Annotated in this window: 117 protein-coding genes, 3 tRNA genes, 1 other RNA gene and 1 pseudogene (2 of these 122 cut by a window edge); 67 read left to right on the forward strand and 55 right to left on the reverse strand. The window is 43.9% G+C overall.

Going from position 1 to position 115,343, the window contains the following annotated elements:
* Positions 1 to 489, forward strand: partial view of an AMP-binding protein gene (locus tag AC2D6U_RS06895; RefSeq protein WP_484720220.1) — the 3' end only. It extends 591 nt beyond the left edge of the window; 489 of the gene's 1,080 nt are visible here — the last part of the coding sequence; its start codon lies beyond the left edge, outside the window; its stop codon occupies positions 487 to 489.
* Here the strand turns inward: AC2D6U_RS06895 and AC2D6U_RS06900 are convergent.
* Positions 479 to 1,345: a DUF2911 domain-containing protein gene (locus tag AC2D6U_RS06900; RefSeq protein ID WP_484720221.1), complete on the reverse strand. Its 867-nt coding sequence runs from the start codon at positions 1,343 to 1,345 to the stop codon at positions 479 to 481. The two genes, AC2D6U_RS06895 and AC2D6U_RS06900, sit on opposite strands and share 11 nt — an antisense overlap.
* A 117-nt stretch (positions 1,346 to 1,462) precedes the next feature.
* Here AC2D6U_RS06900 and AC2D6U_RS06905 point away from each other — a divergent pair, with 117 nt between their 5' ends.
* Together AC2D6U_RS06905 and AC2D6U_RS06910 are read left to right on the forward strand one after the other, a co-directional pair.
* Complete coding sequence (locus AC2D6U_RS06905; RefSeq protein ID WP_484720222.1) at positions 1,463 to 2,641, forward strand: hypothetical protein; 1,179 nt, start codon at positions 1,463 to 1,465, stop codon at positions 2,639 to 2,641.
* A 74-nt stretch (positions 2,642 to 2,715) separates the two neighbouring features.
* Positions 2,716 to 2,913, forward strand: coding sequence for a hypothetical protein (locus AC2D6U_RS06910; RefSeq protein ID WP_484720223.1), 198 nt, complete (start codon positions 2,716 to 2,718; stop codon positions 2,911 to 2,913).
* A gap of 256 nt (positions 2,914 to 3,169) precedes the next feature.
* Here AC2D6U_RS06910 and AC2D6U_RS06915 read toward each other — a convergent pair whose 3' ends face one another.
* Positions 3,170 to 3,955, reverse strand: a complete 786-nt coding sequence (locus AC2D6U_RS06915; RefSeq protein ID WP_484720224.1) for an XRE family transcriptional regulator — start codon at positions 3,953 to 3,955, stop codon at positions 3,170 to 3,172.
* Between the two features lie 96 nt (positions 3,956 to 4,051).
* On the opposite strand from AC2D6U_RS06915, the gene AC2D6U_RS06920 reads away from it, so the two are divergent.
* From AC2D6U_RS06920 to AC2D6U_RS06935, 4 genes are all read left to right on the forward strand, one after another.
* On the forward strand, positions 4,052 to 4,747 hold the full coding sequence (locus AC2D6U_RS06920) for a hypothetical protein (RefSeq protein WP_484720225.1): 696 nt from the start codon (positions 4,052 to 4,054) through the stop codon (positions 4,745 to 4,747).
* A gap of 102 nt (positions 4,748 to 4,849) precedes the next feature.
* Positions 4,850 to 8,131: a WD40/YVTN/BNR-like repeat-containing protein gene (locus AC2D6U_RS06925; protein WP_484720226.1), complete on the forward strand. Its 3,282-nt coding sequence runs from the start codon at positions 4,850 to 4,852 to the stop codon at positions 8,129 to 8,131.
* A gap of 81 nt (positions 8,132 to 8,212) precedes the next feature.
* Positions 8,213 to 9,058 carry a 1,4-dihydroxy-2-naphthoyl-CoA synthase gene (locus AC2D6U_RS06930; protein ID WP_484720227.1) on the forward strand — a complete coding sequence of 282 codons (846 nt, stop codon included), beginning with the start codon at positions 8,213 to 8,215 and terminating at the stop codon, positions 9,056 to 9,058.
* 51 nt (positions 9,059 to 9,109) lie between these two features.
* Entirely contained in the window at positions 9,110 to 9,814 is a 705-nt protein-coding gene (locus tag AC2D6U_RS06935) for an acetolactate decarboxylase (RefSeq protein ID WP_484720228.1), read from the forward strand.
* Between the two features lie 35 nt (positions 9,815 to 9,849).
* Here the strand turns inward: AC2D6U_RS06935 and AC2D6U_RS06940 are convergent, their stop codons facing one another.
* The 8 genes from AC2D6U_RS06940 to AC2D6U_RS06975 form a co-directional block, all read right to left on the reverse strand.
* Entirely contained in the window at positions 9,850 to 10,377 is a 528-nt protein-coding gene (locus AC2D6U_RS06940) for a hypothetical protein (RefSeq protein WP_484720229.1), read from the reverse strand.
* A gap of 146 nt (positions 10,378 to 10,523) precedes the next feature.
* Positions 10,524 to 11,336: a hypothetical protein gene (locus tag AC2D6U_RS06945; RefSeq protein ID WP_484720230.1), complete on the reverse strand. Its 813-nt coding sequence runs from the start codon at positions 11,334 to 11,336 to the stop codon at positions 10,524 to 10,526.
* Entirely contained in the window at positions 11,333 to 12,238 is a 906-nt protein-coding gene (locus AC2D6U_RS06950) for an ABC transporter ATP-binding protein (RefSeq protein ID WP_484720231.1), read from the reverse strand. Before AC2D6U_RS06950 ends, AC2D6U_RS06945 begins: the two co-directional genes overlap by 4 nt.
* A 29-nt stretch (positions 12,239 to 12,267) precedes the next feature.
* Positions 12,268 to 12,783, reverse strand: a complete 516-nt coding sequence (locus AC2D6U_RS06955; protein ID WP_484720232.1) for a DUF4252 domain-containing protein — start codon at positions 12,781 to 12,783, stop codon at positions 12,268 to 12,270.
* A gap of 64 nt (positions 12,784 to 12,847) precedes the next feature.
* Complete coding sequence (locus AC2D6U_RS06960) at positions 12,848 to 13,381, reverse strand: DUF4252 domain-containing protein (RefSeq protein ID WP_484720233.1); 534 nt, start codon at positions 13,379 to 13,381, stop codon at positions 12,848 to 12,850.
* 19 nt (positions 13,382 to 13,400) lie between these two features.
* The gene (locus tag AC2D6U_RS06965; RefSeq protein ID WP_484720234.1) at positions 13,401 to 13,937 is read right to left on the reverse strand and encodes a hypothetical protein; all 537 of its coding nucleotides are present in this window, start codon (positions 13,935 to 13,937) and stop codon (positions 13,401 to 13,403) included.
* Entirely contained in the window at positions 13,918 to 14,439 is a 522-nt protein-coding gene (locus AC2D6U_RS06970; protein WP_484720235.1) for an RNA polymerase sigma factor, read from the reverse strand. The genes AC2D6U_RS06965 and AC2D6U_RS06970 overlap by 20 nt, the downstream gene beginning before the upstream one ends.
* A 111-nt stretch (positions 14,440 to 14,550) precedes the next feature.
* Entirely contained in the window at positions 14,551 to 15,579 is a 1,029-nt protein-coding gene (locus AC2D6U_RS06975; RefSeq protein ID WP_484720236.1) for a tetratricopeptide repeat protein, read from the reverse strand.
* Between the two features lie 58 nt (positions 15,580 to 15,637).
* On the opposite strand from AC2D6U_RS06975, the gene AC2D6U_RS06980 reads away from it, so the two are divergent.
* The 8 genes and pseudogenes from AC2D6U_RS06980 to AC2D6U_RS07015 all read left to right on the forward strand — a co-directional run bounded on the left by AC2D6U_RS06980 (position 15,638) and on the right by AC2D6U_RS07015 (position 21,236).
* Positions 15,638 to 16,018, forward strand: coding sequence for a diacylglycerol kinase family protein (locus AC2D6U_RS06980; RefSeq protein WP_484720237.1), 381 nt, complete (start codon positions 15,638 to 15,640; stop codon positions 16,016 to 16,018).
* A gap of 12 nt (positions 16,019 to 16,030) precedes the next feature.
* Positions 16,031 to 16,696, forward strand: coding sequence for a hypothetical protein (locus tag AC2D6U_RS06985; RefSeq protein WP_484720238.1), 666 nt, complete (start codon positions 16,031 to 16,033; stop codon positions 16,694 to 16,696).
* 72 nt (positions 16,697 to 16,768) lie between these two features.
* On the forward strand, positions 16,769 to 18,289 hold the full coding sequence (locus AC2D6U_RS06990; RefSeq protein ID WP_484720239.1) for an arylsulfatase: 1,521 nt from the start codon (positions 16,769 to 16,771) through the stop codon (positions 18,287 to 18,289).
* A 95-nt stretch (positions 18,290 to 18,384) separates the two neighbouring features.
* A pseudogene (locus AC2D6U_RS06995) lies at positions 18,385 to 18,714 on the forward strand (DUF1801 domain-containing protein); the annotation flags it as partial.
* A complete protein-coding gene (locus AC2D6U_RS07000) occupies positions 18,707 to 19,189 on the forward strand; it encodes a GNAT family N-acetyltransferase (protein ID WP_484720240.1) in 483 nt (160 codons plus the stop codon). The pseudogene AC2D6U_RS06995 and the gene AC2D6U_RS07000, both read left to right, overlap by 8 nt.
* Before the next feature lie 60 nt (positions 19,190 to 19,249).
* The gene (locus AC2D6U_RS07005) at positions 19,250 to 19,576 is read left to right on the forward strand and encodes a hypothetical protein (protein ID WP_484720241.1); all 327 of its coding nucleotides are present in this window, start codon (positions 19,250 to 19,252) and stop codon (positions 19,574 to 19,576) included.
* Positions 19,577 to 19,696: 120 nt separating this feature from the next.
* Positions 19,697 to 20,968, forward strand: coding sequence for an LruC domain-containing protein (locus AC2D6U_RS07010; protein ID WP_484720242.1), 1,272 nt, complete (start codon positions 19,697 to 19,699; stop codon positions 20,966 to 20,968).
* Positions 20,969 to 20,981: 13 nt separating this feature from the next.
* Positions 20,982 to 21,236: a hypothetical protein gene (locus AC2D6U_RS07015; RefSeq protein WP_484720243.1), complete on the forward strand. Its 255-nt coding sequence runs from the start codon at positions 20,982 to 20,984 to the stop codon at positions 21,234 to 21,236.
* A 166-nt stretch (positions 21,237 to 21,402) separates the two neighbouring features.
* Here the strand turns inward: AC2D6U_RS07015 and AC2D6U_RS07020 are convergent, their stop codons facing one another.
* Positions 21,403 to 22,722 (reverse strand): ABC1 kinase family protein, encoded by a 1,320-nt coding sequence (locus tag AC2D6U_RS07020; protein ID WP_484720244.1) that lies wholly within the window; start codon positions 22,720 to 22,722, stop codon positions 21,403 to 21,405.
* Positions 22,723 to 22,725: 3 nt separating this feature from the next.
* Complete coding sequence (locus AC2D6U_RS07025) at positions 22,726 to 23,376, reverse strand: TetR family transcriptional regulator C-terminal domain-containing protein (RefSeq protein ID WP_484720245.1); 651 nt, start codon at positions 23,374 to 23,376, stop codon at positions 22,726 to 22,728.
* 131 nt (positions 23,377 to 23,507) lie between these two features.
* Here AC2D6U_RS07025 and AC2D6U_RS07030 point away from each other — a divergent pair, with 131 nt between their 5' ends.
* The 12 genes from AC2D6U_RS07030 to AC2D6U_RS07085 all read left to right on the forward strand — a co-directional run bounded on the left by AC2D6U_RS07030 (position 23,508) and on the right by AC2D6U_RS07085 (position 36,258).
* Entirely contained in the window at positions 23,508 to 24,128 is a 621-nt protein-coding gene (locus AC2D6U_RS07030; protein WP_484720246.1) for a hypothetical protein, read from the forward strand.
* 138 nt (positions 24,129 to 24,266) lie between these two features.
* A complete protein-coding gene (locus tag AC2D6U_RS07035; protein ID WP_484720247.1) occupies positions 24,267 to 24,494 on the forward strand; it encodes a putative signal transducing protein in 228 nt (75 codons plus the stop codon).
* A gap of 78 nt (positions 24,495 to 24,572) precedes the next feature.
* Positions 24,573 to 25,130, forward strand: coding sequence for a GRAM domain-containing protein (locus tag AC2D6U_RS07040; protein WP_484720248.1), 558 nt, complete (start codon positions 24,573 to 24,575; stop codon positions 25,128 to 25,130).
* 100 nt (positions 25,131 to 25,230) lie between these two features.
* Positions 25,231 to 26,196: a 23S rRNA (adenine(1618)-N(6))-methyltransferase RlmF gene (gene rlmF, locus AC2D6U_RS07045; protein ID WP_484720249.1), complete on the forward strand. Its 966-nt coding sequence runs from the start codon at positions 25,231 to 25,233 to the stop codon at positions 26,194 to 26,196.
* 53 nt (positions 26,197 to 26,249) lie between these two features.
* Positions 26,250 to 26,939: a nitroreductase family protein gene (locus AC2D6U_RS07050; protein ID WP_484720250.1), complete on the forward strand. Its 690-nt coding sequence runs from the start codon at positions 26,250 to 26,252 to the stop codon at positions 26,937 to 26,939.
* The gene (locus tag AC2D6U_RS07055; RefSeq protein ID WP_484720251.1) at positions 26,932 to 28,266 is read left to right on the forward strand and encodes a D-alanyl-D-alanine carboxypeptidase/D-alanyl-D-alanine-endopeptidase; all 1,335 of its coding nucleotides are present in this window, start codon (positions 26,932 to 26,934) and stop codon (positions 28,264 to 28,266) included. The genes AC2D6U_RS07050 and AC2D6U_RS07055 overlap by 8 nt, the downstream gene beginning before the upstream one ends.
* Before the next feature lie 209 nt (positions 28,267 to 28,475).
* On the forward strand, positions 28,476 to 31,553 hold the full coding sequence (locus AC2D6U_RS07060; protein WP_484720252.1) for a VPS10 domain-containing protein: 3,078 nt from the start codon (positions 28,476 to 28,478) through the stop codon (positions 31,551 to 31,553).
* Between the two features lie 9 nt (positions 31,554 to 31,562).
* Positions 31,563 to 33,041, forward strand: a complete 1,479-nt coding sequence (locus AC2D6U_RS07065; RefSeq protein WP_484720253.1) for a S10 family peptidase — start codon at positions 31,563 to 31,565, stop codon at positions 33,039 to 33,041.
* Positions 33,042 to 33,154: 113 nt separating this feature from the next.
* Positions 33,155 to 33,415 (forward strand): FUSC family protein, encoded by a 261-nt coding sequence (locus AC2D6U_RS07070; protein WP_484720254.1) that lies wholly within the window; start codon positions 33,155 to 33,157, stop codon positions 33,413 to 33,415.
* A 128-nt stretch (positions 33,416 to 33,543) separates the two neighbouring features.
* Positions 33,544 to 34,287, forward strand: coding sequence for an NYN domain-containing protein (locus AC2D6U_RS07075; RefSeq protein WP_484720255.1), 744 nt, complete (start codon positions 33,544 to 33,546; stop codon positions 34,285 to 34,287).
* Between the two features lie 82 nt (positions 34,288 to 34,369).
* Positions 34,370 to 34,837: a hypothetical protein gene (locus AC2D6U_RS07080; protein WP_484720256.1), complete on the forward strand. Its 468-nt coding sequence runs from the start codon at positions 34,370 to 34,372 to the stop codon at positions 34,835 to 34,837.
* A gap of 386 nt (positions 34,838 to 35,223) precedes the next feature.
* Entirely contained in the window at positions 35,224 to 36,258 is a 1,035-nt protein-coding gene (locus AC2D6U_RS07085) for a serine hydrolase domain-containing protein (protein ID WP_484720257.1), read from the forward strand.
* Between the two features lie 58 nt (positions 36,259 to 36,316).
* Here the strand turns inward: AC2D6U_RS07085 and AC2D6U_RS07090 are convergent, their stop codons facing one another.
* The 11 genes from AC2D6U_RS07090 to AC2D6U_RS07140 all read right to left on the reverse strand — a co-directional run bounded on the left by AC2D6U_RS07090 (position 36,317) and on the right by AC2D6U_RS07140 (position 45,748).
* Positions 36,317 to 37,135 (reverse strand): hypothetical protein, encoded by an 819-nt coding sequence (locus tag AC2D6U_RS07090; protein ID WP_484720258.1) that lies wholly within the window; start codon positions 37,133 to 37,135, stop codon positions 36,317 to 36,319.
* A 92-nt stretch (positions 37,136 to 37,227) separates the two neighbouring features.
* Positions 37,228 to 38,136 carry a citrulline utilization hydrolase CtlX gene (ctlX, locus tag AC2D6U_RS07095; protein WP_484720259.1) on the reverse strand — a complete coding sequence of 303 codons (909 nt, stop codon included), beginning with the start codon at positions 38,134 to 38,136 and terminating at the stop codon, positions 37,228 to 37,230.
* A complete protein-coding gene (locus AC2D6U_RS07100; protein WP_484720260.1) occupies positions 38,133 to 38,924 on the reverse strand; it encodes a transporter in 792 nt (263 codons plus the stop codon). The genes ctlX and AC2D6U_RS07100 overlap by 4 nt, the downstream gene beginning before the upstream one ends.
* Before the next feature lie 23 nt (positions 38,925 to 38,947).
* A complete protein-coding gene (locus tag AC2D6U_RS07105) occupies positions 38,948 to 39,376 on the reverse strand; it encodes a thioredoxin family protein (RefSeq protein ID WP_484720261.1) in 429 nt (142 codons plus the stop codon).
* 22 nt (positions 39,377 to 39,398) lie between these two features.
* A complete protein-coding gene (locus AC2D6U_RS07110; RefSeq protein ID WP_484720262.1) occupies positions 39,399 to 41,750 on the reverse strand; it encodes a TonB-dependent receptor in 2,352 nt (783 codons plus the stop codon).
* A gap of 136 nt (positions 41,751 to 41,886) precedes the next feature.
* Entirely contained in the window at positions 41,887 to 42,501 is a 615-nt protein-coding gene (gene hisIE, locus AC2D6U_RS07115) for a bifunctional phosphoribosyl-AMP cyclohydrolase/phosphoribosyl-ATP diphosphatase HisIE (RefSeq protein ID WP_484720263.1), read from the reverse strand.
* A 1-nt stretch (position 42,502) separates the two neighbouring features.
* Complete coding sequence (gene hisF / locus AC2D6U_RS07120) at positions 42,503 to 43,258, reverse strand: imidazole glycerol phosphate synthase subunit HisF (protein ID WP_484720264.1); 756 nt, start codon at positions 43,256 to 43,258, stop codon at positions 42,503 to 42,505.
* The gene (hisA, locus tag AC2D6U_RS07125; RefSeq protein WP_484720265.1) at positions 43,259 to 43,972 is read right to left on the reverse strand and encodes a 1-(5-phosphoribosyl)-5-[(5-phosphoribosylamino)methylideneamino]imidazole-4-carboxamide isomerase; all 714 of its coding nucleotides are present in this window, start codon (positions 43,970 to 43,972) and stop codon (positions 43,259 to 43,261) included.
* 33 nt (positions 43,973 to 44,005) lie between these two features.
* Entirely contained in the window at positions 44,006 to 44,356 is a 351-nt protein-coding gene (locus AC2D6U_RS07130) for a four helix bundle protein (protein WP_484720266.1), read from the reverse strand.
* Between the two features lie 45 nt (positions 44,357 to 44,401).
* Positions 44,402 to 44,989 (reverse strand): imidazole glycerol phosphate synthase subunit HisH, encoded by a 588-nt coding sequence (gene hisH / locus AC2D6U_RS07135; RefSeq protein WP_484720267.1) that lies wholly within the window; start codon positions 44,987 to 44,989, stop codon positions 44,402 to 44,404.
* Positions 44,990 to 45,013: 24 nt separating this feature from the next.
* Positions 45,014 to 45,748, reverse strand: coding sequence for a phenylalanine 4-monooxygenase (locus tag AC2D6U_RS07140; RefSeq protein WP_484720268.1), 735 nt, complete (start codon positions 45,746 to 45,748; stop codon positions 45,014 to 45,016).
* A 349-nt stretch (positions 45,749 to 46,097) separates the two neighbouring features.
* Between AC2D6U_RS07140 and AC2D6U_RS07145 the strand changes: the two genes are divergently transcribed.
* The gene (locus AC2D6U_RS07145) at positions 46,098 to 46,610 is read left to right on the forward strand and encodes a hypothetical protein (protein WP_484720269.1); all 513 of its coding nucleotides are present in this window, start codon (positions 46,098 to 46,100) and stop codon (positions 46,608 to 46,610) included.
* Here AC2D6U_RS07145 and AC2D6U_RS07150 read toward each other — a convergent pair.
* The 13 genes from AC2D6U_RS07150 to AC2D6U_RS07210 form a co-directional block, all read right to left on the reverse strand.
* Positions 46,607 to 47,458 (reverse strand): prephenate dehydrogenase, encoded by an 852-nt coding sequence (locus AC2D6U_RS07150; RefSeq protein ID WP_484720270.1) that lies wholly within the window; start codon positions 47,456 to 47,458, stop codon positions 46,607 to 46,609. The two genes, AC2D6U_RS07145 and AC2D6U_RS07150, sit on opposite strands and share 4 nt — an antisense overlap.
* A complete protein-coding gene (locus tag AC2D6U_RS07155) occupies positions 47,455 to 48,609 on the reverse strand; it encodes a pyridoxal phosphate-dependent aminotransferase (protein ID WP_484720271.1) in 1,155 nt (384 codons plus the stop codon). Before AC2D6U_RS07155 ends, AC2D6U_RS07150 begins: the two co-directional genes overlap by 4 nt.
* Before the next feature lies 1 nt (position 48,610).
* The gene (aroF, locus tag AC2D6U_RS07160) at positions 48,611 to 49,624 is read right to left on the reverse strand and encodes a 3-deoxy-7-phosphoheptulonate synthase (protein ID WP_484720272.1); all 1,014 of its coding nucleotides are present in this window, start codon (positions 49,622 to 49,624) and stop codon (positions 48,611 to 48,613) included.
* Positions 49,625 to 49,665: 41 nt separating this feature from the next.
* Positions 49,666 to 50,439, reverse strand: a complete 774-nt coding sequence (gene trpA / locus AC2D6U_RS07165) for a tryptophan synthase subunit alpha (RefSeq protein WP_484720586.1) — start codon at positions 50,437 to 50,439, stop codon at positions 49,666 to 49,668.
* A gap of 68 nt (positions 50,440 to 50,507) precedes the next feature.
* Positions 50,508 to 51,689, reverse strand: a complete 1,182-nt coding sequence (gene trpB / locus AC2D6U_RS07170) for a tryptophan synthase subunit beta (RefSeq protein ID WP_484720273.1) — start codon at positions 51,687 to 51,689, stop codon at positions 50,508 to 50,510.
* Positions 51,690 to 51,791: 102 nt separating this feature from the next.
* Positions 51,792 to 52,412, reverse strand: coding sequence for a phosphoribosylanthranilate isomerase (locus AC2D6U_RS07175; protein WP_484720274.1), 621 nt, complete (start codon positions 52,410 to 52,412; stop codon positions 51,792 to 51,794).
* A gap of 110 nt (positions 52,413 to 52,522) precedes the next feature.
* Positions 52,523 to 53,320 (reverse strand): indole-3-glycerol phosphate synthase TrpC, encoded by a 798-nt coding sequence (gene trpC / locus AC2D6U_RS07180; protein WP_484720275.1) that lies wholly within the window; start codon positions 53,318 to 53,320, stop codon positions 52,523 to 52,525.
* An 86-nt stretch (positions 53,321 to 53,406) separates the two neighbouring features.
* Positions 53,407 to 54,393: an anthranilate phosphoribosyltransferase gene (gene trpD, locus AC2D6U_RS07185; RefSeq protein ID WP_484720276.1), complete on the reverse strand. Its 987-nt coding sequence runs from the start codon at positions 54,391 to 54,393 to the stop codon at positions 53,407 to 53,409.
* 30 nt (positions 54,394 to 54,423) lie between these two features.
* Entirely contained in the window at positions 54,424 to 54,795 is a 372-nt protein-coding gene (locus tag AC2D6U_RS07190) for a four helix bundle protein (RefSeq protein WP_484720277.1), read from the reverse strand.
* A gap of 41 nt (positions 54,796 to 54,836) precedes the next feature.
* On the reverse strand, positions 54,837 to 55,415 hold the full coding sequence (locus tag AC2D6U_RS07195) for an anthranilate synthase component II (protein WP_484720278.1): 579 nt from the start codon (positions 55,413 to 55,415) through the stop codon (positions 54,837 to 54,839).
* Positions 55,415 to 56,824 (reverse strand): anthranilate synthase component I family protein, encoded by a 1,410-nt coding sequence (locus AC2D6U_RS07200; protein WP_484720279.1) that lies wholly within the window; start codon positions 56,822 to 56,824, stop codon positions 55,415 to 55,417. Before AC2D6U_RS07200 ends, AC2D6U_RS07195 begins: the two co-directional genes overlap by 1 nt.
* A gap of 294 nt (positions 56,825 to 57,118) precedes the next feature.
* Positions 57,119 to 58,399: an NRAMP family divalent metal transporter gene (locus AC2D6U_RS07205; protein ID WP_484720280.1), complete on the reverse strand. Its 1,281-nt coding sequence runs from the start codon at positions 58,397 to 58,399 to the stop codon at positions 57,119 to 57,121.
* A 29-nt stretch (positions 58,400 to 58,428) separates the two neighbouring features.
* A complete protein-coding gene (locus tag AC2D6U_RS07210) occupies positions 58,429 to 59,061 on the reverse strand; it encodes a 2OG-Fe(II) oxygenase (protein WP_484720281.1) in 633 nt (210 codons plus the stop codon).
* Positions 59,062 to 59,168: 107 nt separating this feature from the next.
* Between AC2D6U_RS07210 and AC2D6U_RS07215 the strand changes: the two genes are divergently transcribed.
* The 15 genes from AC2D6U_RS07215 to AC2D6U_RS07285 all read left to right on the forward strand — a co-directional run bounded on the left by AC2D6U_RS07215 (position 59,169) and on the right by AC2D6U_RS07285 (position 76,926).
* Positions 59,169 to 60,239, forward strand: a complete 1,071-nt coding sequence (locus AC2D6U_RS07215) for a D-alanine--D-alanine ligase family protein (RefSeq protein WP_484720282.1) — start codon at positions 59,169 to 59,171, stop codon at positions 60,237 to 60,239.
* Positions 60,239 to 60,781 (forward strand): GNAT family N-acetyltransferase, encoded by a 543-nt coding sequence (locus tag AC2D6U_RS07220; protein WP_484720283.1) that lies wholly within the window; start codon positions 60,239 to 60,241, stop codon positions 60,779 to 60,781. The genes AC2D6U_RS07215 and AC2D6U_RS07220 overlap by 1 nt, the downstream gene beginning before the upstream one ends.
* A gap of 76 nt (positions 60,782 to 60,857) precedes the next feature.
* Entirely contained in the window at positions 60,858 to 61,196 is a 339-nt protein-coding gene (locus AC2D6U_RS07225; protein ID WP_484720284.1) for a hypothetical protein, read from the forward strand.
* Positions 61,197 to 61,205: 9 nt separating this feature from the next.
* Positions 61,206 to 62,195, forward strand: coding sequence for an NAD-dependent epimerase/dehydratase family protein (locus AC2D6U_RS07230; RefSeq protein ID WP_484720285.1), 990 nt, complete (start codon positions 61,206 to 61,208; stop codon positions 62,193 to 62,195).
* 145 nt (positions 62,196 to 62,340) lie between these two features.
* Positions 62,341 to 63,069: a 5-oxoprolinase subunit PxpA gene (locus AC2D6U_RS07235; RefSeq protein ID WP_484720286.1), complete on the forward strand. Its 729-nt coding sequence runs from the start codon at positions 62,341 to 62,343 to the stop codon at positions 63,067 to 63,069.
* A 6-nt stretch (positions 63,070 to 63,075) separates the two neighbouring features.
* Positions 63,076 to 63,783 carry a 5-oxoprolinase subunit PxpB gene (gene pxpB, locus AC2D6U_RS07240; protein WP_484720287.1) on the forward strand — a complete coding sequence of 236 codons (708 nt, stop codon included), beginning with the start codon at positions 63,076 to 63,078 and terminating at the stop codon, positions 63,781 to 63,783.
* Positions 63,776 to 64,663 carry a 5-oxoprolinase subunit C family protein gene (locus tag AC2D6U_RS07245; protein WP_484720288.1) on the forward strand — a complete coding sequence of 296 codons (888 nt, stop codon included), beginning with the start codon at positions 63,776 to 63,778 and terminating at the stop codon, positions 64,661 to 64,663. The genes pxpB and AC2D6U_RS07245 overlap by 8 nt, the downstream gene beginning before the upstream one ends.
* A gap of 131 nt (positions 64,664 to 64,794) precedes the next feature.
* Positions 64,795 to 64,995: a hypothetical protein gene (locus AC2D6U_RS07250; RefSeq protein WP_484720289.1), complete on the forward strand. Its 201-nt coding sequence runs from the start codon at positions 64,795 to 64,797 to the stop codon at positions 64,993 to 64,995.
* Between the two features lie 229 nt (positions 64,996 to 65,224).
* Positions 65,225 to 66,412: an S-adenosylmethionine:tRNA ribosyltransferase-isomerase gene (locus AC2D6U_RS07255; RefSeq protein WP_484720290.1), complete on the forward strand. Its 1,188-nt coding sequence runs from the start codon at positions 65,225 to 65,227 to the stop codon at positions 66,410 to 66,412.
* A gap of 25 nt (positions 66,413 to 66,437) precedes the next feature.
* Positions 66,438 to 67,607 (forward strand): mechanosensitive ion channel family protein, encoded by a 1,170-nt coding sequence (locus AC2D6U_RS07260; protein WP_484720291.1) that lies wholly within the window; start codon positions 66,438 to 66,440, stop codon positions 67,605 to 67,607.
* Between the two features lie 81 nt (positions 67,608 to 67,688).
* Complete coding sequence (gene trkA / locus AC2D6U_RS07265; RefSeq protein WP_484720292.1) at positions 67,689 to 69,029, forward strand: Trk system potassium transporter TrkA; 1,341 nt, start codon at positions 67,689 to 67,691, stop codon at positions 69,027 to 69,029.
* Between the two features lies 1 nt (position 69,030).
* Entirely contained in the window at positions 69,031 to 70,485 is a 1,455-nt protein-coding gene (locus tag AC2D6U_RS07270) for a TrkH family potassium uptake protein (protein WP_484720293.1), read from the forward strand.
* A 75-nt stretch (positions 70,486 to 70,560) separates the two neighbouring features.
* Positions 70,561 to 71,778 (forward strand): DEAD/DEAH box helicase, encoded by a 1,218-nt coding sequence (locus tag AC2D6U_RS07275; RefSeq protein WP_484720294.1) that lies wholly within the window; start codon positions 70,561 to 70,563, stop codon positions 71,776 to 71,778.
* A 54-nt stretch (positions 71,779 to 71,832) separates the two neighbouring features.
* Positions 71,833 to 74,253, forward strand: a complete 2,421-nt coding sequence (locus AC2D6U_RS07280; protein WP_484720295.1) for an ABC transporter permease — start codon at positions 71,833 to 71,835, stop codon at positions 74,251 to 74,253.
* Between the two features lie 201 nt (positions 74,254 to 74,454).
* Positions 74,455 to 76,926: an ABC transporter permease gene (locus AC2D6U_RS07285; protein WP_484720296.1), complete on the forward strand. Its 2,472-nt coding sequence runs from the start codon at positions 74,455 to 74,457 to the stop codon at positions 76,924 to 76,926.
* A 57-nt stretch (positions 76,927 to 76,983) separates the two neighbouring features.
* Here the strand turns inward: AC2D6U_RS07285 and AC2D6U_RS07290 are convergent, their stop codons facing one another.
* The 4 genes from AC2D6U_RS07290 to AC2D6U_RS07305 form a co-directional block, all read right to left on the reverse strand.
* On the reverse strand, positions 76,984 to 78,621 hold the full coding sequence (locus AC2D6U_RS07290) for a bifunctional metallophosphatase/5'-nucleotidase (RefSeq protein WP_484720297.1): 1,638 nt from the start codon (positions 78,619 to 78,621) through the stop codon (positions 76,984 to 76,986).
* 31 nt (positions 78,622 to 78,652) lie between these two features.
* The gene (locus AC2D6U_RS07295; protein ID WP_484720298.1) at positions 78,653 to 79,066 is read right to left on the reverse strand and encodes a sulfur reduction protein DsrE; all 414 of its coding nucleotides are present in this window, start codon (positions 79,064 to 79,066) and stop codon (positions 78,653 to 78,655) included.
* A gap of 474 nt (positions 79,067 to 79,540) precedes the next feature.
* Positions 79,541 to 79,627 (reverse strand) — tRNA-Ser (locus AC2D6U_RS07300).
* Between the two features lie 95 nt (positions 79,628 to 79,722).
* Positions 79,723 to 80,796, reverse strand: a complete 1,074-nt coding sequence (locus AC2D6U_RS07305; RefSeq protein ID WP_484720299.1) for a hypothetical protein — start codon at positions 80,794 to 80,796, stop codon at positions 79,723 to 79,725.
* A gap of 97 nt (positions 80,797 to 80,893) precedes the next feature.
* On the opposite strand from AC2D6U_RS07305, the gene AC2D6U_RS07310 reads away from it, so the two are divergent.
* A complete protein-coding gene (locus tag AC2D6U_RS07310) occupies positions 80,894 to 81,466 on the forward strand; it encodes a DUF4956 domain-containing protein (protein ID WP_484720300.1) in 573 nt (190 codons plus the stop codon).
* Positions 81,467 to 82,029: 563 nt separating this feature from the next.
* Here AC2D6U_RS07310 and AC2D6U_RS07315 read toward each other — a convergent pair.
* The 6 genes from AC2D6U_RS07315 to AC2D6U_RS07340 form a co-directional block, all read right to left on the reverse strand.
* Positions 82,030 to 82,104, reverse strand: a tRNA-Pro gene (locus AC2D6U_RS07315).
* Positions 82,105 to 82,258: 154 nt separating this feature from the next.
* Positions 82,259 to 82,666, reverse strand: a complete 408-nt coding sequence (locus AC2D6U_RS07320; RefSeq protein ID WP_484720301.1) for a DUF1573 domain-containing protein — start codon at positions 82,664 to 82,666, stop codon at positions 82,259 to 82,261.
* 37 nt (positions 82,667 to 82,703) lie between these two features.
* Positions 82,704 to 83,372 (reverse strand): DUF2461 domain-containing protein, encoded by a 669-nt coding sequence (locus AC2D6U_RS07325; protein ID WP_484720302.1) that lies wholly within the window; start codon positions 83,370 to 83,372, stop codon positions 82,704 to 82,706.
* 1 nt (position 83,373) lies between these two features.
* The gene (locus tag AC2D6U_RS07330; RefSeq protein WP_484720303.1) at positions 83,374 to 84,060 is read right to left on the reverse strand and encodes a DUF2461 domain-containing protein; all 687 of its coding nucleotides are present in this window, start codon (positions 84,058 to 84,060) and stop codon (positions 83,374 to 83,376) included.
* 112 nt (positions 84,061 to 84,172) lie between these two features.
* Positions 84,173 to 85,078, reverse strand: coding sequence for an aldo/keto reductase (locus tag AC2D6U_RS07335; RefSeq protein WP_484720304.1), 906 nt, complete (start codon positions 85,076 to 85,078; stop codon positions 84,173 to 84,175).
* Positions 85,068 to 86,150, reverse strand: coding sequence for an AI-2E family transporter (locus AC2D6U_RS07340; protein ID WP_484720305.1), 1,083 nt, complete (start codon positions 86,148 to 86,150; stop codon positions 85,068 to 85,070). The genes AC2D6U_RS07335 and AC2D6U_RS07340 overlap by 11 nt, the downstream gene beginning before the upstream one ends.
* Before the next feature lie 165 nt (positions 86,151 to 86,315).
* On the opposite strand from AC2D6U_RS07340, the gene AC2D6U_RS07345 reads away from it, so the two are divergent.
* Positions 86,316 to 86,389, forward strand: a tRNA-Arg gene (locus AC2D6U_RS07345).
* 63 nt (positions 86,390 to 86,452) lie between these two features.
* On the opposite strand, the gene AC2D6U_RS07350 is transcribed toward AC2D6U_RS07345, so the two are convergent.
* Both AC2D6U_RS07350 and AC2D6U_RS07355 read right to left on the reverse strand, forming a co-directional pair.
* Positions 86,453 to 87,001, reverse strand: coding sequence for a hypothetical protein (locus tag AC2D6U_RS07350; RefSeq protein WP_484720306.1), 549 nt, complete (start codon positions 86,999 to 87,001; stop codon positions 86,453 to 86,455).
* Positions 87,002 to 87,309: 308 nt separating this feature from the next.
* Positions 87,310 to 87,702, reverse strand: coding sequence for a type I restriction endonuclease subunit R, EcoR124 family (locus AC2D6U_RS07355; RefSeq protein ID WP_484720307.1), 393 nt, complete (start codon positions 87,700 to 87,702; stop codon positions 87,310 to 87,312).
* 179 nt (positions 87,703 to 87,881) lie between these two features.
* Here AC2D6U_RS07355 and AC2D6U_RS07360 point away from each other — a divergent pair, with 179 nt between their 5' ends.
* The 8 genes from AC2D6U_RS07360 to AC2D6U_RS07395 all read left to right on the forward strand — a co-directional run bounded on the left by AC2D6U_RS07360 (position 87,882) and on the right by AC2D6U_RS07395 (position 96,093).
* Entirely contained in the window at positions 87,882 to 88,850 is a 969-nt protein-coding gene (locus AC2D6U_RS07360; RefSeq protein WP_484720308.1) for a vWA domain-containing protein, read from the forward strand.
* Entirely contained in the window at positions 88,847 to 89,809 is a 963-nt protein-coding gene (locus tag AC2D6U_RS07365; protein WP_484720309.1) for a hypothetical protein, read from the forward strand. The genes AC2D6U_RS07360 and AC2D6U_RS07365 overlap by 4 nt, the downstream gene beginning before the upstream one ends.
* Before the next feature lie 667 nt (positions 89,810 to 90,476).
* Positions 90,477 to 91,655: an acetyl-CoA C-acyltransferase gene (locus AC2D6U_RS07370; RefSeq protein ID WP_484720310.1), complete on the forward strand. Its 1,179-nt coding sequence runs from the start codon at positions 90,477 to 90,479 to the stop codon at positions 91,653 to 91,655.
* A 54-nt stretch (positions 91,656 to 91,709) separates the two neighbouring features.
* Positions 91,710 to 93,020 (forward strand): toxin-antitoxin system YwqK family antitoxin, encoded by a 1,311-nt coding sequence (locus tag AC2D6U_RS07375; RefSeq protein WP_484720311.1) that lies wholly within the window; start codon positions 91,710 to 91,712, stop codon positions 93,018 to 93,020.
* Positions 93,021 to 93,063: 43 nt separating this feature from the next.
* The gene (locus AC2D6U_RS07380; RefSeq protein ID WP_484720312.1) at positions 93,064 to 94,008 is read left to right on the forward strand and encodes a phosphoribosylaminoimidazolesuccinocarboxamide synthase; all 945 of its coding nucleotides are present in this window, start codon (positions 93,064 to 93,066) and stop codon (positions 94,006 to 94,008) included.
* 1 nt (position 94,009) lies between these two features.
* A complete protein-coding gene (locus AC2D6U_RS07385; RefSeq protein WP_484720313.1) occupies positions 94,010 to 94,369 on the forward strand; it encodes an STAS domain-containing protein in 360 nt (119 codons plus the stop codon).
* Positions 94,370 to 94,373: 4 nt separating this feature from the next.
* Complete coding sequence (locus AC2D6U_RS07390; protein WP_484720314.1) at positions 94,374 to 95,291, forward strand: ribonuclease Z; 918 nt, start codon at positions 94,374 to 94,376, stop codon at positions 95,289 to 95,291.
* Positions 95,284 to 96,093, forward strand: coding sequence for a queuosine precursor transporter (locus tag AC2D6U_RS07395; RefSeq protein WP_484720315.1), 810 nt, complete (start codon positions 95,284 to 95,286; stop codon positions 96,091 to 96,093). Before AC2D6U_RS07390 ends, AC2D6U_RS07395 begins: the two co-directional genes overlap by 8 nt.
* Here the strand turns inward: AC2D6U_RS07395 and AC2D6U_RS07400 are convergent.
* Positions 96,090 to 96,830 (reverse strand): TrmH family RNA methyltransferase, encoded by a 741-nt coding sequence (locus tag AC2D6U_RS07400; RefSeq protein WP_484720316.1) that lies wholly within the window; start codon positions 96,828 to 96,830, stop codon positions 96,090 to 96,092. The two genes, AC2D6U_RS07395 and AC2D6U_RS07400, sit on opposite strands and share 4 nt — an antisense overlap.
* A 5-nt stretch (positions 96,831 to 96,835) precedes the next feature.
* On the opposite strand from AC2D6U_RS07400, the gene tamL reads away from it, so the two are divergent.
* Positions 96,836 to 99,334 (forward strand): translocation and assembly module lipoprotein TamL, encoded by a 2,499-nt coding sequence (tamL, locus tag AC2D6U_RS07405; RefSeq protein WP_484720317.1) that lies wholly within the window; start codon positions 96,836 to 96,838, stop codon positions 99,332 to 99,334.
* On the opposite strand, the gene AC2D6U_RS07410 is transcribed toward tamL, so the two are convergent.
* Positions 99,331 to 101,436, reverse strand: a complete 2,106-nt coding sequence (locus tag AC2D6U_RS07410) for an alpha-ketoacid dehydrogenase subunit alpha/beta (RefSeq protein ID WP_484720318.1) — start codon at positions 101,434 to 101,436, stop codon at positions 99,331 to 99,333. The two genes, tamL and AC2D6U_RS07410, sit on opposite strands and share 4 nt — an antisense overlap.
* A 168-nt stretch (positions 101,437 to 101,604) precedes the next feature.
* On the opposite strand from AC2D6U_RS07410, the gene hemF reads away from it, so the two are divergent.
* The 7 genes from hemF (at position 101,605) to AC2D6U_RS07445 (ending at position 106,046) form a co-directional block, all read left to right on the forward strand.
* The gene (gene hemF, locus AC2D6U_RS07415; protein WP_484720319.1) at positions 101,605 to 102,504 is read left to right on the forward strand and encodes an oxygen-dependent coproporphyrinogen oxidase; all 900 of its coding nucleotides are present in this window, start codon (positions 101,605 to 101,607) and stop codon (positions 102,502 to 102,504) included.
* Positions 102,501 to 103,067, forward strand: coding sequence for a phosphatase PAP2 family protein (locus AC2D6U_RS07420; protein WP_484720320.1), 567 nt, complete (start codon positions 102,501 to 102,503; stop codon positions 103,065 to 103,067). The genes hemF and AC2D6U_RS07420 overlap by 4 nt, the downstream gene beginning before the upstream one ends.
* Positions 103,060 to 103,569 (forward strand): hypothetical protein, encoded by a 510-nt coding sequence (locus AC2D6U_RS07425; RefSeq protein WP_484720321.1) that lies wholly within the window; start codon positions 103,060 to 103,062, stop codon positions 103,567 to 103,569. Before AC2D6U_RS07420 ends, AC2D6U_RS07425 begins: the two co-directional genes overlap by 8 nt.
* A complete protein-coding gene (locus tag AC2D6U_RS07430; protein ID WP_484720322.1) occupies positions 103,566 to 103,826 on the forward strand; it encodes a hypothetical protein in 261 nt (86 codons plus the stop codon). The genes AC2D6U_RS07425 and AC2D6U_RS07430 overlap by 4 nt, the downstream gene beginning before the upstream one ends.
* Before the next feature lie 114 nt (positions 103,827 to 103,940).
* Positions 103,941 to 104,038, forward strand: an RNA gene (gene ffs, locus AC2D6U_RS07435) — signal recognition particle sRNA small type.
* Positions 104,039 to 104,136: 98 nt separating this feature from the next.
* Entirely contained in the window at positions 104,137 to 104,943 is an 807-nt protein-coding gene (locus tag AC2D6U_RS07440; RefSeq protein WP_484720323.1) for an MIP/aquaporin family protein, read from the forward strand.
* On the forward strand, positions 104,940 to 106,046 hold the full coding sequence (locus AC2D6U_RS07445; protein WP_484720324.1) for a mandelate racemase/muconate lactonizing enzyme family protein: 1,107 nt from the start codon (positions 104,940 to 104,942) through the stop codon (positions 106,044 to 106,046). Before AC2D6U_RS07440 ends, AC2D6U_RS07445 begins: the two co-directional genes overlap by 4 nt.
* Positions 106,047 to 106,133: 87 nt before the next feature.
* On the opposite strand, the gene AC2D6U_RS07450 is transcribed toward AC2D6U_RS07445, so the two are convergent.
* The gene (locus AC2D6U_RS07450; protein ID WP_484720325.1) at positions 106,134 to 106,472 is read right to left on the reverse strand and encodes a single-stranded DNA-binding protein; all 339 of its coding nucleotides are present in this window, start codon (positions 106,470 to 106,472) and stop codon (positions 106,134 to 106,136) included.
* 198 nt (positions 106,473 to 106,670) lie between these two features.
* On the opposite strand from AC2D6U_RS07450, the gene AC2D6U_RS07455 reads away from it, so the two are divergent.
* The 4 genes from AC2D6U_RS07455 to AC2D6U_RS07470 all read left to right on the forward strand — a co-directional run bounded on the left by AC2D6U_RS07455 (position 106,671) and on the right by AC2D6U_RS07470 (position 108,731).
* Complete coding sequence (locus AC2D6U_RS07455; protein ID WP_484720326.1) at positions 106,671 to 107,039, forward strand: hypothetical protein; 369 nt, start codon at positions 106,671 to 106,673, stop codon at positions 107,037 to 107,039.
* Positions 107,040 to 107,117: 78 nt separating this feature from the next.
* Positions 107,118 to 107,774 carry a fructose-6-phosphate aldolase gene (fsa, locus tag AC2D6U_RS07460; RefSeq protein ID WP_484720327.1) on the forward strand — a complete coding sequence of 219 codons (657 nt, stop codon included), beginning with the start codon at positions 107,118 to 107,120 and terminating at the stop codon, positions 107,772 to 107,774.
* Positions 107,775 to 107,826: 52 nt separating this feature from the next.
* Positions 107,827 to 108,030 (forward strand): fructose-6-phosphate aldolase, encoded by a 204-nt coding sequence (locus tag AC2D6U_RS07465; protein WP_484720587.1) that lies wholly within the window; start codon positions 107,827 to 107,829, stop codon positions 108,028 to 108,030.
* Entirely contained in the window at positions 108,027 to 108,731 is a 705-nt protein-coding gene (locus tag AC2D6U_RS07470) for a cell division ATP-binding protein FtsE (protein WP_484720328.1), read from the forward strand. Before AC2D6U_RS07465 ends, AC2D6U_RS07470 begins: the two co-directional genes overlap by 4 nt.
* Here AC2D6U_RS07470 and AC2D6U_RS07475 read toward each other — a convergent pair.
* From AC2D6U_RS07475 to AC2D6U_RS07490, 4 genes are all read right to left on the reverse strand, one after another.
* Positions 108,724 to 109,260, reverse strand: coding sequence for a hypothetical protein (locus AC2D6U_RS07475; protein WP_484720329.1), 537 nt, complete (start codon positions 109,258 to 109,260; stop codon positions 108,724 to 108,726). The two genes, AC2D6U_RS07470 and AC2D6U_RS07475, sit on opposite strands and share 8 nt — an antisense overlap.
* On the reverse strand, positions 109,250 to 109,804 hold the full coding sequence (locus AC2D6U_RS07480; protein WP_484720330.1) for an RNA polymerase sigma factor: 555 nt from the start codon (positions 109,802 to 109,804) through the stop codon (positions 109,250 to 109,252). The genes AC2D6U_RS07475 and AC2D6U_RS07480 overlap by 11 nt, the downstream gene beginning before the upstream one ends.
* A 142-nt stretch (positions 109,805 to 109,946) precedes the next feature.
* The gene (locus AC2D6U_RS07485; protein WP_484720331.1) at positions 109,947 to 110,636 is read right to left on the reverse strand and encodes a tetratricopeptide repeat protein; all 690 of its coding nucleotides are present in this window, start codon (positions 110,634 to 110,636) and stop codon (positions 109,947 to 109,949) included.
* Positions 110,637 to 110,652: 16 nt separating this feature from the next.
* The gene (locus tag AC2D6U_RS07490) at positions 110,653 to 112,077 is read right to left on the reverse strand and encodes a CCA tRNA nucleotidyltransferase (protein WP_484720588.1); all 1,425 of its coding nucleotides are present in this window, start codon (positions 112,075 to 112,077) and stop codon (positions 110,653 to 110,655) included.
* Positions 112,078 to 112,233: 156 nt separating this feature from the next.
* Here AC2D6U_RS07490 and pyrG point away from each other — a divergent pair, with 156 nt between their 5' ends.
* Entirely contained in the window at positions 112,234 to 113,847 is a 1,614-nt protein-coding gene (gene pyrG / locus AC2D6U_RS07495; protein ID WP_484720332.1) for a CTP synthase, read from the forward strand.
* Between the two features lie 10 nt (positions 113,848 to 113,857).
* A protein-coding gene (gene yidC / locus AC2D6U_RS07500) for a membrane protein insertase YidC (RefSeq protein WP_484720333.1) crosses the window boundary here: on the forward strand, positions 113,858 to 115,343 show its 5' portion. 356 nt of this gene lie beyond the right edge of the window; the window shows 1,486 of its 1,842 coding nt (coding positions 1-1,486); the start codon lies at positions 113,858 to 113,860; its stop codon lies beyond the right edge, outside the window.

Consider the following 115,343-nt stretch of genomic DNA (forward strand, 5'->3'; position numbering starts at 1 on the left):
GGGGTCCATCGCAGTACTACCTACCAACTTGTTGGAGATAATCAAATCAAAACCAATGAGGCAGGTTGCCTGATGGTCAAGGGAGTTGTGACAGATGACAAATGGATCACCACAAACGATTTGATCGAAAAAACAGCAGACGGTTTCAAATGGATTGGTAGACTGGATCTTGTAGTCAATTCAGGTGGGGTTAAAATTCAGCTGGAGAAAGCTGAAGACGCTCTAAACCAATATTTGAACAATGCTAAACACCAATTCATTTATTGGAAAGAGGCACATGAAGTCTTGGGAGAACAATTGATCGGTTTGAGTGACTCAAAAGTCTTTATCGAGTACTTGAAAGAACATGCCGACGAATTAAAGCAGCAACTCCCTGATTATCACTTCCCCAAAAAATGGTATTTCTGCGAAAAGTTTGAACGAACAGCAAGCGACAAGGTCGATCGAGCAGCTACAGCTCAAAAGGCCACTGCAGCCTTTAGTTTTTGATCATTCTTCTCCAAAGGCGAATGGCTCTCCGATTCAAGCGAACAAATTCATTATTTCCCTCTTCTTCTGCCAACAACTTAGAGGCCTCTGCCACTTCGATGGCTTCCTCGTATTTCTCTTGCTGCGCAAGGATCAATGACCTAATCCGATAAATATACAAAGTAGGTCCTCCGATTATTTCTGCCATATCTAAGTAACGCAAAGCATCTTCTTGATTTTTGCCCTGTTCTTGCAAATATCTTGCAGACTGGTAATAGGTTTCAGCGGTAGGATTCGTCCACATTTGTTTTTCGATATCCTGCATTACAAATTGGTCGGTAAAGACCGTCAGTTCACAGGCTGCCCTGAAATTCCCCCAAGCTAAGACCATTTGCCCCCTGTCATGATGAAGGTCTTGAAAGTCTATTCTGAAATTCTCCACATTCAGCTCTTCAAAATAAATAGGTAGCTCAAGACGCAACACATCTTTCGACTCATTATAGACAATGTCCTCATTATCCCACAGCGTTGTGTCGGCATGAAAGATCAGCTGAAAACGATCCTTTTCCGGTAAAGCGAATAAGGCATAGGTTCCGGCAGCCAATGAATCCCCATTGACCAATATCTCTTGTGACACCGTGAATGTTGTTGTTTCGTTCGCTCCTAATCTCCACAACTCTCCGTATGGAATCAGCTCTCCAAGTAACTCCCGTCCCCTTTTACTGGGTCTTGAATACGTAACCCGAACATCCGTCAGGCCAATCGTCTGCTCTATCGTTGATGCCGGACTGATTCTTGGTAAAGCAATCTGTCCTGAAGCCAAGAGAGGACTTAGCCATAAAACAAAACAGCAGATAAATGAGTAGTGACGCTTCATTGAGAAAGTGAAAAATTGTTCAAATGTATGATTATTGGTTAAATTAATCACATGCGTGTCTTCGCATTTTACATAACGCTCGCACTATCTTCAATTGGTATAAGTAATGCTCAATCTTTGTATAAAAGCGGAGCAATTCTTACCTCTCCCTTTGACACCTTACGTGGGTCGATCAAATACATCAGTTACAATAAGGCCTCCACAAAATGTATTTTCAGGGATAGCCTAGGCAATGAAACGAATTATCTGCCCGATGAACTGTTTGGCTACATTATCGAAGACCAGCTTTATTTTAGATCGAAAGAGATTGGGAAATCCAACGCTCAATTCCTGGAAGTGGTCTACCAAGGCACGCTTATTTTGTATGCTTTGCGAGACAAAAATCAAAAAAACTTCTTCTACATAGAAAACCCGGCCACCGGTGAATTTGAACTCTTGAGGCAAAAAACGATTCGAAACGGCAGCAAAAAACTAGTCATTCGCATGTTTGAGGAAGTATTACGCGAGATGCTACCAAAGAGTGAGTTGATCGCTGATGAGATCACTACCGTAGATTTTGATCATAATTCGCTCTCCAACCTCCTGCTGGACTATGACGAACGGTATGCCTCATTTCAAGGGCGCATTTTTCAAGGATACAAAAAAAGATGGCCGCCAAGCATCGCCCCGTTCATCCAAGCTGGCAGAAGCCTTTTGGCAATCAATGGTTTTGATCAGCAAAAGGAATCCACTAGTCTCGGCCTTGGCATAAAATTCCAAAAGGAGATCTCAAGAGGAACCGGCCGTCTGCATTTAGACGTCGATTTAGGTTACCACATGGAGACGTATGAAAACGCCGTTTTTGTTGCTGAAGATTTTGCCTTTCCTGAATCCATCATTTCCAATGGGTTCAACATTGCTTTGTTTGCCTCCGACTTGGCCCTGCAAGGAGAATATGAGCTGCGCAATACGATCACATTAAACCGGCAGGTCATCACCCTTCCATTGAATTTGAAGTATTTCTTTCCCTCAGAACGATTGACCGTTTCGATCAACGGTGGGATAAATCCCTCTTATGCGGTGGTTCAAAATGGCCGCATCGATGGTCAAGTCATTCAAAACGACCGAGTGATCCTTGGCGTTGCATCTGACATTGAAGTGACGCGGTTTAGACCGGGACTAAATTTTGGTGCTGGCATCTACTATCACCGAAAAGCTACATGGTTTATTGATTTTCAATATTCACCAGCTTGGCTCGATCAAGGAAATTTGAATTACAGCTGGTCTTTTCTTCGTTTGGGGTACCTTTTTGACTGATTGCGGATTCTCTTAATTATTCCTTTTGGTGAATCACTTAGTGAGGAAGGGTTCAATGCACCTAGATTTATGACATGATCCTGCAACGAACTCGTGAATTCAATGTAAACCTTGACTGGGTTTATCACCTCATTAAGGCCCTTCTCATGGTTCTCTTCACTTTTGCGGCCTTTATCGCTCTAGTAGAGTTGAAAAGAGAGCTGCAAATCGATATTTTTCCAAATCACGATTTTCCATTTGACGACATTTCTGCTTACCTCCTCGGTCGTTGATATTTTTAAACAGAAAAACACGATAATTTTCCTAGGTATCTGTATTTTAGGTCATTAATTGACCAAAACATGAGCGCAGTCAAAGCGTTACGGTTGAACTTCAGTGCAGTTAAAGAGTTCTTCCAGCTTATTTTTTTATTGACTTTTTTTGCCGCCTTCTTCCTTTTGGCCCTGGAACTGAAGTCTCAACTAGAATTAGACATCTTCCCTAACTATAATTTTCCTCTTGACGAATGGATGAGGGAACACTTCTGGACTAATCTTTCAATTTGATCACTTCCTGTTGAAGCTCTAAGACGATGTTCTTTAAATCATCGAAGGACATTTGATCATTGGCGTGTTCCGGAATATCTAAACTTAAGAATGCTGTCGCTTCCCAGATCTCAAGTACATCCTGTGCGTTTACCTTATACGGCGTGTAGGCTTTATTATCGGAAACTAAAAATAGATAGCCGTTCTCCTCTGTGTAATTAAAGACGCGTTTGTAGACAATACCCTCTTCCTTGGTCAACAGCACATAACATCTCCCATTCCTCACGTCGCTAATTTGTTCAATGTACTTGCCAATGATGACAGTTCCTGGTTTCAATGGGAGCATTGAATCGCCACTAATCTCAAATGCCCTGTAGGTGGCATTTCGTGGCAGGTTGGGTAGTTGAAACTTCGGGAGCTCCTCCATGTAAGTCGGGTCAGCATAGCCATTCAAATAGCCTGCCGATGCTTTCTGAGGAATGAGATCGATCATTTCTTCATCTTGGGCATCAACGGTAATGGATAAGATCTTAGTCCCTTGTTGTTGCGGAGCACCGAGTTGCTTGAGTTGTTCAAAACCGAATTTAGTGAGATCATCTGTAATCAGCTGATCGACGGAAAGACCAAACAACTTGGCCATTTTGGTCAGGTTATTCAGTCGAGGGTCCGCTCTTCCTTCTTCATAAGCACCTACCAACGATCTTTTGATATCGATCTTTTCGGCAAACTCTCCTTGAGTCCACCCGTTTAACTTTCGTAAGTGTTTTATATTTTCCGATACAATGCTCATTGAAAAAGTTTTTATGCAATTAACTAAATATTTTAGTTTAATGATAAAATTATTAGCTAAAAATTGGTCTACTATTTGCTAGATTTGCACTGAACAATGAAATCCGCTGTAATCCTTTTGTTGCTATTTCTGTGTGTTGGGCTTTCGGCTCAAAATACTATTGGCGTCAACTTTCAAGGTTTCCTTCCAACAGGCGAACTGAAAAAAGATGCTTCTGATATTGGTGGTTTGGGCATTGGTATGGAAGGGTCATTTAGCATTAAGCAGTCACCATTTCATGTTGGGGGAATCATGGAGTGGAACCATTTCGGCTCAACCGTTCGCGAGGGATTCCATGGACCAGGATTAGAAGATGTCCGGGTAAAGCGCAATTTTGAAAACATAAAGGTCTTAGGGCTATTTCGGTTCAAACCTGACTGTGGCGAAAACATATTTCCCTATTTCGATCTCGTGATGGGCCCCGGTTATGTCTACACCCGCACCCACATCCGAGAATCCTATTTTGACGAACCTATTGAGTCCTTCTTTGAGCTAGATGAATGGGCCTTCATGTACGGATTTGGTATTGGCAATGAGTTCATTCTGTCCGACGCCGTAATTTTGGATGTATTCTTTCGCACCATCAAAAGTACTCGGATTGACTATTTGACTCCCTCTAGTGTAGAATTCAACAGTGCAACCAACTGGTACGACCTCAACACGAAATCATCTGCTTTTAATCACATCAATTTTGGAATTGGGATAAAATTCTATTTCGATGCCTTTTTAAAAGAGTACTACGACATGATGTAACTCTTCCTACCATTTATACCCCATTACTTACGTTCTTAAATTAAAATTTGGTCGAAAAGATTAGTTCTTCTAGCTTGATCAAGATTTAGTAAAAATACTCTTATGATCAGATCTTTACCTGCGTTGAAAAGCATACGCAACCTATTGACTTTTTCCTTTTTGATCTTTAGCGCCTTAGCCTATGGTCAAAAAGTGGACATGGACATGTTCAAAAACATGAAAGCCCGCAGCATTGGCCCTGCTGTCATGAGCGGACGGATTACTGCAATTGATGTAGTGGAGAGCAATCCACAGATCATGTATGCAGGTGCTGCTTCCGGCGGCCTTTGGAAAACCACTGGCGGTGGCCTTGAATGGGAACCTTTATTTGATGAGGAAGCCGTTTTAGGCATCGGTGCTATTGACATCCACCAAAAAAACCCTGACATCGTTTGGGTTGGTACCGGGGAAGGTAATCCTCGGAACTCTGTAAGCTCAGGCTATGGTGTGTACAAATCGATTGATGGTGGAGAAAGCTTTGAATTGATGGGCTTAGAAATGACTCGTAATATTCACCGAATCTATATCCATCCTGAAAATCCTGATGTGGTGTATGTGGGTGCTATTGGCTCTCCTTGGGGAGCGCACGAAGAGCGAGGTGTTTTCCGCACAAAAGACGGAGGAAAGACCTGGGAAAAGATTTTATATACCAATGACCTCAGTGGTGTAGCCGACATGGTGGCCGATCCAGTAAATCCAAACAAGATCTTTGTGGCCATGTGGGAGCACAAAAGATGGCCTTGGACCTTCACCTCAGGTGGGGAGGGTTCCGGCTTATACGTCACGTATGATGGTGGTGACACCTGGGAGAATATCTCTGGTGAAAACGGACTTCCAAAAGGCAACTATGGACGTATTGGTTTGGCCATTGCAAACGGCAGACCCGATTACGTTTATGCAATTATCGAAGCGGAAAAAAATGGTCTTTACCGGTCTACTGACGGAGGTAAAACTTGGGAGCTAAGAACGTACGCCGCTGACGAGCCTAACATGGGCAATCGTCCGTTCTATTACTCGTCCATTTACGTGGACACAAAAAACGAAAATAGAGTATACAGTTTGTATTCTATGGTCTCTCGTTCAGAGGATGGAGGTAAATCCTTTGAGGTCATCATTCCTTATTCTGGTGTTCACCCCGACCACCATGCATGGTGGATCCACCCTGAGGACCCATATTTTATGGTTGATGGAAACGACGGTGGTTTGAACATTACTCGTGACATGGGAGAGACTTGGCGTTTTACTGAAAAACTCCCTGTAGGCCAATTCTACCACGTGAATGTAGATAATGAGTTCCCTTATAATTTGTACGGAGGTATGCAAGATAACGGCTCTTGGGTCGGTCCTGCTTACGTCTTTAATTACAGCGGTATTCTGGGTAGTGATTGGCAAGAGCTGAGCTTTGGTGATGGTTTTGATGTAGCGCCGATCCCTGGTGATTCACGCTACGGCTATACCATGTCGCAGCAAGGAAATGTCTCTCGTTACGACAGGGAATCAGGCTATAACAAGACCATTCGCCCAACGGCACCTGACACCTCCATCGACCTGCGATTCAATTGGAACGCACCTGTGGCTGTTGACCCACACAATCCGAATGGCGTTTACTATGGATCTCAGCATGTGCATTATAGCAGCAATCGCGGAGATGATTGGGAGATCCTCTCCCCTGACCTCACCACCAACGATCCCGAAAAACAAAAACAAAATGCTAGTGGAGGATTGACCATAGATGCTACTGGCGCTGAGAATCATACCACTACTTTAGCCATTGAACCGAGCCCCGTTGATCGCAATGTGATCTGGGTAGGAACAGATGATGGCAATGTGCAAGTGACCCAAGACAGAGGAGAGAATTGGACCAATGTGGCCGCCAATCTTCCCGGCTTACCAGCAGGTAGCTGGATCCCACAGATTAAGGCATCCACCTACAATGCCGGGGAAGCCTGGGTAGTGGCCAATAACTACAGAAGAAACGACTGGTCGGCCTATGCTTACCATACCATGGATTATGGGCAAACATGGACTCGAATTGCAGATGATAGCCAGGTTTTTGGTTATACCTTATCCATTCTACAAGACCCTATTGAACCCAACTTGGTTTTCTTGGGTACGGAAAATGGACTTTACGTGAGTTTTGACAAAGCCCAAACATGGAATAAATGGACGCATGGCTACCCTTCTGCATCCACAATGGACCTTGCCTTACAGGAAAGAGAGCATGATTTGGCCATAGGCACATTTGGACGTGCATTCTTTGTGTTAGATGATATCAGACCGCTTCGAGCCTTTGCTGCTCAAGGTATAGCGAATGCTCAGAACAGCGATCTACTTATTTTTGATGTTGCCGATGCTTATCAAATGAATTACAGCCGACCTGCTGGCATGCGTTTCCCCGCTGACGGTGCTACCTATGAGGGCGAAAACAAATTCTTTGGTTCCGCCAATGTGAAATTCTATGTAAGAGACGATGCGGCTCCTGCTGAAATGGAAGAAGATACCAGCAAAAAGAAACGGAACAGGAAAAACAAGGAAGAAGATGCAAAACCTGAAGCTAAAAAACTTCCGAAACGCATCACCATGCATATTTTGAATGCAAGTGGAGATACTATCCGTACAACCAGCTCGAATGTTGATAAAGGACAAATCAATACCATCAGCTGGGATCTTCGAAGAAAGAATCCATACCCAATAGAAGGTGGCAACCGTGGAAGGTTTGGCGGAAATAGCAACCGTGAGCAAACTGCCGGTAGTGTGATGCCTGGAGATTATCAAATCGTTTTAGTGTTTGGAGATATTACGGAAACGAAATCGGTCAAAGTGCATTACGACCCTCGTGTAGAGGTCAATATGGCCGACCTTCAGGCAAAACAAGCTTTCGAAGATGAGGTATTGGAAGCCACTCAAACCTTTGCTAAGCTTACCAGCAGGGTAAGAGAAGCGAATGATATCATGGAGAAAATTGAGGCTCAAATGAAGGATGTGGACAAAGAGAAGACCAAAGAGCTGAAAGCGGCGATGGATAGCATGCAAGACGCATGGAATGCCGTCCGTAAAGTCACTATTGGTTTGCCTCGAAACAGAGGGCAACGAGCAGTGAATGAAAGCAGCACAACGGCCAGTTCATGGCTAGGTCAAGCAAGACGCTATGCCAGTTCTAGGTTAAGTGCTCCAGGACAAAATGAACGTCAATTGCTTGAAAATGGGCAGATCATGATGCAGGAAGCCATGACTTTGGTGAATGACTTCTTTGCCAATGAATGGCCGAAGCTGGAAGAGGTCTATAAAAATACAGACCTCGGGTATTTTAAGGACTTTTCAGAACCCATTAAAAAAGAAGACTGATCAAATAAAAAAGCCCAACAAAACGTTGGGCTTTTTTATTATGCTTAAGGATATACTATTTTCGAAGCCAAACGTTAGATCATGAGCAAAGTCAACTGGACCACCGTTAAAACATACACTGACATCACCTACAAAAAATCAGGAGATGGCGTGGCAAGGATCGCCTTCAACAGACCTGAAGTAAGAAATGCTTTCAGACCCAAAACGGTAGGCGAGTTATTCGAAGCACTGCTCGATGCCAGAGAAGACACCTCGATTGGTGTTGTATTGCTTTCAGGAGAGGGTCCTTCTCCAAAAGATGGTGGGTGGGCATTTTGTTCTGGCGGCGATCAGAACGCACGTGGTCATCAAGGCTATGTTGACGATGACGGCATGCCACGTTTGAACATCTTGGAGGTTCAACGCCTGATTCGCTTTATGCCGAAGGTGGTCATTTGCGTGTGTCCGGGTTGGGCCGTGGGTGGAGGACACTCATTACACACCGTCTGCGATCTCACGCTGGCTAGCAAGGAGCACGCCATTTTCAAACAAACGGATGCCGATGTCACCAGCTTCGACGGCGGCTATGGCTCTGCCTATTTGGCGAAAATGGTTGGACAAAAAAGAGCAAGAGAGATCTTTTTCCTCGGCAGAAACTACTCAGCCCAAGAGGCGTTCGAAATGGGCATGGTCAATGCCGTAATCCCTCACGATGAGCTCGAAGACACTGCTTACGATTGGGCACAAGAGATCTTACAGAAGTCCCCTACTTCAATTAAAATGCTCAAGTTTGCCTTTAACCTCACCGATGACGGTATGGTGGGTCAGCAAGTTTTTGCCGGAGAAGCCACACGTCTTGCTTATATGACGGATGAAGCCAAAGAAGGAAGAAATGCCTTTTTGGAAAAGCGTAAACCAGACTTCAAGGATGTGAAGTGGATACCTTGATTATTTCGTTTACTAGAACCTCAGAGCCATAAACTGACTTAATTGCATCCAATGAAATATTTAGCTGTTACTCTATTGGTGATATTGACACTTTCAGGGTGCAGTAATTCATCTTTTAATAATTATGCGGATGTTCAGGTCGCCGGAGAGATGCGAAATGTCATGTGGAATGGAGCATTGGAAGGTAAGCTCATTCTTGATACTATAGCCAAAGCAAATGTCTATGGACTTGGACCACTAAGCGGTCTTCAAGGAGAATTACTTCTGAAAAACGGAATTGCTTATGTTGCTAAAGTAACCTCTGACAGCAGCATGCAGGTCTTTCAAGATAGTAAGGTGAGCGCTCCGTTTTTTGTGTACGCAGAAGTACGGGAATGGCAAAAAACAGCTCTTCCTAATTCAATTACTGATCCACAATCACTTGACAAATACCTGAATGAGCAAACTACGAATTACAAAAGACCTTTTGCTTTTATGCTCAAAGGTACCATCGAATCGGCTACAATTCACTTACAGAATCTGCCTGAGGGCACCGAGGTCAGCTCTCCTGCAGAAGCACATCAGGGACAAGTAACTTATGACTTAGCCGTTCAAGAGGTAGAGATTCTTGGCTTCTTTTCGAGGTCACATCAGGGGGTATTTACCCATCATGACAGTTTTATTCACTTGCACCTGTTAACGAAAGACAAGCAATTCATGGGTCATGTTGACGAAGTTACATTTGATCGAATGACACTACTTTTACCGAACCACTAAAGTCATTGCTTCACTCCCATCAACACGTTGACTCCTTAGGCAATTGGATTACCAGACGCTCTTCGCATCATCACCACTTGGCCGGAGTGCCAAAGAGCATCGGCGACAGGTCCATTGATGAATTGCCAAAAGGTGAGTTCACCGGAACTAAAAGTTGTAAAATCCTCCGTTGACATTGCTTTCAATTTCCACTCAATCAACTCCAAATTGAGAAGAGTCGCTAACCTGACTTGCTCAAAATCATCCTGATCACCGATACTCGTCGGCGTCGCACTGAAAAAAGTAAGCATGAATTCACTGAGCCCATGAATATGCCGGATGGTTTCCCAAGTAGTTCTGGCCGTTTCGTCGGGTCGATAGGCCAGGTCTTCAGTTCGAAGGTCTTCGGAGGCCCAATAGTAACGAAAGCCTAGGCCCTCTACCATTCTGGCCACAACGTTCGACGTAGTAAAGTCGACTTCAGTCTGTGAAATATCAGCAAAGCGATCACTCTTCAACGGTTTCGCCTCTTGTGCTAAGAGGGAGGAAGTAATGAAAAGACTGAGTATGACATTCCGTATCATATTTCGATAATTTGACTTGTAATGATAGACATTATTAGAACATCATTGCGAGACTCTCAAGAAAGTGTCGAAGCAATCCATTTTTTTTAAATAGACTGCTTCGTTCTCTGCCTTTACCGGCAGGCAGGCTCCCAAAGACGATTCTATTAAAGATCTCGTTTAACCACCAATTTGATGGTCGCCCAATAGAACAGAGCCCCCCAACCGGCAACCAATGCCAGCTCTGGAAAGGTCACAAAGTCTTGAATCTCCATGAAAACGTATTTCGGAAATGGATTATGGATCAAGGCATTAATCGACTTCACAGGCAAAAGATATTCTATCCATTGCTGATCCTTTACTTGGCCCCAGATGAAAAACCCATTTTCAACCGCTAGAATCCAAAAAACCAGGATTCCCATGGCGATAATCGCCTTTTTGATCAACGTGCCGATAAATAAGGTAAAGAGCAAAAAGGCAAAAAGTTGAAGAAAGAATACCAGCACGAAATAGGCATCCTCAAAGATCAAGACAAAAGAAACCTCAGAAGAATAGATGAGTCCTGTGATCAAGCCCAACACAAATAAGGTAATGGCTGAAGCCGCCGCTAAAAATCCCGCCAAAATGATCTTCGACCAAATGAACTCGTATTTGCTCAACCCATCGATCACATTCTGTCTCACCGTGCGGTAGCTGAACTCATTGGTTATGGAAAAGATCAAGCTAAAGCCCAACAGCAGCTTGAACCAAATGGCCACAGAGGTTAAATTCTGCCAGATATCTGGGAATTCATAAAACGGAATGATGGTTGGGTCCACCCCGTCAATGTCAAAATCTTCAATTTTTGATTTTAAATACTTTAAGAAGGGCATGACCCCTACTGCGATGATGGTCAGTGCCAACAAATAAAGACTACTGAGCCACTTGAATGCACGATTGGGCCAAAGTTTTTGTAATTCTATTTTTAATAGTCGTATCATTTTTGACCCCCCTCTTCACCGTGTAAAATTTCTAAGAATTGTTTTTCCAGACTCTTGGTCTTGATCACCAAGTGCTTGGCTATGATCCCTTGATCAAATAAATAAGCATTGATGTCTTTTGCACCGTAGCCATCGACCATCGTCGCAGTGTACTTATCCAATTCCCGCTTAACTTTTTTGATCATCTCTGAGGCCTCAAGCACTGCTTGGAGATCTTCATGATCTGCCTTGACCTCGACGGTTAAGTCACCTTTGCCAACATCTTCCACCAACCCCGTATAGATGAGTTTACCACGTTGCAGTACGCAGAAATGTGTGCACACCTTCTGTACCTCATCCAGCAAATGACTGGCCAGTATGATGGTTTTCCCGCTATTGGCAATTTCGATAATGAGGTCTCTGATCTCCGCAATACCCTCAGGATCAAGTCCATTTGTCGGTTCATCCAATATCATGACCTCAGGGTCGCAGAGTAAGGCTGATGCTATCGACAACCGCTGTTTCATCCCCAACGAATAGGTTCTAAACTTAGACCCTCCTCTTTCCATTAGACCGACTTGTTCCAGTACTTCTGTCACCCTCGACTTCGGAACACCTTTGATGTCGCAAACGATCTTCAGGTTTTCAATACCCGTTAAGTAGGGGTAGAAAATGGGATGCTCTAAAATGGCCCCGATGCGCTTTCTTGTGTTTTGATCTCCTTTTTGACCAAACCACTCAAATTCTCCGTTTGTCGGATTGATCACATCCAGCAGCATGCCCAGGGTGGTGGTTTTGCCACTACCGTTTGGGCCAAGAATGCCGAATACATTGCTCCTCTTGATCTCGAGATTCAATTCATCAACAGCCTTTATTTTGCCATAGTGCTTCGATAAATTTTTAATGCTTAATACAGTATCCAAATCGTGTTGTTTTGAGTTTAAACTTGGGATTAATTGAAGGCGTCCTGCCAATTCAAGACAGCAGAACTATTGTTGATGAACTCAGAGAACTTCAGGATATTATTGACATTTGGGTAGCCTTCTATATCCAAGACACTGATTCGATCTTCCATCCTAATCAAGACGACAAAACCTTCAGGTTCCCCACCCCTTTCCTTCATCATCACCTCCATGTTGGCTCCATCGGCTCTTGCCATCATGAGTTCTTCATAGTCCTCGTTCATGACATCCTTTTTCAATTCCGCATACAGCTCACCATTGTTGGAGAGATTGGCCATCTCATAGCTAAAGAATTTGACCTTTTCAATTCCTTTGATGAGATCGGATAAGGGAGGCATTTCACCAAAATCACTATCCACTCCACCGCCTATTGCCTCTAAATTGATGCGTGAGTACATTTTTAAGGTACTCTTATAGAAGAAAAGCTTTAAATCAGGGGTATGTTCATTACGAAAACGCTCGACACTTTTGCTTTGAGCAAAAGCGCCGAACGTTGTACCTATCATGATAAGGGTAATTATAAATCGTTTCATACATCCAGTTGTTTTTGAGTTTTGACCAAGGAGGGGATTAATTACCCCCTTTTTGATCTAGGAACTCAAGTTCCTCAAAACCATCCATTCCAATGGACTTCGATAGTTTGTAAAGCGCATTCAAGTCGATACCGTCGCCAACAATACTCAACATGCCAAATTCTGTATTTCCACCCATGACCATGAAAAGTTCGTCGATCTTGTTGTTCTTTTCTTTGATCATGAAACGGATGTCCTTGTCGTCTTCTCTCACAGACATCAACTCTTCGAAACCTTTGCCTTGCACCAATTTGATGGCTTCTTTGTACATCGATCTTCCGTCTACATTTTTGTCTTTACCAAGAACTTGCACCCGTTTGATCTTCCCTAGAGATTCTTTCATCAGGGCTTGTTCCTCTGAGGTTTCAAATTCAATGTTACTGATCATTTGAAACATTTTCCCACTAAAATTCACATACATGAACGTGGTGTCTTCAGTATACTTTTCGAAATACTGAGTGATTGCCGTACTCTGAGCATTCGCACTCAAAGCAAAAACGGCCAAGGCTAATGTTAAAACTAACTTTTTCATATTTACTTTTATCGTTTTCTTAATTGTTTACATTCATTTCCTCGAGCAATTCTAGGCTTGTTTCGGCACTGCTCAATTTGCCAATAGCCGATAATTCATCTGTAGCAGACCCCAGTGCACTGAGTTCATTCACCGTTCGATTTCCTTTGTTCATGTAGTTGGAAACCATCAGTAGTTGCTTTTTTAATTCAGCATAAGCTTCCTCGGGTGACTCAAAGGTATCCTCAGAGCTATATGTCTCTTGATTCTGAATGAACATCACTGAACTGATCGCCATCACAAGAACAGCAGCGGCAATGCTTGCATACCGATTCAGGTATGTTTTAAAGCTGACCACTTTTGCTTCCGGCTTTTCAATGGCTGCTAGTATCTGTGCATCGAAGGCATCATCAAGGCCTTGAGTAGACTCTTGCTCGAAATATGCCATCAAATCCTTCTCATTATCAAGACTTGGATCCTTCGATTCCTTCAATAAGGCCTTGAGTTCTTGCTCTTCTTGAAGGTCTGTTTCCGCATTCCAGTACTTTTCTAATAGTTTATCCAGCTTGGAGTCCATATGCTTCTACTTTTATTAAGCTCTCTTTAATCTTTCTTCTTGCCCTGAACAAATTCGTTTTCACCAAATTGATGTCGATGTCCAGGTTCTCTGCGATCTCTTTGTACGAATAGCCTTCGATGTCTCTCAACTGCATCACCTCACGTTGTCGTTGCGGCAGTGCGTCGATCAAGGCCTCGATTCGTTTCATCAATTGTGATCGCTCTGTAACGGCATAAGGCGTGTCTCTTTCTTTTCTTGTGTCAAGCTGCACTTCGAACGAATCGGTTCTTTTCACATGCTTTGACCTCAATTTGTCAAGCGCCTTATTACGTGTGATCTGCATGCACCAAGCTTCCAGGTTTTGAACAAAGACCATTTCGTCTCTCTTCTCCCATACTTTGATGAGGACTTCTTGCACCACATCCTTTGCCAATTCTTCGTCCTTGACAAAAGTCAAGGCAAAGCGAAATAGCTTATTCTTCAGTGGTAAAACCTCTTCTTTGAAGCCTGTTACATCCATAATCACTTGCAAGACGACTTGGTCTTTCTCCTTGTTAACAAGAGAAGATAGAAAAAATAAAAAAAGCCCCTTGAGGGCTTTTACTGAGTGGTTTTATGGAAGCATTAAAGGCTAAGAACGTCGACAATACTGGTTAAATAACCTTTGTCCTTCTGGCTCTTTACGTTCCATCGACTGCTGCAGCTTTTGACACGCCTCATCCTGCTTGTCTAATTTCAGTAGGGTGGCGCCCCAATAGTAATGAAGGAAATTCATGTCCTCTTCTATCCTTGCGGTTTGCACAAAATTGCGAAGCGCATCGTCGTAGCGCTCCATCAAAAAATAGTAGATGCCCTTATTCCGATAAGCCCATGCATTTTGCGGATCAGAGACGATCGCGCGGTCAATATCCTTTCCTCCTGCTTCTAGCTCCCCCTTCATGAGTTTTAGAAAACCACGGTTATTCAAATAAATGCCATTGCTTCCATCAAAGTCCAAGGCTTGTGTAATGTGTAACATAGCAGCCTCATAATCACGTTTTTCAATTGCCATCATGCACCGGGTATTGTAAATATTGGCTTCTGTAGCATCCAAGGCCTCTGCGGCTTTTAACTTGATCTCAGCTTGTTGAAACTCCTTCATGAAGTAATCGGCATTGGCAGCATTCACCAGGGCCTCAACATTAGAGGAGTCTTTGCTATAGGCTTGATTGAAACTGGCTGCTGAAGCGGGATAATCTTTCATGCCAAAATTGGCCAGGCCCATTTTAAAGTAGACCATTGCTGAATCAGGAAAATACTCCTTTGCCCACCTCAGATCTCGTATGGCATCTTCATTTCGACCGGAAGCGATGTAGGCATCCACTCGATTTCCTCGAGCCTTGAAATGCTCATCATTCATTTCTAAGATCACCTTAGAGTAATCTTGAATGGCATTGAAATACTCCCCAGACTTGTAATAGGCTACCCCCCTGTTGTTGTAGGCATCTTCTAATGCCGGGTATTTATCGATGGCTTCTGAATATAGTCGAATCGCCTCTTTGTACTCTCCTTTATTCAGGGCCTCATTTCCTTTGAGAAAGAAACGAGCCCCTTTGATTTCGTCGCTTTCGCAAGAAAAAACGAAACCTATCACCAACAGACTAACAAGCAATTGTTTCATAGTGGATTTAATCTTAAACTCAATTGTCAATGATTGAACGAAATTAGCATCTTAACTCATGGTCTCTAAGCAAAAGGTGAAGTATAGTGTTTGGCAAAAAACGGGTTTTGCCTTGAAGGGAATCGTTAGTGCCTTTCGTGAGGAGATCCATCTAAAGGTACACGCTTTTGCTGCTTTCTCCGTCTTCATGGCAGCTTGGTATTTTCAAATTGACACCACCGAATGGCTGGTCATTGGTATATTGGTCGCCTTGGTGATAGGCTTAGAGTTGATCAACACGGCACTAGAACAATTGATGGATGCATTACACCCTGACCATCACCCTGCGATTGGAAAAGCAAAGGATACGGCCGCAGGTGCCGTGCTCTTCGTCTCTCTAGTAGCAGCCGTCATCGGAGCAGCAGTTTTCTGGCCTTATATTTGCTCCATTTGGTGCTAAATCTTAAGCAACATGAAAAAACTACTAACCTTCCTTGTTTTACTTTCCATTGGTTCACTGAATGCTCAAGAAGTTGTCATCAAGGCCAAGACGAATACCGAAGACATTGTCTACGTGATCAGTATAGATGATGAGAAAATTGAAGTGCCAAATTCAAAAAATGTATTGAACGATCTTGATCCTAATTGGATCGACAATATCAATGTTTTCAAAGGGAACAGCATTCCAGTACGGATCAGAACGACATATAAAGACATTAGAGGTGTTATCAATATTGATTTAAAGAGTGACAAAGCAGCAAGAGCTTTCTTCGAGCAACTTAAAGATAGCCTCCCGGTCATTGTTGTAAAAGAAACTGGTACCGGAATCGAAACGATCAAAAATATGGACACCAGCCAAAACTTGTCTATCCGGACTAATTCCAATTCAGCAATAGATGCTTTGGTTAGAATAAACCATGAAGGTGTTTATTACATTCTTGACTTTAAGGAATTTCAAGACATTAATCCCAATGACATCAAAGACATTACGGTAATTAAAGACAAGGAGACACTTGTCAAGAACAATGCTGAAGATAGACCAGGTATAATCGATATCAAATTGAAGAATAACGAGAGAACTGATGAACTCATCAAAAGGGTGATCGAAAAACAAAAGGAGAAAAAAGATCAAAACTAAAACAATCGAAGGCAAATAAACTCACCCAATACATCTCAATCGTTTTTCCTAAATTAGAGAAACGATTTTTTTATGTCTCGCCACGTCGTCTTCATCTATTTGCTTTTATCCATTCTCGGTTGTCAAAAGCAAGTAGAACCACCCAATATCCTTTTCATTCTAGCCGATGACCTGGGCTATGGCGAACTCGGAAGCTACGGACAACAACTCATCGAAACACCTCATTTAGACGAATTAAGGGCCAATGGCATGAAATTCACTCAGTTCTATTCCCCTGCCCCAGTTTGTGCACCCACTCGGGCCATGTTCTTAACCGGACTTCATGCTGGTCATGCCTACATCAGAAGTAATGACGAATGGGCGGAGCGCGGAGAAGTATGGAACTACGAAAAAGCTTCTGCTGATCCCGCACTGGAGGGGCAACGACCTTTGCCCGCCAACAGCCCGTCTATTGCCAAAAGACTACATGCGTTAAACTACCAAACCGCACTCATCGGAAAATGGGGACTTGGCGCACCAGGAACCGAGGGCGTTCCCAACCAAATGGGTTTTGATTATTTCTATGGGTATAATTGTCAGCGCCAAGCACACAACCTCTACCCTCCACATCTATGGGAGAATGATCAGAAAGTAACACTGAACAATCAACTGGTAGCTCCAGGCACAAAACTGGCCCCAACTGCTGGCCCTTATGCAAATGCATCTTATGACCGATTTGAACAGACTGCCTACGCGCCTCGCTTGATGCATGAAAAAGCACTGGAATTTATCCGTCAGCGAGACAAGGAAAGACCGCTGTTCTTGTACTATGCCAGCCCTTTGCCCCATGTCCCATTGCAAGCCCCGCAGGACTTGGTTAGTTACTATGTCAATAAATTCGGTGATGAAGCGCCTTATCTTGGACAAAAAGGTTATTTCCCGAACCGTTATCCTAATGCCACTTATGCAGCCATGATCACCTATCTCGACCAGCAAGTAGGTGAATTGATCTCAGGCTTAAAAGAACAAGGGATTTACGACAATACGCTCATCATCTTTACAAGCGACAATGGACCGACCTATGCTGGAGGAGTTGACCCGGAATACTTCAACAGTGCAGGTATCTTTCCCAATGGATATGGACGAACAAAAGGATTCACCTATGAAGGCGGAATACGCGTTCCTCTCCTGGCTTCATGGCCCGGCAGGATCCCGGCCAATAGTTCCAATGATCATATCGGCTCTTTCTACGATTTCTTTCCTACTTTCTTAGCAGTAGCTGGTGCCGAAGCCAGCTCGGCTACTGATGGAATAAGTCTAGTACCTACTATGACCAGACAAGGAGAGCAAGAAGCACATGAGTACCTGTATTGGGAATTTCCTAGCTACAATGGACAGCAAGCTGTTCGTTATGGGCAGTGGAAAGGACTGCGGATGAACATGAACGATGGGAATCGCGCCATATCATTATACGATCTTACCGTTGACCCTACAGAATCAAATGATGTAGCCAAGGAACATCCCGAAATTGTTAAAAAAATTGAGTCGATCATGGCGACTGCTCATGTGAAACCACAAAACCCTAAGTTCAACCTTCCGATTGACAAAGAATAAGCATGGCTAAAAATCAGAACAAAACCCAAATGACCAATGACAGCGTTGTCGCCTTTCTGCAGGCGATCAAAGATGAATAGCAAAGAGAAGACAGTTTTGCCATCAAAGCAATGATGGAAAAGAGCACAGGCGAACCTGCCAAAATGTGGGGCGCTTCGATCATTGGCTTTGGCACCTATCATTACGTCTATGAAAGTGGTCGTGAAGGCGATTTCATGAAAACAGGCTTTTCTCCACGTGCTAAGAACATCTCGCTTTATCTGATGACGAGATTTTCTAAATACGAAACGCTGTTAAGCCAACTAGGGAAACACAAAACGGGTAAATCATGTCTCTACATCAATAAACTATCAGACGTCAACCTTACTATTTTGCACAAACTGATCGAACATTCTTGGGCTAAAATGACGTCAACTTATGGCTAAGATCATCGGACCTCAACAAATGCTCTCTGATCAAGAGTTTGGACAGGTGTTTCAGCTCTGGAATTCAGAATATCCTATTGGCATCAATTACCCGAGTTTAGAGACCTTCCAAGAGTTTCTCAAAAATTTGGGTGATAAAAAGCATTACTTGATCAAAGCCGGAAATGAACTTAGCGGTTGGTTGATGAGCTTTGATCGAAATGACGGACGATGGTTTTCTATCATTATTTCACCAAGACATCAGAAGAAGGGCATTGGCAAAGAGTTACTGCAATTTGTCATGTCTCATGAACAAAATCTTCAAGGCTGGGTTGTAGATCATGACGGCGATGTAAAAGCAGACGGCAGTCCATATCCCTCACCAATCGATTTTTATGTCAAGTTAGGCTTTGGTATTTATCCTGAACAGCGGTTTGAAAAGCCGGGCATCTCTTGTGTAAAAATCCAACAGCACGAAAAAGCTGTTCACAGCTAAAATTTGCGATAGTAAATTATTTGGTAGGGTTTTGTTCTGATCGTTGGTATCATGCATGTAATGCGGAGAGTTTTTACCTACATATTGGCAACAGTTTTATTCCTCTGCTGTGTCTTCAGTGAGGACCTTCTTCCCCAGAACATCTCTTACGGTCTTCTTAGCTCTGTCAAGCGCAATGCATTAAAGGATAAAAAGGAACTCTACACCGACATGAAGACCATCGTCAAAGATGGCCTTGTCAAATTCGAGCTGTATACGCCATCGGGTGAGCACGTAGGTACCATCGAAAAGCCAGAAGATCTCACCGAAGAGTTGGCCATTCGTTTCAGCGTAGAAAACCTCTCCATCCGAACCGTGACCACAACCACTCCATTACGCATCGACTAGCTCCTTATAGCATTAAATTCGTACGATCACCACGTCAATCGTCCCCTCTTTATTGCTACTCATCGAAAGCTAGAGAATAAGGAAAGGTCTCTGACTAACTTGCCTTCAAATGTCGAAGTCATGAAAACGCTTGCCCCCATCTCCGTCCTCACTCTCATCATTTTCGCACTTACCGCTTGTATTCAAGAGCCCGACTTTTGCAGCCTGCCTGTTGATGACATGTCTGAGCTCAATATACCTGACGGTTTCGAATTCAAGTCTGAAGAAGCCTTCGATCTTGTGATCAACCTCGAACTGGAAGATACCTCGTCCTATGCGAAGGTTGTCATCAGTTCTGATAATGATCGTTTGTTCGAAGGGGTTATCAGTCCGGGCAGAACACCTTTCAACTTTGACCTTCCTTTTCACAAAGAAGATATTGAAGTAGTGGCCTACTGGGACGACCGAGTAGCAACCAAAACCTTTGAAAAATACGAGGCGCTCACCTTGAATCTCAATGAAGAGAGTTTTACTTACGAAGGTGTTGGCGGCGTAGCTTTTGCTGCCAACAATAAAAAGAAAGACGATGCGGATGATGACGGAGTAAAAGATAAGGACGATCTAGAGCCCGATAATCCCTTGGTCTCTCAAGCCATTTACATCCCGGCTTTTGAGTCTTTCAATACCATCGGATTTGAAGATGCCTGGCCCAGTGAAGGCGATTATGACTTTAATGACTTGGTGGTTTCCTTCAACCTGAACAAGTTCATGTCCAAAAAGAACGAATTATCAAGAGTGGAAACCCACTTCAAAGTACTGGCCATTGGCGCTGGTTATAACAACGATTTCTGCTATACCATTGATATTCCGGTCGACCAGTTGACCATAGAAGTATCCGATGCCACCTTAGCCTATGAAGTATTGGGCTATGATGGCATCACAGAAGTTCGGTTTGCAAAGATAAAATCAGCCTTTGGAACAAATGGCTTTGTCAATACTGTTGAAACGGATACGTATTATGAACCTTTGGAATTCACCGTTACCTCTACTGTGAATGAAAAGTTCAAAGCTAACGGCAATGACCTGGCCTACGATTTCTTCATCCGCATCAATGGAGAAGAAGGAAGAGAGGTCCACGTAGCCGGCAAACACCCAACCGGAAAAGTGAACCGCACCTATTTTGGTACGGCAGCAGATGATTCCAACAAAGGACAGTATTATGTGAATAAAAGAAATTTACCATGGGCTGTCATGATTCCTGAAATATGGGAATACCCGGCTGAAAAGATCGAGATCATTCTTGCTTACCCAGATTTCATTGATTTTGCACAGAAGAATAGCAACATGCCTTGGTACAGTGATTTCCACGGAGGAAACGTCAATCGATCAAAGCTATTCAAAAAGAAACGCTAAGACCTGAACCCCAATGAAACGTCTTGTCATATATCTGCTTGCACTGGCCCTATTCCTTCTCTGTATCTTCAATAGGAAATTACTACCAACAAACATTTCCTATGAGCTTTTACCCAAAGAGAAACGAGAAGCATTGATCATGGAAAAAGAGATCCTCAGGGATTTCGACAAGATGAACAGCGCAGCGTCTCCGACGACTCACTGGTCTGGATTATCAAGAGACTACCTAAATCCCAGAGAAAACCCAGCGTATTTGATGGCCAGATAAAGTCGAGCCTCTTTTCATTTGGAAATAGAGATTCTTGAGCATTGGGCAGATCAAGGCCTCTACATCCAAAGATTGGGTCTGATGATAAACTGAGCTTTCCTGCGACACAACCATTCTGGTCATTCCTCAGAAAGAACATGCGCCCTCCTATCCTTCAGGAATTCTTTTAAACAGCAATTTTAGCTACCCACTCTGGCTTTGTGGTTTTCACCTTAGCCTTTAACTCATTCAGGATATTGTAAAGTCCGAAATACGTGCGATTGATGTATAGTCCATCTCTGGCACCTCTCGCCTTTTCGGATTCTCTGAACTTTTTAGATGCAGAGATTTCTTCTCCCAGCAAAAAGATCTGCTGAAAGTAATCATCTTCACCAAAATCGAACTCTTCTTGATGGAAGGGCTTACCAAGTAGCGCCATCATTTCTTTGATAATACCTGAAAAATAGACCTTATCTGCCTCGCTGTCATTATCATAAATAAACTGCAATTGCTTGAAGGTATTCATCAAGGTATCGTCCGCAGTGAGCATGTCTTTTCTAATCAAGCTGAAGTAAGGATCATAAAATTCGTCCGGTATTTCTTTCACACAACCGAAGTCAATGACTCCCAATTCGGCCTCTTTGTTGATGATAAAATTACCTGGGTGAGGATCCGCATGAACTTGACGAAGGGTGTGGATTTGGTAATCGTAGAAATCCCACATTGCCTGCCCTACCTTATTGCGATCTTCTTGCGACGGATTAGTCTTAATGTATTCTTTCAGCACATGGCCATCCATCCAGTCCATGGTGATCACACGGTCAGAAGAGAACTCGGGGTAGTATTCAGGAAATCGTAGGTTTGGAATGTGTCGACAGGCCTTGGAGATCTCCATCGATCGCTTGACTTCTAGTTTGTAATCAGTTTCTTCGATCAGTTTCGTTTCGACCTCTTCCATGTAATGATCCAAATCCTTTTCATTGAGGTTCATCAATCGAACCGCAAAGGGTCTGACCAATTTGAGGTCTGACCGCACACTATTGGCGACTCCCGGATATTGGATTTTAACAGCTAGTTGCTTGTCGCCTTGACGTGCTTTGTGGACTTGACCAATTGATGCTGCATTTACAGCATTTTTGGTAAAGACATCAAAGATCTCCGAAGGACTTTTCTTGAAATGTTGTTGAAACGTTTTGACCACCAAAGGATAAGACAAAGGTGGAGCAGAATACTGCGCCATAGAGAATTTATCTTGATAGGCTGTTGGAAGCATGTTCTTGTCCATGCTCATCATTTGAGCCACTTTCAAGGCGCTCCCCTTCAGTTCACTCAATGAATTATATATATCGCGTGCATTGTCGCTATGCAATTCATCCTTGGTCAGCTTCGGATTTACCGCCTTCTTCGCATAATGCTTCACATAATTCCCCCCTACTTTTGCCCCTGTTTTTACAAAACGGGCTGCTCTCTGTACTTTGGAAGTCGGTATCTTCGATTGCTCCTTCATTGATTATCTATTCTGAAATAAGAATTTTCCAAAATCTAGCATGGTGTCTAGCGGGCCTGTACCCATTAGATCAAATGCCAGGTTGACTGATTTTTCGATCGCTGCATCAGTTTTTTCGAACCCTTTGCTCTCATCTTTGATCCAGAAGTTGATCAAGAATAAGAATTGTACCCAAATCGCATCCTCATAACGATCTGAAATGTAGGGCCTTGTTTTTACCTCTTCTGTTTCTTTGGCTTCCAGCATGAGGTCGGTGACAAACTCTTTGAATGCATCACGTACAGCCATTAGGTAGGCTGGTTTTAAGTCAGGCTTATTTCCCTTTGGTATTGTTTCTAAAATAAAGCTGCGATATGACTTCAACACCTCGATCCAGGTATAGAAAAAGGCCAATAGCTTTTCACGGACGCTGTACTCAGCAAATACTTCATCTGCGTTTAAACGATCGATGGTTTCTTGAAATAAGCCTAGCCAGATGTGCTTTTCTACATTTTCAAAGGAGTTAAAGGAATCGTAAAAAACCTCTTCTTTGATCTTCAGTTCCTTAACAAATTTAAAAATAGACGGAGGCTTTGTTCCATGCTCTAGGACATAGTCTACATAGGCCTTTTTAATCTTTTCTTCTGGGCTTGTTGCGGTCTTTGCTTTTGCCATTCTTCTGCTTTTGTCTGCTTAACATGGGTTTAATTAAAAAGGTTGTAATATTTCGATCAAATCGAAGGCAACTTGTTCATTTGTTCACATTTGGCCCATTAGCATCGTCATTGGGTCAAACTGCAAACACAATGCTGACTTTTTTAAAAAACAGAAGACTCGTAACGCTCACTCGTCTTTTTCTTGGCGGAATTCTTTTTGGCGCCGGAATGTCGAAGCTCTATGTCGACCATGCCTTTCCCGGTCTCATCGGACCTGTTTGGCTAGAAGAACGCTTGGCAGAACATGGATTGGCCCTTTTTGCACGGTTTGTTGCTTTTTCACAAGTATTAGCGGGCATTTTGTTATTGACACAACGATTCGCCACGCTAGGAGCTATCATTAGCTTCCCATTATTCCTGAATATTCTATTGGTGACTATTTCTCTAGAATGGCGAGGCACTCCTTATGTAAATGCCGTTTTCCTTGCCATGAATAGTTACTTGCTTTTGATCGATTTCCCCAAGCTCAAGTTCATTTTTACGGATACAACAGCGGATCAACTGCCGCTTGTCAGGGTGCGGAAAGAGCCACGAAAAGACATCCTTTTTTTGACTGCCTTGGTATTGATCTTTGTCTCGATCCCCTTTTCTTATGTTAATCTTTACGCTGCATGGGGGCTTGTTGCCTTGTGCCTTGGTGTGATTGCTTGGATCCAGCTGAGAAAAAAAACAACACCGAAAGAAACATCCTCAAAAGTCAATCGTCTTTAGAGTGTTCCAGCAATGGAACTATATACATCCAAATCGTGCCCTGGTCAGTAATGGCTGGGGTTACTTTTTTGTTCTATGAAGTTGTAAGGAACCTACTCAACTGAAGAACGTATACTTACAAGATCAAACGTGGATAGTATGAAACTCATTACCATTAAAAAAGCCCACAATCCAGCAGAGCTAATGGCGCTAAAAGGACTTCTTGAGGCCAGTGATATTCCTTGCTTCATCAAAAATGAGAACATCACCCAGGTTATGAATTACATGGTCACTTTTGTGGCTGAGCTACAGATCATGGATGCTGATGAAGAGCGAGTTCGAGCGCTCTTGGAAGAAGTAGAAGCCTCTACAGCAAAGGATTCCTAGTGCTGAAAACAGTTTAATCTTCTTTTTTCAATGGTTTTGGTCTTCTGATTTTTACACAAGATGATTATCTTGACCTTTATGAACACACCATCAGAAATTGGAAAAGAAAGAAAACTGTCGCATAAGGAGAAGCTTTTACTCTCATTGATCGGCGGGTTTTTATTTGCAACCTTTTTCATCTTTGTAGAAGATTTTGACCTCAATTCTTCGCAATCTTGGTTTGACTACTTTTTTCGCCTGATCTTCTTTGGTTTATTCTTTGGTTATGGGTTTGATCGGATGACCAAGCTCTTAGGTGCTCGTGTTCACTTCACAAAACCAGCAAGGCATCAAGCATTTGAATCATGCATCGCAAAAGGACCTGCCAATTGCTTTTATGGATGGGAGGCCGTCGGGGGTGAGCTATTCATCACGAATGAAGACCTAGTGTTTGTTCCACATGGTCTTAATATTCAGATGAAGGTCTTAGAAATTCCTTTAGAGGAAATCAAGCAGATTCGGGCAAAGAAAACGTTAAACCTACTTAACAATGGAATACGTATTAAAACTGATCAAAAACATTACAATTTCGTATTAAATGAGCGATACCGGTGGATAGAACTATTGGAAAAAACAACTATTTCTTCGCAGCATTGATCTCGTCTTTTTAATTTGTATCAACCTCTAAAGCAGGTTCATAAACCCAAAAATTACCCCCGAATAATGCTACCTTGCACAGGATTAAACTGAGCATTGCGTGACTAAGAAAGCCAAAAAACATCAAGAACCGACCAAGGCAAAACTTCACATTAGAAATCTTCACAGAGAAAAGTATAACCTCAGCGCCTTAGTCAACCGTGTACCTCCTCTCAAAGCGTACATTATTCAAAATGTAAAAGGAGAAGACACCATTAAATTTGCTGATCCTGAGGCGGTCATGCTATTGAATAAGGCTTTACTGCTGACACATTACGACATTGACCACTGGGAATTACCCTCAGGTTATTTATGTCCTCCCATACCCGGAAGAGCCGATTATATTCACCATGCCTCTGACCTATTGGCCGGCAAAAATTTCGGTAAGATCCCCAAAGCGCACCTGTTCGATGTTGGGGTGGGCGCCAATTGCATCTACCCTATTCTAGGTACAGTCCTCTACGATTGGACATTTGTGGGTTCAGAAATAGATGGCTTTGCCATTGCTCATGCAACTGACCTCTTGCATAAGAATAAGCGCCTCCAAGATAAAGTACAGCTTAGGCAACAAGTAAACCACGCCAATGTGTTGAAAGGCGTGCTAAAATCGGACGAATTATTCGACTTGGTGATCTGCAATCCTCCTTTCCATCAATCAGCACAAGACGCCCAAGAACAGGCAGATCGAAAAGTGAAAAATTTAAACAAAGGCAAGGCACTTGAAACCCAACTGAATTTTGGAGGGCAAACCAACGAATTATGGTGCCCTGGTGGCGAAAGGCGATTCATTAGTACCCTTATCAATGAAAGTAAGGAAATGAGCAAGCAGTGCTTTTGGTTTACATCGCTGGTGTCGAAAGCAGCACACTTGAAGGCGTTGCAAGATTCGCTTGATTTTCATCAGGCAGTTGAGGTGCGCACCATCAACATGACGCAAGGGAACAAATCCAGTAGAATTTTGGCCTGGACCTTTTTGACAAAGGAGGAACAAGTCGAATGGAGAAAATCACGCTGGGAGAAGAAGTAAAATATAACCTATCTTCTTACTTCCTACTTGTACGAAATCTTTAATTTGCGTCTATGGACAAGGAAATCAAAGAGATCAATGGCCATGAGCACATCCGGTATAGCCATGTGCATTATGCAGCACAAGAAATGATCGACCGTAGCCAGAAATTTTATGATTGGATGGAAACCCGGCGTTCTGTTCGAGACTTTTCTGATAAAGCAGTGCCTAGGGAGGTCATCGAAAACATCATCAAGTCTGCATCCACTGCACCTTCGGGGGCACACAAACAACCTTGGACATTCTGCGTGGTCAGTAACCCCGAGTTAAAGAAACAGATCCGAGAAGCGGCAGAAAAAGAGGAGTACGAAAGCTATACGAAGCGCATGAGCGAGGAATGGCTAGATGACCTGAAACCGATGGCGACCGATTGGCATAAACCTTTTTTAGAGACTGCTCCTTATTTGATCATCGCCTTTAAACGACCATACGAATTGGACGAGGAAGGTAAAAAGCATCAAAACTATTATGTGAATGAATCCGTAGGCCTTGCCTGTGGTTTTTTGATCTCTGCTATCCATGATGCGGGTTTGGTGACGTTGACGCACACCCCTAGCCCGATGAAATTCCTAGAACAGATATTGGAGCGACCAAGCAATGAAAGAGCCTTCTTATTGCTTCCAGTGGGTTATGAGGCCGATGAGGTTTATGTACCCAATAACAAGAGAAAAGCCTTGGAGGAGGTGGCTGTTTTCTATGCGTAAGGTCATTTGGGCACTTCTTTTTCTTCTGGGTACTAGTTCCCTATGGGGGCAGCGATACAAAGAAAAACACATCCGTAAGGACCTCGAGCAATTAACAGGTTTTGAAAATGCCTTTGTCGGTTTTGCTTTGTATGATCCTGTAAAGGACAAAATGCTTGCGACGCGTTACGCCGATAAGCACATGACACCAGCAAGTAACACCAAGCTTTTCACTTTTTCCGCCTCTCAACACTATTTCAAAGGAGCCCTACCAGCACTGGAATACGTTGTGCGCGAGGATTCGCTCATCTTTTGGAGTACCGGTTATCCACTGACCCTGCACCCGGACCACCCGGATCGTACGGTCATTGATTTTCTGAGCTCTCAAGAACAAACGCTCTACTATTGGCCACGACCAATAGCAGATGGACGTTACGGCCCCGGCTGGAGTTGGGATGATTATGGAGGTTATTATGGTGCCGAAAAATCTGCTTTTCCCATTTATGGCTCTAGCATTCGATTCATCATTGACAATAACAGCCAAAGCTATCAAATGGAGCCCGAGCACCCGGGTCTAAAAGTCGAAATCAGTCCTGAACTCTCGAACAGAGCACGAGTGAGACGAGATGAGTTTTGGAACGAATTTGAGATTCGATTTGATTCAACACCTGCCCCTGACGAAGCAATTGATACATTGGTCGTTCCCTTTCGTTTTAGCAATCAATTGTTCCTTGAACTACTCTCACAGCGCATTGGCAAACCCATTCAAAAGATCTCGAGCTACCAGAGGCCACAACGAGTTGAGATATTGCCCGGAGTGGAAGCAGACAGTCTGTATCAATGGATGCTACAACCAAGTGACAACTTATTTGCTGAATCGCTCTTGCTGATGGCCAGTGGCAAACTTTCTGACACCCTCAGCACCAAAGCCCTGATTCAAGCTGAAAATGAACGCCTGAAGGCCATGCCTGATCGAGAAGAAAAGGACGAACTGGTCTGGGTCGATGGCTCCGGACTCTCGCGCTACAACATGTTCACCCCTAACCAACTCATTTCGGTATTGCGTTCGCTTTATAAGGAAAATGGGGAAGACCTGTTGTTCTCATTGCTTCCCCAGGGTGGACTTTCTGGAACCTTGAAAGACTGGTATGCTGGAGAAGATGAGCAGCCCTACGTCTTTGCAAAAACCGGCACGCTGAGCAATAACCATACGCTCAGCGGCTACATTAAAACCAAAAAAGGGAAAACACTGATTTTCTCACTTATGGCAAATCATTACACCTGTTCGACCGAGCAGATCAGAAAGAACTTTGGGGTGATCCTAGAAAAAATTCATGAGGCTTATTGACCTATAAGACGAGCGTTGGAAGTCGGAAGTCTAGGATTTGAGGTAAGGAAAAATGGATTCTTGAGAAATCCACTAGATGGAAGGTTGATCTTACCTTTTCAATTAAGTGATGCTTACAATACCCTGAACGTTTTAACTGCCGTTCCTAAAAAACACCCTTTCAAGAATCAATAGCTTGCTTATCTTAGGGAAAAGAAACAACCTTAAACATGAGAATAAGACTATTTCTGACTGCCTTCCTATGCAGTCTAACAGCCATCGGACAGCAATTAACGCCCGAACATTTCAACGGTTTACAATTCAGAAACATTGGTCCTGCCGCGATGAGTGGCCGAATTGTAGATCTGGCCGTTGTAGAATCTGATACTTACACCTTTTATGCGGCATCTGCAACGGGTGGTGTTTGGAAAACCACCGACAACGGAGTGACCTTCAAACCTGTTTTTGAGAAGGAAAATACTCATTCCGTTGGTGATATCGCCGTTCACCAAGCGAATCCAAATATCGTTTGGGTGGGCACTGGAGAACGCGCCAATAGACAGAGTTCCTCATGGGGTGACGGCGTCTATGTATCGCATGATGCCGGTGAAAGCTGGAAACATGTCGGATTAGTCGATTCTCATCACATCGGTCGGATTGTCTTACACCCAACGGATACCAACGTGGCCTATGTTGCCGCTATGGGTCATTTATGGGGTCCAAATGAAGAAAGAGGCCTTTACAAAACATCTGATGGAGGAAAAAGCTGGGAGCGACTGATCTATGTGGACGAAAACACAGGGGTGGTCGATGTTGCCATGGACCCTTCCAATCCCAACATAATGTATGCTGCTACCTATCAGCGAAGAAGAAAGCCTTATGGTTTTCACGGAGGTGGACCAGGCAGTGGATTGCACAAATCGACTGACGGAGGAAAAACGTGGAAAGAATTGCGCAATGGGTTGCCTGAAGGAGATTTTGGCCGAATAGGAGTCTCCATCTATCGCGCTAACCCGGAAGTGGTCTTTGCTTCTGTTGAACAAGGTTTTCAGTACAATGCCTCCACTGCTTATAACGAGCGAAGAGCGGGCTTGTATCGTTCAAAAGACAAAGGTGAGACTTGGGAATTCATGAGCGACTGGAACCCGCGACCTATGTATGCCTCTCAACCTTTGGTTGACCCTAGTGATGAATCACGCATTTACATGATGAACCAATACAGCTATTCGAGCGATAGTGGAAGAACCTTCACGGCACCACGTCAATCGCTCCATGGAGATGACCGTATCCTTTGGGTAAACCCGAATGATTCGCGCCACGTAATCAAAGGGGATGATGGCGGTATCGGTATTTCCTATGACAGAGGACTCAAATGGCTCTTCGTTAGCAATTTACCATTGAGTCAATATTACCGCATCTCTGTGGATAATGCCAAGCCGTACAACGTATATGGCGGATTGCAAGACAATGGAAGTTGGGTAGGCCCAAGTGAAACCTACCGTGCAGGAGGCATACTGAATGCTGACTGGAAACGCCTAGGTGGTGGCGACGGCTTTTTGAATCTAGTGGATAGAAATGATCCAGATGTGGTCTATACAGAATCACAATACCTAGGCCTATCACGTTACAACATGAAAACCGGGCAAAGACAAAGCATCCGCCCCGGCGATCCAAAAGGGCGCATTGGTGCAAGAAGAAACTGGGACGCATGGGGACCTGGACTTCCAGAGCCTGAATTAGGCAATGCCATGGCACCAGGTAATTGGGATGGTCCTTTCTTCTTATCTCACCATGATGGCAATACCATTTATGCAGGAACCAACGTTTTGTGGAAGAGCTCAGACAATGGCGAGACTTGGGAATCGTTGGGTGACCTGACCACTAAAGTGAATCGCAGAGAACTCACCATTATGGGGCAGCGCGCAGACACCAGTACCGCTTCTCTAGATGATGGAATTCCTTATTACCCTACCTTGACAGCAGTAGCGGAAGACCTTTTCACCCAAGGCATGCTTTACGCAGGGACTGACGATGGCTTATTGCAGGTCTCTTGGGACGATGGACAAACGTGGAATGATGTGACCAGCCAATTGGAAGGGTTACCAAAAGAAACGTGGATCAACACCTTTGAACCTTCTCAGCATGCTGCTGGAACAGCATATGTGGCCATCAATAACTACCGTAACAACGACTTCAATAATTACATCTACAAAACCTCCGATTATGGAAAAACTTGGCGTTCAGTAGAAGGCGACCTCCCTGAAGGTAGAGTCGCAAGAACGCTGAGAGAAGACCCTCGCAACCCGAACGTCTTGTATTTAGGTACAGAACTCGGTCTTTTCTATTCCAACAACGGCGGAAACAACTGGGTGGAATTGAAAAGCAATATGCCAACCCTCCCTTTCAATGACTTGGTGATTCAAGCCCGCGACAATGACTTGGTGCTGGGAACACACGGACGTGGCGTTTGGATTCTCGACAATATCAATGCCTTGCAGGAATTGACTCCTGACTTATTGAGACAACAGGCCGCATTGTTTAGCATTGGGGATGCAGAGATGATCAACTATAGCCGCGATGGAGCCCATACTGGCGACATGTACTACAGAGGCGAAAACCCAACGTTTGGTGCAGCAATCGACTATTACCTAAAAGATAGTGTCAGTCGTAAGGACATTGCCATAACCATCCATGAGCTATCCGGTGAGCAGATCTCTAGCGTCCGCGCATCAAATGACAAAGGAATCAATCGAGCACATTGGAACTTCAGGTATGAGATCGATGACCCTAATTTAAGTGGCAGATCACGCCTAACTGGCCCTATGGTCAACCCTGGCCGTTACATCGCCAAGCTGACGGTTAATGGACAAGAATACATGCAGCAGTTCAATGTGACAGATGATCCAAGATTGAACATAGAAATAGGCGTTAGAAAAGCCTGGGTCCGTTCACAGTACGAGATTGCTGAGGTCTATTCAAAGATCGCCGCTGACATGAAGGACGTGATGGATGTCGCCAGACAATTGAACCAGTTGGAAAGAGATAAGATCTCTTACGACGAAGAAGCTGCTGCACCTTTTAATGAATTGAACAGAAAGTACCGTGAGCTCCAGAGCAGAACCCGAGGACTTTACTTCGAGGTGGGTGGATACATCGGTCCCTGGACGGATGATCAACGTTCTCAATTTGCCTACTACACTGAAATGGCCGATAAATTGGCCCAAGAGAAGGCAGATGTAATGAAAAACACCATCCCACGCATCAATAGAGGATTGAAAAAAGCAAATCGAATAACAGTAGATCAATAAACTTTTTTTATGAAAAGCAGAATTTCAATGACGCTTTGCCTACTGATTATTTCAATCAGTGCCATTGCGCAGGACAGAAGCATACAGACTGAGTTCACGCAGGTATCCGATCATCAAGTGACCATCAAAGGCAAGAAAGTGCCTTATCAGGCAATGATAGGCACGCAGCCGGTTTGGGCTGAAGATGGGCACCCCATTGCAACCTTGTTCTATACTTACTACCGAAGATCTGATGTAGAGAATACCGACAGAAGGCCATTGGTCATTTCCTTCAATGGAGGCCCTGGTTCCGCTTCGGTTTGGATGCATTTGGCTTACACTGGACCAAAGATCTTAAAGATAGACGATGAAGGTTATCCCGTTCAGCCTTATGGTTTCAAGGATAACCCCTACTCGATTTTGGATGTCGCTGACATCGTTTTCGTTAACCCCGTCAATACAGGGTATTCGAGAATTGTAGACCCTGAAGCGGATAGAAGCCAATTCTTTGGTGTCAACCAAGACGTCAGGTACTTAGCAGAATGGATCAACACCTTTGTAACGCGCAAAAATCGCTGGAACTCACCCAAGTATTTGATCGGCGAAAGCTATGGCACGACAAGGGTATCCGGGCTGTCACTTGAACTACAGAACAGTCAGTGGATGTTCTTGAATGGGGTGATTTTGGTTTCACCAACTGAATTGGGTATTGACAGAAGTGGCCCGGTTGAAATGGCCAATAGGCTGCCTTATTACACGGCCGCAGCATGGTATCACAAACAACTGCCCACTGATCTTCAGGCCAAAGACCTTACAGAGGTATTGGCCATGTCCGAAAACTATACACAAAACAAATTATTGCCCGTATTGGCCAAGGGCTGGTTAGCTTCTGAAGCCGAAAAAAATGAAGCAATCACCAATTTTGCTCGTTTCTCCGGTCTGGAAGAGGACGTCATCCGTCAAATGAACTTGGATGTTCCGGAAAGTTTCTTTTGGAAAGACTTGCTGAGAGATGAAGGATTTACCGTCGGTCGTCTAGACTCTCGCTACAAAGGCATTGACCGCATGGATGCGGGCATGAGTCCTGATTATAATGCCGAGATAGACTCTTGGCTCCACTCCTTCACCCCTGCCATCAATTCCTACTTCAAAAATGAATTTGGTTTTGATACGGACGTGAAATACAACATGTTTGGTTCGGTGTATCCCTGGGACAGAAGCGGTGACAATACCGGTGAGAACCTCAGACAAGCTATGGCGATGAACCCTTATTTGCATGTGATGACGCAAAGCGGCTACTTCGATGGGGCTACCACCTATTACAATGCGAAGTACAACATGTGGCATATGGACCCGAGTGGACGATTGAAAGACCGCATGAGCTTTAAAGGCTATCGATCAGGACACATGATGTACCTGCGGAAGGAAGATCTTGAAAAAGCCAATGAGGATATCAGACAATTTATCCAAATGAGTTTGCCACCTGCAGGTACACCGGCCAAATATTAAATAGATTCAAGCCTTAAGCTGCAAGCTCCAAGGCGTCTAATCTAATCACTCAATCACAAACTCATAAGGGGCTTCGGCCCCTTTTTTTATATTTGACTTCTAAAATGCTACCTATGGATTTAGATAGTCTATCTCAAATGACAGATGAAGAACTGCTGGAGATGGCGAAACAAAACAAGCCCTCTCCTATTATCGATGCCTTTTTCATTGGCTTTTTGATCGGCATCATCGTTTACGGGGTTGCAGCCAACGCACTGGGCTTCGCTGCCTTGATCCCTTTATTCTTGATCTATCTTATGTTGAAAAAGCCGAAACAATACCGTGATCTTCAGGACGAATTGAAGAGAAGGAATTTGCAACAACCTTCCTCCTGATCATTGGTCTCAACAGCAACACCAAATTCGACTCAGGTCAATCAAGGCCGGACATACTTATTGGAAAGGAATATCCATTCCTTTAGCGTTCCTCCTACTTTATGTGCAATTTGAAAAAAAGCTAAACCATGAGTCAAAACATCAACATGGCCGTATTGATCGATGGCGACAACATCCCCTCTGCACATGTCAAGGAAATGATGGAAGAGATCGCCAAATACGGCAACCCTACGATCAAGCGCATCTATGGAGACTGGACTCGTCCTGGTTTGAACAAATGGAAAAACCTCCTGCTTGAAAATGCCATCACCCCGATACAACAGTACGGCTATACCGTTGGCAAAAATGCCACAGACTCCGCCATGATCATCGATGCCATGGACATCCTGTACAGTGAAAAGGTCAATGGCTTCTGTCTGGTCTCGAGTGACAGCGACTTCACCAAGTTGGCGACTAGGCTTAGAGAAGCCGGCATGTTGGTGATTGGTATAGGCGAGAAAAAGACCCCTAACCCATTTATTGTCGCTTGTGACAAATTCATTTATATAGAGATCCTTCGCGGGCAAACAGACGATAAGGAAGAAAAGAAGGAAAAAGATGACGCCACTGTCGAGCAGATCAGCAAGCGCGACATTGCCTTGATCTCCTCCTCTATCCGCGACCTTTCTGATGAAGACGGTTGGGCCTTTTTGGGCGATGTTGGTAGCTTGATCCAGAAAAAACGACCCAATTTTGATGCCCGGAACTACGGTTTCGAAAAACTTACCCAGCTGATCAAATCCATTGGTTATTACGAGATCGACTTGCGAGAAGCCCCTAAAAGCAAGGTCAAGCTGATCTATGTTCGAAATAAGGAGAAGGGTAAACGTTAAAGTGGCTTTTATCTAAAGATTCATGTGCGATACTAGCCTCTTGCGTAGTAGCTACTCAACGTTAAGCGTAAATTGACATCACATGGTCATCTATAATCAAACCTCCACATTGAGAAAGTATGTCAGTGGCATGCTAATGGGTGTATTGATTATACCGGCTGTTTTACTCTTTATTCAAGGGTTTATACTCTACGGAATCGTTTTGATCATCATTTATCTGGTGCTAGAAACCTTAAGAAGCGGTGTAGATTTTAATTTTGACGAAGCCATACTGACAAATTTCAACGAAGTATTTTTATTTATTAAGATCCGAAAGAGTGCTCCTATTATTTTAAGCACATTTAGCCACTACAGAATTAAGGAACTGAATGAAGACACAACCGTGAGGGCTAATTTCGTACAGCATTCCACTGTTTCACAAAAGCACTACGCCTTAGAACTTTTTGACAAGCATAGAGAGAAGTATTTGCAAATTGTCACAATCGACGGCGATCAGATCGAAGCCCTTCTCACTGAACTAGCCACGCAACATCTACTTTTAGCAGATTAAGGATTTACTCTATCTAGTATACTCGCCTTCACTTTCTATGCAAACTTTAGAGAATTACACTACTTCTTGAATTTTTATTCAGTTGATTATGCATGACCACATTTTTTAAAAATGATCTTTTGAAGAATTAGTACTAATTTCAATTTCAAATCAATTGACAATTTCGCTTCCATAGTGCCTATTAATGGAAAGGGGTTTGGTTGTTTTTTATGGCTTATGGACGTTCGGTATTTTTAGTACAATGACAAGTTAAGGAAGCAAGCGCAAAATATGAAGCTGCAATTTAAGCTAGTGACCCGGCTAATTTCTTTAAGCCAGGATACTGAGGAGCGATAACGAAGCAAGTAACCTATGCCGGAATCCGTAGAACACGACTACTGCATCATATGACGAAGAAAAAAAAGATACTTATTATCCGCATCCTATTGTTCGTCGGTACAGCGGTCTCTTTATACTTTGTGCCATGGCTCCTCGTGAAGGCTTGGATACTTCCACTACCAGATAGCCTGCAAGGTCAGCTTGAACAAGCCATTGACCATGGCTTTGACGGTATGGTCGTTTATGTTGACCAAGCGGGAAAACCACCCCAGTATTTGGCTGCCGGCTGGCACGATCGGGAGGCCAAACTACCGGCCAGGCCAGATGCCCTCTTTAAGATCGCTAGTATCAGCAAGCTTTATGATGCCGTGGCTGTCACCAAATTAGTAAATGACGGACAGCTTTCTCTCGATAAAACACTTGCAGAGTATTTACCCGAACTCGAGGGCAGGATTGAAAACGCGGATCAAATTACCTTGCGCCTAATGATACAGCACAGAAGCGGCATTCCCAATTTTACCGATGCCCCTGGCTTTTGGGCTTCACCCACAAAGAGCTATGAGGAAAGTTTGGCATTGATCCTTGACAAACCAGCGCTCTTTGCCCCTGGCGAAGACTATGCCTATTGCAATACAAATTACCTCTTGATCAATAAGATCATGGATGATGAGCTCGGTTATGGCAACTTTCAGTTCATCGAACAAGAACTATTGGGCCCTCTCGGTCTTCATAATACCTATGCATCACTAGGCGATGTGAACATTGACGATGTCATGAGCGGGTACCACGAGGGCTACCAACCCGATCTGAAAACCAACGACCATGGAATGCATGCCACCGCTGAAGATGTTGGCATCTTTCTTCGCGCGTTGAATGAGGGGTCTTTGTTTGAACCGGGAGAGCAGGAGATCTACGAATCCATCTACGAATACGAACATGGAGGTTGGGTGCCGGGATACCAGAGTTTTGCCAACTACGACGAAGGCACGGATGCCGTGATCATCGCATTTTACAGCACCACCGACCCCGACCTGTACAATTGGAATCTGTCCCAGATCATCAACAATAGATTGGTCAAGATCTTAGAAAGACAGTCATATTGATCCTTAAAAACAACGATGCGTTCAGCAAGCCAACTCCATATTGGTGAAGCAGCTGATTTTACTCGTACTCTTCTCGGAAATAGCTACGTACCACCCAGGCCAGGTGGTGGTCGTTCCAAGGACTGCTGTAACCGGCTTCTTCTTTACTCGCCGCATTAGCAGAAAATAAAAAGCGTTTGATGTCTACTGCTTGCCCATTCAAATTTGTATCCAGGTTGGTCATTGCATACTCTCGGTAATAGCGTTTCCTTGGCGCTAAGTGCTCACTGGCCAACTCCCCCAATAAGGAGCTGTACCAGTGGTCAGAATGATCTTCGGGGTTCAAAAGGGTATCCCGCTCTGCAAGATTCATCCAAGTAATTTCAACCCCATTTGCTTCTTTATTGATGAGTGTCTTTACCGTTGCTTCCAGGTCTGACCAATCTTTGTACATCGTGGTCGAGTCAATGGTAGGCATGTCTTGGATTTCACCAAAGTAAAGTTTCTGTAGACTCCATCTGTGTTGCCCTTCCGGGAATCCATCAGGCAAGTAGAACAGATAGGCCACCACTTGTTGGCCTTCATATTTTTTGACTACGTGGCCATTCACCACCACATCCGTTAGCTGGTAGTCTTCTAAAGGATAAAGACTCCTGCCCACTTTGTTGATTTTCATCATAGGATATTCTGCCCATTTCAAGGCATTGATATACCCTCTTTCCCTAGCTTCAAAATATGGCATATTCGCCCCCTCTGAAGCCGTCATCCCCATGACTGCGTCGCCTGTCGTAGTCAAGAAAAAAACAGTTTTGATATCAGGATCCTGTATATCCGAATAGGCTTGCTCTCCCATAAAGAGTTGCCAATCGTCGGGATGGGCCGAGAAATAAAAAGCCACTTGGGGATTGTCCTTCCCGCAGCCCAGCAAGAAGGAAAGACATACAAGGGAAAATATCACTCGAAAACGCATAGGAAAAGATACCAATTTCCTCAATACACGCGACACATCATACAGCGAATACTCCCTCCTCCGTATTTCTCAATGGTTGGGATGGCCATGCTGATGATTTCGGAATACTTTTCTATGGTTTCAATTTGGTCTTTGGTCAAGGAATGCAATGCAGCTTCCGACATGACGAGAAAAGACTGGCCCGCATCGTTTTCTACTTCGAACATGTTGCCTGCAAATTGGTAGACCTGCTCCAAACTGATCTCGATCAATTCATGCCCCGAGGACTGTATTTTTTCTGCAACCGTGGTCCTTTGTGGCATATCGATGCATTCCAAACAAATCACGGCGAAGTCTGAAGCCAAGCACATCATCACATTAGTATGGTAGATGAGCTGACCTTGAGCATCGCGCGCATGAAAAATGATGGGTTCGTAGTTCAAAAAGTCGCACAATTCATTGAAAAGGGCCTCATCGGTTCGAGGAGAAAGGCAGGCATAGGCCCTATCGTTGGCATAGTCAAATATGATGCTGCCTGTACTTTCCAAAAACCGTCCTTCTGCTTCTTTCTCAGACAAGTCTACGACCGTATCAAAAGATTTGACATCGGCATTGATCGTCTCAATGATATCCATTCTTCGCTCCCAGCGTCGATTTTCTGCCATCATAGGATAAAGAATGATGCCTTTCTGATGAAAACTGATCCAGTTGTTCGGGAAAACAGCATTAGGCTTGATAGGCTCATCCGTGTCTTCGATCACAGTAACCGCAATACCCTTCTTTTGCAATTTCTTAACGGCAGCATCAAACTCGGTCAATGCCGCTTGTCGAATGGCGGTTGTGTGGTCGGCACCTTCCTTGTGTTGAAAGGCATTAGATGCAGCCGTAGCAGGATCATAGCCAAAGTGCTTTGGCCTGACCATCATGAGGTGTTGGCTGGCTTGCTTCATTCTCTTGGAAGAAAGAGTTTGCTGATCCCAAGGCCAAACATGATGTTCGGGGATAAGTCCGAAAAGCCTGTACCGGCATAAACATCCAGCTGAAAAGTATTCGACACCAAATAGGTTAACCCCATGTCTACGTTAACTAGGGCATTCAACTCTTCGGTCTGAGATCCATACAATTCAAAAAAGCCCCCCACCTTTTCATTCAACATTTTCGCCAAAACGAAAGCGTATGTAAATGTCCTGATGTTAAATTCGTTCTCCAGTATTATGCCCAGATTGTAATCGAAGCTAACGTCACGGAAGACCGTCGAATTAAAAAGCAACGAAAAATCAACTACTGAACCGCTTCCATTATCGGTCAAAATACTGTTTCCGTAATTAGCCAAAATGGCAATATCCGGCCAATTCTTCTTGTCCTTTACCAATCTCCACTTCACACCTAGACTTGTTGGGGCAAAATCAACACCATCATCCGCTGTGGTTTCTCCATTCAAACGAAATCGATTCTGCTGAACACTCTGGTTGAAGCGTAATTCAATATTCTCTCCAAGACCATAGCGCATGAGCAGGCCATTGTAGAGGATGCTTTCAAATTTGAGCCCTGGCGCCAAGTTACCGATCATGGCAACATCACGGATCTGGTACTGAAAGCCGGTTTCAAGCTGTAGCCAGTTCACGGGCAATGTATTGGGGGAGGTCGCTACTGTCGGACGATCTGTAAAGATGGTTTGCCCATGAAGTGCAACAAGTTCGCAGCAGCATAGACAACCAATGAGTAGGTATTTTCTCATGCCGTTAAAGCTACACATTGGTGTTAACTTCCACTATATTTTCTCAGCATCTTTAGTAGCTTTTTGCCAGATTGATAGGCATTGATGCGCTCTTTAATGGTAAATTTCTCATCTAAAACCACCAGTAAAGGTGGGGAAAAGACGGTTCCTTTTTCGTTGAACAGTTGAGCCAAGGAATGTATCGTTTGGTTGGACGACTTTTGCCAGGTCAGGCCATCGAATAAAGTATCCTCTTCTGTTTCAGCATTAAAACGCACAGCATAGAATTCTTTATTCAATTCAGTGATCACCTCAGCATCTGTAAACACTTCTTGATCCATTTTTTTGCAGTAGGTACACCAGTCGGTATAAAAGTCGATAAAGACCGGTCTTGATTCAACGGCTAAAACAGAGTCCAATTGATGAAAACCTAACCAATTGACCTGAGCCTGCAATAGGCCCTGGCATAGCATGAGGCACAAGATGAGCCCCTTCCTAATCATTGTTGCTTAGCTTTATTCCGAAGAAGAAAGTTCTGGGTCGTGATGGTCCATACACGTAACCGGCATCTCGGGTTGGTCCGGTCTGGAAATCGGATTGAAAACTATTGAAGATGTTTTGAATCCCTGCGTTCAACTCAATATGTAAATTTTGACCCAAATGAAAGTGATGTGAAACTTTTGCTGTAGCATCCAAAAACCAGTCAGAATCCCTTAATGCCACCGCACCTGAGGCTTGCATAATTTCTGGAACACGCATCGGTCCGGTGATCACATTCGAGACTGAAAACTCCCAGTCGTTCGGAGTCGACAAAGTGAAGTTGACAAAACCATAAGTCTCCGGCGTTCTAAGGAAATATTTACTGCTGACCGTTTCTCCTTCTTGCCCATTTTCCGGTTCATAGATCACTTGCTCGTCATTGAATTGAGCGGTTTGAAGGGTTAAGCCAGATTGCACCATCAGCAAAGGAGAAGGTGCATAATTGATCTCGAGATTCATCCCAGAGACAAAAGCACCATTACCGTTTCTCACCTCTTCAACTATGGAACCATTGGGCAATTGATCGCCTGTATTGACGAGTACAAAAGGATTATTGAGTCGCGTATAAAACCCTTGAATACTGGCGTTAAGTTGTTCTTGTCCTTCTTCGCGTATATAGGACAAGGATCCAGTCAATGCATCGGACGTTTCTTTTTCTAACCCGTCTGATAGCAAAATAAAGACAGGTTCGCCTCCGGCAGAGGAAATATGAAAATCTTCATTAAACGCTTGTGGTGCACGAAAACCACGAGCATATCCACCCCTAAATTGAAATTCCTTAGTCAGGTTGTACATCAGCGTAAAGCGAGGACTGAAAACGGCCATGTCGTTGCTGATGGATCGATCAAACTGTGCTAAACGATAGGTCCCTTCCACCATGGAATGGTCAAGTCGAGCACCAGAGAGAAGCTTCAATCTATCTGCCGCTTGCCATTCCCATTGGGCATAAAATCCAAGGTTATTCGCCCGCTGCCTCACCAAACGGTCATAGCCCGGTATGGCATCCTTCGTTTCGTTCGATTGGTATTCCAGGCCTGAAGTAAAGGCATGCCGACTATTTGCAAAATGATTCCATTGCACCCCAGCTACGAAGGAATTGTCCAGTGTCAATCCATAAGCGTTGGCAGCCAGCAGGCTGTCTTCCGGTGTTCTTGCTCCACCCAAACCACCATAATAGCTATCCCTGGTCGTTTGCTGATACGAACCGTAGACCGCCAGTTTATCTTTGTCTTGATTAAAGGTATGTGCGAGTTCAATGCCTCCCATGAAGATCTCGTGGGCCAGTTGTTCTGTGATGTCTGTGAATTCAGGCCTTAGTTCGAGTGCATTTCCTCCTCTTCTGAACTCGTCGATGTAATTCAGGTTCGCCGTCAGTTTGGTACGTGCATTGAGTTTATAAAATGCATTGAGTCCGAGCGTATTCGCAGTTAACTCAACCATTTCTGTAAAACCATCGCCATTTGCATCAAGTGCTTCTCTATCTCGATGATTGGCGAAAACACTAAGACCGAAATCCAATTCATTGGATACGTAGGTTCCACTGATCGCATGATTGAAATCGTTCGCTTTACCGCCGATCAAGGCATAATTGGTATTCGCCTCCCAACGATTCAATACGGGCTCTCTCGTAATGACATTTACTGTCCCTGCTATGGCATTCGATCCGTACAAGGCTGACCCCCCACTCTTGACCACTTCGATGCGCTCGATCATATGCGCTGGTATCAACTCGAGACCATACACACCGATCAAGGAGCTGAATAGGGCACGGCTATTGACTAAGACTTGGGTATATGGACCTTCGAGCCCATTTAACCTGACTTGTGTAAATCCACAGTTTTGACAATTATTCTCTACCCGGACACCCGACTGAAAATTGAGCCCTTCCGCTAAGTTCTGTGCTTGGGTTGCCCGTAACATTTTTCTTCCGATCACCCCAACTTGAACCGGCGCCTGACTACGGTCGGTTGCATAACGATTGGCACTGACCACTACATCTTCTAATCCCAAAGGATCGGGCGTCATAACAAATTTTAACCCCTGAATAGAGGCATTCAATTCGAGTGAATGCTCTTCTCCTCGATATCCAACAAATTGCACTTTTAAAAGGTAGTCTCCTGCCGATAAGTTGTCGAAACTAAAGCGTCCATCTAAGCCAGTAACGGTGGCACGATTTCCGGGCGTTAACAATACTACTGCACTGGCTAAAGGTCCTTCACTATCCTCGACCTTACCCGAAATGGTATACTGTGCTGAGAGGCTTGCACAAACGAATAGGAAGAATAACACGGACAAATACCTTTTCAACGCTAATTTATTTAGAGTAAAGGTAAATAGATAACTAGCTATTACTTAATATTTCTTTTTAGATTTCTAATCTATTTTTTAGATTAATCTAAATTAACATATATAATAGTTTATAATTCAGTATCTTGCTATATGATTACTTATGTCTTGATTTAAGTATATGAATGATGTCGGTTAGACCAAATCCTTTAGCCTCTAGCAGCATCATGTAGTGAAAAAGGAGGTCTGCAGACTCATTTTTGAACAGTTCATCGTTATTATCCTTGGCCTCAATCACGACTTCTACAGCTTCTTCCCCTACCTTCTGTGCCAGCTTGTTGATTCCTCTAGCAAAAAGCTGAGCAGTGTATGAAGTCGACGGGTCAGCCTTTCTTCGTTCCTTGATCACGTCTGTTAAGTAGCTCAGAAACTGCAGGTCGTTGCGATTATCTTCTTCCCAACAGGTGTCACTTCCGGTATGGCATGCAGGACCCACAGGATTGACTTTTACCAAGAGCGCGTCTTGGTCACAGTCTACTGCGATCGACACTAGGTTCAGGTAATTTCCGGAAGTCTCGCCTTTGGTCCATAAACGGTTTTTCGACCTTGAAAAGAAGGTGACTTGCTGGGTTTTCTTCGTCTGCTCAACGGCAGCTTCGTTCATGTAACCCAACATCAGCACCTTATCGGTTTGGGCATCTTGAATAATGGCCGGCACAAGCCCGTCGCCTTTTGAGAAGTCTATTTGTTGAATCTGATCTAATTCCCTCATGCTATATCCTGATCGGAAGGTTTTGTTCTTTTAAGTACTGTTTGAGATCGGGTACTGCGATCTCTTTAAAGTGAAAGATGCTTGCTGCTAATGCCGCGTCTGCCTTTCCTGTTGTAAAGGTATCCAAGAAATGGATCATATTCCCTGCCCCACCTGAGGCAATGACTGGGATGGACATCATTCCAGAGATCTGGGCGGTGAGTTCATTGGCAAATCCACCTTTTGTACCGTCATGATCCATTGACGTAAGCAAGAGTTCACCCGCTCCCCTTTGCTCCACTTCTTTTGCCCATGGAATGGTTCGTAATTCCGTTGGGGTCCGTCCACCACGTACATGGACAATGTGTTCTTCATTGACGAAGCGCGTATCTATGGCCACCACCACACATTGACTACCGAATTCCAAGGCCAGTTCATTGATGAGGTCAGGTCGTTTTACAGCTGAGGAATTGATCGAGATCTTATCAGCACCGGCATTCAAGAGTGCAGACACATCGGCTTTGGTAGAAATGCCTCCACCCACGGTAAAAGGAATATTAATGGCTTCTGCTACGTGTTTCACCAGCTCCACGAGTGTTTTACGCTTCTCTACAGTCGCTGTAATATCGAGAAAGACCAGCTCATCTGCTCCTTCTTCCGCATAGCGTGCTGCTAGCTCTACCGGATCTCCAGCATCGCGTAATCCGACAAAGTTGACGCCCTTTACGGTCCGGCCATCTTTGATATCTAAGCAGGGAATGATTCTTTTCGTTAGCATTTAAAAATCCGCTAGTTCTTCCAATGTAATGTTTCCTTCGTAATAGGCCTTGCCCACAATTGTTCCATAAAGGCCCAAATCGCGCAGTTTAATCAAATCGTCCAAGGTGGCTACTCCTCCACTTGCGATTAGCTTTAGGTCAGGAAAAGTCTTTATTAGCTTTTCATACAGGTCAAATGCTGGGCCTTGTAACATACCATCTTTGCTCACATCTGTGCAGATACAATATTGAATCCCCAATTGCATGTACTTGTCGATAAAAGGGGAAAGGTCAAGGCCAGAGTCCTCTTGCCAGCCATTGATCGCAATCTGTTCATTCAATACATCAGCTCCTAAGATCACCTTTTCGGCGCCGTATTTCGTCATCCATGATTTAACCAAGGCTTCGTCTTTAACAGCAATACTTCCTGCGGTGATTTGACTGGCTCCTGCCGCAAGAACTGCCTCAAGGGAGTCATTGGATTTGACCCCGCCACCGAAATCTACCTTAAGCGATGTTTCTTTGGTAATGGAACGTAACACGTCTAAATTTTTCGGTTGCTGTGCTTTTGCACCGTCCAAGTCAACCAAATGCAAGTGTTCGATACCCGCAGCTTCAAAAAGCTTCGCAACCTCCACGGGATTATCGGCATACTCTTTCTTTTGGTTGTAGTCGCCCTTCGTCAAGCGAACCGCCTTACCATTGATGATGTCTATTGCTGGGATTATCTTCATGCGGTGGAATGTTGAGTGCTTAAGGTTTAATGTTTAATTGGATTGTGCTGATTTAACAATTGCAGTTAGCATTCTAATTAGTTCTTCATTTGCAGTGATCAAGTGATCCACCGAAAGATTCGATAGCTTTCCATATTTACATAATAGAAGCCAATATCTAGTTTCACGAGCTTCCTTGGACGCTATTGACATCTTAGCAGCAAACTCTTTTCTAGAGTAAGCAGCTTGAGCTTCTTGAATATTCGCTCCGATCGAAGTACCAGCTCTCAATAATTGCTTTGATAAAACGTACTCATGCTGCTTTGTCATTTGTTTATATGTTTCGATTACACTAAGGGCGAATACAAAGCTTTTTTGCTCAATTGGGTTAGTTGAAAATTTCATTGCGTATGTTTTAGAACGAATTTAACATTCATCCTTCAACATTCATCATTGCTTTATAGCTAAGAAGTTCTCCAAAATCTTCTCCCCCACTTTCCCACTTTTCTCAGGGTGTGCCTGAAGTGCATAGAAATTGTCCTTTTGCAGAGCCGCTGAGAATGGGTTGATGTAATTTGTCTTGGCGATGGTGTAATCACTCAACTCCGCATAATAACTGTGCACGTAATACACATAGGGTTCTTGCGGGAGTTCTTTGAACAAGGACGAATTCATCTCTTCAAGCGTGTTCCACCCCATTTGCGGGACTTTCAGCTTGGGCTCAAATCGCTTCACTGCAACATCAAAGATTCCCAGACAATCTGTATCGTTCTCCTCACTATGGGTACACATCAATTGCAAGCCCAGACATACCCCAAAAACGGGTTGCTTTAATGACTTGATCACAACATCAAGCTGACGTTCTTTAAGAAACTCCATGGCCGTACTCGCTTCTCCAACGCCAGGGAAAATCACTTTATCAGCTTTTACGATCTGCTCAGGATCGTCTGACAGCGTCGGATCAATGCCCAGGCGGATCAATGCATTTTTGACGGACTGCACATTACCGGCGTTGTAATTAATGATGACTACATTCATGGCTGCTGTTTGGGGACAGACAACTTAAACCGTTGCTTCTCTTTCCTTTAGACGTTGTTCTATCTTTGCTTTGATCTCAGGTATGGACTCATACAACTGCTCATACGAGTCGATAATGAAGTAATTCTCCTGCATTTTGTCTTTGCGGTACGGTGTATCCAAGATCTTGTCTACATCATAATCGAAATGATTGGGTTCATCCGACAGAGAGAATTTTGTCTCTCCTGAAGAAGACAAAATACCTGCGCCATAAATGCGTAAGCCGGCTGATTCACGGATTAGTCCAAACTCAATGGTGAACCAATAAATACGTGATAGTAAATGAATGGCCCATTCATCATCGATCCACTCGTGACCAAATTTGCTGATGGCTTGCAAGAAATCAACAAAGGCCTGATTGGTCAATAAAGGGATGTGCGCAAAGACATCATGAAACATGTCCGGCTCTTCAAGGTAATCGAGCTCGCTCATTTTTCGCACCCAAGTAGTGGCAGGAAATTTACGATTTGCCATCAGGTCAAAGAACAAGCCATCTTCCACAATTCCGGGAACTGCATAGATCTCCCAACCCGTGAGCTCTCGTAAGATCTCGTTGGTCTTTTCAAAATTAGGAATGGCCTCTCCAGTAAAATTGACCTTATCCAAACCTGTCAGAAATTCTTGTGTGGCCGCATTTGGAAGCGCAGGAAATTGCCGGTCGAATAATATTTTCCAGACTTTCTGGTCCTCCGCTGTGTAATTCTCATAGATCTGCTTCATGATCAATTGTTCTGTTAAGCATAAAAAAACCCAGTTCTTTGGTGGAACCGGGCTTTATTTCATTGATTTTTTTCGTCAATTCAAGGCATAAAACTATCGCTTCCTTTTCGGAATATGATAGTAATGATAAGATGCGTTGAAATGTTTCATTGCCTCAAAGGTAGTGTGTGATTCTTTTAAGACAAGCGTTTCTTTGAAAATTCTATCGGCCATTGCCAGGTTGTCCATATTCACACTTTCAACTCAGCGAAAATGAGCGTAATTTTGACTAATTGACCAAAACATGAAACAGAAGATCATTTACTTCATTGGACTTGCTCTATTCTTTTGTGCTTGCAATTAAACGCCTGTGCTGGACGACGACGGCTACGAAGTTTTCACGATCGATGCTGGACAGCATAGCTCTATCCTTCGCAACGAACCGTTCACCGGCACTGGCATCAACGCCACCGTTGTCTTTGATGAGTCGGCTATCTATACCTTGGAAGAAACCAATGATCAGGCAGACATCAACAAGCTTCTGGGCTTTTCAGATTGTAGCCAGCATCATCAGAGTGAAAGCGCTCGGATAGGATGGCGATGGTTCAATGAGGAGTTGCAGCTATTCGCTTATGCCTACCTTGAAGGAGACTTGCAGTTTGAGCTTATGGGTGCTATCCCATTAAACAGCGAAATTGATCTTCAGATCAAGGCTATGGGTACTCGTTATCAGTTTTCGGGAACCGGACTTACGTCCGTCGAGCTGACACGAACCAGCGACTGTGAAGCGGGAGAGAATTATTGGCTGTGGCCTTACTTTGGAGGTGATCAGGTCGCTCCGCAAGACATTACCCTTCGGCTAAAAAGAGAACAGATCGATTAAGCGATTCGATCCACAATGTCTTGGATCTTATTGGCCTCTTTCATGAAATCCAACATCGCTGCTTCATCAGATGTCTCCACCAGTGTTTTGAAATACTCTAATTCCTCAATGTAGGTCGTTAGCCCGTCGAGCAGATTTTCCTTGTTGTGCGCAAAGATCGGCGCCCACATTTCGGGTGAGCTTTTCGCCAGTCTCACCGTAGATGCAAATCCCGAACCTGCCATATCAAAGATGCGTTGCTCAGACTGCTCCTTTTTCAGGACTGATTTACTCAATGCAAAGGAGCTGATGTGACTTAAATGTGAAACAAAAGCCAAGTGCAGGTCATGTGCTTTCGAATCCATTGTTCGCATGTGCATCCGAAGCGCTTCGCAAAACCTGTGATAGGTAGTCAATTGCTTCTCACCCGAGAGCCCTTCATCACAGGTGATCATGACCTTTCCATCAAAAAGCTCGGCAAATGCAGCCGTTGGTCCTGAGTATTCCGTTCCGGCAATGGGATGCGCTGCAACAAAACAAGGACGCATAGGGTGCTCTTTAACCTTTTCACAAATGGCTGCTTTGGTGGAACCAAAGTCGATCACTGTGTGATCGGCAGTTGCTAGATTCAGCACCTTTGGTAATACCTGTACGATAGCGTCTACCGGAATGGCAAGAATCGTACAATCAGCACTTTCAACCGCTTTTTCCAGCGTATCAGAAGTATCTATAATCCCTAATTCCTTCGCTTTGTTGATGTTGTCTGTATTGCGGTCTACTCCGATCACATACAATTCGGGCATGGTCCTCCTTAAGCCTAATACAAACGACCCTCCGATTAATCCGACTCCAACCAATGCAACCTTCATGATATCCTTTCTAGTGCTTTTTGAAATACCTCCTCTTCGTTACAGAGCGAAATACGCACGTAGCGTCTGCCCTGTTCTCCAAAGATAGTCCCTGGTGTTATGAACACGCAATGCTCTTGCAATAAGCGATCGACCAAAGCTTCAGAGCTCTGTTCATTTTCAGCAATTTTAGCCCAAATAAAAAGGCCTTGCTGTGTTTTGGAGTAGCTACAATTTAGTAAGTCAAGCATTTGACACACCACGCTACGTCTTTTTGCATATTCCAGGTCGAGCGCATCGAACCATTCATCACGCAAGGCAAGGGCCTTAGCAGCCGCCAACATCATGGGTTTAAACATGCCTGAATCCACGTTGCTTTTGACTTTCAAAATAGTACGCAGGTATTCCGACGCGCCGGCAACCCACCCCATGCGCCAACCTGCCATATTGAAGGATTTACTCAAGGAATTGAGTTCTATTGCCACCTCTTTCGCTCCTGCTATGCTCAACACACTCAATGGTTCTTTTGCTCGAAAGATCATGCTGTAGGGATTGTCGTGGCAGAGCAGGATCTTTCGTTCCCTTGCATAAGCGACAAAGTGTTCAAGCTCCTGTTTCGACGCGGGTGTACCCGTTGGCATATGAGGATAATTGATCCAGAGGAGTTTGACCTTTGCCGTATCTAAGCGATCAAGAAACTCCCAGTCAGGTGCCCAATTATTTTCTTCAAGAAGAGGAAATCGGATCACTTCTGCTTTACACATACTGGCCACAGCAGCATAGGCCGGATAGGCCAATTCTGGTACTAAGACCTGATCTCCTTCGTCCAAAAATGCCAGACTGATGTGGGTAATTCCTTCTTTTGAACCAATCAGTGGTAGCAATTCAGTAGTAGCATCCAAGGCAACCCCATAAGCCCACTGGTTCCATGAGGCGATGGCTTCTTTCAGTTCAGGAAGCCCGGCATAACTCTGATAGCCATGAACATCGGGCAATTTTGCATGCCGAGTCAGTTCCTCGATCACGGTATTATCAGGCATACCGACAGGATTACCAATTCCTAGGTTCAATACGTCCTTCCCCTCAGCATTCATCTGCGCAATTTCAGCGAGTTTACTTGAGAAGTAATACTCCTTTACTTCTCCAAGTCTTGACGAAGGCTTAATGATCATGCTAAAAGCTGTTTCTTAAGTCAAAAGTCCTGTTCATTCGATCGATCAATTTGTCCGATTCAGGGAAATTAAGTGTCTGTTGACCATCAGAGTAGGCTTCTTCCGGTTTTTCATGTGTTTCGTAGATCACACCATCGGCTCCAGCCATGATGCTGGCCAAGGCAATGGGCTCCACATGGTGACGGATACCAATTCCGTGCGACGGATCAGCAATGACAGGTAAGTGCGTCTTTTCCTTCAATACAGCAATGGCATTAAGGTCCATGGTGTTTCTTGTTGCCTTTTCATAAGTTCTTATTCCTCGTTCACAAAGCAATAACCGCTCATTTCCAGCGCTAAACACATACTCTGCGGAGTATAAGAGCTCATCTATCGTGCCCGAAATCCCACGCTTGATCATCACAGGTTTGTCCGTACTTTTCCCAAGTTCGTCTAGCAGATTGAAATTCTGGGTGTTCCTGGCACCCACCTGATAAATGTCCACATAAGGATCCATCTCCTTGATCTGTGATACTTGCATGACCTCGGTCACGATCTTCATTCCCGCCTCTTTGGCTAATTCATACCAGATTTTTAGACCATCAATACCCATACCACGGAATGCATAGGGTGAACTTCTTGGCTTAAATACACCCCCTCGCATGATACGAACGCCATTTGCTTTGAGATGTGCAATGGTCTTTCTGATCTGGTCTTCTCCTTCAATGGAACAAGGACCTGCCATGATCTGGAAACCGCCCTCTTTTATCACCACACCATCTCCCAGGTCGATCAACGTAGGGTTTACCTTCCATTTTCTAGACACCAGCTTATAATCGTCAGAGACAATGTGAATATCTTTGATGCCTTCCATGGAGCCGAGGTTTCGAATGTCAAAGTCCTTTTTTCCGATCCCGATCAAGTAATCTCCTTTCTGTGTGTTCACCTCAGTCGGTTTGTACTTCAAGTCCTTGACCTGGTTGATGATGGCTTCCTTTTGAGAAGCGTCTATTTCTTTTTCGAATTGAATAATCATGGCTATCGTCTTGAGTATTGAGATTTGAGCTCAATTCTCTACTAGTTTATAATTTCGTTAATAAATGCTTTTATATGCTGCTCCAAGTCGCCTTCTTTTGAAATGGCTTTGATAAATGCAGAACCAATAATGGCACCATTGCTATTTGCAGCTGCTTTTTCAAAGGTTTCTTTGTTTGAAATACCGAAACCGATCAAGGTTGGGTTTTTCAAGTTCATGGCTTTGATCCGTTGAAAATAGGCTTCCTGCTCATCTGAAATCCCCGTTTTAGCTCCCGTCGTGCTGGCAGAGGACACCATGTAAATAAAGCCACGTGAGTGCTCATCGATCTCGCGAATCCGAGCTTCTGAGGTCTGGGGTGTAATTAAAAAGGTATTGACCAGCCCATGTTTTTCGAAGATGGGCTTTAACTTCTCTTGGTATTCGAACATTGGTAAATCGGGAAGAATCAATCCGTCGACCCCCACTTCTTCGCACTTCTCACAAAAAGCTTCGATACCAAACTGCTCGATCGGATTAATGTAACCCATTAGCACGACAGGTATTCTCACCTCTTTTCGTAAGTCTTTGAGCTGCTGAAAAAGCACTTTGATGCTCATGCCATTCGCCAAGGCCACGCCGTTGCTTTGCTGGATGGTCTCTCCATCTGCAATTGGATCTGAATATGGCATCCCGATCTCCACCAGGTCTGCTCCAGACTGTTCCAAGGCCTTGATGATGGTCATAGTGTCTTCTAGCTGAGGATAACCAGCCGTGAAATACACGTTGAGTACCTTGGTGGGCTTATCTAAAAATAGTTGTTGTATTCTGTTCATTTGGTAGTGCGTACTGCGTACCGCGTAGTGCGAAAAACGCATGACGCTGTACGCAAATCGTTATACGTTTAATATTTCCCCCATTTAATATATGTCTCCAAATCCTTATCGCCACGACCAGATAAATTAATGACCATGACCTCGTCTTTTTCGAATGTCATTTGTTTGAGCGCGGCAAAAGCATGAGCCGTTTCGATGGCAGGAATGATGCCCTCCAATCGGCTAAGTTCAATACCCGCTTTCATCGCTTCTTCGTCGGTAACTGAATAGAATTTTGCCCTACCCGTTTCAAACAGATGGGCGTGGACTGGACCAATTCCAGGATAATCAAGACCCGCTGAAATGGAATAAGGCTCTACCACTTGTCCATCTTCCGTCTGCATCAATAAGGTTTTGCTTCCGTGCAAAACTCCAGGCTTTCCGAGTACTGTGGTCGCCGCTGATTCGCCAGTATGATTGCCTTTTCCAGCTGCTTCTACCGCAACCAATAGCACCTCATTTTCTTCGTAGTAATGATAAAAAGCGCCGGCAGCATTGCTCCCCCCCCCTACACAGGCCATTACGTAATCAGGGTTGGCCTTTCCTTCTTTCTCCAGCAATTGCGATTTGATCTCCGCACTGATAACCGATTGGAAACGAGCAACCATTTCAGGGTAAGGATGTGGTCCAACCACTGAGCCAATGATGTAGTGTGTATCCGTAGGATGGTTAATCCAATGGCGCATGGCCTCGTTTGTGGCATCTTTTAAAGTCTTACTTCCGGAAGTGGCCGGACGAACCTCAGCCCCCAGTATGCGCATGCGTTCGACATTTGGTTTCTGTCGTTCCATGTCAACTGCCCCCATGTAAATGATGCATTCAACACCCATCAATGCACAAACTGTTGCGGTAGCCACACCATGTTGACCAGCTCCAGTTTCCGCAATGATTTTTTGTTTACCCAAGCGTTGAGCAAGCAATATCTGACCGATCGTATTGTTGACCTTATGCGCACCGGTATGGCACAGATCCTCTCGTTTCAAATAGATCTTTGCTCCATATTTTGCTGAAAGACGCTCAGCGAAGTACAAGGGCGTAGGACGGCCAACAAAATCCTTTAAGAGCGAATCGAATTGTGCTTTAAACTCAGGTTCAGCAGTAATGCGCTCGTAGTTTTCTTTCAACTCCTCAATATTCGGATACAACATCTCAGGGATGTATGCACCCCCAAAATTCCCGTAGTATCCTCTTTCATCAACTTTTACGTTCATAATTCTTTATCTCTTTTCGTCATTGCAAGGAAAGCGCAGCAATCTCGTTTATAAGTTGAGACCGCTTCTTCCCCCGCAGGGACGTTTTTATTTCATCGGGTATCATCCCCCCACTTCGCCTTTTGAGTAGGAAAGCTTACTTTTTAAAACTTTAAGATGTTCTATATCCTTTAAGCCAGGTTCGATCTCATACTTTGAATTGACATCGATCGCATGAATATTCATCTCACCTAACCCGGCCAACCCTTCTACATTTTTATTATCAATGCCTCCACTCAAAAAGAAGGGAACCGATTGATCATAGCCTTTGAGGATCTCCCAATCAAAGGCCATACCGTTGCCTCCACGCTCTTTACCTTTGGTATCGAACAAAAAGTAATTGACAATCTCCTTATATCCGTTCAATTCATCAAAATCAAATCTTTTACCGATAGAAAACACCTTCATGATGTCAATGCCCGCAGTAAACAACTCACGCACATAGGCCACCGATTCATCACCGTGTAACTGCACCAGATCGAGACCATATTCAGCTACTCTCTGCTTGACCTCTTGAAGCGTTGCATTAACAAAGACGCCGACTTTTTGGGTAGTAGCCGGAAAGCTTTTCAAAAGCGCAGCATCGAGATTGACAGCATTGCGTTTGGACTTCTTATAGAAGATAAAGCCCATATAGTCGGGTTGAAGCTTTAAAAGCTCTTTTATGTTATCGGAATCTCTCATCCCACAAACTTTTAATTTCACCCGACTCATTCTCTTTCTTATTCTGTCCCGATAGCTATCGGGATACCGAAGAACCGGATAGATGCTTCGGCTTTGCTCAGCATGAAAAATTAGTTACTTAATCTATTTACTTGCTCAATGAACTCTTTCGCAGCCAAATCTGGTCTTGCTGATCTCATGAACGTTTCGCCGATCAAAAAGCCTTGGAAACCGTGCTTCTTCAGGTCTACAATAGTGGCTGGATCGCTAATACCAGATTCCGAGATCTTTACAAATTCAGTTGGAATCTCATTTACCAATTGCTTGCTGGTTTCTACACTCACCTCAAAGGTCTTCAAGTTTCTGTTGTTCACTCCGACTACATCCAAGTGTTCATTGAGGTTGTTGCTTAATTCCTCCTTATTATGCACTTCCATCAGCACCTCTAGTCCAAACCCTTTGGCAAAAGCGGCGAGCTCTTTCAGTTTTTTGGGCGCTAAACATGCCGCGATCAATAAGATGGCATCCGCACCAATGGATTTGGCTTCGATGATCTGATATTCATCGATCACAAAATCTTTGCGTAAAACAGGGCAAAAATTGTATTTACGCGCCGTGGTGAGGTCTTCACTTTTACCACCAAAGAATTCTTGATCGGTTAATACAGAAAGTGCGCTAGCCCCGGCCTGCATATACCCGATGGTTGTTTTTTCCACCTTGGCATGCGCGTTGATTACTCCCTTCGAAGGAGACCTTCTTTTGAATTCAGCGATGATTCCCGACTTATCTGCCCGTTGGAGGTATCTCTTCAAAGAGACCGAGGTTCCTTCGAAATAAATACTTTGCTCGAGTAGTTTCACCGGATACAGGGCTTTGCGCTCAGCCACTTCTTTTTCTTTATGCGCTACTATTTTTTGTAGTATATCCATGTTTCCTTTTCGTCATTGCGAGCGAAGCGCGGCAATCTCCTTAAACGGAGCATGAGACTGCTTCGTCCCTCGAAGTGACGTCTTGATTATAATTCCAATATCGTTTTAAATGTCTTCAACGCTTTTCCACTCATCAACGCTTCTTCCGCCATTCCTACGGCTTCATCAGTGCTTACTCCTTTACCACATTCGATAGCCATTGCCGCATTGGCAATCAATACTGAATTCTGCTCTTTGGTTCCTTCTCCTTTGAGTATTCTTTCAAAGATTTGTGCCGATTCTTCTACTGAATCGCCTCCAAAAATTGCCTCAGGTTGAACAAGTTGCATCCCCAATTCGGCCGGTGAAACGATCGTTTCCTTGCCATTGGTGATCTTTTTGAAGGAACCCGTCAATGAAATCTCATCGTAGCCATCTAAGGCATGTAAGATGACAAAATGCTTGTCCGTTTTTTGATAAAGGTAACCGTACAACCTGGCCAACTCTAAACTGAAAACCCCCACCAATTGCTTTTTTGGGAAAGAAGGGTTCACCATAGGACCCAACATGTTGAAGAAAGTTTTCACCCCAAGGTCTCTTCGAATAGGCGCCACATTCTTCATTGCAGGATGGAAAAGTGGTGCATGCAGGAAACAAAGCCCGCAGGCATCTAAACTTTTTTTGATCTGATCAATATCATTGGTGAATTCATAGCCAAAATGTGCCATCAAGTTAGAAGAACCTGAAACGGAAGAAACTCCATTATTGCCATGCTTGGCTACGTTTTGACCTGCAGCAGCAACAATAAAAGAGGACAGTGTAGAAATATTGAACGTATTTTTTCCGTCCCCTCCTGTTCCACAGAGATCAATGGCATCGTATTCCGGAATATCAACAGGGACACATAGATCTAACATGGCGTCACGGAAACCCTCGAGCTCTTCAACGGTGATGCTGCGCATCAAGTATACCGTCAAGAAAGCTGCCACTTGGCTTTGGTTGTATTTACCTTGCGCCAGATTGGTCAGTATTTCTTTAGCCGTTCCTTTATCCAGGCTTTTGTATTCTATGAGTTGGTTTAGTATTTCTTTCATTATAGTTATCTGTTAACTGTGTATCAGTTATCAGGAGTTTTGGTTTTTAGCATTTAACAAATACTTAATGAATCCATTAAGCAGCTTAACACACTCTTCGATTCTCTCATTTAAGGTAATCTCTTCTTCAATCGTAATGTATGATTCATCAGTAGCCACAGACAAATGATCTTGCAGCTCTGTAAGTGATCCTCTCGAAGTTCTACAAAACTGAGCGTATTCCCGATAATGAAAACGTCCATACCCCTCTGCAATATTTGCTGTAACCGATCTGGAAGCACGTATCATTTGATCTACCAGTCTATATCTTTCTTCACTAGGAAAACTCTTCGTAAGTGTAGAAATCTCTTTTCTCAACTCTCTACATTTTTTCCAGACCTCCAATTCTCTGAATGATTTCATATTTGTGTGTTTTTATTTATTGCACTAATTCCTGCTAACGATTAACCAATAACTGATAACCAATTACGAAGTAAATCATGCCCATGCTCTGTCATGATGGATTCAGGATGAAACTGCACTCCTTTCACATCAAAGGTTTTGTGGCTAATTGCCATGATTTCCCCGAACTCATCTTCAGCGGTGACCAATAAATCATCACCGATCTCCTTCTTGTCGACATTCCAGCTATGGTAATGACAGATGGTGTACTCACTTGGCAACCCCTTGAACAGGCGATCTCCCTTTTCCTTTACCTTTAATTGACTGGAAACCCCATGTAAAACCTCTGGCATATTATACAATTGCGCACCATATGCTTCTGCAATGGCTTGGTGTCCCAAACACACGCCTAGCATACTCTTTGTTGCGCCATAAGTCTTTATCAAATCCAACAGTATTCCGGCCTCTTCTGGAATCCCAGGACCAGGAGATAACAGGATCTTATCGTAGGCCGCCACTTCGTCCAAACCAATTTGATCATTACGGAAGACCTCCATTTGAGCACCAAATCCTAACTCCTTGATGTAATGCACCAAGTTGTAGGTAAAAGAATCGTAATTATCGAGAACTAGTATTTTCATTATCTGATTTCCTGAGCTAATTGGATGGCACTTCTCAAGGCGGCTAGCTTATTGTTCACCTCTTGTAATTCCGATGCACGATTGGACTTTGCCACAACACCCGCGCCCGCTTGATAGAAAAGGGTATTGTCCTTACTCAAGAAGGAGCGGATCATGATGGCATGATTGAAATCACCATTGAACCCCATGAAACCAATGGCGCCCCCATAGAAACCTCTTCTGGTCTTTTCATAAGCATTGATCAATTGCATTGCACGAACTTTTGGCGCGCCACTCAGCGTGCCTGCGGGAAAAGTGTCTGCCACCATTTTTGTAGGTTCAACGTTATCGTCTAACTGACCGGTGACTTTTGATACTAAATGAATTACGTGAGAGTAATACTGGATCTCTTTGTAGGTTGCCACCTCCACATTAGACCCTGCTCTGCTCAAATCATTTCGGGCCAAATCGACTAACATGACATGCTCAGCATTTTCTTTCGGGTCGGCATACAATTCGTTCGCCAATTCTGCATCTGCCGTATCATTCCCTGTTCGTTTGAAGGTCCCAGCAATGGGATGAATGGTCGCTTTTCGATCTTTTATTACGAGCTGAGCCTCTGGAGAAGACCCCATGATCTTATAGCTCCCATAATCGAAATAAAACAAATAAGGTGAAGGGTTAACACTTCGCAAGGCACGATACACATTGAATTCGTCTCCTTTGAATTGGGTTTGAAACCTTCTTGAAAGCACGATCTGAAAAACGTCTCCTCTGTAGCAATGCGCCATTCCTTTGTCAATGATCTCTAGAAATTCATCATAAGTATAATTGGAGGTTTCAACTCCGGTCGCGTGAAAGGCATAGGATGGGTAGTTCAAATTATTCACAATATTTTGAATCGACTCAATGCCTTTCTGTACAGTATGCTCCGGATAATGCTCAAAAATGTAGAGCTCATTTTTGAAATGATCAATGGCGATCACATACCGATATACATGATAAAGGATATCGGGGATCTCATATTCATTGGCTTTGGATTGCGCCACCGGAATATCCTCAAAATACTGAACGGCATCGAATCCTATGTAGCCAAATAAGCCGTTATTGATGAATTTAAAATCATGGGTTTCCGATTCGAAAGCAGTAGCAAATTGGCCTAGCTTCTCCACAACCCCTCTTCCTTCAAGCTGCCCATCCTCCTGAAATCCGGGGAGTTCTATTTCATAAGCCTTGTCTTTCACCTGAAACTTCGCAATGGGCTCACAGCAGATGTAAGAAAAACTATTCTCATCCCCATGGTAATCCGAACTCTCCAATAAGATCGTATTCTCATACTTGTCTCGCAACTTCAAGTAAATGCTCACCGGAGTCACCGTATCGGCCAGTAGCTTCTTGTAATTGGTTTTAAGACTTATTTTATGATTCATTCTTCAATGGTTTAAAACAAAAAAGGCTCGCATGAACTGCGAGCCTTTGGGTTATATTGTATTGCACAAGCGCTAGTTCACGTTATCGGATTTCCGTTACGTGCCACCACCAAGCGTTATGTACAGTTGTATTTCTCAATATGGAGCCAAATGTAGAAAAGGAAATGTTGAATGCAAATCGAAAAGCAAGAAAATCTACCTGCGGTAAACCCATCAAGAGAGAAAGCGAGAGAAGTAATGGGCAAATGATATTGCCCTACTTTATTTCAAATGGATTGAAACCCGAAAACTCTTTTATTCTCTCTCTTTTTTCACATAGTAGATCACGCCAGCAAACAAAAAAAAGCTTAATGTGACAAGGCCTATCACAACTGGTTGATCTAAGCTAAGTCCCAAAGAAAGGCCGCGATCAAGTGCCTTGAGCAGGTTCAATAGACCAAGGAAAGAAGAGATCAAAAAGGTAAGCCCCATTAACACATTTAGGCCCACAGAATTGGCATGAACGCCCATCAGCTTTTTCGAAAAAACCACCTTCCAAATGCCTGCTGTGAGCATCGGCAAGATCAGTCCATTCGCCGCTTGTGCCAAAATAATGACGGGAATTGCTTGAATTCCTGTCGCACCAAGCGCCAGCCCAACGATTAAAATAATCCCCCAAATGCCTCGATAATTCCTGTGTTTATGGCCCCAGGTATGGCCCTGTGGGTGTACACTTTTAATGGTCAATGCACCTGCCATGGAGGCTGTAATGGTAGAGGTAAAACCCGCTGCAAACAATCCGAAGGCAAACAGAAAGCCCATTATTGTTGAACTTTCCTGTACCAGATACACATAGAGCTTTTCAAAGTCAAAAGGCGCAGCGATTCTCGTCCCTACAACAAGAATGGCAATGGAGATCATCCCACCAAGGAAAATAGAAAGACCAAGACCTTTTCGCATGTTCTGCAAAGACTGTCCTTCAGCCATGCTTGATCCTAAAAATATATTGTAAGGAACTATGGTCGTCCCTAACATACCCAAGGCAATGGTCATTGAACCATCAGGCAGCTGGGGTAACAAAGCGCCCTTTGTCATTACCGATAGATCAATAGGCCCTGACAGCGCAGCAATGATAAAAGAAAGACCCATTGCGCCCACCACCAAACCGAGAATGTTCCCTACCGTTTGGGTTTTACCTAAAAAGAGCAACGGAAATGATAAAAGACCAATGCATAGTGCAAAAACCCATGCCGGCACACCAGTGATGATCAAAACTACACCGGAAATAGCTCCTAAAATGTTACCGGCCTCATAGGCCAAACAACCTAAAAAGACAGCTCCTGCAATGAACCAGACCAACGAACGGTTGTCGATCTCAGAAAGAAGTGCCTGACCCAATGGCTTCCCCACAACAATAGCGATTCGAGCAGCAGCTTCTTGAAGAATGAAACAGGCCAGTATTGAGAATCCCAAGGCCCAAATGAGTTGGTATTGAAAACTAGCGCCTGCTGTAGCTGCTGTCGTTACAGTACCGGGACCGATGAACGCAGCCGCGATCACTAACCAAAAGAGGTAATTCCAAAAGGCCTTCTTCATCCGGCCAAAATACAAAATTGCGGAAAGGATCAACCCAACAAAAAGCCCAATCCCTCTGGTTGATTCAATAGCCAACCGGTTAAACTGTAGCGACTCACCCTGGTGGGCAATACCTCGTGGGGTAGCTGATCACTTTTAAAAAGAATTAAACGATTGGCAATAGGTGCTATGAGCGCTGTTTCTTGATTGGGCAAAAACAACTTCAGCTCACCGGCATCATCTTCACACCAATCCTCGTTTAGATAAAAAACCATGGACATCAGGCGATTACCTCGTCCTTTGAACTGATCAAGATGCTTTTCATAGAAAGAACCTGCAGGATAATGCGCAAAATGAAATTCAGAGCCTGAAATGGGCAAGTAACAGTAGCGCTTTAGAAAATAGATCAGCTGATCTACTCGATCAAAGTAATTTTGAATAGAGCTGTGCTCTTTTCGGTCAATCCAATAGACATAATCCCCCCGTATATCATGATTGATGGTATGATTGATCATGGCCCCAATACCGGCTTTGTCGAAGGCGTGCTCTCCTAGCTTCGCTAAAAAATAGTTCCTCAAATCTCGATAATGAGTATCGGATAAAAAGTTGTCGAATACGACGTAGTCATTTTCGGACAGTACATCGACCCAGTCGAGTGCATTGTCGAGGGAGTAAGCTATCAATCAGAATTTCAAATAAGCGCCAACAAAGATGATTAGTTTTCAAGATTTTTTTACGATTACTTTATGAAATAATTGAGGGCTTCGCGTTCTTCCAAAAACCTTTTTTCATGAGCAAATTAAGTGTAGCGCTTGTCTTTGGAGGTCGTTCGACCGAACATGAGATCTCCAAGCTTTCGGCGCAAAGCATTGTCGAAAAAATCGACAGATCCAAGTACGACATCTCCTTAATCAAGATCGACCTCCATAGTCAATGGTGGCTACTGACATCGGACAATTTGCATGACGAGATCAAGGCTCAACGCATCCACTTGGAGAAAAAGGGGCAGCAAGGAGTGTGTAAGGATGCAGAGGGCAAGACCCTTTTGAGTGTGGACGTTTTTTTCCCTATTCTACATGGCATTTATGGAGAAGATGGTACCATTCAAGGGCTTTTCCGGATGCTCGACGTTGCCTTTGTAGGCTGCGATGTTCTGGCCTCGGCAGTATGTATGGATAAAGACTTCACTAAACGCGTTCTGCGCGATGCCAATATTGCCATTGCTCCCTATCTGGTAGCGACTCCTAGCTACGCACCTAGTTATCAGGAAGCGTCAAAAAGCCTGGGAGACACCTTATTTTTGAAACCTGCCAACATGGGTTCCTCCGTTGGGGTCTTCAAAGTTAGTGATGAAAAAAGCTACCAAGAGAAACTCGCAGAAGGATTGCAGCTGGACAAAAAGGTATTGATTGAGAAAGAGATCGTGGGCCGGGAACTCGAATGTGCGGTGCTGGGTAATGAAAAACCTAAAGCTTCTATTCCTGGCGAAATCATCATGAACTCGGATTTTTACGATTTCGATTCAAAGTATGTTGACTCCACTGCATCAAGTACGATGATTCCCGCTGAGCTGTCTGAAGACATGACTTCAACCCTGAGGGACATGGCACTGGCAGCCTACAAAGCACTCGATTGTGAAGGTCTTGCACGAGTGGACTTTTTTATGACCGAAGACAAGGAACTCATGATCAATGAAGTGAATACCATGCCCGGTTTTACCAAGATAAGTATGTATCCCAAGATGTGGGAAGCTTCAGGTATTGCGTACTCGGAACTTATTGATCTGCTCATTGAACTTGCCCTCGAGCGGAGAGACCGACAGCAAGCCTTGAAGATTTTCGCGAAAGAGGTAAACAAGTAATGATCGTTCAACGCGCATCGGAAACATTAAGCAGAGAGGAAATCCTTCACGTTGAACTACTTATCAAGGCCACCTGGCCCGATCCTAAAGTTCCTACGTTCACCGAAGAAGAACTACTGCTCGATTTCAAGCAGCGCTGTTCTGGCAGAACATGCTACTTATTCCGTCAGCAAGATGTACTAATCGGCTACGCTGAAACCTTCCCCCGTCAAATTGAAAGCGCACAAGGATCTATACATTGCATAGCACTGGCCACTGTCTGTGTAAGAGATGAGCAAAGAGGAAGAGGAATTGGTGCTCAAATCGTCGAGTACATTTTTCAGCGTATTCCTGTAGAGAATTCAGGAGTTTGTCTCTTCCAAACTGGCGTGCCCGAATTCTATGAAAAACTCAATTGCAAACGAATTGATAACCAAATCATTAATTCATTGAACAAAGAAAACCCAACAGCCAATCCCTTTTGGGATCCTTATGTGATGATTTACCCCAAAACATACCAGTGGCCGGAAGGAACCATCGACCTGAAAGGAAAAGGGTTCTAAGTTTTTTGAAATTCTTTAGTTCAATCCCATATATTTCCCATATTGTACACATAAAAGCTTAAAAACTCATCGAATTATGACGGCTCAATCTTCCAAACCTCGTGTCATTAAAGATTTTGAGAAATTAGACGTATCCATACAAGAACAGATCAAACTGGCCTTTCCTTTAGGCTTTGAAGACCACTTGATTAAATTCACCAACATGGAAGGCAAGAAAGTATCTGCATTGCCTTTTGAGGCTGAAGACAAATATTACCTCGTGCGAATGACTATTGAAGAAGCCCAACAACTCATTGAAGATGACGATGATTACGATGATGATGGCACGCTCAAAACAGACATTCAGGAAGAATACGAGGATAAGTATGGTGACGATGAGGAGGATGACGATGAGGAGGATGACTTTGATGAATGATCCGACTCCATGAAGATCGGGATCTTAGGAGCTACCGGATTGATCGGACACCACCTCGTTTTACAGGCAACATTACATCAGCACGACGTAGTAATCCTGCACCGAAAATCTTCTAATCTGGACGTATTTGCTTCACAATCCATTGAATCAAGAATCGCAGACCTGAATGATCGCAAATCACTGATCGACGCATTCAGCGGGCTAGATGCTGTGATCAATGCTGCTGCCTATTATCCGACGCTACCAAGACCCACCAGCGAAGAATTGAAAACGAGCAGGCTGCAGATGCAGTTTTTTCTAGATGCCATTCGATTATCTGGAATTTCCAAAGCACTTTATGTCGGTGCCGCCATTGCCATTCCTAAAGCAGCAAATGGACTGGCCAATGAATCGTTAACTTATGCGCAATTCCCTGACGAAGCGGCAGCCTATGTGCAAGTCAAGTGTTTGATGGATCAGATGGCAAGAGAGGCTGGTAAAAACGGACTGCCCCTGGTGATAGGGATACCCACCATGTGTTTTGGCGAATACGATGCAACACCTACGACAGGGCGCTTAATTGTTGAATTAGCTAATCAATCCTTGCCTGCCTACATCCATGGAGATCGAAATTGTATCTATGCGGGCGATGCGGCTGACGGATTACTCAAGGCCTTGTTAAAGGGCAGGTATGGCGAACGCTACTTGATTGGTGGGGTAAATACCAATGTTGAATCCATTGTTCAGCAGGTGTGCGAGTTGGCCAACGTACCAATACTTGAAAAAACACTTCGCCTCCCATTAGCCAAATTCATCTCAAGAATTGGAGAGATCAAATACACCCTCTTTAGAGGCGAACCTCCTAAATTATCAGCAACGGCAATCGCCGTTCTGGCCTTGGGGCAACACTTTGATCTGAGCAAAGCCCAAGAAGAATTAGGTTTCAAGGCAAGCCTCGACCAAGAGGCCATGATCTTCAGAGCCTATCAATGGTTCAAAAAACAGCAAATGGTGCCTTGAACATAGTGAGCAACTCAATAAAGACCTATAGCTAACAACAACTCCCCCTTACCTGACTAAACGTCAATTAGTTGAATCATCTATTCTCCTCCTACAGTTTTACGCCCTGATAAAATTCCGTAATTTGATTTCTTAAAGTCACTGAATGAACCAACCGTTTTTACTCAATTGCGATATGGGAGAAAGCTATGGCCAGTACCAAATGGGTAATGACCAGGCCTTAATGCCCTTCATCAATGCTGCAAACATTGCCTGTGGTATACATGCGGGAGACCCCATTCAGATGGAGCGAACGATCGATCTAGCCTTGGCCCACAAAGTTCACATCGGAGCTCATCCGGGCTATCCTGATCTCCATGGTTTTGGCAGAAGAATTCTCCCAATGACTTACGAGGAAGTGGCTGCCTACATACGATATCAAGTATCCGCATTAGTAGGCATGACCGCAGCGCGAGGTGGAAAAGTGACCTATGTGAAACCCCACGGTGCACTTTACAATCAAATGGCTGAAGATGTGGACATAGCCAGAACTGTCGTAGAGGCCGTTTTACAGGTAGATTCCACTTTAAAGATCATGGGATTAGCGCAAAGCGCGGTAGAGCATGTGGTCCAAGAGGCCGGAACCGAATTCATCGCTGAAGCCTTTGCCGATCGTGCCTATGAGGATAATGGTCGATTACGATCAAGAAAATTAATGGGTGCTGTTTATGATGACCCTGAAAAAGCCACACAACAGGTTCTTTCTATTCTGAACAACCAAGTGGTGCTATCCTATAACGGGGAAAAAGTACCCATGAAAGCAGCGAGTTTTTGCATCCATGGCGATAATCCTGCAGCGCTACAGTTGGTGCAAGCCATTCGTCATTCCATCTGAAAGAATATGATGAAAATTCAGCCCTATGGAGACAATGCCTTGATCATCCAACTTGCCAAAGAAGCGAGTGTTGAGGTGAGTCAGCAAGTTATTGCCCTTTATCATGACTTAGAGACGACAGGCCAGTTTCAGTATTTAATTCCTGCCTTTGCCAGTTTAACGGTAGCTTTTGACAAAAGCGTGCTAAGCTTTGCGAAAGCCGAGGAGCTGATCAGATCGGTTGCACAAAAAACCTCCTATGCTCAGGAAAAAGCAAAGCACCTCACGATTCCAGTCTGTTATGAAGGGCCTCATGCACCTGACATGCAGCTTGTTGAACGCATTACAGGTCTTAGTCGCAATGAAATTGTACAACTCCACACAAACACCACTTTTCATGTGTATATGTTGGGCTTCATTGCGGGCTTCCCCTATTTGGGCAATTTACCCCAGCAACTCCATTGCGAGCGAAAAGCAAGTCCCAGGTTAAAAGTACCCCAGGGTTCTGTTGGTCTCGCTGGCTTACAATCGGGCATTTACCCAACCGAAGCACCCGGTGGTTGGCAACTTATTGGACGAACCCCACTCCATTTATTCAATCCGAAACGCGATCCACCGAATTTATTGAAACCTGGAGATAAGGTACAGTTTCGCGAAATCTCTTCCGATGAGTACCAGTTGATCAACATCAAAATAGAAACTGACATTTACCAACCGGAATACGACCATGGGTGAGTTAAGGCTTCATTTTGAAAAAGCAGGGCTCTTCAGCTCCATTCAAGACGAAGGGCGTTATGGTGTTCAGCATCTGGGCATACCAATAAGTGGTGCTATGGATCAAGAGGCCATGCGAAATGCGAATTATTTAGTAGGCAATGCTTTAGGGAATCCCGTTATCGAAATGACGCTTCAAGGGGCGGACATTCGAATAGAGGGCTCTGGTCAACTGGCGTTTACAGGTGGGTATTTTAAAGGAACTCTTAATGGGCATTCCTTGCCTTTTTATAAAACCCTGTGCGTGGAGGACGGAGATTTCATTCACTTGGAGGGTGCCCTTTACGGATGCAGGGCGTATTTGGCCATCGGCGGCCATCTGCTTGAAGAAAAATGGCTGGGAAGCCATAGCGCGGTCAGCGTTTACATGGAAAGTTTTGGCCTTGAAAGTCATTTCAAGAATGGGAGAACAGTTTCTTTCAAAACCAGCACACCCATAGAGAAAAGACAGATCAAAAGAGCTCAGCATCCGATACATTCAGAGTGCGCGATCATACGAACCACTACGGGACCTGACTTCGAAACATTTGAGCTCCCCGTTATTCAAGAGTTCTATGAAACCGTTTTTTCAATTTCAGGAGATAGCAACCGAATGGGCTATCGCCTAAATGAACAACTCACTCATTTCAAGAAGCATGTGGAAGAACTGTCCACAGGCACAATACCCGGCACCATTCAAATTAGCAATGATGGCACGCCCATCATCCTAATGGCAGATGCTCAAACAACCGGTGGATACCCTAGGATTGCTCATGTGATCAGAGAAGACCTTGACCTTTTGGCGCAAATGCGACAAGGCCATGAGGTAAAATTTATGTTGATCAGCCGAGAAGACAATTGACCTAAAAAACAGCTTTTTCAGGGCTCAAACAAGAGAAATAAAGACTCATGCCTTGGGTTCAAAAAGAAAATATACACTAAGCAGGTAGGGTGTTCCCCTACTTCATTGGTATTTACTCCCAAAGAACTGATATGGATCGCTCAAGTAACGGATTAGACAAAGTAACAAAACAGACCATCACTGTGATCTTAGGCATCATTGCTTTGTTCATTGGTATTCCGGTATTTCTTGACCACCCCCTTGCAGGAATCGCCATTTTATCTATCCCTGCCCTGTACCATGCGGGCATGACATTATTTGCACCTGATGTGCGTACTGACAAAGCACACTAATGCCCACTTACATCCCTACTAAAGTTGACATAGCTAGACTATTACATGTTCACCTACAAGTAGAGATTAGAGCCATTCTCCAGCTCTTCTAAAAAAACACAAAAAGTGGTTTTCTGATCATCCACTAAAAGTCACGTTTACCATTAACCTGACTGTGTGCACAACAATTCTTACTTCCGAATAACTTATTAGCAAGAATTCATTTTTTTTGTATCCAAAATGACCGAGGATGGAAGCACCAAAGATCTTAAGTTACCTGTTACCGGAAGAACGAATCGCGAAATACCCATTGGCGAAGCGCGATGAAAGCAAGTTATTGCACTATCAATCGGGAAGCCTTTCTGATCATCGGTTCCATGAATTGCCAGATCTTTTAGATGCCAATTGTACCCTCTTTTTCAATGACACAAAGGTAATTCCAGCCAGATTATTCTTTACCAAGGAAACTGGCGCCCTCATTGAGGTCTTCTTGTTAGAACCGATTTCTCCTAGCCCTGTGGTTAGTCAAGCCATGGAAGCCACGGAAAAAGTGGTATGGCAATGCATGGTTGGGAACTATAAAAAATGGAAAAACGATCAGACCTTATTGCTTCAATTACAGAAGGGAAACGAGCAAGTGGAGGTCAAGGCACGAATTGTCGATAGGGAAAAAGTAGCCATCTCTTTTGAATGGAATCGCTCCGATCTGAGTTTTGCAGAACTTGTTGAGCTTGCCGGAAAAGTGCCTCTCCCACCCTATTTGAACAGGGAATCTGAATCAGAAGACAAGGAAAGGTATCAAACCGTTTACTCCCAACACAAAGGTGCGGTGGCAGCGCCAACTGCAGGCCTGCATTTTACGAACGAGGTATTGGATCGACTGTCAAAAAAAGGAATTGACCAGTGCTTTTTGACATTACATGTCAGTGCTGGGACCTTTCAACCCCTTAAGGTAGCAAACCCAAAAGATCATCCGATGCATGCCGAACAAATGGTCGTTTCTAGAGAGGCCATACAACATGTATTGTCGAGCAAAAAAGTGATCGCCGTGGGAACAACCTCAATGCGTACGCTCGAAAGTCTGTATTGGTTTGGGGTAAGATTGCTGGATGGAAATACCAACTTCCGAATTGAAAAACTCGAAATCTATCAAGAAGGTGAACTCCCCTCACGCAACCAGGCCTTTGAGGCCATTGACCAATTCATGGAGAGTCAGCAACTCACGACACTGCATGGTGAAACAGAGATCTTCATCATGGGTGACTATCCTTTTAAAGTATGTGATGGACTGATCACCAATTTTCATCAACCTGAAAGTACTTTATTGATGCTGATCAATTCCTTTCTCAAAGGCGATTGGAAAAAAGTGTATGACCATGCGCTAAAGAACGATTATCGTTTTCTTTCCTACGGAGATTCATCTCTTTTGCTCCCCTAGTCTGATAAAGTTTTTATATTCAAGCATGATTCAAGAAAATGCCGGTGACCCACCAATTGCTGCACTGGAACAGCTGATCAACTTTATCAACTCGAACGTGCCGGTTTTGGGTGAAGAGTTCTCGCTTCTGGGAGAGAATATTACTGCAACGCACATCATCATTCCGATTGTCTATTTAATCCTTCTCAATCTTTTTGGAAATCTGTGCAGATCAATTCTGATCAATAAAATTTTGAATAACCGGATAGAAGACCGGAAAACTATTCTGTCTATCGGTAATACAACCAAATACACCATTCTGATCATTGGGGTAACGCTTCTACTCGCCAGCATTGGAATAGACAGTAGCTCGAATTGGAATAGGACAATTTTCGGTAAAGATGAGAACCAGGTAAGGCTTTTTGATCTGGTGCGGTTTGTTTTCTTATTTACCCTCCTGGTCTATTTCACAGGAAAGCTCAAGAGCATTTTCGTAAAGCAGGTACTTTCTAAGTACTCTAATGACATCGGTGTAAGCCAATCCATTGGCACCATCATTCAGTATGTTGTCATCATCATTGGCGCCTTTATTATCATTCAAAATGTTGGTATCAATCTAGGTTCCCTAAATGTGCTGGCAGGTGCCTTAGGTGTTGGTATTGGTTTTGGTTTACAAAACATCGCCAATAACTTCATCTCAGGATTGATCATTTTATTTGAAAGACCCATTAAAATAGGTGATCGAATTGAGGTTGGAAGTGTCCAGGGTGATGTAACAAAGGTCTCTGCCAGGGCGACAACGGTCAATACAAATGACAATATTTCCATCATCGTACCTAATTCCGAGTTCATCAATCAACGTGTCATCAATTGGAGTCATAACGACAGAAGCATCCGGTATCACGTACCGGTAGGTGTCTCCTACAATGAAGACCCTGCGCAGATCAAAGAACTGCTGCTTGAAGTAGCCGAAGCCAATCCTGATGTCTTGAAAAGGCCAAAACCAGATGTATTATTCACAGAATATGGAGACAGTTCTTTGAACTTCGATCTGATGGTCTGGACCAGTACTTACATCAACAAACCGATCATTTTAAAAAGTCAGCTTTATTATGCCATCTTTGAGAAGTTCAAAGAACACAATATTGAAATTCCGTTCCCACAACGCGATTTACACATCCGTTCTGGCCTTCCAGGCAACGAAAAGGCAACGTAAACGTTTCCAATGCATAAGAATGAAAAGTATGTATTCCGAAAGGTTTTTCTTTAAATTTGCCGCACTAAGTAAAAGGACCATATGAGAGTCATCATTGCAGGGGTAGGAAATGTAGGGTACCATTTGGCCAAATTATTATCTGCAGAAGGGCAAGACATTGTATTGATCGACCGCGCGGCAGATAAACTGAAACAAGCCGCAAATCAAGTAGATGCCTCTACCATTCGCGGAAACGCTACCTCTTACGCCGTATTGGAAGAAGCCGGTGTGTCTGAGGCCGACCTCTTGATTGCAGTCACCAGCTCTGAAGATGCCAATATTGCGACAGCCATCATTGCCAAGCATCTTGGTGCAAAACGAACGATCGCTCGAATTTCCAATACAGAATTCTTATACAAAAAAGATAAACTCAACCTCAAGCATTTAGGAATAGACGACATCATTTCTCCAGAATCGCTTGCCGCGAAGGAGATCAAGCGCTTGCTAAAGGAAGTCGCGCTAACGGATAGTTTTGAATTCCAAAAAGGCCTGTTGCAATTGATTGGTGTACACATTGACGAAAAAAGCCCCTTGAAAGGCAAAACCATGCTCGATGTCGCCAAATTAAACCCTGATCAAACCTTCATGACAGTGGCCATCCTGCGCGAGAATGAGACCATCATTCCGTACGGAGAAACCACCTTTGAAGAACATGATCATGCCTATTTTATCGCCCAACAAGATGGTGTAGAAAAGCTTCTTTTCTTGAGTGGTAAGAAGAAAGAAGGTGTTAAGAGTATCATGATCTTGGGTGGGTCTCGAGTTGGTTTCCATGCGGCCAAACTGTTGAGTGCACGGTACAATGTCAAAATTATTGAGCGAGATGCGCAAAAATGCTTTGAGCTCGCAGATGCCTTGCCAGATGCCATGGTGATCAACGGGGATGGACGAAGCTTTGAGTTGTTGCAAGAAGAGAACATTGGCGACATGGATGCATTCATTGCCGTCACCGGTGATTCTGAGACCAATATTATCACGAGTTTGGTAGCTAAAAAGAATGGGGTCAAAAAGACCATAGCCATGGTCGAGAACATGGATTACATCCACCTTTCTCAGAGTATTGGTGTAGACACGATGATCAACAAAAAGCTCATTGCTGCCAACTTTATTTTCCGGCATATCCGTCAGGGAGAAATTCACTCCATTACGAGTATCCATGGTGTCGATGCTGAAATTCTTGAGTTTGAGGTGCAAGAAGAATCTAAGATCACCAAGCATCAGCTCCGGAATTTGGAATTCCCAAAGTCTGCCATCATTGGAGGTGTCATTCGAGACGGTCACGGCTTGACAACACCAGGTAATTTCCGTTTTTTACCCAAGGATCGCGTAGTAGTGCTCTCTAAAAAAGAGTGTATCCATAAAGTAGAAGACTACTTCATCTAGTATGAAATTCAACCTACCCGTTATCGCCCAGATCCTGGGCTTGTTATTATTGATCAATGCCATCTTTATGGTACTATGCCTTCCGGTGGCGATCTACCACAATGAAGGAGACGGGTTGGCCATTGCATTAGCCGCTGTAATCACTGCAGCGAGTGGCTTTGCCATGCGTTGGAGCACACGCAAAAACGACAATCGCGAGCTCAAAAAGAAAGACGGTTATTTAGTGGTTTCTCTCGGGTGGATCATCATGTCCTTGTTTGGCGCACTGCCCTATCTATTCAGTGGCACCATTCCAAACTTCACGGATGCTTTTTTCGAAACAGTTTCGGGTTATACCACGACGGGGGCTTCGATTTTAAATGACATAGAAGCCTCCCCTAAAGGCATTTTGCTTTGGAGAAGTCTGACCCAATGGATCGGCGGAATGGGTATCATCGTACTCGCCGTGGCCATACTTCCCTTTTTGGGCATTGGGGGCATGCAGTTGTTTGTTGCTGAAGCTCCAGGTATTAGTCCGGACAAACTTCAACCAAGAATACAAGAAACGGCCAAAAGACTTTGGATCCTTTACGTTGGGCTCACCATATTAGAAGCAATACTCCTTTACTTCGCGGGTATGTCGGTTTACGACGCTGCCAATCATGCCTTAACGACCATGGCGACAGGAGGCTTTTCTACCAAAAATGATAGCATCGCCGGCTTTTCACCTCTGATCCAGTACATCATCGTGCTTTTCATGTTCTTAGCAGGAACAAGCTTTACGCTCACTTATTTCGGGCTGAAAAGGCAATTCAAGCGTATCGCAAAAAATGAAGAATTTGTCGTTTACACCTTATTCACCATTGCCATCACACTGATCGTCACGATTGCTTTACTGACGGTCAAAGATTTTGGTGTTGAAAAATCTTTCCGCGATGCGCTATTTCAGGTAGTCTCAATCATTACTACGACGGGTTTTGTGTCTGCAGATTACACCCAATGGGCATCTTTCCTTTCCGTTTTGTTCTTCATCCTGTTGTTCGTCGGGGGATCAGCCGGTTCGACTGCGGGAGGAGTAAAAGTGATCAGGCACATTGTGCTGTTCAAGAATTCCTTTCTTGAATTGAAAAGGCAATTGCACCCTTCGGCCATAATGCCAGTCCGAATCAGTGGGAAGGCCATTGAGCAGAACATCGTTTTCAATGTGCTCGCCTTCATTATGATCTACATCCTCGTTTTTCTTGTGGGCGTAACCTTGCTCTCATCCATGAATGTCAATTTCGATACAGCTTTCGGTGCCGTTGCTACCTCTTTAGGGAACGTAGGGCCAGGAATTGGTGATGTAGGACCTGTAGATAACTTTGCCGGAATGCCAACTGCCGGAAAATGGCTATTGGCCTTTTTGATGTTGCTTGGCCGACTCGAATTGTTCACCATTCTGATGTTATTGGCGCCACACTTCTGGAAGAAGAACTAAATTTCTTCAACCGAAGCTCATGAATTATCACAATTGCACTAACTTCCGCTTTTATACAGCATTAACTCACCAAAATTGACATTTAAAGAACTCGGATTACACGAAGACGTACTGAATAGCCTAGACGCAATGGGCTTTGAAAAGCCAACCCCTATCCAGGAAAAGGCTATTCCCATTATCATCAACAACAGAGACATTATCGGTTGCGCGCAAACGGGTACCGGAAAAACAGCTGCCTTTCTCCTACCCGTCTTGGATAAAATATGCCAACAAGAAACTGATGAAGAAGAGATCAATACGTTGATCATTTGCCCTACTCGTGAACTTGCCTTACAAATTGACCAGCAAATAGAAGGATTCAGCTATTTCACCGGCGTCAGTTCTATTCCTATTTACGGGGGTGGAAGCGGCGAAGCATTTAGCACTGAAAAGAAAGCATTATCCAGTGGGGTCAACATTGTGGTAGGAACACCAGGAAAGATCATCTCTCATTTGAATCTAGGCTACGTAAAACTCGATAAGTTGCAGCATCTTATCTTGGACGAGGCCGATAGAATGCTCGATATGGGTTTTTATGAGGACATCAGTAAGATCATCAGCTTCTTACCGAAAAAGAGGCAAAATCTCCTCTTTTCAGCCACTATGCCGCCGAAGATCCGAACCCTATCAAAAGAGATCCTGAATGATCCTGAAGAAATAAGCATCTCTATATCGAAACCGGCAGAGAAAGTTGTACAGGTAGCCTTCTGTGCATATGATAAGCAAAAGGTAGAGCTTGTGCAGCACCTCTTGCGCTTCAATGACATTCCGAGCCTCGTGATTTTTGCTTCTACCAAACAAAAAGTTAGAGAACTAACACAGGCCTTACAAAAGAATAAGTTGAATGCCGCAGGCATATCCAGTGATCTGGAACAAGCCGAGCGAGAAAAAATGCTCAACGACTTTAAGCATCGCAAACTACAGATCTTAGTGGCAACCGATGTGATCTCCAGAGGGATTGACATCGACAATATCGACATGGTGATCAACTACGATGTCCCGAATGATCCGGAAGATTACATTCATCGCATCGGTAGAACTGCCAGGGCATCTTCAGAAGGCGAAGCCGTCACATTCATCAACCAAGAAGACCAAGGGAAATTCTCCAGAATTGAGAAAATGATCGAAAAAGAGATTCGCAAAATCGATCTACCGGCAAGTCTAGGTGAAGGGCCAATATATGACCCCGTTGCTAACAGATCCTTCGGAAAACCACGAGGAAAGAAATATTTCACAAAACAAAGAAAACGTTAAGTTATTAGGTAACAATCCTTAACTTTCAAGTTAAAATCACCTAATAAATTGAATATGACTAACATAAAGGCTTTGCTAAAAGTCTTTCACAAGCACAAATCTTACACTGCCATAAACATATTTGGACTTAGTGTCGGATTTGCACTTTTGATGGTCATCGTTTTACTTCTCCAATTCGAGCTGAGCTACGACAAACATTGGGAAGACTCGGAGAAAATTTATCGGATCGACTCGCGCTTTCTTCAAGATAATACGATAGACCAACTGGCGCTCTCTTCAAAACTCTTGCCCGAGCGTTTGAATGAATTGTTTCCTGAGGTTGTCGGCTATGCGCGGTTCTCTAGACCTAAAAACCTCTCGGTCAAAGTCAACAATCGGCTCTTTAGTGAAGAGAGGATCCTGTACTCCGACCAACAGAGCTTGGCCGTATTTCATCTCAACTTTTTAATAGGTAATCCTCAGCAAGCGCTAGACAATCCGCAGGATTTGATCATTTCAGATGAACTGGCCATGAAATGGTTTGGTGAAATAGACAAAGCCATTGGTCAAACGGTGTGGGTTAAGAACAAGTACTTTACAATCAATGCCGTTTTCAAGGCCATACCCAAAAACTCTCACTTACGTTTTGATGCGCTCATGTCGTATGGTACCGCCATGGAAAAATACGAGGATTACGACCTCAACACCCTCAACATGAACCTTTGGGTGCCAGATGCCTACTGTTATATCAAACTCTCCACTAAAAATAGCGACTTGGTGAGGCAAAAGATCCAGGCATTCATTGATGACAATGTCTATCCTCTTATTGCTGCCGAGGGTAGCAATGAACGACTTGAGCCGCAGCTCTTTGCCCTAGAAGAAACCCACTTTACATCAGGTTCTTCTTTTGACCAACCCAAAGGAAACGCTGCTTTTATTAAAACCACAGGCATCATTGGGGCGGTGATACTATTGATCATATGCATCAACTATTCCAACCTGGGCATGTCAATTCTAGTGCAGCGAAACAAAGAACTAGGGATGAGACGCCTTTTAGGAGCCTCAAGAGGCCAGCTCATTGCCCAGATCACCACTGAATCTTTTATCAGTGTTGCAGTTGGTTTTGTGATCGCCCTTCTTTGGTTATTAATACTAGACCAAAGCCTTTCCTTAGAATCACTGACCGGAAGAAATATTGGCTACGACCTTATTTTCCTCACTCCCAACCTACTGCTTTGGATTTATTGTATGCTATTGGTTACGCTTTTGAGCTCATTTTATCCTGCCCTGGTCTTTTCAAAAGCAAGTATCATTTCAATTCAGGACAGAAAGCGAGAAGGAAACATGATCACCAACCTCATGATCAGTATACAATTTATCGCCGGCTTTATGGTCATCAGTTCCATGTTTTTGATGGAATCTCAATTGAGCTTGCTTTCATCATTTGACTTAGGCCTTACGCAAGAACCGGTCATTTCTATCGAGGTTGGCGAAAGCTCCAGTCCTCAGCAAGTACAACTGATCAAAAGTGAATTGGCCAAAGAACCGGGTGTCTCTATGATCACTGATGCGATAGTTAGAAACGAAGAGCTGATCGGCATTTATCATATCAATGCATCCGTCTTGGGCAAAGACAATACCCTTAGTGAAACCTCTTTTGCGGCAGGCTTTGTAGGGCAAGACTATTGTCAAGTCTTCGATATCGCACTAATTGAAGGAAGAAACTTCAGAGAAAACACCATTGAGACGAACAGCGTTTTGGTGAACCAGCGATTTGCCAACCGCTTTTACAAAGGCAGCGCAGTTGGACAACCCATTTACTTTCGAAATCAGGTTTACGTTATCATTGGGGTAGTCGAAAATTTCTATTATCAAAGTCTGCGAGAGGATTTGGAGCCAATGGCCATCTTTCCGAAGCATGTCTTTGCCAACGATCTTACAGCTCCAATAGAAACTAGTTTTCAAATTCGCCTTGACGATACTGACCATGAACGAACATTAAAAAACATCAAGGAAATCTTTGCCTCGAGCTACCCGAACTTTCCGTTCAGTTATCGTTTCATATCAGAAAAAGTAAAGGGATTTTATCAAAAAGATGAGAAAAACACCACGTTAACCGCTGTTTTAGGCTTCAGCGCCATCATTATTGCCATTTTCGGTCTTGTTGGGCTGGTTTCATTCGAGATCAACCATCGGAGAAAAGAGCTCAGCATTCGTAAAGTGCTTGGAGCTCAACCGCAGGCCTTATTTTTGGTCATTAGCCGGAAACAATTGCTGTTGTTGTTCATCTCCTGTATGCTCTCGATCCCAGCCACCTATTATTTTATCTCCGACTGGCTCAACGACTTCGTCTTTAGCATCGACCTAAGCAGTTCATTGATCATTGCGACGTTAACAAGCCTGCTGATCGTATGCGTCATGGTACTCTCCGCCATGACCTTGAAATTTATTGAAGTAGTCAGGATCAACCCGGTCAAAAACTTGCGACACGACTGACCCCTCAATCGGTTGCCGAGGCTAAGGTAAGCTCTTGCAGCAACTTTTTGATAAACCGCAGGCCGCCCATATACGCACGCTTATCAATTATTTTCTCTAAATTTTGATACGGCTGCTACTTTTATTCTGTCAAAAACATTTTTAGATCGTCTTAAACTTGGCAATAGCCCAGAGGATCATTCAACTCAAACAACAAAAGTCATGAAAAATTTAGTGTATGCGTTTCGTGTGTTGCTGCGCAATAAATTTTACGCTTTTCTCAACATCTTTGGTTTGGCCTTAGGTTTGGCCGTCAGCATCATCATTTTATTATATGTGCAGAGCGACAATACCTTTGACAAGTCTCATGAAAAATGGGATCAAGTCTATCGGGTAGAGTCTAAATTTTACATACCACCTAAAAACGATGAATTCGCCCTCACCTCTTTGGCGCTGGCTGAAACCATGCAAATGGAATTTCCCGAAATTGAAGCCTTCACACGAATTCAAAATGCAGGGCAAATACTTTTTAGAATTGGGGATAACAATTTCTATGTGGATGACATCTACTTTGCTGATTCCACTATGTTCAAGCTCTTTACACATGAATTCATTCAAGGCGACCCAGAAACAGCTTTAAAAGAGCCCAACAGCCTTGTACTGACCGAGCGTACGGCAAAAACGCTCTTTGGTGATCAAAACCCCTTGAATGAGTTAGTCAAAACAGACAACAATACCTTTACTGTAAAGGGAATCATAAAAGATTTACCGGATAATGTGCACCTCACCTTCAATGGTTTGGCTTCATTCTCAACCTTACTTTCTGGACAACCACCTTTAACAGCGCAACAACGCAGTCAACAGCTCTGGAACATCCAAACCTACTCTTACGTGCTCCTTCCAAAGGGATATAACGCAAGCAATATCACAAATGATTTTCAACGTGTGTTTGATAAATATATGGCTCCTCTGGCTCAGTTAGCTCCTTCATTACGAGAAGCTAGTTTCGAACCTCGTTTGGTTCCTTTGAATGAAGTGCATTTCAATTCAAAGGTGCAGTACGACCTGCCTACAGGAAACAAAGCCTACACGCAAGCCTTTATGGCCATCGGGATCTTTGTATTGATTCTCGCCAGTATCAACTACATGAACTTGGCTACCGCCAGAGCAACCAAAAGAGGAAAAGAAGTAGGAATTAAGAAAGTGTTGGGGTCGACGAAAAGAAAACTCATTTCTCAATTTTTAAGTGAATCCATATTGATCACCACTTGCTCATTGCTCTTGGCCATTGGTTTCACCTACATGATACTATACGGAACGAATCTGAATAATTTGTTGGGTAAATCGTTGGTCCTCGATTGGGTCAACAATCCGGTCTTAACCTTTGGCGCCTTGGGCATCACCTTGTCCTTAGGTATATTATCAGGTTTATATCCAGCCTTTTATTTGTCCTCCATTTCAGTCATTACTGCCATGAAAGGTGGGGTAAAATCAGGCCCTGGGAGTTTATTTATGCGTAAATCCTTGGTTGCATTTCAATTCTTTATTTCTATCGGAGTTGTCATCTCAACCCTTTTGATGAGTAATCAGATCAATTTCATGCGCACAAAAGACTTGGGTTTCAATAAGGACAATGTGATCATTATTCCAACCCGTGACACCACTGTCAGCAAACGACTAGAAGTGATTCAAAATGAATTGCGTGAAAACCCCAACATTGTCGACGTTACCACCTCCTTGGGTTTGAGTGCGTCGAGTACCAATGTGGGTAACCGATTAATAGGAAGTGGACGCCAGGTAATGCAGGTAGAAGGAGCTGATACCATTATGGTGACCGACACCTACAACATCATGTTCATCGGAGAAAACTTCATCAAAGCGATGGATATGCAGCTCGTTACCGGTCGCGACTTTGATAAGAACATCCAATCTGACCTTACGAATGCAGTACTTGTGAACAACGCCATGGTAGAAAAAATGGGCTGGGATGATCCTATTGGGAAAAAGGTCTCCAATGCCGGTCCAGGTGTGCCCGTTGCTCGTGTGATCGGAGTAGTCAAAGATTTCAACGCCTTTTCGCTTCATGTGGCGGTAGAACCGATGATCATCATGAGGTATGAACGATTTGGTGCGCCGATCAGTCAGCTCAACCCCTCTGTGATCGTTCATGCAGAAGATGGTAAACTTCAGGAAACGTTGAATTATCTGGAAGAAAAATATGCCGAACTCGATCCAAGCCACCCGTTTGAATATGGTTTATTAGACACCCAGGCGGAGAATCTTTACCGCTCAGACCAGCGGCAAAGCAAATTGACCGCAATTCTTTCCTATATCTGTATTTTGATCAGTTGCCTTGGGCTTTTAGGTCTTGCTAGTTATTCGACGGCGACTCGAATCAAAGAGATTGGTGTTCGAAAAGTATTGGGTGCCACCATACCACAATTGGTCTTTATGATCTTTAAAGACATCATGACACTGGTGATCCCAGGCTTTATTCTGGCCATTCCAACCTCTTATTTATTGGTGGATGATTGGCTACAGGTATTTCAATACACCATTGACTTGCCAACTGTGATCATTGGTGCTGCTGCTTTCTCCGGCATTATCGCAATAGCCATTGCATTTGCTACCGTTAGTTATCACTCATTAAGGGCTGCAAGGCAAAATCCTGTGAATGCCCTGCGTTACGAATAACATAAAAAAGGCAGCCAAGAGAGCTGCCTTTTTTTATTCCTTATGACATACTAGCTCCTAATGAAATACGTAGGAAGTCCCCGGTACCGTTGAAAAGGAGTAGGTGCCTAAACTTTCGCTGTATGCACGTCCGTCCAGAGTTGGAGACACAGGAGAGTGTACTTTCAAATACTCTTCTACCACGTCATGAATCGTATAAGGCATCACTTCTACATCTTTCACGTAAGACATACGGCATAATCGATCGAGTGGGTCTCCAGGTCTTACACAAGCAGAAATGGAATAGTACTGGTCATCTTGCATGGGCTCACCTCCTACCCAAATTTCTTGAATACGCTGACCTTTCGGGTTTTCGCTGGCAAACTTGACCTTCATGCCTGAAAACCGCACGAGCCAGCCACCGAATCGTTCAGAGGCTTCGGCCGCAAAGGCATTATGCATTTCTTGTTCAAGCCATTCTTTGATCTGTTTTCCACTCGCTTTACCTGTTTTGATCTTTTCATTCACTGGTAATACATTCCACAAATTCGCACGGGTAATGGGTGCTGCCTCACCGTTTTCAGGAACAATTGGATTACCAAAGCGGAAGCCATTAGAGATGGAAATATCAACCCCTGTCTTCCAACGCGCTGCATCTGTGATCATGTTATCCATAGGATTTTCAACCGTTAAGTACCTGTAGATGGGTGTATTGGTATACCCAATGACGGTTTCTAGATTCTTTTTGTATGGTGCTTTGGCATCCTCCACCAACGCTTGCGTTTTTGGATCTGCAGGGTACACTTCCGGATCAATATCGATCAACTCATAGGCATCACCCACAAACTTACCATCGACGAATTTCAAGGTCAGTTTGCCCACAAATGAACCAAAGGCACCCGGCTCCGTGACTTTCGCAAATTTTCCATTTAAGGGTTGTCGAACACGCTCGTGGGTATCGTTTCCAAGGATGTAATCAACGCTCTCCGCCATCGCATCATTTCCTAGGGCCAACTGTTTGAACACCCCTATGTGTGTCACTAAAAACAAGAGATCCACTTTTTCTTCTTCTTTCAAGTAGTCCAAGGTCTGTTTGAATTCTTCATCCATTCCTGAGAATGCAATCCCCTCACTAAAACTGGGGTTTTGCCTAACCGGTACAGCCGGATCGTTAAGCCCTACAAAACCTAACTTGATGCCCTCGATCTCCTTGATGGCATAAGGAGCAAATAAGCGCTCCTTGGTGACATCATGGTACATATTTTGTGCCACCACTGTCGTTTGATATCCTCGCATGATTTCCAACATGCTTTCTTTACCATAGACCACCTCCCAATTACCGGGGATAATGACATCATAGCCCATTTCCTTGATGATCTCAGTCATTACTTTACCCTCTGAAAGAGCAGCATATCCACTGCCTTGAATCAGGTCACCACCATCGACAACGAGCGTTCTGCCGGGGTTCGCCTTACGTTCTTGGTCGAAAAGCGTTTTGATATTAGCCAGCCCACCTCTGTTCTTAAATACGATTTGCTCTTCCTCCCAGAATAATTCGGGATGAGGATCTAACTGCCCATGTATATCTGCAGTTTGTAATACGGTAATGTGAAGCGTATCGGCTTTCGCCAGCTGCTCGCTTGAACCAGTTGTATCGCAAGATGCAAGACCAATAGCCATACTCATCAGTACACCACCATAGAATGCGTTCTTCATTATTTTCATGTTGCCTTTCTTAAATTTAGCCTTACAAGCTTAGGCTATGATAGCCCTTTTTCTGCAATTGTAGATCATACAAAATTCCATTTTCCACGATCTTCATTTCTTTGGGCACCTCACTTCTTGCCACCTTGAATTTATTGAGTGAGAAGCCACAGGCGATCAACGTTACCCCCAAAGACTCTGCCTTTTGAATGAAGCCACCCATTTTTTCAGGGTCTGTTATTTCGCCGATCAGCTGACCGCAAATGATCACCTCAAAGTTTCCAAACTTACTCCCATCCTCATTTTTCAAGGCCTCAGCGGCAAGTAAGATGGGTTGTAGCTGAGCCACTTTTTTGGTTAGTACAACATAATCTTGCTGATCGTTTTGCGCCTGTATTGGGGATAGGCTGACCCCTGAAAGAAGCAGCACATATGCCATAAAGAGTATAGATTTCATTCTCATTGATAATTAGGAGTGAATATGTGATTAGAGTTTACATTTAACCTAACCACCACATTTGGTTGTGATGACCAACCTAAACGTAGTGATACAATTTCTTCAAGTCTATCACTTTGTTGAGATTAAATCTGTAACCATTGTTACCAAATAGTTGAAGGGAATTGTCTTGAGGCGCCCTTGTTGGTGTTGTCACCAACAAGCTATCTCGACCCTGGATTAGCTCCGCTGATCCCGTTGAGGGGGTGCCTGCAAAAGCCCTGCAGATGCTATTACCTTGTCCCGCCCTTATTGGTGTTGTCACCAACAGCCTAAACCCAACCCAGGATTAGCTCCGCTGATCCCGTTGGGGGGGGGGAGCCTGCAAAAGTCCTGAAGATGCTAGCGCATCTATGTCCTTTTTTTGTTTGTCAGCTATTTTGAGCAAGCTCAATAGCCACAAACAAAAAAAGTCCTGCATATGCAGGACTTTTGCGGAGAGAGGGGGATTCGAACCCCCGGTACGGTTTCCCGTACGCATGTTTAGCAAACATGTGGTTTCAGCCACTCACCCACCTCTCCGTTGAATGATTTGCTAAATGGACTGCAAATATAAATGAAAGGCATTAATTTCAATGTTTAGCCTTCTAATTCTTGCCAAAATTCGAGAGATTTTTTCAAAGACAGGTACTGAGCAAATTATTCTCAATAAAACGTTTTTGATCTGCTAACCTGAAGAATTCATTGAGATAATCGATCATGTACTTTCTCTCTCGCTCAGGTAAATAGTCAATCTCATTGATCACTTGGAACAGCGCCTCTTTCTTGGTCTTAAATTCTTCGAGTATTTCCGGGATCACCGCTTCATTCGCACAACTGCCAAGATAGTACCGCTCTTTGACCGATTTTAGTCCTAAGCCCTCAAAAGGCACAGCGTAGGTAGCATTCACCAACCCGCTGTAGTCGAAGTCATACGGTATGGGTACAGCCAGCTTTTTCGTCACATCCTCCGGCATCATGATCTTGACATTATGCCTTCGGGTAACTGCAAAATCCGTGTTCCCTATCATGTAATTGAACAAGGTTAAGCGGACCATGTCTTTGGGTTCCATGAATTTCTGACTCAAATTGTCTTGATCGATCTTGATCCCACCCAAACGTTGATCCAATAGGCCTTCAGGCTCAATGAGAAAAGCCCATGTATTGACATCTTTTCCTTTGTTTCCCGTGTCAATGTAATCGACAGAAAGCAGCCGCACTCGGAATGAATTAGGTGAGATAACATTGAATAGCTTGTAGACCAGGTATTCTTTCAAAATGTACTTCTCGTACACAATGGAATTCTTGCAGTGTGTAACGAGTTTGATGTTCTTCGTTTCTTCTAGGTACTTATTCTCAACATGGGAATTATTGATATTCAGACGAGTCGGAGGAAAAGTACAGCGCTTTTTTCGGCTGTTCCCCCTAGCCTTTACCCTTACCTCTTTCGTGATGATGGTATCTGCTTCTGCAATTTCAAAACCAAGCAGGGCTTTCTGGTACTCATCGTTGTTCTTGTTCTTAGAAAATGCTTTTAAGTCAAAAGAAAGGGTTACCCTTGCTGGTGCATTGACTTCGAATAAGTCCACATTGGTCCAAAGCGAATCGATCAATGCTTCACTTCTCATTTCCGGATCAACGTCTTGCCCACTGGCCAGCAAAAAGAAAAAATGACTGATTAGAATGAAAAGGCTGCGGCGGATGAGATTCATACCTAGTTAACTTCGCGAAAATATTATCTTCAATGAAATCAATTCAAAAGAAAAGAAAATCCACTTCGAAATAACTGAACAGGTGATATCCAACAACTTGCGATTCATCTATACGATCGCCTTGGTTTTCGGTATATCCAGACTACTCTATTTCAGAAAAAATGCCAAAGCGGAATATGTCTTAGCATTTTGTGCAATGTACACTGTTGTTTTCATGATTTGCCTATTGATCAAACACATTGATTTAGGGCTGGGATTTGCGGTGGGTATCTTTGCCATTTTCGGAATCATCAGGTACCGCACCATTCCAATTTCGACGCGTGAGATGACGTATCTATTCGTCGTCATCAGCATTGGAGCTACCAATGCCTTGATTCCCAATGACGTTAATTACCTCAGTTTGGTCTTAAGCCACATTTACATCGTATTGTTACTATTTGTCTTGGAAGTCTACTTTGATCGAAAAAAGAAAGCCATTAAGAAAGAATTGATCTACACTAACTTGACCTTAATTCACCCCGATCAACGCGAAGCATTGCTGGCGGACCTTAAGGTAAAATATGGCTTTGAGCAAGTGAAAAATATTTCGATTCAAAAGATTGATGAAATCAAACAAGCCGTTCGCTTGGAAATTGAATTTGAGGCAACGCGTGAACAAAACGTAGATTAACAATCAACAGCCTGCTAAGGGATCACACCAACCTACCGCCGCTGTTGGTGTTGTCACCAACAGCCTAAACCCAACCCAGGATTAGCTCCGCTGATCCCGTTGGTGAAAACCTGCAAAAGTCCTGCAGCTGCTACTACCTCAACTCGCCCTTGTTGGTGTTGTCACCAACAAGCAAACCCAATCCAGAATTAGCTACCCTGATCCTTATGGGGGAGTTAACAATCAAAAGTCTGCTAAGCGTTGCTTATCATCCTACCGCCGCTGTTGGTGTTGTCACCAACAAGCATACCCAACCCAGAATTAGCTCCGCTGATCCTTGTGGGGGAGTTAACAATCAAAAGTCTGCTAAGCGTTGCTTATCATCCTACCGCCGCTGTTGGTGTTGTCACCAACAGCCTAAACCCAACCGAGGATTAGCTCCGCTGATCCTTATGAGGAGTTAACAATCAAAAGTCTGCTAAGCGTTGCTTAGCGCTTTTTTTATGCCCATTCCTCACACAAGCAAGCTTGGTTCGAATGGGCATAAAAAAAGTCTGACAATTTCATTGTCAGACTTTTGATTGTCGGGGTGGCAGGATTCGAACCTGCGACCTCCTCGTCCCAAACGAGGCGCGATGACCGGGCTACGCTACACCCCGAACCTATGATCCAGAACCAGAGCTCCGAATCGGAGTGCAAATATAGACCTTATTTGAATAAAGAAAACTACGGCCAGCGATATTTTTCAACAATTTTGCCATGACCATTTAGTCATCCGAGTCGGCTGAATTCAAGGGATTGATTGCCAATAATTTAGTCTTCTGTGTCTTTCCGCTGAATCGTGCCCCGTAAGGTCAACACAATGGTTTTGTCCGTTGAGGCATTCGTCACCAAGGTGACCGTTTTGTTCTGTTTCCCCATTTTACCGGCACTATTGAACCGCACAAACACCTCTCCTTTTGCCCCAGGCTTTACTTCGTCTTTCGAATACTTCGGCACTGTACATCCGCAGCTTCCTCGAGCGGATAAGATCTTTAAGGGTTCGGTGCCAATATTTTCAAAAACGAAACGGTGTTCAACGGTATCCCCTTGCGTAATCACGCCAAAATTTAGTAGGGTTTCTTCAAACTGAATAATAGGTCCGGTCTTCACTTGGGCCTCCTGTGAAAAGGCTACCGTGCCTAAAACCAATAAAAAAGTACAGATCAATTGTTTTCTCATTTGTCCTTATGCTCAGTGTAAAAACGAAGATATATAATTAGCCCAATGAAAGGAATTCATCATCAGAAATGGCGACATTGATGAAGTCCAACACTGGGATTAAGTCCTGATAGGCGCCAATAACCATTTCGTCAAATGCTCCAGACACAAAGTCTTTTCTGTTGAAATTCGTCCAAAGTGCCATACTCTTCATCTTAAGCAATTCGATGTGCGGATGGTCACTTGTGTATCCCTTTGGGGCATTCTTCAATTTATCTTCCTCAAACAACTGATACTTCCTGATATTTGGTGCATTGAGCATGTCAAACAAACGATCGCCTTCATAGTCAATCTCCGACCTTAGGCTTTTCAGCTTGTCTGATGAAGGATGCCATAGCCCTGCGGCAATTAGGTTTTCGTAGGCACCTAACTGGATATAAAAATCTGCCAGTCCTTTACCAAAGCCAAAACCTAAACCAAAGTGATCTTTGTACACAGGGCGCTCAGGGTGAAACATTAAGTTATTATTGATGCGATTGAAGGCTCTTCTTGCATTTGGCTGCAAGATGCGAGGATCGCGTTTTTTCAATTCAAGTAAGATAGGATCAAAGGTTTCTGCCAACATGTCCTTTACCTCATGGTACCATGTCCTATTCGCGTCCATCCACTCCTTCGAATTATGGGTCACCAAAGCCTCGAGAAAAACAAAAACCTCCTCCCTTTTCATATTATTCGATCAATGAGAGTCCATTAAGGTCTGTCGTCAAGTATTCCGTCATCACATCAAAAAATGGTCTTATGGCCAGCAAAATCCCTAAGGCTTCATCCACAAAGTTGTCCGCCATGACCTCTTCGTCGCTAAATTCATGAAAAGCATACAAGGACTTGTGTCTTAGTAGATCAATGGAAGGGTGATCCTTTTCAAAGCCTTTCGGAGCTGTTTTCAGCTGTTCTCCCCTCAGGCTTCCAAAAGCCTGCTTGAATACCTTGTCTTCCAATACTTCCCTAAGCTCCGAATCATCTTGACCAATATGATTTCGAATGAGCTTTAAATCCTCTGGCGAAGGACCATAAAAACCTCCACCAATCACTGTTTGACCCGGCTGTAAACTGAAAAAATACCCACCGCGCAGCTGAGGTTTCACCCGAGCAAAGCTACCTGCAAAATTAGTCTTGTAGGGTCGTTTGTCTTTAGAAAACCGTACATCGCGATAGATCCTCATCAGACTCTTTTTACCCGATGGCGTTGCGAGTTGATCATGTACTTTCAATCGTTCCAAAAGCTCGTCGGCAAAAGCAATCGCTTGCTCATGCGCTTGCTGGTAAACCGGCTTGTGGGCATTGAACCAATCACGATTATTATTGGCCTCGAGTTGACGTAAAAAGTCAAATACTGAAGGAGAAATTATTGCCATATCACTTATTATTAAGCATTCACTAATTGTATTTTTACTTGAGCTAACGTTACGAAGTCACCGATTTCCCTGCCTACCTTATTTAACCATTGAGACCCTATCGATCGCTTACTTACTGTTCACTGAGCAGGTGCTGTTCATAAGACAAAGGATCAAGCACGGTAGAAAGCGCTTCAAAAACTTCAGCTGGCAGTTCCGGGTATTTTGAATAATCGATCAATTCGTCCAATTGTTCCAAATTACTGATACCTACTATAGCAGATGTGATGGCCTTATGCCCTAAAACCCAGCCCAAAGCAAGCATCACATGGTCCTTTTTCTCAATTGAGAATAATTTTAACTTATCTATCGTTAATTCAACTAATTGAGTAGTATACCCTAAATATTTACTTATGCCCTTATTGACTAGAATTCCTTTTGCCAAGCAACCTCTTGCCATCATGCCTACTTCATATTTCGTGAAGGAATCAAAGTACTCCTCGGGCCTCCTATCGAGCAAAGAATACTGCATCATGTTCGAAGCAATTCCTGTCTCCTTCACCAATTTCATGAACACATTGGGCCGAATAGAAGACAACCCATAACTCTTGATCTTCCCTGCTGACCTGAGTATTTCAAAGGCTTCGATCACCTCGTCGAAGGGGTCGTCAATGGTTCCCCCATGCAATTGATACAGATCGATCTGCTCAATACCCAGACGTTTCAAGCTTTCTTCAGCTGCAGACAAAATATAACTTTTCCTAGGCATCCACTCCCATCCATCGTTGGTGTCAGACCACTTGTTACCCACTTTTGTAGCGACTACCAGGCCTTCTCTTCTACCCTTTATCGCCCTACCGAGAACTCGTTCATTTTCTCCTTTTTGGTAAAGATCAGCCGTGTCAAAATAAGTGATCCCATGGTCAATGGCCTTATGAATGAGACGCTCGTTGAGAGCAAAATCGCTGCCCAATGACATACAACCAAAGCCAATCTCTGAGACGTAAAGTCCTGCTCGTTTGAGGTATCTAGTCTTCATCGGCTACCGGCATGGCTTGTTCAATATTTCCGTTTTCTGAAAGCATTATGGCGATGGATCTTGTCGATGGGAATTGAGCACAAATGATCACGATGACAGAGACGATCGGAACAGATAAGATCATGCCCAAAACACCCCATATCGCGCCCCAAAAAGAAAGCGAAATAATGACCACCAATGGACTAAGGTTAAGCGATTTGCCCATGACTTTGGGTTCCACATAGTTTCCAACAAGAATTTGAATGGCTTCAACCGCAGCCAATACATAAATAAAAGGCCAAAAGCTACCGTATTGGAACACGGCAAAAATCGCCGGCAACAGACTCGCCACTAATGAACCTACATAAGGGATATAATTCAGAATGAAGATAATGAAAGCCCATAGCAAGGGAAAGTCTACCCCGAGGAGCAGCATGACCACATAGCTCAATACAGCTGTTAATAAACTCATTTCTGTTTTCACAGTAAAGTATTTGTTGACAGCCATGCTCACATGGGAGACCACATGCATAAAGCTTTTGCGTTTGCCTTTTCGTTGAAAAACCGCTGTCATTTTCTGGTCAAAATAGTTTTCCTCAAACACAAAAAAGATAACATAGACCACCACAAGCGTGAAATTCCCTAATGCCGTACTCACCGAACTAAAAATACCAGAGATCAAGTTTTTGTAATCAAGATTCTGAATGCCTTGCTCAATTTGACTCACATACCCCCCCATTCTGAGGTCAGCCCGAGCCTTATTGAGCATATTGGTTAAGTTCTCATCATACTTATCGCCATTCTCTGAAATCAGACGAATATTGACAGAAAGCACTTGATAGATGAGGTAAGCGATGAGGAAAACCAATAGAGTCGCCAATAGGCGTTGAAGCCAAAGCGGCATCTCTTTCCCCTTGATTCGCAGCCTACCAATGTACTTGCGTGCAGTACGTATCAGATACCAGATCACCATAGCCAGGACAATTGGCTCTAAAAAAGACCTGAAATAGATGAGAAATATGACCAATCCGGTCAGAATTATGAACCAATAAGCTGCTTTCTGGAGGTTATTGAGGCTAAGATCGGTCTTCATGTGATGGCGTTGGATTGAATATACAAATTGCTATTTCTGCTAAACAAAGCAATACTTTCTAGCGATAAAGCGCTGTACTGAAAAAATAATTGCATTTTCAAATAGGTGCTTGCGAGAAAAACTTCCTTTTCACTATATTCGCACTCGCTTTTCACAAAGCACGTTGGTCTGCTAGCTCAACTGGATAGAGCAACTGCCTTCTAAGCAGTAGGTTTCAGGTTCGAGTCCTGAGCGGATCACTTAAAAACCCCACCTGAGTTAATCAGTGGGGTTTTTTCATTTTTTGGCAAGCTATTGGCAAGCTAATAACTATTAAGCCAATCTAGAGAAACTAACTCATTTGGAACATTCATCTCAATCAATTGCTCATACGCGGTTTGACTCTCACACAGTATTTGTTTTAACTTCAAACAACCAATAGGGGTTTTCTTATTGAATTTCAAAAAATCAATTGAATCTTTTAGACTTGGATCTAAATCATTCGAAGCAAGCAGTGTCGAATTTGAAGGCACCAAAAACCTAATTTCTTTCTCACTCGACCATTTATTATTCAGAAGAAAGAAACCAAGGTTAGATATATCTGGCGTAATAAAAATCGAGTCTCCTATTTTGAATCTCGTTAATTCCTTCAACAAATGAAGCATCTCATTTGTGGGATAAGTAACATTTGAAAAGTAAAAGAAAGAATATGCTGCAGTCCAATTAAATTGAAGACGAAAAGGACCGAAAACTGAGTACATTTCATCAATATCATCGGCATTCAATTCATCTTCAAGCACAAAAAATGTAAAATATGCACTTCGTATCTTGGACAATAACCCCTCATTTTTTTCATCAAATAAACCTTCCAACTCTATTTGTTAATATATCCAATTATACTCATCGTCAAGCCCTGTACTTAAAATTGTATTAGACCTAATACACTGCTCATCAATGATGTTAAGTACACTTTGCATATTAGTGAAGTGATTTAATACGTTGAATCCTGAAAGAGGTATTAAATTCAACCTTTTAAATAAAGATGTAATGAATCTCAATGTTTCTCTATTATCTATAATTGCAAAAGAATTTTCACCATGAAATATGGATTCTCTTGCAGGCACGTATAGGTCCAAAGAATTAAACTTTTCTACCAATAACCTGTATGCACTTTGTATTATCACTCCCCCATCCCTCCAATAAATGTATCCACAAAATCGACCATCTTATCGATGATGCGGTTGATGGTAGTTCTGCGTTCTTTTAGCTTGGGCTTATCGCCTTCGATCATTTCCATGACCTCAGTGTTGATCGGCTTGCGTTCGGTGAAGAGATAGGTATCTATGGCGTTGTGAAGTAGGGCTTCATTGAGCTTTTCTTCTACGGACCAACTGGTCGCTTTTTGCAACAGATCGACCAATCTACTTTTGTGTGTGGGACTTAAATGTTGGGCGACAATAACGGCCAGGTCTTGCTGTTCTTTGGGCAATTGGGCGAGTAATTTGGAAATGGCATCTAGACCTCCAGCGCTGGCACCTACAACGCAGACGAATTTATTGGTAATACTTGACAATTCGGTAACATTAATACGTTCAAGAAAAACAATTTAGCCCCTAAAGCGTAAAAAAAACTTGACTTACGTCATGGTTTAATTTCCAATATTAACAGCTTTTAACAGCTTTTTTGAGTTGAAATGATAAACGGAAATGCATCTGATGCTACATTGATTATATTCGCAATTCAACGTAAGACATGACCTGGTTCAGAACACTTGGAAATACGGAATTGATCTTCATTGGCCTGTTTTTATTGGCTTATGTATTGTACATCTATCGGCTACTGAAAGTAGCCAAACGGATGAACACCTCTTTTCGTCCCTTGTTCTTCAAGCTGCTGATTCGTAGTACTGCCGTCGCATTGGTCATTGTCGCCTTATTGGGCCCTTCCTTTGGAGCCACCACCAAAGAAGTAAAGTCTGAAGGGAAGGATATTTTCATCGCCGTTGACCTCTCACAATCCATGAATGCCTTCGACATCCAACCCACCCGATTGGAAAAGGTAAAATATGAACTCAAAAAGATCGTCGAATCCTTTAGCTCTGACCGCATCGGTCTTATTATTTTTTCTTCTGAAGCTTTTGTGCAATGCCCCCTCACCTACGACCAAAGTGCACTGAACTTATTCATCAGTACCTTGAATACGAGCTTGGTGCCAAACGCCGGCACAGATTTTGGTGCCCCTTTAGACATGGCCTTTGACAAATTGGATCAGACAGAATCCTTGGTAACCCAACAAAAAGCTGAGATCATTTTGATGATCAGCGATGGAGAGGATTTTGGAGATGACACCGCCGAAGCGGCTAAGAAAATTCAAAAAGCAGGTATTCAATTGTTTGCTCTCGGAGTTGGTACTGAGACAGGTTCGAAGATCAGGGAATCACGCGGCTTCAAGCGAGATCGAGAAGGACAGGAAGTGGTGACAAAACTAAATTCGAAGTCCCTACGTAAACTTGCTGTGGATACAGGTGGTCAATATTTCGAGATCAACGATCAACAGAATGATGTCAATCGTCTGATCCGGGCCATTAACGAAATAGAAGGCGAAGTACGGGATGCACGTATGATCGATGCTTCAGCCAACAAATTTTACTTTTTCCTAGCAGGGGCAATCCTATTGCTATTGATAGACGCACTGACCAAAAGAAAAACACTAAGGGTATGAAAAGCATGATCTCCTACTTCTTGATAATTTCGCTTAGTCTACTCAGCACTGATCCGGTCACTAAGATCGCCAAGTCCAATGCGTTAAAACGAGAAGCAAAAGCAGCCTACGAGGCAGGAGAATTTAAATTGGCGGTAGAGGCGTACACCCGACTGATCGATTCCTTGATGATTGATGACCCACGCGCACAGCTCAATCTGGCAAATGCGGCCTACCGAGTATCCTATGGAAGCGAGAACTTTGACGTCTTGAACGACATTTCTAATGGCGCAAAACGTGTTCAGGATTCGGCTTCGTTGAGTGCCGTTTCGGAAGAAATCAAATACTTCGATATTGCTGACTCGAATTATCGCTCATTGAGAGACAGCGAAGATCTTTCCGCCGCTTCCATGGCCTTGAATCAATTGGGCGTGATCGCTTACCGAAGAAATGAGATCGCCAAGGACGATAAGACCACACTCATGAATCAGGCCCTCGCTGACTTCAAGCAAGCCTTGATCAAGAACCCACTCAATGAGCAGGCGCGCTACAATTACGAATTGCTGAAAAAACTGATCCAGCAGCAACAAGAGCAAGAACAAGAGAACCAAGACCAAAAACAGGATCAACAGCAAGACCAGGAAAACAAGGATCAACAGAACAAAGACCAGCAAAAGCAAGACCAAGAGCAGCAAAACCAGGAAAAACAGAACCAAGAACAGCAGGATCAACAAAACCAAAATCAGGAGCAACAAGACCAAGAGCAGCAAGAGCAGGAAAACCAGCAACAGCAAGAAGAGCAACAGCCACAGGAAGAAGATCCGATGGAAAAGCTCATGGACAAGCTCAAGGAAATGAACATCCCTTTAGAAAAAGCCCAAATGATCCTTGAGGCGATGAAAAACAACGAAGTGCAGTACGTGCAGCAAAAGAAGAGAAAAGCCACAAAACCCCGCGAAAGCGATAAGCCGGATTGGTAAATGTTGAATGTTGAGTGTTAAATGTTGAGTGCTAAATGTTAAGTGTTGAGTATTGAGTGATAAGTGTTGAATGCTTAGCGTTAAATTTTCTTACAGCTTCTGTCTTCCAGCCTCTGACTTCCGTCTTCCGACCTCTGACTTCTGACTGCTATCCTCTGACTTCTGACTTCTGTCTTCCTACTCCCTCCTAATTCAAAGTGCTTAATGCTCCTACTACTCCCCTAACATTGCGTTTAACTTAGTCATCCCTTTAGGGAATGAGGGTTATTCTTATTGATGCTCGAAACTCGACACTCATAGCTAGTGCCTTGAAGCTTGCGGCTTGTAGCTCCTCACTTTCCCCTAACCCTTAAAGGAGAAAGAAACCGTAAAGCCTAGGCATCCCTTCAGGGAATGAGGGTTATTCTTATTGATGCTCGAAACTCGACACTCATAGCTAGTGCCTTGAAGCTTGCGGCTTGTAGCTCCTCACCTTCCTTAACCCCTAAAGGAGAACCAACGGGTTAAACTTTGGCATCCCTTTAGGGATTGAGGGTCATTCTTATTGATGCTCCAACCTCAGCGCTCAAACCTCAAATCTTCTCCCTCCTTTCTCCACGAATGGTCATGGAAAAACAAAGCCTTTGTGTAACTTTGCTAACACTCGTTAGGTAAACTATAAAACAACATGAACGAAGTCTATATTGTAGCAGCTGCCAGAACCCCAATTGGTAGCTTTGGAGGAAAACTAGCTGGCTTTACTACCACACAACTTGGCTCATTCGCCATCAAGGGTGCTTTGGAAAAAGCAGGCGTCGATGCCAAAGAAGTACAGGAAGTATACATGGGCAACGTGGTCTCTGCAGGGCTTGGACAAGCGCCGGCTCGTCAGGCAGCACTCGGTGCCGGCATCAGCGACAATGTGCCTTGTACCACCATCAACAAGGTCTGCTCATCAGGAATGAAATCGGTGATGATCGCAGCACAATCCATTATGGTGGGCGCTCAAGACGTGATCGTTGCGGGTGGTATGGAAAGCATGTCCAATATCCCTTATTATATCCCAAAAGCCCGATACGGCTATAAGTATGGCAATGGAGAATTAATCGACGGTCTGGTAAAGGATGGTCTTTGGGAAGTCTACAATGAGTTTCCCATGGGCAATTGTGCGGATAACACAGCCAAAGAAATGAACATCAGCCGCGAGGCGCAAGATGAATATGCCATCAATTCCTACAAACGTTCTGCTGCAGCTACTGAGGCAGGAAAGTTCAAAGACGAGATCATTCCGGTCGCCATTCCGCAAAGAAAAGGCGATCCGATCATGATGACCGAGGATGAAGAGTTCCATAATGTCTTTTTTGAAAAGATCCCTGCCCTACGTCCAGTCTTCAGTAAAGAGGGAACAGTCACCGCGGCTAACGCTTCCACAATCAACGATGGGGCTTCTGCCATGGTCTTGATGAGCAAGCAAAAAGCAGAAGAATTAGGTGTTAAACCCATTGCCAAGATCATTGGCATGGCCGACGCTGCGCAGGATCCACTTTGGTTCACAACCGCTCCAAGCAAAGCAATTCCAAAAGCCATGGCGAACGCGGGTGTGAGCAAGGAAGATGTAGATTATTATGAGATCAACGAAGCCTTCTCTGTTGTGGCCTTAGCCAACAATCAAGAATTAGGCCTTGATCCGGAAAGGGTCAATGTAAATGGTGGCGCTGTTTCTCTTGGACATCCGCTGGGTGCCTCAGGTAATAGAATTTTGACCACCCTGTGCCATGTACTTGACCAAAACAATGGCAAGATCGGTGTCGCCGGCATTTGTAATGGCGGTGGTGGTGCTTCCGCCATGGTCATTGAGAAAATGTAAGCTCGGCATACGAAATACAAAAGCCTTGCGTAGTTTTACGTGAGGCTTTTTTTTATGAAGAAAACACTCATCCCTATCTTTTGCTTTGTCATTCTTTCCGCTCAGGCGCAACAGGTGGTCAAGACCTACTATCCACCCTTATACAAAAACCTCAAAGCAGAATATACCATCCTGAATGGAGACTCTACCCTGATCGACGGAACATACAAACAATATCATGAAGGAGGAACATTGGCCAAGAAGGGCTCCTTTACTATGGGCAAAGCCAACGGCCTTTTTGAAGAGTATTATGAAGACGGCACATTATTGAGCAAGATCACATTTCAGGAAGGGCAACAGACAGGCCCCTTTGAAGTGTATGGTCCGACTGGCACCCTTGTGCAAAAAGGAAGTTATCAAAACGGATTATTAGCAGGCGAAGTAATGACCTATTATGAAGAAGGACAGCTAAAAACCAAGTCTTTCTTTAGCAAGGGTCGACTCAATGGACCAAACCTCAGTTACTACCAAAACGGGAACATCAAGGAAGAAGCTACCTATAGTGATGGCACGCCAAACGGAGCAACAAAGACCTATTACGAAAATGCCCAATTGGCCTCCACTTTCAACTATGAACAAGGTGTCATAGAAGGCACCTATGTGACCTACTATCCAAATGGTACCGAAGAATGGGTCTATGCTTACCAAAAAGGGTATAAAAACGGTCCTTATAAAAAATACTACAGCACCGGGAAGCTCTGGGAAGAAGGCAGCTTTATTGATGGCTTGCTCAACGGTGAGGTGATCAGGTATTTTGAGAATGGAAAGCCTCAAGAAGAGCTCAATTACCAAAAAGGAGCTAAAATCGGTAAGAACAGGTATTACTATGACACCGGAGAACTGCTTCGCGTGGAAGAATACACCAAGTTGGCCAAAGACGCTACCTTTTATGAATACCATAAAAATGGGCAATTGCGCATGAAGAAGGTCTACGAAAATGGTCTACCCATCGGTACTTGGTCTGAATTTGATGCTTCTGGCGAGCTGATAGAAGAAACACCTTTTCGACAAGGCAAGATCAACGGCTACAGGAAGTATTATGCAAATGGTGAGCTCGTGAAGAAAAGCCAGTACATCGACAACACGAAAAGAGGCACCGAAACAACTTATTTCCCCTCTGGAAAGAGAAAAACAGAAACCACCTATTATGCCAACAAGAAGGCCGGTAATCATTACGCCTACTACGAATCAGGCGAATTAGCGGTCAAAGGAAGTCATCGTAGCGACAAAAAGCACGGCACGTGGACATATTACGACAAGGAAGGCGAAGTCCTTAAGACTGAACTATATAATTTGGGCCGATTGATGAGTAGTTCAGAAAATTAGCAAAGGCCATTTTGGCGTCCAATTTTTGACTAATTTTAAGCCCATGGCAAAAGGGATCAAGCAAACGAATTTTACATTTCCGGGACAGCTCGACTTCTACCGAGGCAAAGTCAGGGACATCTATTATTTCGAGAAAGAATTGGTGATGGTGGCCAGCGATCGCATCTCCGCTTTCGATGTGATTTTACCCGAACCCATTCCCTTTAAAGGACAAGTGCTCAACCAGATCGCGTCCAAATTCTTAGCCGCAACAGCAGACATCGTCCCTAACTGGATCACAGCCTCTCCCGACCCAAATGTAAGTGTAGGACTGAAATGTGAGCCCTTTAAAGTAGAGATGGTGATCAGAGGTTACTTGGCCGGGCATGCCTGGCGAGAGTACAAAGAAGGAAAACGAGCAGTTTGCGGAGTGGCATTACCTGAAGGGTTAAAGGAAAATGACAAATTGCCCGAACCCATCATTACCCCAACCACTAAAGCGGCCGAAGGACACGATGAAGACATTTCGAGGGAAGAGATCATAGCGCAGGGTATTGTGAGCGAGAAAGACTACGCCCAGCTCGAACACTACACACGAGCCTTGTTTCAACGAGGTACTGAGATCGCTGCCGCTCAAAGGCTCATTCTCGTCGATACAAAGTATGAATTTGGCCAACACAATGGTGAGATCATCCTGATCGATGAGATCCACACACCGGATTCCTCTCGCTATTTTTATGCAGCAGGCTATGAAGAGCGTCAGGCCTCAGGTGAAAAGCAAAAGCAGCTTTCAAAAGAGTTTGTGCGGCAATGGTTGATCGAAAATGGATTCCAAGGAAAAGATGGCCAGGCCATTCCTGAAATGACGCCGGAGGTTGTAAATTCTATTTCCGAAAGATATATTGAATTGTTCGAGCAAGTCACTGGAGAAGAATTCAAAAAAGAAGCAAAACAACGTCCACTTGAACGAATTGAACAACATATAAAAGACTATTTAGCAAACCATTAGCATGAAGTATCAAATTGAAAAATCCGAGCTCTATACGCTCTTTACACTAGAAGAAGAAAAGCTCGATTCTACGCTATCACCAGAGCTCAAGTCTGAAATGATCGCCCTACAAACCCAAGGCACAAAGAACTTGATCTTGAACCTATCACGCACTAAGTATGCGGATTCATCAGGTTTAAGTGCCCTGTTGACTGGTAATAGAACGTACTCCGAAACTGGCGGTGCCTTCATTCTTTCAGAAATCACGCCTTTTGTCGAGAAACTATTGACTATCTCTCAGCTCAATAATGTATTGACTATTCTGGCGAGTGATGAAGCGGCAAAAGACCTTGTATTAGCCAACAGTCCAGAAGACGAGTGATCTTTTGAGCATTAAAATCACAATACTTGGGTCAAATTCTGCAGCACCGGCTCACCGCAGACACCATACGTCGCAGTTCCTGACTATTGAAGGACACTGCTACCTAATCGATTGCGGTGAAGCGACCCAGCTTCAACTGAAGCGGTATCAGCTCAAAGCCCAACGAATCAAGAACATCTTTATCTCACATTTGCACGGAGATCACTACCTGGGCTTAATGGGCCTTTTGTCTACCATGCACTTGATGGGCAGAAAAACACCCCTAAATCTTTACGGTCCTAAAGGGCTTGCTGAGATCATTACCTTGCAGCTGAAGTATTCGGATACCGTATTCAATTATCCGGTCAACTTCGTAGAGATCGACACAGAGAAGCATCAGCTCATCCATGAAGACAATCAGGTAGAGGTATTTACCATTCCCTTGGATCATCGAATCCCCTGCAGTGGCTTTCTTTTCAAGGAGAAACCAAAAAAATACCGATTGATCAAAGAGATGTTGCCCGAGAACCTATCGATCACTCAGATCCAAACACTCAAAAATGGTGAAGATGTCATGAATGACGACGGAACTCTTGCTTTCGATCATCGCCTGTATACAAAACCACCGCGAAAGTCTTTTTCATACGCCTACTGTTCAGACACCAAATACAACGAATCGGTTATACCCATCATCAAAGGTGCCGATTTGCTTTACCATGAGTCTACTTTTTTAGATGAACACATGGACCGTGCTAACAATACCTACCATAGCACTGCCAAAGAAGCCGCGACCATTGCCAAAAAAGCAGAAGTTGGTCAGCTCTTACTTGGTCATTTTTCGGTACGCTATAAATTGCTCGAACCCTTGGAGGAAGAAGCGAGAACCGTCTTTGAAAATTCCCACATTGCTCATGAAGGCAAAGAATTCATCCTCCATGACTAAAGAAACCTCCCATATCTTGAACGATAAGAAGACCCGTCTTTTTATCATTTTAAGTGGGATTTTCATCACCAATGCCATCATCGCCGAAATGATCGGCGGAAAGATCTTCTCTTTTGAAAAAACTTTAGGCCTCGAACCACTCGATACCCCACTATTCGGTGACTATCTGTTGCAATTTAACCTGACTGCCGGCGTATTGCTGTGGCCTGTCGTTTTCATCACAACAGACATTATCAATGAATACTTCGGCAAAAAGGGGGTGAGAAGAATAACCTTTATTACCATTGGGCTAATCGCCTATGCCTTTATCGCCATCTATTTTGCGATGAAATTAGCACCTGCTGATTTCTGGTTAGAAGTGAATGCGACAGACGCCACCGGGGCTGCCATTAACATCAACGAGGCCTTTCGGCTTGTGTTGACTCAAGGATTAAACATCATTTTCGCCTCCTTGGTCGCCTTTATGGTCGGTCAGTTTGTGGATGTATTCGTTTTCCATAAGCTGCGAAAGATCACGGGAAAACGGATGATCTGGCTTAGGGCAACGGGATCCACTTTGATCTCCCAATTGATCGATAGCTTTGTGGTGCTACTCGTCGCCTTTTATTTTCTTGGCCCTTGGAGCATCGAACAGGTATTAGCGGTTGGCATCACCAACTATGTCTATAAATTTCTCATTGCGATCGGGCTCACCCCTCTTCTCTATGTCGCCCATTATGTCATCGATAGGTTCTTGGGTATTGAAAATGCCGAAGCCATGATGCAAGCAGCCAGCGAGGAAAGCGAACAAGGATTTTTCTAACGAAAGAAATTATCCAAAGCCACAGCAGTGGCAATGGCTACATTCAAGGATTCAGCTCCTCCTCTACTTGGAATCTTGACCTGGTGATCAACAAAAGGCAGCAGATCGTCTGAAATCCCTTTCGATTCATTTCCCATAAGGAGCATGGCATCTTGACGTAAATCAAGCGAATAGATAGACTCACCTCCTAATAATGCGCCATACACCGGAAGTTCCTTGGCTTGTAAAAAGGCTTGAAGATCGGTATAAAAAACCTTAACTCGAGCAAAAGAGCCCATTGTGGCGTTGATGACTTTCGGATTGTAAATGTCCGCTGTTCCCAAAGAGCAAATAACGTGTTCTATTCCATACCAATCGGCTATTCGGATGATGGTTCCCAGATTTCCAGGATCGCGCACTTCATCCAGAACCAAGGTAAAACCAGAAGTTAGCGTGGGTAAAGCCTGCCGTTCTGGAATTTTCAATACGGCCAAACCCGCATTATTGCTCATGAAAGTACCGGCTGCTACCAGTTCTTGTTCTGTAACACTCTCCAGCTCTCCTCTGAGCTGAAGTCCCTCTTTTTGCTCTAACTCCTCTCGAAAATACGGCGTCAGGGCCAAATGCTCGATCTCTAGGGTAGATTTCAAGGCTTCAACGACACCTTTTGCACCTTCTACAAGAAAATTACCGTGTTGCAGCCTATATTTCTTAATATGAAGAGATTTAAAATACTTTAATTTACGTTTAGAAAGCATACTTTGTGCCTAAATCAGTAACGACAGCTTTGCGGAATATCTCCTGCCTTTTTTTAATACTATTCATCTCTGCCTGTTCTGGGACGAGACATTTGGAAGATGGGGAAAAATGGCTTTATAAGCAACGCATTAAAGGGATTAAGAACATCTCAAAAGATCCTGCTACTCGACTGATTGCGCTTCGACCGAACACACAGATTCCATTGATCGGCCCATTGGGTGCCAATATTTATGAAACGGGTCGCAACCATTGGGACTCTTTGGCTTTAGTTCGTAAGATTGAAACACTAGACAGCACATATACACGTCTGATAGAAGCCGAAGACATCACACCGAAGAAGAAGAAAAAACTCACCAATAAAAAAGAACGTAAGATCGCCAAATTCGATAAGCGCAGGAGGCTTGGTAACTTTCGAATGCGAACAGGTACTCCTCTTTCTGTCTATGACAGCCTAGCCATTGAACGATCACGATTGCGCATAAAGAACTACCTCAATGAAAAAGGCTTTCTTCAAGCCGAAGTCAGTATTAAAAAAACGGAGAAAAGAAGAAAAGTCTACCAAGACTTTGTGGTGAAGGAAGGCCCAAGAAGCTTCATCGATAGCACATTGATCAGAACAGGTGACCCGGCGATCGCCTTCTTATTGCAGGCTAGTCTCGACGATTCTTACCTGAAAAAAGGCACAAAATATGACAAGGCAAATATCGACAGAGAACGAACAAGGATAGAAAGTTACCTCAAAAACAACGGGTACTTCGAAATAGATGATCGCTTCATCAACTTTGAAGTCTACTTTGCACCCAACCAAACAGATCTATGGGTCACTACCGTGATCAAAAAACCGGCAAACAGGCCACTTCACAAATCGTTCCGCTTAGACTCCATTATTGTCAACACACAAGGAAATGAAGCCATTGAAGACCGTTTATTCTTCGATACCATTCAATACAATATTGGCGCAGAATATTATAATCCAAAAGTTATTGATGCGCGAATAAAGATCACTCCAAAAGAGCAGTATAATTTTGACGCGGTTCGGCAAACGCAACGGCAGCTTCTCAACATGAATGTGTTTCGTTATGTCAACATCAATTTTGATACAACTCAGATTCCAGGAAAATTCATCACCAACATCTATACCGCGCCACAGCGTAAATACCAGCTAACGCAAGAAGTCGGTTTAAACATGACAGAAGGTGTTCCAGGACCCTTCTACAACCTTTCCTTGGTCAATCGTAATGTGTTTGGTGGTGCCGAGAACTTACAATTGACAGGGTTTATTGGTTCTGAAGGGGTAAGTGGTCTTTCTAACCAAACCGGCGTTTTATCGAGCTTTCAATATGGGGGTAATCTGGCGCTGACCTTTCCGAGGTTCAACATTCCATTTACACAGAACAAGTACAGCAAGAGAGTCTTCAATCCGACCAACACCATCTCCGTTGGATATTCCTTTACCGACCGGCCGGAATATGTCCGATCTAACCTCAGCGGAAGATTTGGCTATGGCTGGCAAAATGCTGACGGGAACAGGAGCTTTACCCTGAATTTACTCGACATCAATCTGATCAATACCAATAATGTGGATCCCGAATTTCAAAAATTACTGGAGGACCTATTGGCTCAAGGAAACACACTTGCCCTTGCTTTTAATCGCTCCTTTGTGTCGAGCACCTCGTTCAACGCCATCTATAATTTCAACTACAGCAATGCGCTGGCACCTTCCAGCTTTTTCAGGTACCTCGTAGAACTGGGAGGCCCGTTTGATAATCCTATCGCGAGAAACCTTCTTAATGACAACCAAAATCCAACAGAAGGCACCCCATCAAGTGGTTTGGAGTACTACCGCTTTTCTAAGCTACAGATCGATTACCGAAGACACATTCCCTTACTCGACGATAAAGCCCTGGCCTTTCGCTTTCATACCGGTTTTGCCTATGCATTTGGCGACAACGAAGCCCTGCCCTATGAAAAATACTTCTTTACCGGAGGTAGCAACAGCAATAGAGCATGGAGCCCTCGCCGTCTAGGACCGGGTTCTTCAACACCCTACCTGCTCGATGAAAATGGCCAAAATGTGGTGGATGCCAATGGTGAGTTTGTACCCAATCGAACAGGAGCAGATAGCTACCTTTTTGAGCAGCCGGGTGAGATCTTGCTTGAAATGGGTGCGGAGTATCGCGCCAACTTGAGTGGTTTTCTAGACTATGCCTTTTTTGTAGATGCAGGTAATATCTGGCGTACTCGACCAAATGATATTGTGACAGATCCTAATCAAGTGGTTCGTACTTCACCCGGTGAAAACTTTGAATTTAATCGGTTCTACAAAGAGATCGCCATTGGTGCAGGCTTTGGTCTGAGGTTTGATTTTTCCTTTTTGGTCTTCCGCTTTGATTATGGCATCAAGGTGAGAGACCCACGATTCCCTGAAGGGCAGCGATGGAGAAAACCTTTCGAATCCAGTACTTCCGGTGTATGGAATATTGCCGTTGGCTATCCTTTCTAATAGGCCAACAGCCTTTGTAGTTCTGCCTCTACTTTTTCAGGAGTCGGCAGCATCGCCTTTTCAACCTCCACATTCAATGCGATCGCCGGAAGATTTGCCGCACCATAGGCCATCACAGGTGCATCCAATTGTTCAAAGCAGTGTTGAGAAATTCTACCTGCCAAAGATTCAGCGAATGAATTTAACAGAGGTTCTTCCGTTAACACCATGGCTTTGTTGTGTCGCTCGACCGCCTCAACGATTCCTTCCCAATCGATAGGGTTCAAGGTTCTCAAGTCCAAGACCTCTACCTGATCTTTGAACGCTTTACTCGCCGCTTTGGCCCAATAAACACCCATACCATACGTGATCACTAGACAAGATTCTCCGTTGGCGATCGCCTCATCACTGGCCGATTGCGCCACCCTGGCTTGTCCTAATGGTACGATATACTCGCTATCCGGTTCAAACGTCTTCGCCTCTTCCGTTCCAGGCACTTTTGACCAATACAGTCCTTTGTGCTCTAACATCACCACAGGATTAGGGTCATGGAAGGCCGCTTTAAGCAATCCTTTCATGTCCGCTGCATTAGACGGATAAACGACTTTAATGCCTCGAATATTCAGTAAAGTAGATTCGATAGAGCCGGAATGATAGGGCCCTCCACCTCCATAAGCACCTATAGGCACCCTAATGAGCGACTGTATCGGGAATTGTCCGTTCGATAGGTAACAACTCTTGGAAAGCTCCTCTACCAATTGGTTGATGCCAGGCCAGATGTAATCAGCGAATTGGATCTCTACAATAGCCTTGGCTCCTACAGCCGACATGCCAGCGGTAGAGCCCACAATATAGGCTTCCTGAATAGGAGTATTGAATACACGTCCATCACCATATTTTTGGGCTAAGGTCGCGGCTTCTCTGAAAACACCACCAAGCGTACCACCCACATCCTGTCCGTAGAACAAGGCTTCAGGATGTGATTTTAGAATGTCATCCACAGCATGTAGTGCGGCATCGACCATCACTACTTTTTCAGCTCTTTGAGGCCTTCTTTGTCCTTTTTCTTCCGTGATGGGTGTAGGTGCAAATTCATGATCCATTACATGTGCAGGGTCTGGATCTTCCGCATTCAAGGCTCTGGCGTACTCTGACTGGACAAAGGCTTTGGCCTCGTCCTCAATTTTAATGAGCTGAGATTCTTTGAAGCCAACTGACTTTAATGTTTTGCGTAGCTTCGGGATAGGATCAGCCTTCTGGTGTTCTTCCAGATCAAAATCACTTCGATACCATTCCTTTCTCACCCCTGATGTATGGTGTCCCAGCAACGGAGTCGCAGCATGCACCAAAATCGGGCTTCGATGGTTCCTAACATGAGCAAAAGCATTCTCCATGCCCTGGTATGAATCGACAAAATCTGCCCCATCCACACGCATTCTTTCCAAGCCCTTGAATCCAGCAGCAAACTCATAAGCATCCATGGCCCGCATCTCTTTGCCCGTAGCGCTGATTCCCCAATCATTGTCTTGAATCAAGTAAATAATAGGCAATTGATGGAGAACGGCCATTTGAAAAGCCTCGGATACTTCTCCTTCGGTGACGGAACCATCACCCAATGAACAGAGCACTACTGGACTATTCTTCTCTTTCAGTAAGCCTTGTTCCTCTAAATAATGAATGCCGTGCGCCATGCCTGTAGCCGGTATCGCCTGCATTCCTGTTGCCGAACTTTGGTGTGGAATGGTTGGAAATCCCTCTCTTTTCAGCGAAGGATGGCTGTAGTAAGTTCTACCACCAGAGAATGGATCGTCTTTTTTGGCCATGAGCTGTAACATGAGCTCATAAGGCTGCATACCAATGCCTAACAGGATGGATTCATCGCGGTAATAAGGAGCGGCAAAGTCGTTGGCCGTCAAATGAAAAGCGGCCGCCAGTTGAATCGCTTCATGCCCACGTGATGTGCTGTGGACGTACTTACTACATATGGCTTTATTCTCATCGTAGGTGATGGCCATGTTGTAAGCAGTATTCATGAGCCGGTAGGCCTTTTCTAGGGTTTGTTTGGGTATATTGAACTCTTTGTTTTTTGTGTTGCGTGTACTTTGCTTCTCTGTCAACTCCATTGAATTCCCTGCTTTGATGAACAAAATTAGTCATTAATTTCAATCGATTGAATAAAAACTAACGAACGGTAGGTAGCATCTTTAGAAACGTGTCAATCCTCAATTAGTTTGGACGAATTCATCTCTTTTCAATGAAAGACATCGTCTGATTTATTCTATTTTTGCCTTATGGCCAATCCAGATAAACAGCATATCGCTTCTGTCTTTAGAAATATCCAAGATCATATATGTCAGGCCCTGGAAGATGCCGATGGAAAAGGTGTTTTTCTGCAAGACCGCTGGGATCGCCCAGGAGGTGGAGGTGGCCGCACACGCGTGATCCGTCATGGGAATATCATAGAAAAAGGAGGGGTTAATTTCTCTGAGGTCTATGGAAAAACGCCTGAAAAGATTTTGAAGGGTTTTGGCTTGACCGATGGTGACTTTTTTGCAACTGGTGTTTCTATCGTTTTACATCCTGAAAACCCATGGGTGCCCATCATACACATGAACATCCGTTATTTTGAAATGTCAACCGGACAGTATTGGTTTGGCGGAGGCATCGACCTTACCCCACATTACGTTGACAAAGAAGATGCCCAGTTCTTTCACCGGAAACTCAAAGCCGTCTGTGATAAGCACGCTCCGCATTACTATGCCGAATACAAGCATTGGGCGGACGACTATTTCTACCTCAACCATCGAGAGGAAACCAGAGGCATTGGAGGAATTTTCTTTGATCACCTGAGCGAAGATGAGGCCTTCACCAAAGAAGATCGTTTCAATTTTGTGAAAGATGTCGGCTTGGCTTTTGCACCAATTTACACTCACTTCATGAAGAAAAACTCGGTAACCCCCTTCGGTGAACGTGAAAAGGAATGGCAAAACCTGCGCAGAGGCCGCTATGTTGAGTTCAATTTAGTACATGATAGAGGAACCAAATTTGGGCTTGAGACCAACGGCAGAACAGAATCCATTTTGATGAGCCTGCCACCCCTCGCAGGATGGGAATATGACTACATCCCCCCTAAGAAGTCAAAAGAAGGCCAGACGTTACAATTATTAAAAAAAGGCATCAATTGGGTATGATCGAAACTTTGGAATCGTGGGATCAAGCCCTTTTCAAACTAGTGAATGGAGCTCATTCAGCGGTTGGAGATTTTCTTATGCCATGGATCAGCAATAAGTACCTCTGGATCCCTCTTTACCTGATCATTTTATACGGATTGATCAAACACAGCCCCTACCCTTGGTGGCAAGTAGTTTTGGCTACAGTGGTCTTGATCACGGTAAGTGATCAGATTGCCTCGGGCTTTCTAAAACCCTCTGTTGCTCGGCTTCGCCCTTGCTATGAGCCCGCTCTTGAGGGCATGGTTCATCTGTTAAAAGGGTGTGGTGGAAGATTTGGTTTTGCCTCTTCACACGCTTCGAATTCTTTTGCCATCGCTTTTTTTTCACTTTTCCTATTAAAAACTAAATGGCCATGGATACAATGGCTCATCCTTTGGGCGACAATTGTTGCCTATAGCAGAATTTACCTTGGGGTCCATTACCCCGGCGACGTGATAGCAGGTGCGGCCATCGGCTGGCTTTCGGCACTTTTTTCTTTCCAACTACTGGTTTTCTTCAACAAGCGAAAGAGAAATGAATAAACTCACCCTTATTTTTTCTTTGCTCCTACAGTGCGGAATCACATGGGCACAAACTGATCTTTCGGCATGGGAAGGTCGCTGGCGAGGAACCCTGGCCATTTACAACGAAAAAGGATTGGTACAAGAAACGACCATGGGCCTGAACATCTTAAAAGATGGCAAGGAATGGAAATGGCAGATCATCTATGGCGAAGGAGACAGTCAGGACTTCAGGGATTACAGCCTCCGTCCCACCTCCAACCCTAGCCAATTTGAACTGGATGAACACAATGGCATCGTTCTAAGGCTTTCTTATTTACATCATTCATTCCATAGCATCTTCGAAATGAATAACACAACGTTGGTCGTTTCGTATAGCCTTGAAAATGATGAAATGGTATTTCGAACACAGTTTTCACCTGCTGAAGAGATTATCACGTCAGGGGGAAACAATGAAAACACACCTATTGTCAAGGCGAGAAAAACCACTACGTTTCAAATTGCTCATTTAACCAAGTCATGAAAAAAGACGCGATCGTTTACAAGTATTTCAAACGGATTTTCGACGACTATCAAGTACTCGTAGCCGTTAACCCAATCGATTTCAGTGGTATAGAATTGATCATTCATCCCGATACCAAAGTTGAAAAGAACGAGATGCAATTCGACGAGGACATTTATGAAGACCTGGCCGTGGATGAGTTCAAGGAGTCCAGCGCGTTAGAATTTCAATTGTACTTGAAGAAAGAATTCTTCACGCGTAAAGAAGACGAGAAATAAGCGTACGCCTCAAAGACTCGGTACACCATCGAAGAAAATGGGGAGGTGCAAACACAATGCTCAAATCTTTTCCTTCTGCATTTCTTTAATAGCAATTTCTTGATACCTTTGCGCCCGGCAGAGGGATGCGACCAGCTCCTGCTGAACTCCCCCAGGCTGGGAACAGAGCAAGGGTAGGCGGTTGTAGCGGTGCGACATCCTGATGCCTTTTTTTATTTCCTTCCTTTTTCAGGGCTCAAGCCCACTCTACTGCTTTCATATTTTTCGTATCATTACAAGAAATGATTGTCAGACTTAACCTACTGCCCTCATGTCGCCTTACCTAGCTGAGTTTATCGGAACTGCTGTTCTAATGTATTTTGGAAATAGCGTCAATGCCACCACCACCTTAAAATACTCTTATGGCCAAAATGCCGGATGGATAGTCACAACCATCGGTTGGGGTTTGGCCGTAACCTTTGGTGTCTACGCTGCCGGTGAGATCAGCGGATCGCACATCAATCCTGCCGTGACCACTTCTTTAGCCATTGCAGGTGAATTCGATTGGGCCCTTGTGCCCGGCTACATTCTCGCTCAGGTGCTAGGTGCTATGCTGGGCGCTAGCTTGACTTGGCTACAATACCTACCTCACTGGAGAAAAACGGAAGACCAAGCTGCAAAACTTGGTGTCTTTTGCACTGCGGGAGCCATCGATCAGAAACCGGCGAATTTTGTTAGTGAGATCTTAGGCACCATGGTCTTGATCTTTGGACTTTTGATGATCGGAGCGAACGTTTTCGCAGAAGGATTAAATCCCCTTGTTGTTGGTGGGCTCATTGTGGTCATTGGAATGGCCCAAGGTGGATCCACCGGCTATGCCATCAACCCTGCACGTGACTTTGGCCCTCGATTAGCACACTTTCTATTGCCAATAGCCGGTAAAGGAAGTTCCAACTGGACGTATGCTTGGATTCCCATCTTAGGTCCAGTCATTGGTGGTGGAGCGGGTGCCGCACTGTACCAGTATGCGTTTGAGGGAAAATACAGCGTTGTCGGCTTTTCTTGCGTTACACTCGTGCTCGTGGCCATCGCTTACGCGATCATTAATGAAAGAAAGAAACAAAACGAGCTTGCATGAAAATTACGGCGATAGAGCTATTTCTTTCCAAGATCAAACTCAAAAAGGTCTTCACTACTTCTTTAGGAGCACGCGACCACACCTCTAACGTCTTTGTCAAAATCACATCGGATAGCGGTCTGTTCGGTTGGGGCGAATGCGGACCAAACCCAAAGATCAATGGAGAAACAGCTGAGACCGGACTACTTGTCGGTCAGCTGATCGCAAAGCATTTGATCGGCAAAGACCCACACGATCACGAGCAAAACATGGCGCTGATGGACAGCGTCATATTTGCCAACACCAGCATTAAATCGGCTTTTGATATTGCTTGTTATGACCTTGCTGCCAAAGCAAGGCAACTGCCTTTGTATCAATACCTCGGTGGAACCATTCGCAAAAAGCTGGTGACTGACTATACTGTGAGCGTGTCGGATCCACAACAAATGGTAGAAGACGCACTCGAGATCAAGGCACTAGGCTTTTTAGCCATCAAGGTGAAGCTGGGAGACGGAAAAGCCAGTGATATAGACCGAATCCAAAAGATCAGAGCAGCCGTTGGAAACGGTATGGACATCCGCGTTGATGCAAATCAGGGTTGGACAATTGATGAAGCAATTCATACGCTAGGTGAACTGCACCAATTCAATGTCCAGTATTGTGAAGAGCCTATTTCAAGAAGAGATGATTACCAGCTGCATCGGGTGAAAGAAAAAAGCCCTGTTAAAGTGATGGCGGATGAATCGTTATTCGACCATCTCGATGCCAAAAAATTGATTCAAGGAAATCACTGCGACATGTTCAACATCAAGTTGGGCAAATCAAGTGGCTTATTAAAAGCGCAGAAGATCGTTCAGGAAGCAAGTCAACAGGAAATAGAGATGCAAATTGGTGGCTTTCTCGAATCCAGGATCGTTGTGACGGCAAGCGCACACCTTGCACACACCCATGATCTGATAAAGTACGTGGATTTCGATAGCGCTCTTTTTCATGCGATTGATCCTATTCAAGGCGGCTTAGTTTATGAAAAGAATTGGGAGATTAGTTTGCCCGATAGCCCCGGATTGGGCATTGATATCGATCAGGATTTCTTGTCCCATTGTCAATCTGTCTTGATCACCTGATCTGCAACATACATAAAAAAAGGAGCCGAAGCTCCTTGACATGGGTTGGTGTGTGTTTATGGACCAAACCTCTGTGGAATAAAGAATTCATTTCTTGGCACCGATCATCAAGAGTTCATTCAAATTGATTTCCGTGACATAGCGCTTATCGCCGTTTGATGTTTCATACGAACGATGCGTGAGTTTGCCTTCTAAGGCCACTTCTTGTCCTTTGCTTAAGTACTCGCCAGCGATCTCTCCTACTTTACCCCAAGCCACGATATTATGCCATTGGGTATCTTCTACTTTGTCGCCATTTGCGTTTCTGTAACTATCGGACGTGGCGATAGAAAAAGTGGTCAATTTCTTTCCACTGGTTAAGGTTTTTACTTCTGGATCTTGACCTAGTCTTCCAATTAATTGTACGCGGTTTCTAAGATTTTGCATGATGATAAAATTTAATGTTTAACATGTTTATTAATTCTTGCCGCTGTTCTCAACGACTGATACAAAGTTGAAGAGGCACCTGCATAGGAGTCGGTTGCTAAACGTTTGTAGCCGCTTAATAGTCGTTTGTAAACATTTACTGTTGGATATATAGCTGTATTTCAATAGATTAGAACATCACACACAAATACAAGTACTATGCAAGAAAGAACCTGCTTAGAATGTGGCAAACCCGTTTTTGGGCGAATCGATAAAAAGTTCTGTGATGATCAATGCCGCAACGCATACAACAATAGGCAGAATGCCGACGCCAACAATTTTGTGCGGAATGTTCATTATACCTTACGCAAGAACAGGAGAATACTAGAAGAGCTAAACCCTAGCGGAAAAGAAAAAGTAAGAAGAAGTCAACTGGTTGAAAAAGGCTTTGATTTCACCTACCACACCAGTACCTACACTACCCAAAAAGGCGCGGTCTATTTCTTCGTTTATGAATACGGCTACCTGGAACTTGAAAGCGATTTTTTGCTTCTGGTGAAAAATGATAAAGCGCTTACAAATAATTGAATCATTGGCCCTGACTGAGGTATGATTCAATGATTTATTCTAGCTTTGTATTCACGTTAACCAATTAAAAACCCTCGCATGAAATTCTTTATCGACACTGCCAATTTGAACGAAATCCAAGAAGCCTATGACCTAGGTGTTTTAGATGGCGTCACTACCAACCCTTCCTTAATGGCCAAAGAAGGTATTTCCGGTCATGAAAATGTGATGGCGCACTACAAAGCTATTTGTAATATCGTAGATGACAATGTGAGTGCAGAGGTGATCGCAACTGATTACGAGGGCATGATCAAAGAGGGAACTGAACTGGCGAAGATCGACGATAAGATCGTTGTTAAAATTCCAATGATCAAGGATGGCGTAAAAGCGATTAAACACTTCACCAATGAAGGCATCAGGACCAATTGCACCTTGGTATTCTCTGCTGGGCAAGCCCTTTTAGCCGCAAAAGCAGGCGCCTCTTATGTCTCTCCATTTATTGGTCGTTTAGATGATATTGGTTCTGATGGTCTTGAGCTCATCGAACAAATCGTGCAGATCTACGATAATTACGGCTTCATTACGGAAGTGCTGGCTGCATCTGTACGCCATACCATGCATTTAATTCAATGTGCTGAAATTGGTGCCGATGTAGCTACCTGTCCTCTTAATGTGATCACGAGCTTACTCAAGCATCCATTAACGGATAAGGGCTTGGCTCAATTCCTCGCTGACCACGCAAAAGCCAATGGATAAAACATTCGTCACCGCTCAGGGTTATTCCATTAATTCCGAGTTAATTGAAGAGATGTATATTATCAAAGTGAAAGGCAAGGCAAAGATTCCGGATTACATCCAGCTAAGGGATGAGAACTTTGTACTCATTGCATATTTCAGGGCTGATAGGCCGTTGAAAAAGCTTGAAAAATATGGACTAGAAGGCAAAGAGGTTGCGTTGAATGATGTAATTAATAACTTGCCTTTTGGTAAACTTCAAAAACTAGAGATTTGACCTCATTCTCGGCAGACCCCATCGTACAAATTAAAGATGCGACCATCTTTCAAGACGATAGAGCGGTGCTCAACAACATTTCATTGAATATTGAAAAGGGTGAATTCGTTTACTTAGTGGGCAGAACAGGCAGTGGCAAATCCTCCTTGCTTAAAACCCTTTATTGCGACCTTCCCCTGCAATTAGGGGCCATCCGAATTGCCGGTTTCGACGTCGACTCGATGAAAAGGAAGGATGTACCTATGCTGAGGAGGAAATTAGGAATCATCTTTCAGGATTTTCAATTGCTCCCCGACCGCAGCGTCGCTGAAAACATTTATTTCGTCATGAAAGCCACCGGCTGGAAAGATAAATCCAAGATGCGAGCTCGGATGTCTGAACTATTGATGAAAGTGGGTTTGGGAGCCATCGATACCAAGATGCCTCATCAGCTCTCGGGTGGTGAACAGCAGCGCGTTGTGATCGCCAGAGCCATGGTAAATGAGCCCTTACTGCTAATTGCAGATGAGCCAACAGGTAACTTAGACCCGGAAGTCTCAGAAGGCATATTCAAAACCTTCGAGAAGATCAATGCGCAAGGAACTGCCATTCTTATGGCAACGCATGACTTCAAACTGATCGATAATTTCCCTAAGCGTACCTTACGTTGCGTTGACGGTCAGGTACAGGATATTCCGGTTGGTGGCTACTCTGCTAGTTGATCTTTACATCCAATTCTTCAGGGAATTTTTCCTGTGCAATGATATCGAGCTGCGCATTGATCATGTGGATTCTTCTTCTCAACAGGTGCATCAATCGGTCATACACTTCCGGCGAAGACTGCTCTTCTAAATAAACCTTCCTGAGGTCATTGTACAATAGCTCAAGTTCTTCAATGTCGGAGGATAGAAAATTTATGGCTTCCTCACCTTCCAAAGCACGATCAAGCTTCACCTGCTTTTTATTGATAATAGATGTGTAAAACATCTCCAATTCCTCAAATTCAGAGAGTTCAGTGGTTGCCACTGATTCGGCGCTACTCGGCCAGTAATTGTCAGCAACTAAAAAAGTGACCGCAGCGAGTAACACCACTACTGCCGCCTTCCAATACCAAAGTACCGGGTTCTTTTGAACTTGCGGTTGATCGAGATCTCGTGTGATGCGATTCCACACTCCAGATGGCACCTCCTTAGAGTCGAAAGAGCCCCGATTGTCTCTTATAAATTCTTCTAATTGATCTTTATCCTGCATGTTGTAATTCTTCTTTTACGATCTCTTTCAGCTTCTTTTTGGCACGATTCAACTGTGACTTGGAAGTTGATTCTGTGATGCTGAGTATTTGTGCAATTTCCTTATGGTCATAGCCTTCGATCAGGTACAAACTCAGCACAATACGATACCCCTCGGGTAGCTTGTCTATGCTCAGCCGCACAAGATCTACATCGTAGACAAGCTCGACGTCTTCCTGCTCCACCAACACGTCCATGTGGCTTTCTTGCATCTCTTCGAAAGCGATCTTTCGTTTTCTAATCAAATTGATGGCATTATTCACCACAATTCGCTTGAGCCAACTGCCAAAGGTTGAATTGCCTTTATAGCTGGCCAAGTGCTTGAATGCGCTAACAAATGAATCCTGCAATACATCTTCAGCATCCAACTCATTTCCGGTGATACGACAAGCCGTATTGTACATGGCACGTGAGTATAGCTGATACAGTTCGTACTGTGCTTCTCTTTCGCCAAGCAGGCACCTATCAATGATCCGTTGATGAATATTCTGGTATTCGGCTTTCAATTGGTCAACTTCAAACTAAAGACAGCCTCATTCGGTAGAGGTTGCATAGGAAGTTAACTATTTCGCAAGGATTATGCGAGAAAAGCTTGAGTCATAAAAAAAGGCGCCCGAAGCGCCTTTATCATTTTTTGATGGAATGTTCCTATTTGATCCCGTCCAAGCTGATCTTAGGAGATTCAAAATCAGGAGACAATTCCAGGGCTTTGTTAAAATGACCCCTTGCCTCGTCGTTATTCCCTTGTTCCAGGGCAATCAAACCCCTAACATTTTCGATGGCCGCCATCATTTTCACTTCTTGGCTATTCCCATCAGAAGTATTCAGTTGCACCATATCTTCTGCACCAATTTTCGTTTCGAGTATCTTCAAATTGTTTTTAGACTCTTCAAAACGTTGTAACGTATATTGCAGATAAGAGATTTGGAAAAGAATGTAAATGTCTTCCGTTTGCAGCCATATTTTTTCATAATTCTCTACCGCTTTATCATACAGTCTGAGATTCTCATAGCTCAAGGCTTGAATTTCAAGGCCAATGATACTGGTAGGATAAATTGCATTGATGTCTTGGGCCACTAATGCACTCGAAACATACTGACGGTTACCAAAATAGAGCTCTGCCAAATTCCTGAGCACGGCAGTATCCCTCGGGTTTAAAATACTCATCTCCAACAAAGCTTGTTTGGAAAGACCCGCATCATTGTAGCGCTGGGCTTTCTGGTACAAGGCCACCGCTTTTGCGTACTCGTTCGCGATGTACGTACTATCTTGTGCGAAACCACTGAAAGTGGTTAACATCAGCACAAGCATAAGGGCAAAAAGTTTCATCCTTTTCATTTGATCGATTCTACTATTAGTTCAGTGATTTTATTACGTTAAGTCCCTTTTGCTTACCCACTTCTAGCATGTAAGCGTAGGCTTCCTCAAATTCATTCTTAATTGTTCCTTCCAGCACAGCTTCTTTCAAGGCTTCTTTGATCTCACCCACGACTTTGTCAGGATCAAGGCCAAAGGTTGTCATCACCATTTCTCCGGTAATAACGGGCTGAAAGTTACGAATTTTATCTTTTTCCTCTACTTCGCGCATCTTTCTTTCCACGATATCAAAGTTCTTTAAGAAGCGCTTCACTTTGCTGTTATTCTTCGACGTGATATCAGCGCGACAAAGCGTCATCAGGCTTTCAATGTCGTCGCCGGCATCAAACAACAACCTGCGTATGGCTGAATCGGTGATCTCGTCGCGCACCAAAGGAATAGGGCGCAAATGAAGTCGGACCAATTTCTGAACAAACTTCATTTCTTTTCCCATGGGTAGCTTTAAGCGCCTAAAAATGGCAGGAGTCATGCGAGCACCTTTGTCTTCATGTCCATGAAAGGTCCAGCCAACCTTTTTGTTAAACCGTTTGGTGGCTGGTTTAGCAATGTCGTGTAGAATGGCCGCCCACCTCAACCACAGGTCGTCAGACTTTTGCGCTACATTGTCCAGCACTTGCAAGGTGTGGTAGAAATTATCTTTATGCGATTTATCATCCTTCGTCTCCACGCCATGTAAAGCAACCATTTCAGGGAAGATCTCGCCAAGTAAGCCGCAATGGTACAATAGCTTGAAACCATAAGATGGTTTTTCAGCAAGAATGATCTTATTCAATTCTACAATGATGCGCTCTTGGGAGACAATGTGAATGCGCTCTTTCATTTCCTGAATAGCCAGAAAGGCATCTCCATCAATATCAAAATTCAGCTGAGCAGCAAAACGAATGGCTCGCATCATGCGCAATGGGTCATCCGAAAAAGTTTCTGCCGGAGCCAAAGGTGTCTTGATCAGTTTGCGTTTTAGGTCACCGACGCCATCGAACGGATCGATCAACTCACCATAGTTTTGTTCATTCAAGCTGATGGCCAAGGCATTGATGGTAAAATCCCGCCTGTTTTGATCATCCGACAACGAGCCATCCTCAACAATGGGTTTGCGCGAATCGCGGTTATATGATTCTTTTCTTGCCCCAACGAACTCGAACTCCTGCTCACCCTTTTTGATCATGGCAGTACCGAAGTTCTTGAACACATTCAATGGTAGTTTTCCGCCCAAGGTGCGATGAACCTCCTCAGCAAGTGCAACCCCACTACCTACACAGACAAAATCAATGTCTTTTGCCCCCCTTTTCAGTAGAAGATCCCGCACATAGCCCCCTACCACATAGGAGTCAACTGTTAGTTTTTTTCCTGCGTTAGAGACAATTTTAAAAATGGGATCGGCGATTCTATCAGAAAGATTCATGTACAATTTCGTCCAAGGGTAGGCAAATTTAGCAGTATTTATAGCCCCGACAAAGGTAGCCATTGATATCGCCGGTAAAGTTTCGGCGCCACGGGGAATGAATGAAGCAAAAAATCATACCTTTGTATCCCATAAGTTGAAAAGGCTTTATTACTTATGGCTTCTGCAAAATACATCTTTGTTACCGGCGGGGTAACATCCTCCCTAGGAAAAGGAATCATCGCGGCTTCACTTGCTAATTTGCTGCAAGCGAGAGGTTATCGTGTGACCATTCAAAAATTTGACCCGTACATCAACATAGACCCGGGAACACTGAATCCTTATGAACATGGGGAATGTTACGTAACAGACGATGGTGCAGAAACGGACCTTGACCTTGGTCATTACGAACGGTTTCTCAATATCCGTACCTCTCAGGCCAACAACATCACTACCGGAAGAATCTACAACGACGTCATCACAAAAGAACGACGTGGTGATTACTTAGGAAAAACCGTCCAGGTTATTCCACACATTACAGACGAGATCAAACAGAATGTTTACAAACTAGGCGAAACCGGTGATTACGACATCGTGATCACGGAGATCGGTGGTTGTGTGGGTGATATTGAATCGCTCCCGTTTATTGAAGCCGTTAGACAAGCTAAACTTGAAGTCGGTGAGAATAATGCCTTGGTCATTCATTTGACCCTTATCCCTTACCTCAAGGCAGCAAAAGAACTAAAGACAAAACCCACGCAGCACTCGGTAAAACAGTTGCTTGAAGCGGGTATTCAGCCTGATATTTTGGTTTGCCGAAGTGAGAAGCCTCTTCCCAACGACATCAGGAAGAAACTGGCCTTGTTTTGCAATGTGCAACTCAACTCTGTGATCGAAGCGCTAGATGCTGAAACCATTTATGACGTTCCGCTTTTGATGCGCAAAGAAAAGCTGGATGAGCGTGCCTTGACCAAGCTCAGACTTTCACACAAAGAACAGCCGAACATCGATGATTGGCGAGAGTTTTTGGGAAGATTAAAAAATCCAACCAATGAGGTCACTATCGGTTTAGTTGGAAAATATGTTGAATTGCCAGACGCCTACAAGTCCATTGCAGAAGCGTTTATCCATGCTGGTGCGCATTTAGAGTGTAAAGTGAACGTTCGTTGGATTTCTTCCGAAACCATTAACGATAAATCCGTTAAACGTTTATTGAAAGATTTAGATGGTGTGTTGGTGGCTCCTGGCTTTGGCGAAAGAGGAATAGAAGGCAAAATCGAAGCGATCAAATTTGTGCGTGAACATAACATCCCGTTCTTCGGTATTTGCTTAGGCATGCAGTGTGCAGTAGTTGAGTTTGCTCGTAATGTTTTAGGCATGAAAGAAGCGTCTTCAACTGAGATCGATAAAGAGACGAAGTTTCCTGTGATCGATTTAATGGAAGACCAGAAGAAAGTAACGGACTACGGGGGTACGATGCGTTTAGGTTCCTACGAGTGTAAACTATCCAAAGGTTCACATGCCATTCATACCTATGGGAAGCAAAAAATTGAGGAGCGGCACAGACATCGCTATGAATTCAATAATAAATACTTAGCCGCATTTGAAAAAGCAGGTATGAAGGCCGTTGGACTGAATCCCAAATCGGGTTTGGTGGAGATCGTCGAAATACCAAAACACCTATATTTTGTTGGAACACAGTTCCATCCTGAATTAAAAAGTACTGTTATGAACCCTCACCCCCTATTCGTGAGTTTCATCGGTGCTGCAGTTAGAGGACAGAGAGATTAATTAAGAAAAAATGGATAGAAATCAGGCTATAGGCCTAGTGCTGATCGCAGGGCTTTTGATCATATATTCGATGGTTTATCGACAGCCAACGGACGAAATGGCATCAATGGCTGACTCAACAGCGGTTGAGATGAAAGAAGCCACCATTGGCGAACCGATTCAGGAGCAAAAGGCAGTGGAAGGTTCAATCGCGAATGAACCGGCCGATATCGACTATGACAGTCAGTTCGGTGTATTTGCCCCGATGTTACAGGGTCAGAACAAAACCTTCACAGTAGAAACCGACCTGGCGACCTATACCTTCAATACCAAAGGTGGCTTGATCGAACGTGTTGAATTGAAAGACTACAAGTCTTACAATGGTGACCCGCTACTCCTTACCTCACCGGAGAACAGTCAACAAGACTGGCTCTTACCAACAGTGAAAGGAAATCTAAACCTATCAGAGTTCTACTTTGATGGGGTTACCCAAGACAAACGCCTGACAGGTGAGGACACCTATTCCGTTCGCTTGACGTCTACGGCTGCCGATGGAGGTAGCATTACGCACACCTATACTTTCTCGGCCGACTCGTACCAAGTTGGATTCCAAACAAAGCTTGATGGATTGTCTTCCAGCCTGGTTGGTGAAATGGTCGCCATCAAATGGGCCAAAAACATGAGCCGATTTGAAGGCAATTTGGATGATGCTCGTAACAACACGACCATCACTTATTTCACCCAAGCAGAAGATTATGAAGAGCTGAAAGCGACCTCAAAAGATCCTCAAACAGAATTGGCAAGCGAGCCGATCAAATGGGCAAGCTTTAACCAGAAATTTTTCAATGCGGGCATCATTGCTGAAAAGGGCTTTAGCACAGCAGCCATGAGCACCGCCGTGCCATTGGCAGATACTGCAGTTGTCAAATCAGGCTTACTTGAATTGAGCATACCAGTAGCCGACATGCAAAATGGTGCGGAATTCACCTATTTCTATGGCCCCAAGCAGTACAAAACCCTGAAAAAAGTGGGCAACGACTATGAAGAGAATGTGTACATGGGCTACGCATTGGTCAGCTGGTTCAATAAATACATCTTGGTAGAGCTCTTTGCCTTTTTGGAAGGAAAGATCGCCAACTACGGACTGATCATTATGATCATCGTACTGATCGTCAAAATGGTCTTATTCCCATTGACGAGAAAATCGTACCTGTCAATGGCGAAAATGAAAGTATTGAAGCCAGAACTGGATGAGCTAAAAGAAAAGTTTGGGAGTGATCCGCAAAAGATGCAACAAGAGCAAATGGCCTTGTATCGTCAATTCGGTGCTAACCCAATTCAGGGTTGTTTACCAATGGTATTACAAATGCCCATCCTTTTCGCCATGTTCTTTTTCTTTCCTAATTCCATTGAATTAAGACAAGAGAGTTTCCTTTGGGCACACGATCTGTCGACTTATGATGTCTTGATCAACCTACCCTTTACCATTCCATTCTACGGGTCTCACGTCAGTGGAT

Source organism: Roseivirga sp. YIW32, from assembly GCF_057219245.1.

Coding starts and splice junctions, on each gene's coding strand:
- AC2D6U_RS06900 (WP_484720221.1), bottom strand. CDS start 1,345: ATGAAGCGTCACTACTCATTTATCTGCTGTTTTGTTTTATGGCTAAGT.
- AC2D6U_RS06910 (WP_484720223.1), top strand. CDS start 2,716: ATGATCCTGCAACGAACTCGTGAATTCAATGTAAACCTTGACTGGGTT.
- AC2D6U_RS06915 (WP_484720224.1), bottom strand. CDS start 3,955: ATGAGCATTGTATCGGAAAATATAAAACACTTACGAAAGTTAAACGGG.
- AC2D6U_RS06920 (WP_484720225.1), top strand. CDS start 4,052: ATGAAATCCGCTGTAATCCTTTTGTTGCTATTTCTGTGTGTTGGGCTT.
- AC2D6U_RS06925 (WP_484720226.1), top strand. CDS start 4,850: ATGATCAGATCTTTACCTGCGTTGAAAAGCATACGCAACCTATTGACT.
- AC2D6U_RS06930 (WP_484720227.1), top strand. CDS start 8,213: ATGAGCAAAGTCAACTGGACCACCGTTAAAACATACACTGACATCACC.
- AC2D6U_RS06935 (WP_484720228.1), top strand. CDS start 9,110: ATGAAATATTTAGCTGTTACTCTATTGGTGATATTGACACTTTCAGGG.
- AC2D6U_RS06940 (WP_484720229.1), bottom strand. CDS start 10,377: ATGATACGGAATGTCATACTCAGTCTTTTCATTACTTCCTCCCTCTTA.
- AC2D6U_RS06945 (WP_484720230.1), bottom strand. CDS start 11,336: ATGATACGACTATTAAAAATAGAATTACAAAAACTTTGGCCCAATCGT.
- AC2D6U_RS06955 (WP_484720232.1), bottom strand. CDS start 12,783: ATGATAGGTACAACGTTCGGCGCTTTTGCTCAAAGCAAAAGTGTCGAG.
- AC2D6U_RS06960 (WP_484720233.1), bottom strand. CDS start 13,381: ATGAAAAAGTTAGTTTTAACATTAGCCTTGGCCGTTTTTGCTTTGAGT.
- AC2D6U_RS06965 (WP_484720234.1), bottom strand. CDS start 13,937: ATGGACTCCAAGCTGGATAAACTATTAGAAAAGTACTGGAATGCGGAA.
- AC2D6U_RS06970 (WP_484720235.1), bottom strand. CDS start 14,439: ATGGATGTAACAGGCTTCAAAGAAGAGGTTTTACCACTGAAGAATAAG.
- AC2D6U_RS06975 (WP_484720236.1), bottom strand. CDS start 15,579: ATGAAACAATTGCTTGTTAGTCTGTTGGTGATAGGTTTCGTTTTTTCT.
- AC2D6U_RS06980 (WP_484720237.1), top strand. CDS start 15,638: ATGGTCTCTAAGCAAAAGGTGAAGTATAGTGTTTGGCAAAAAACGGGT.
- AC2D6U_RS06985 (WP_484720238.1), top strand. CDS start 16,031: ATGAAAAAACTACTAACCTTCCTTGTTTTACTTTCCATTGGTTCACTG.
- AC2D6U_RS06990 (WP_484720239.1), top strand. CDS start 16,769: ATGTCTCGCCACGTCGTCTTCATCTATTTGCTTTTATCCATTCTCGGT.
- AC2D6U_RS07000 (WP_484720240.1), top strand. CDS start 18,707: ATGGCTAAGATCATCGGACCTCAACAAATGCTCTCTGATCAAGAGTTT.
- AC2D6U_RS07005 (WP_484720241.1), top strand. CDS start 19,250: ATGCGGAGAGTTTTTACCTACATATTGGCAACAGTTTTATTCCTCTGC.
- AC2D6U_RS07010 (WP_484720242.1), top strand. CDS start 19,697: ATGAAAACGCTTGCCCCCATCTCCGTCCTCACTCTCATCATTTTCGCA.
- AC2D6U_RS07015 (WP_484720243.1), top strand. CDS start 20,982: ATGAAACGTCTTGTCATATATCTGCTTGCACTGGCCCTATTCCTTCTC.
- AC2D6U_RS07020 (WP_484720244.1), bottom strand. CDS start 22,722: ATGAAGGAGCAATCGAAGATACCGACTTCCAAAGTACAGAGAGCAGCC.
- AC2D6U_RS07025 (WP_484720245.1), bottom strand. CDS start 23,376: ATGGCAAAAGCAAAGACCGCAACAAGCCCAGAAGAAAAGATTAAAAAG.
- AC2D6U_RS07030 (WP_484720246.1), top strand. CDS start 23,508: ATGCTGACTTTTTTAAAAAACAGAAGACTCGTAACGCTCACTCGTCTT.
- AC2D6U_RS07035 (WP_484720247.1), top strand. CDS start 24,267: ATGAAACTCATTACCATTAAAAAAGCCCACAATCCAGCAGAGCTAATG.
- AC2D6U_RS07040 (WP_484720248.1), top strand. CDS start 24,573: ATGAACACACCATCAGAAATTGGAAAAGAAAGAAAACTGTCGCATAAG.
- AC2D6U_RS07050 (WP_484720250.1), top strand. CDS start 26,250: ATGGACAAGGAAATCAAAGAGATCAATGGCCATGAGCACATCCGGTAT.
- AC2D6U_RS07055 (WP_484720251.1), top strand. CDS start 26,932: ATGCGTAAGGTCATTTGGGCACTTCTTTTTCTTCTGGGTACTAGTTCC.
- AC2D6U_RS07060 (WP_484720252.1), top strand. CDS start 28,476: ATGAGAATAAGACTATTTCTGACTGCCTTCCTATGCAGTCTAACAGCC.
- AC2D6U_RS07065 (WP_484720253.1), top strand. CDS start 31,563: ATGAAAAGCAGAATTTCAATGACGCTTTGCCTACTGATTATTTCAATC.
- AC2D6U_RS07070 (WP_484720254.1), top strand. CDS start 33,155: ATGGATTTAGATAGTCTATCTCAAATGACAGATGAAGAACTGCTGGAG.
- AC2D6U_RS07075 (WP_484720255.1), top strand. CDS start 33,544: ATGAGTCAAAACATCAACATGGCCGTATTGATCGATGGCGACAACATC.
- AC2D6U_RS07080 (WP_484720256.1), top strand. CDS start 34,370: ATGGTCATCTATAATCAAACCTCCACATTGAGAAAGTATGTCAGTGGC.
- AC2D6U_RS07085 (WP_484720257.1), top strand. CDS start 35,224: ATGACGAAGAAAAAAAAGATACTTATTATCCGCATCCTATTGTTCGTC.
- ctlX (WP_484720259.1), bottom strand. CDS start 38,136: ATGAAGCAAGCCAGCCAACACCTCATGATGGTCAGGCCAAAGCACTTT.
- AC2D6U_RS07100 (WP_484720260.1), bottom strand. CDS start 38,924: ATGAGAAAATACCTACTCATTGGTTGTCTATGCTGCTGCGAACTTGTT.
- AC2D6U_RS07105 (WP_484720261.1), bottom strand. CDS start 39,376: ATGCTATGCCAGGGCCTATTGCAGGCTCAGGTCAATTGGTTAGGTTTT.
- hisIE (WP_484720263.1), bottom strand. CDS start 42,501: ATGAGGGAATTAGATCAGATTCAACAAATAGACTTCTCAAAAGGCGAC.
- hisF (WP_484720264.1), bottom strand. CDS start 43,258: ATGCTAACGAAAAGAATCATTCCCTGCTTAGATATCAAAGATGGCCGG.
- hisA (WP_484720265.1), bottom strand. CDS start 43,972: ATGAAGATAATCCCAGCAATAGACATCATCAATGGTAAGGCGGTTCGC.
- AC2D6U_RS07130 (WP_484720266.1), bottom strand. CDS start 44,356: ATGAAATTTTCAACTAACCCAATTGAGCAAAAAAGCTTTGTATTCGCC.
- hisH (WP_484720267.1), bottom strand. CDS start 44,989: ATGAATGTAGTCATCATTAATTACAACGCCGGTAATGTGCAGTCCGTC.
- AC2D6U_RS07140 (WP_484720268.1), bottom strand. CDS start 45,748: ATGAAGCAGATCTATGAGAATTACACAGCGGAGGACCAGAAAGTCTGG.
- AC2D6U_RS07150 (WP_484720270.1), bottom strand. CDS start 47,458: ATGAAGGTTGCATTGGTTGGAGTCGGATTAATCGGAGGGTCGTTTGTA.
- AC2D6U_RS07155 (WP_484720271.1), bottom strand. CDS start 48,609: ATGATCATTAAGCCTTCGTCAAGACTTGGAGAAGTAAAGGAGTATTAC.
- aroF (WP_484720272.1), bottom strand. CDS start 49,624: ATGATTATTCAATTCGAAAAAGAAATAGACGCTTCTCAAAAGGAAGCC.
- trpA (WP_484720586.1), bottom strand. CDS start 50,439: ATGAACAGAATACAACAACTATTTTTAGATAAGCCCACCAAGGTACTC.
- trpB (WP_484720273.1), bottom strand. CDS start 51,689: ATGAACGTAAAAGTTGATGAAAGAGGATACTACGGGAATTTTGGGGGT.
- AC2D6U_RS07175 (WP_484720274.1), bottom strand. CDS start 52,412: ATGAGAGATTCCGATAACATAAAAGAGCTTTTAAAGCTTCAACCCGAC.
- trpC (WP_484720275.1), bottom strand. CDS start 53,320: ATGGATATACTACAAAAAATAGTAGCGCATAAAGAAAAAGAAGTGGCT.
- trpD (WP_484720276.1), bottom strand. CDS start 54,393: ATGAAAGAAATACTAAACCAACTCATAGAATACAAAAGCCTGGATAAA.
- AC2D6U_RS07190 (WP_484720277.1), bottom strand. CDS start 54,795: ATGAAATCATTCAGAGAATTGGAGGTCTGGAAAAAATGTAGAGAGTTG.
- AC2D6U_RS07195 (WP_484720278.1), bottom strand. CDS start 55,415: ATGAAAATACTAGTTCTCGATAATTACGATTCTTTTACCTACAACTTG.
- AC2D6U_RS07200 (WP_484720279.1), bottom strand. CDS start 56,824: ATGAATCATAAAATAAGTCTTAAAACCAATTACAAGAAGCTACTGGCC.
- AC2D6U_RS07205 (WP_484720280.1), bottom strand. CDS start 58,399: ATGAAGAAGGCCTTTTGGAATTACCTCTTTTGGTTAGTGATCGCGGCT.
- AC2D6U_RS07215 (WP_484720282.1), top strand. CDS start 59,169: ATGAGCAAATTAAGTGTAGCGCTTGTCTTTGGAGGTCGTTCGACCGAA.
- AC2D6U_RS07220 (WP_484720283.1), top strand. CDS start 60,239: ATGATCGTTCAACGCGCATCGGAAACATTAAGCAGAGAGGAAATCCTT.
- AC2D6U_RS07225 (WP_484720284.1), top strand. CDS start 60,858: ATGACGGCTCAATCTTCCAAACCTCGTGTCATTAAAGATTTTGAGAAA.
- AC2D6U_RS07230 (WP_484720285.1), top strand. CDS start 61,206: ATGAAGATCGGGATCTTAGGAGCTACCGGATTGATCGGACACCACCTC.
- AC2D6U_RS07235 (WP_484720286.1), top strand. CDS start 62,341: ATGAACCAACCGTTTTTACTCAATTGCGATATGGGAGAAAGCTATGGC.
- pxpB (WP_484720287.1), top strand. CDS start 63,076: ATGATGAAAATTCAGCCCTATGGAGACAATGCCTTGATCATCCAACTT.
- AC2D6U_RS07245 (WP_484720288.1), top strand. CDS start 63,776: ATGGGTGAGTTAAGGCTTCATTTTGAAAAAGCAGGGCTCTTCAGCTCC.
- AC2D6U_RS07250 (WP_484720289.1), top strand. CDS start 64,795: ATGGATCGCTCAAGTAACGGATTAGACAAAGTAACAAAACAGACCATC.
- AC2D6U_RS07255 (WP_484720290.1), top strand. CDS start 65,225: ATGGAAGCACCAAAGATCTTAAGTTACCTGTTACCGGAAGAACGAATC.
- AC2D6U_RS07260 (WP_484720291.1), top strand. CDS start 66,438: ATGATTCAAGAAAATGCCGGTGACCCACCAATTGCTGCACTGGAACAG.
- trkA (WP_484720292.1), top strand. CDS start 67,689: ATGAGAGTCATCATTGCAGGGGTAGGAAATGTAGGGTACCATTTGGCC.
- AC2D6U_RS07270 (WP_484720293.1), top strand. CDS start 69,031: ATGAAATTCAACCTACCCGTTATCGCCCAGATCCTGGGCTTGTTATTA.
- AC2D6U_RS07280 (WP_484720295.1), top strand. CDS start 71,833: ATGACTAACATAAAGGCTTTGCTAAAAGTCTTTCACAAGCACAAATCT.
- AC2D6U_RS07285 (WP_484720296.1), top strand. CDS start 74,455: ATGAAAAATTTAGTGTATGCGTTTCGTGTGTTGCTGCGCAATAAATTT.
- AC2D6U_RS07290 (WP_484720297.1), bottom strand. CDS start 78,621: ATGAAGAACGCATTCTATGGTGGTGTACTGATGAGTATGGCTATTGGT.
- AC2D6U_RS07295 (WP_484720298.1), bottom strand. CDS start 79,066: ATGAAATCTATACTCTTTATGGCATATGTGCTGCTTCTTTCAGGGGTC.
- AC2D6U_RS07305 (WP_484720299.1), bottom strand. CDS start 80,796: ATGAATCTCATCCGCCGCAGCCTTTTCATTCTAATCAGTCATTTTTTC.
- AC2D6U_RS07320 (WP_484720301.1), bottom strand. CDS start 82,666: ATGAGAAAACAATTGATCTGTACTTTTTTATTGGTTTTAGGCACGGTA.
- AC2D6U_RS07325 (WP_484720302.1), bottom strand. CDS start 83,372: ATGAAAAGGGAGGAGGTTTTTGTTTTTCTCGAGGCTTTGGTGACCCAT.
- AC2D6U_RS07330 (WP_484720303.1), bottom strand. CDS start 84,060: ATGGCAATAATTTCTCCTTCAGTATTTGACTTTTTACGTCAACTCGAG.
- AC2D6U_RS07335 (WP_484720304.1), bottom strand. CDS start 85,078: ATGAAGACTAGATACCTCAAACGAGCAGGACTTTACGTCTCAGAGATT.
- AC2D6U_RS07340 (WP_484720305.1), bottom strand. CDS start 86,150: ATGAAGACCGATCTTAGCCTCAATAACCTCCAGAAAGCAGCTTATTGG.
- AC2D6U_RS07360 (WP_484720308.1), top strand. CDS start 87,882: ATGACCTGGTTCAGAACACTTGGAAATACGGAATTGATCTTCATTGGC.
- AC2D6U_RS07365 (WP_484720309.1), top strand. CDS start 88,847: ATGAAAAGCATGATCTCCTACTTCTTGATAATTTCGCTTAGTCTACTC.
- AC2D6U_RS07370 (WP_484720310.1), top strand. CDS start 90,477: ATGAACGAAGTCTATATTGTAGCAGCTGCCAGAACCCCAATTGGTAGC.
- AC2D6U_RS07375 (WP_484720311.1), top strand. CDS start 91,710: ATGAAGAAAACACTCATCCCTATCTTTTGCTTTGTCATTCTTTCCGCT.
- AC2D6U_RS07380 (WP_484720312.1), top strand. CDS start 93,064: ATGGCAAAAGGGATCAAGCAAACGAATTTTACATTTCCGGGACAGCTC.
- AC2D6U_RS07385 (WP_484720313.1), top strand. CDS start 94,010: ATGAAGTATCAAATTGAAAAATCCGAGCTCTATACGCTCTTTACACTA.
- AC2D6U_RS07395 (WP_484720315.1), top strand. CDS start 95,284: ATGACTAAAGAAACCTCCCATATCTTGAACGATAAGAAGACCCGTCTT.
- AC2D6U_RS07400 (WP_484720316.1), bottom strand. CDS start 96,830: ATGCTTTCTAAACGTAAATTAAAGTATTTTAAATCTCTTCATATTAAG.
- AC2D6U_RS07410 (WP_484720318.1), bottom strand. CDS start 101,436: ATGGAGTTGACAGAGAAGCAAAGTACACGCAACACAAAAAACAAAGAG.
- hemF (WP_484720319.1), top strand. CDS start 101,605: ATGGCCAATCCAGATAAACAGCATATCGCTTCTGTCTTTAGAAATATC.
- AC2D6U_RS07420 (WP_484720320.1), top strand. CDS start 102,501: ATGATCGAAACTTTGGAATCGTGGGATCAAGCCCTTTTCAAACTAGTG.
- AC2D6U_RS07425 (WP_484720321.1), top strand. CDS start 103,060: ATGAATAAACTCACCCTTATTTTTTCTTTGCTCCTACAGTGCGGAATC.
- AC2D6U_RS07430 (WP_484720322.1), top strand. CDS start 103,566: ATGAAAAAAGACGCGATCGTTTACAAGTATTTCAAACGGATTTTCGAC.
- AC2D6U_RS07440 (WP_484720323.1), top strand. CDS start 104,137: ATGTCGCCTTACCTAGCTGAGTTTATCGGAACTGCTGTTCTAATGTAT.
- AC2D6U_RS07445 (WP_484720324.1), top strand. CDS start 104,940: ATGAAAATTACGGCGATAGAGCTATTTCTTTCCAAGATCAAACTCAAA.
- AC2D6U_RS07450 (WP_484720325.1), bottom strand. CDS start 106,472: ATGCAAAATCTTAGAAACCGCGTACAATTAATTGGAAGACTAGGTCAA.
- AC2D6U_RS07455 (WP_484720326.1), top strand. CDS start 106,671: ATGCAAGAAAGAACCTGCTTAGAATGTGGCAAACCCGTTTTTGGGCGA.
- fsa (WP_484720327.1), top strand. CDS start 107,118: ATGAAATTCTTTATCGACACTGCCAATTTGAACGAAATCCAAGAAGCC.
- AC2D6U_RS07465 (WP_484720587.1), top strand. CDS start 107,827: ATGTATATTATCAAAGTGAAAGGCAAGGCAAAGATTCCGGATTACATC.
- AC2D6U_RS07475 (WP_484720329.1), bottom strand. CDS start 109,260: ATGCAGGATAAAGATCAATTAGAAGAATTTATAAGAGACAATCGGGGC.
- AC2D6U_RS07485 (WP_484720331.1), bottom strand. CDS start 110,636: ATGAAAAGGATGAAACTTTTTGCCCTTATGCTTGTGCTGATGTTAACC.
- AC2D6U_RS07490 (WP_484720588.1), bottom strand. CDS start 112,077: ATGAATCTTTCTGATAGAATCGCCGATCCCATTTTTAAAATTGTCTCT.
- pyrG (WP_484720332.1), top strand. CDS start 112,234: ATGGCTTCTGCAAAATACATCTTTGTTACCGGCGGGGTAACATCCTCC.